At 38.4% G+C, this 115,343-nt stretch carries 105 protein-coding genes and 3 tRNA genes (1 of these 108 running past the window's edge); 47 read left to right on the top strand and 61 right to left on the bottom strand.

Annotation, left to right across the window (positions count from 1 at the left end; all coding sequences use genetic code 11):
- The 10 genes from murC to mraZ form a co-directional block, all read right to left on the bottom strand.
- Nucleotides 1-956 carry the 5' portion of a UDP-N-acetylmuramate--L-alanine ligase gene (gene murC, locus V3Z67_RS13305; RefSeq protein ID WP_330443768.1) on the bottom strand. 397 nt of this gene lie to the left of the window's left edge, so only the first 956 of its 1,353 coding nucleotides appear in the window; the start codon lies at nt 954-956; its stop codon lies beyond the left edge, outside the window.
- A 13-nt stretch (nt 957-969) separates the two neighbouring features.
- Nucleotides 970-2,061 carry an undecaprenyldiphospho-muramoylpentapeptide beta-N-acetylglucosaminyltransferase gene (murG, locus tag V3Z67_RS13300; protein ID WP_330443767.1) on the bottom strand — a complete coding sequence of 364 codons (1,092 nt, stop codon included), beginning with the start codon at nt 2,059-2,061 and terminating at the stop codon, nt 970-972.
- A 40-nt stretch (nt 2,062-2,101) separates the two neighbouring features.
- On the bottom strand, nt 2,102-3,409 hold the full coding sequence (locus V3Z67_RS13295) for an FtsW/RodA/SpoVE family cell cycle protein (RefSeq protein WP_330443766.1): 1,308 nt from the start codon (nt 3,407-3,409) through the stop codon (nt 2,102-2,104).
- 91 nt (nt 3,410-3,500) lie between these two features.
- Nucleotides 3,501-4,832 (bottom strand): UDP-N-acetylmuramoyl-L-alanine--D-glutamate ligase, encoded by a 1,332-nt coding sequence (murD, locus tag V3Z67_RS13290; RefSeq protein WP_330443765.1) that lies wholly within the window; start codon nt 4,830-4,832, stop codon nt 3,501-3,503.
- A gap of 1 nt (nt 4,833) precedes the next feature.
- Nucleotides 4,834-6,060, bottom strand: a complete 1,227-nt coding sequence (gene mraY / locus V3Z67_RS13285) for a phospho-N-acetylmuramoyl-pentapeptide-transferase (protein WP_035134954.1) — start codon at nt 6,058-6,060, stop codon at nt 4,834-4,836.
- A 9-nt stretch (nt 6,061-6,069) separates the two neighbouring features.
- Nucleotides 6,070-7,536 carry a UDP-N-acetylmuramoyl-L-alanyl-D-glutamate--2,6-diaminopimelate ligase gene (locus V3Z67_RS13280; protein ID WP_330443764.1) on the bottom strand — a complete coding sequence of 489 codons (1,467 nt, stop codon included), beginning with the start codon at nt 7,534-7,536 and terminating at the stop codon, nt 6,070-6,072.
- Nucleotides 7,533-9,542, bottom strand: coding sequence for a penicillin-binding protein (locus tag V3Z67_RS13275; protein WP_330443763.1), 2,010 nt, complete (start codon nt 9,540-9,542; stop codon nt 7,533-7,535). The genes V3Z67_RS13280 and V3Z67_RS13275 overlap by 4 nt, the downstream gene beginning before the upstream one ends.
- A 16-nt stretch (nt 9,543-9,558) precedes the next feature.
- Nucleotides 9,559-9,879: an FtsL-like putative cell division protein gene (locus V3Z67_RS13270; RefSeq protein WP_157484448.1), complete on the bottom strand. Its 321-nt coding sequence runs from the start codon at nt 9,877-9,879 to the stop codon at nt 9,559-9,561.
- Nucleotides 9,880-9,883: 4 nt separating this feature from the next.
- Nucleotides 9,884-10,792, bottom strand: coding sequence for a 16S rRNA (cytosine(1402)-N(4))-methyltransferase RsmH (gene rsmH / locus V3Z67_RS13265; protein WP_330443762.1), 909 nt, complete (start codon nt 10,790-10,792; stop codon nt 9,884-9,886).
- Entirely contained in the window at nt 10,767-11,240 is a 474-nt protein-coding gene (gene mraZ, locus V3Z67_RS13260; RefSeq protein WP_035134965.1) for a division/cell wall cluster transcriptional repressor MraZ, read from the bottom strand. Before mraZ ends, rsmH begins: the two co-directional genes overlap by 26 nt.
- Nucleotides 11,241-11,645: 405 nt before the next feature.
- Between mraZ and V3Z67_RS13255 the strand changes: the two genes are divergently transcribed.
- Both V3Z67_RS13255 and yihA read left to right on the top strand, forming a co-directional pair.
- A complete protein-coding gene (locus tag V3Z67_RS13255; RefSeq protein ID WP_330443761.1) occupies nt 11,646-12,407 on the top strand; it encodes an alpha/beta fold hydrolase in 762 nt (253 codons plus the stop codon).
- A 119-nt stretch (nt 12,408-12,526) separates the two neighbouring features.
- On the top strand, nt 12,527-13,147 hold the full coding sequence (gene yihA / locus V3Z67_RS13250) for a ribosome biogenesis GTP-binding protein YihA/YsxC (protein WP_330443760.1): 621 nt from the start codon (nt 12,527-12,529) through the stop codon (nt 13,145-13,147).
- On the opposite strand, the gene V3Z67_RS13245 is transcribed toward yihA, so the two are convergent.
- Genes V3Z67_RS13245 through gldB form a run of 3 tightly spaced genes read right to left on the bottom strand, consistent with a single transcriptional unit; the run spans nt 13,148 to nt 14,956 of the window.
- Nucleotides 13,148-13,612, bottom strand: coding sequence for a GNAT family N-acetyltransferase (locus V3Z67_RS13245; RefSeq protein ID WP_330443759.1), 465 nt, complete (start codon nt 13,610-13,612; stop codon nt 13,148-13,150).
- A 34-nt stretch (nt 13,613-13,646) separates the two neighbouring features.
- The gene (gene gldC / locus V3Z67_RS13240; protein WP_035134973.1) at nt 13,647-13,994 is read right to left on the bottom strand and encodes a gliding motility protein GldC; all 348 of its coding nucleotides are present in this window, start codon (nt 13,992-13,994) and stop codon (nt 13,647-13,649) included.
- Complete coding sequence (gldB, locus tag V3Z67_RS13235) at nt 13,994-14,956, bottom strand: gliding motility lipoprotein GldB (protein ID WP_330443758.1); 963 nt, start codon at nt 14,954-14,956, stop codon at nt 13,994-13,996. The genes gldC and gldB overlap by 1 nt, the downstream gene beginning before the upstream one ends.
- Before the next feature lie 98 nt (nt 14,957-15,054).
- Here gldB and nadE point away from each other — a divergent pair, with 98 nt between their 5' ends.
- Together nadE and V3Z67_RS13225 are read left to right on the top strand one after the other, a co-directional pair.
- Nucleotides 15,055-15,861: an NAD(+) synthase gene (nadE, locus tag V3Z67_RS13230; RefSeq protein WP_330443757.1), complete on the top strand. Its 807-nt coding sequence runs from the start codon at nt 15,055-15,057 to the stop codon at nt 15,859-15,861.
- Between the two features lie 86 nt (nt 15,862-15,947).
- Nucleotides 15,948-16,577 carry a response regulator transcription factor gene (locus V3Z67_RS13225; RefSeq protein ID WP_157484442.1) on the top strand — a complete coding sequence of 210 codons (630 nt, stop codon included), beginning with the start codon at nt 15,948-15,950 and terminating at the stop codon, nt 16,575-16,577.
- Nucleotides 16,578-16,689: 112 nt separating this feature from the next.
- On the opposite strand, the gene dnaG is transcribed toward V3Z67_RS13225, so the two are convergent.
- From dnaG to V3Z67_RS13165, 12 genes are all read right to left on the bottom strand, one after another.
- Nucleotides 16,690-18,666, bottom strand: a complete 1,977-nt coding sequence (gene dnaG / locus V3Z67_RS13220) for a DNA primase (protein ID WP_330443756.1) — start codon at nt 18,664-18,666, stop codon at nt 16,690-16,692.
- Nucleotides 18,667-18,740: 74 nt separating this feature from the next.
- Complete coding sequence (locus tag V3Z67_RS13215) at nt 18,741-20,162, bottom strand: SDR family oxidoreductase (RefSeq protein ID WP_330443755.1); 1,422 nt, start codon at nt 20,160-20,162, stop codon at nt 18,741-18,743.
- A gap of 80 nt (nt 20,163-20,242) precedes the next feature.
- Nucleotides 20,243-20,905, bottom strand: coding sequence for a response regulator transcription factor (locus V3Z67_RS13210; RefSeq protein ID WP_330443754.1), 663 nt, complete (start codon nt 20,903-20,905; stop codon nt 20,243-20,245).
- Nucleotides 20,898-21,665, bottom strand: a complete 768-nt coding sequence (locus tag V3Z67_RS13205) for a sensor histidine kinase (RefSeq protein ID WP_330443753.1) — start codon at nt 21,663-21,665, stop codon at nt 20,898-20,900. The genes V3Z67_RS13210 and V3Z67_RS13205 overlap by 8 nt, the downstream gene beginning before the upstream one ends.
- Nucleotides 21,666-21,757: 92 nt before the next feature.
- Entirely contained in the window at nt 21,758-22,429 is a 672-nt protein-coding gene (locus V3Z67_RS13200) for a hypothetical protein (protein WP_330443752.1), read from the bottom strand.
- 188 nt (nt 22,430-22,617) lie between these two features.
- A complete protein-coding gene (locus tag V3Z67_RS13195; RefSeq protein WP_330443751.1) occupies nt 22,618-22,932 on the bottom strand; it encodes a hypothetical protein in 315 nt (104 codons plus the stop codon).
- A 194-nt stretch (nt 22,933-23,126) separates the two neighbouring features.
- Complete coding sequence (locus tag V3Z67_RS13190) at nt 23,127-24,167, bottom strand: hypothetical protein (protein ID WP_330443750.1); 1,041 nt, start codon at nt 24,165-24,167, stop codon at nt 23,127-23,129.
- Between the two features lie 32 nt (nt 24,168-24,199).
- A complete protein-coding gene (locus V3Z67_RS13185; protein ID WP_330443749.1) occupies nt 24,200-24,913 on the bottom strand; it encodes a hypothetical protein in 714 nt (237 codons plus the stop codon).
- A complete protein-coding gene (locus V3Z67_RS13180; RefSeq protein ID WP_330443748.1) occupies nt 24,900-25,460 on the bottom strand; it encodes an RNA polymerase sigma factor in 561 nt (186 codons plus the stop codon). The genes V3Z67_RS13185 and V3Z67_RS13180 overlap by 14 nt, the downstream gene beginning before the upstream one ends.
- A gap of 147 nt (nt 25,461-25,607) precedes the next feature.
- The gene (locus V3Z67_RS13175) at nt 25,608-26,585 is read right to left on the bottom strand and encodes a polyprenyl synthetase family protein (protein WP_330443747.1); all 978 of its coding nucleotides are present in this window, start codon (nt 26,583-26,585) and stop codon (nt 25,608-25,610) included.
- Between the two features lie 74 nt (nt 26,586-26,659).
- Nucleotides 26,660-27,715: a 23S rRNA (adenine(2503)-C(2))-methyltransferase RlmN gene (gene rlmN, locus V3Z67_RS13170; RefSeq protein WP_330443746.1), complete on the bottom strand. Its 1,056-nt coding sequence runs from the start codon at nt 27,713-27,715 to the stop codon at nt 26,660-26,662.
- 88 nt (nt 27,716-27,803) lie between these two features.
- Complete coding sequence (locus V3Z67_RS13165) at nt 27,804-29,453, bottom strand: T9SS type A sorting domain-containing protein (RefSeq protein WP_330443745.1); 1,650 nt, start codon at nt 29,451-29,453, stop codon at nt 27,804-27,806.
- 173 nt (nt 29,454-29,626) lie between these two features.
- On the opposite strand from V3Z67_RS13165, the gene V3Z67_RS13160 reads away from it, so the two are divergent.
- Nucleotides 29,627-30,268: an O-methyltransferase gene (locus V3Z67_RS13160; RefSeq protein WP_330443744.1), complete on the top strand. Its 642-nt coding sequence runs from the start codon at nt 29,627-29,629 to the stop codon at nt 30,266-30,268.
- Here V3Z67_RS13160 and V3Z67_RS13155 read toward each other — a convergent pair.
- From V3Z67_RS13155 to V3Z67_RS13125, 7 genes are all read right to left on the bottom strand, one after another.
- Nucleotides 30,245-30,838: a phosphatase PAP2 family protein gene (locus V3Z67_RS13155; protein WP_330443743.1), complete on the bottom strand. Its 594-nt coding sequence runs from the start codon at nt 30,836-30,838 to the stop codon at nt 30,245-30,247. The two genes, V3Z67_RS13160 and V3Z67_RS13155, sit on opposite strands and share 24 nt — an antisense overlap.
- Nucleotides 30,838-31,149 (bottom strand): Sec-independent protein translocase subunit TatA/TatB, encoded by a 312-nt coding sequence (locus tag V3Z67_RS13150; protein WP_330443742.1) that lies wholly within the window; start codon nt 31,147-31,149, stop codon nt 30,838-30,840. The genes V3Z67_RS13155 and V3Z67_RS13150 overlap by 1 nt, the downstream gene beginning before the upstream one ends.
- Before the next feature lie 93 nt (nt 31,150-31,242).
- Nucleotides 31,243-33,474 (bottom strand): M1 family metallopeptidase, encoded by a 2,232-nt coding sequence (locus V3Z67_RS13145; RefSeq protein WP_330443741.1) that lies wholly within the window; start codon nt 33,472-33,474, stop codon nt 31,243-31,245.
- Between the two features lie 3 nt (nt 33,475-33,477).
- On the bottom strand, nt 33,478-33,960 hold the full coding sequence (locus tag V3Z67_RS13140; protein WP_330443740.1) for a DUF6702 family protein: 483 nt from the start codon (nt 33,958-33,960) through the stop codon (nt 33,478-33,480).
- A gap of 45 nt (nt 33,961-34,005) precedes the next feature.
- Nucleotides 34,006-34,782 carry a hypothetical protein gene (locus V3Z67_RS13135; protein WP_330443739.1) on the bottom strand — a complete coding sequence of 259 codons (777 nt, stop codon included), beginning with the start codon at nt 34,780-34,782 and terminating at the stop codon, nt 34,006-34,008.
- A gap of 75 nt (nt 34,783-34,857) precedes the next feature.
- Nucleotides 34,858-35,610: a hypothetical protein gene (locus V3Z67_RS13130; RefSeq protein WP_330443738.1), complete on the bottom strand. Its 753-nt coding sequence runs from the start codon at nt 35,608-35,610 to the stop codon at nt 34,858-34,860.
- Entirely contained in the window at nt 35,600-36,403 is an 804-nt protein-coding gene (locus tag V3Z67_RS13125; RefSeq protein WP_330443737.1) for a hypothetical protein, read from the bottom strand. Before V3Z67_RS13125 ends, V3Z67_RS13130 begins: the two co-directional genes overlap by 11 nt.
- Before the next feature lie 112 nt (nt 36,404-36,515).
- Between V3Z67_RS13125 and pepE the strand changes: the two genes are divergently transcribed.
- Nucleotides 36,516-37,223, top strand: a complete 708-nt coding sequence (pepE, locus tag V3Z67_RS13120; RefSeq protein ID WP_330443736.1) for a dipeptidase PepE — start codon at nt 36,516-36,518, stop codon at nt 37,221-37,223.
- Nucleotides 37,224-37,227: 4 nt separating this feature from the next.
- Nucleotides 37,228-37,776: a 3'-5' exonuclease gene (locus V3Z67_RS13115; RefSeq protein WP_330443735.1), complete on the top strand. Its 549-nt coding sequence runs from the start codon at nt 37,228-37,230 to the stop codon at nt 37,774-37,776.
- A gap of 82 nt (nt 37,777-37,858) precedes the next feature.
- Here V3Z67_RS13115 and V3Z67_RS13110 read toward each other — a convergent pair.
- Nucleotides 37,859-37,931: transfer RNA gene (locus tag V3Z67_RS13110), tRNA-Gly, on the bottom strand.
- 128 nt (nt 37,932-38,059) lie between these two features.
- Between V3Z67_RS13110 and V3Z67_RS13105 the strand changes: the two genes are divergently transcribed.
- Together V3Z67_RS13105 and V3Z67_RS13100 are read left to right on the top strand one after the other, a co-directional pair.
- Nucleotides 38,060-38,512 carry a GNAT family N-acetyltransferase gene (locus tag V3Z67_RS13105; RefSeq protein ID WP_330443734.1) on the top strand — a complete coding sequence of 151 codons (453 nt, stop codon included), beginning with the start codon at nt 38,060-38,062 and terminating at the stop codon, nt 38,510-38,512.
- Nucleotides 38,513-38,586: 74 nt separating this feature from the next.
- Nucleotides 38,587-40,176 (top strand): L,D-transpeptidase family protein, encoded by a 1,590-nt coding sequence (locus V3Z67_RS13100; RefSeq protein WP_330443733.1) that lies wholly within the window; start codon nt 38,587-38,589, stop codon nt 40,174-40,176.
- On the opposite strand, the gene V3Z67_RS13095 is transcribed toward V3Z67_RS13100, so the two are convergent.
- Complete coding sequence (locus V3Z67_RS13095; RefSeq protein ID WP_330443732.1) at nt 40,165-40,896, bottom strand: murein L,D-transpeptidase catalytic domain family protein; 732 nt, start codon at nt 40,894-40,896, stop codon at nt 40,165-40,167. The two genes, V3Z67_RS13100 and V3Z67_RS13095, sit on opposite strands and share 12 nt — an antisense overlap.
- Nucleotides 40,897-41,256: 360 nt before the next feature.
- Between V3Z67_RS13095 and gpmI the strand changes: the two genes are divergently transcribed.
- Nucleotides 41,257-42,777, top strand: a complete 1,521-nt coding sequence (gene gpmI / locus V3Z67_RS13090) for a 2,3-bisphosphoglycerate-independent phosphoglycerate mutase (RefSeq protein ID WP_330443731.1) — start codon at nt 41,257-41,259, stop codon at nt 42,775-42,777.
- Nucleotides 42,778-42,830: 53 nt separating this feature from the next.
- On the opposite strand, the gene V3Z67_RS13085 is transcribed toward gpmI, so the two are convergent.
- Nucleotides 42,831-44,105 carry an acetyl-CoA hydrolase/transferase family protein gene (locus tag V3Z67_RS13085; RefSeq protein WP_330443730.1) on the bottom strand — a complete coding sequence of 425 codons (1,275 nt, stop codon included), beginning with the start codon at nt 44,103-44,105 and terminating at the stop codon, nt 42,831-42,833.
- A 127-nt stretch (nt 44,106-44,232) separates the two neighbouring features.
- Between V3Z67_RS13085 and map the strand changes: the two genes are divergently transcribed.
- The gene (map, locus tag V3Z67_RS13080; RefSeq protein WP_330443729.1) at nt 44,233-45,051 is read left to right on the top strand and encodes a type I methionyl aminopeptidase; all 819 of its coding nucleotides are present in this window, start codon (nt 44,233-44,235) and stop codon (nt 45,049-45,051) included.
- On the top strand, nt 45,051-45,818 hold the full coding sequence (locus V3Z67_RS13075) for a class I SAM-dependent methyltransferase (RefSeq protein WP_330443728.1): 768 nt from the start codon (nt 45,051-45,053) through the stop codon (nt 45,816-45,818). The genes map and V3Z67_RS13075 overlap by 1 nt, the downstream gene beginning before the upstream one ends.
- Here V3Z67_RS13075 and V3Z67_RS13070 read toward each other — a convergent pair.
- Nucleotides 45,815-48,631, bottom strand: a complete 2,817-nt coding sequence (locus tag V3Z67_RS13070) for a M16 family metallopeptidase (protein ID WP_330443727.1) — start codon at nt 48,629-48,631, stop codon at nt 45,815-45,817. The two genes, V3Z67_RS13075 and V3Z67_RS13070, sit on opposite strands and share 4 nt — an antisense overlap.
- A gap of 169 nt (nt 48,632-48,800) precedes the next feature.
- On the opposite strand from V3Z67_RS13070, the gene V3Z67_RS13065 reads away from it, so the two are divergent.
- From V3Z67_RS13065 to pruA, 3 genes are all read left to right on the top strand, one after another.
- On the top strand, nt 48,801-50,063 hold the full coding sequence (locus V3Z67_RS13065; protein WP_330443726.1) for a type IX secretion system plug protein: 1,263 nt from the start codon (nt 48,801-48,803) through the stop codon (nt 50,061-50,063).
- Nucleotides 50,064-50,165: 102 nt separating this feature from the next.
- Nucleotides 50,166-50,552, top strand: a complete 387-nt coding sequence (apaG, locus tag V3Z67_RS13060) for a Co2+/Mg2+ efflux protein ApaG (RefSeq protein WP_035135027.1) — start codon at nt 50,166-50,168, stop codon at nt 50,550-50,552.
- A gap of 112 nt (nt 50,553-50,664) precedes the next feature.
- Entirely contained in the window at nt 50,665-52,296 is a 1,632-nt protein-coding gene (pruA, locus tag V3Z67_RS13055; RefSeq protein ID WP_330443725.1) for an L-glutamate gamma-semialdehyde dehydrogenase, read from the top strand.
- 40 nt (nt 52,297-52,336) lie between these two features.
- On the opposite strand, the gene rsmG is transcribed toward pruA, so the two are convergent.
- Complete coding sequence (gene rsmG, locus V3Z67_RS13050) at nt 52,337-52,966, bottom strand: 16S rRNA (guanine(527)-N(7))-methyltransferase RsmG (RefSeq protein WP_330443724.1); 630 nt, start codon at nt 52,964-52,966, stop codon at nt 52,337-52,339.
- Between the two features lie 117 nt (nt 52,967-53,083).
- Between rsmG and V3Z67_RS13045 the strand changes: the two genes are divergently transcribed.
- The 5 genes from V3Z67_RS13045 (at nt 53,084) to V3Z67_RS13025 (ending at nt 57,771) form a co-directional block, all read left to right on the top strand.
- On the top strand, nt 53,084-54,178 hold the full coding sequence (locus tag V3Z67_RS13045) for a fatty acid desaturase family protein (RefSeq protein ID WP_330443723.1): 1,095 nt from the start codon (nt 53,084-53,086) through the stop codon (nt 54,176-54,178).
- 31 nt (nt 54,179-54,209) lie between these two features.
- On the top strand, nt 54,210-55,394 hold the full coding sequence (locus tag V3Z67_RS13040; protein WP_330443722.1) for a pyridoxal phosphate-dependent aminotransferase: 1,185 nt from the start codon (nt 54,210-54,212) through the stop codon (nt 55,392-55,394).
- Between the two features lie 57 nt (nt 55,395-55,451).
- Complete coding sequence (gene purT / locus V3Z67_RS13035) at nt 55,452-56,618, top strand: formate-dependent phosphoribosylglycinamide formyltransferase (RefSeq protein WP_330443721.1); 1,167 nt, start codon at nt 55,452-55,454, stop codon at nt 56,616-56,618.
- 70 nt (nt 56,619-56,688) lie between these two features.
- On the top strand, nt 56,689-57,078 hold the full coding sequence (locus V3Z67_RS13030) for a DUF4878 domain-containing protein (protein WP_330443720.1): 390 nt from the start codon (nt 56,689-56,691) through the stop codon (nt 57,076-57,078).
- A gap of 63 nt (nt 57,079-57,141) precedes the next feature.
- A complete protein-coding gene (locus V3Z67_RS13025) occupies nt 57,142-57,771 on the top strand; it encodes a YiiX/YebB-like N1pC/P60 family cysteine hydrolase (RefSeq protein ID WP_330443719.1) in 630 nt (209 codons plus the stop codon).
- 146 nt (nt 57,772-57,917) lie between these two features.
- Here the strand turns inward: V3Z67_RS13025 and V3Z67_RS13020 are convergent, their stop codons facing one another.
- Entirely contained in the window at nt 57,918-59,549 is a 1,632-nt protein-coding gene (locus V3Z67_RS13020) for a hypothetical protein (RefSeq protein ID WP_330443718.1), read from the bottom strand.
- Between the two features lie 190 nt (nt 59,550-59,739).
- Between V3Z67_RS13020 and V3Z67_RS13015 the strand changes: the two genes are divergently transcribed.
- The 8 genes from V3Z67_RS13015 to V3Z67_RS12980 all read left to right on the top strand — a co-directional run bounded on the left by V3Z67_RS13015 (nt 59,740) and on the right by V3Z67_RS12980 (nt 69,240).
- Entirely contained in the window at nt 59,740-60,414 is a 675-nt protein-coding gene (locus tag V3Z67_RS13015; protein WP_330443717.1) for a response regulator transcription factor, read from the top strand.
- A 2-nt stretch (nt 60,415-60,416) separates the two neighbouring features.
- Nucleotides 60,417-61,790: a sensor histidine kinase gene (locus V3Z67_RS13010; RefSeq protein ID WP_330443716.1), complete on the top strand. Its 1,374-nt coding sequence runs from the start codon at nt 60,417-60,419 to the stop codon at nt 61,788-61,790.
- A 102-nt stretch (nt 61,791-61,892) separates the two neighbouring features.
- Entirely contained in the window at nt 61,893-62,609 is a 717-nt protein-coding gene (locus V3Z67_RS13005; RefSeq protein ID WP_330443715.1) for a hypothetical protein, read from the top strand.
- Between the two features lie 23 nt (nt 62,610-62,632).
- Nucleotides 62,633-63,586, top strand: a complete 954-nt coding sequence (locus tag V3Z67_RS13000; RefSeq protein ID WP_330443714.1) for a bestrophin family protein — start codon at nt 62,633-62,635, stop codon at nt 63,584-63,586.
- A 129-nt stretch (nt 63,587-63,715) separates the two neighbouring features.
- The gene (gene fabD / locus V3Z67_RS12995; protein WP_330443713.1) at nt 63,716-64,591 is read left to right on the top strand and encodes an ACP S-malonyltransferase; all 876 of its coding nucleotides are present in this window, start codon (nt 63,716-63,718) and stop codon (nt 64,589-64,591) included.
- 159 nt (nt 64,592-64,750) lie between these two features.
- Nucleotides 64,751-65,389, top strand: a complete 639-nt coding sequence (locus V3Z67_RS12990; protein ID WP_330443712.1) for an HdeD family acid-resistance protein — start codon at nt 64,751-64,753, stop codon at nt 65,387-65,389.
- A gap of 104 nt (nt 65,390-65,493) precedes the next feature.
- Nucleotides 65,494-68,226 (top strand): DEAD/DEAH box helicase family protein, encoded by a 2,733-nt coding sequence (locus tag V3Z67_RS12985; RefSeq protein WP_330443711.1) that lies wholly within the window; start codon nt 65,494-65,496, stop codon nt 68,224-68,226.
- 69 nt (nt 68,227-68,295) lie between these two features.
- Nucleotides 68,296-69,240, top strand: a complete 945-nt coding sequence (locus V3Z67_RS12980) for a hypothetical protein (RefSeq protein ID WP_330443710.1) — start codon at nt 68,296-68,298, stop codon at nt 69,238-69,240.
- 12 nt (nt 69,241-69,252) lie between these two features.
- On the opposite strand, the gene galE is transcribed toward V3Z67_RS12980, so the two are convergent.
- The 3 genes from galE to V3Z67_RS12965 are packed head-to-tail and all read right to left on the bottom strand — an operon-like array spanning nt 69,253 to nt 71,827.
- The gene (galE, locus tag V3Z67_RS12975) at nt 69,253-70,269 is read right to left on the bottom strand and encodes a UDP-glucose 4-epimerase GalE (RefSeq protein ID WP_330443709.1); all 1,017 of its coding nucleotides are present in this window, start codon (nt 70,267-70,269) and stop codon (nt 69,253-69,255) included.
- Nucleotides 70,270-70,283: 14 nt separating this feature from the next.
- Nucleotides 70,284-70,697: a hypothetical protein gene (locus V3Z67_RS12970; RefSeq protein WP_330443708.1), complete on the bottom strand. Its 414-nt coding sequence runs from the start codon at nt 70,695-70,697 to the stop codon at nt 70,284-70,286.
- Nucleotides 70,697-71,827 (bottom strand): DegT/DnrJ/EryC1/StrS family aminotransferase, encoded by a 1,131-nt coding sequence (locus tag V3Z67_RS12965; RefSeq protein WP_330443707.1) that lies wholly within the window; start codon nt 71,825-71,827, stop codon nt 70,697-70,699. Before V3Z67_RS12965 ends, V3Z67_RS12970 begins: the two co-directional genes overlap by 1 nt.
- Nucleotides 71,828-71,927: 100 nt before the next feature.
- Between V3Z67_RS12965 and V3Z67_RS12960 the strand changes: the two genes are divergently transcribed.
- Together V3Z67_RS12960 and V3Z67_RS12955 are read left to right on the top strand one after the other, a co-directional pair.
- Entirely contained in the window at nt 71,928-73,157 is a 1,230-nt protein-coding gene (locus V3Z67_RS12960; RefSeq protein WP_330443706.1) for a 3-deoxy-D-manno-octulosonic acid transferase, read from the top strand.
- Nucleotides 73,157-73,615, top strand: coding sequence for a GNAT family N-acetyltransferase (locus V3Z67_RS12955; protein WP_330443705.1), 459 nt, complete (start codon nt 73,157-73,159; stop codon nt 73,613-73,615). The genes V3Z67_RS12960 and V3Z67_RS12955 overlap by 1 nt, the downstream gene beginning before the upstream one ends.
- 127 nt (nt 73,616-73,742) lie before the next feature.
- On the opposite strand, the gene V3Z67_RS12950 is transcribed toward V3Z67_RS12955, so the two are convergent.
- Both V3Z67_RS12950 and V3Z67_RS12945 read right to left on the bottom strand, forming a co-directional pair.
- The gene (locus tag V3Z67_RS12950) at nt 73,743-74,177 is read right to left on the bottom strand and encodes a carboxymuconolactone decarboxylase family protein (protein WP_330443704.1); all 435 of its coding nucleotides are present in this window, start codon (nt 74,175-74,177) and stop codon (nt 73,743-73,745) included.
- Nucleotides 74,178-74,257: 80 nt separating this feature from the next.
- Nucleotides 74,258-74,830, bottom strand: a complete 573-nt coding sequence (locus tag V3Z67_RS12945) for a Crp/Fnr family transcriptional regulator (protein WP_330443703.1) — start codon at nt 74,828-74,830, stop codon at nt 74,258-74,260.
- Between the two features lie 120 nt (nt 74,831-74,950).
- Between V3Z67_RS12945 and V3Z67_RS12940 the strand changes: the two genes are divergently transcribed.
- Both V3Z67_RS12940 and V3Z67_RS12935 read left to right on the top strand, forming a co-directional pair.
- Nucleotides 74,951-77,095: a S46 family peptidase gene (locus V3Z67_RS12940; protein WP_330443702.1), complete on the top strand. Its 2,145-nt coding sequence runs from the start codon at nt 74,951-74,953 to the stop codon at nt 77,093-77,095.
- A 230-nt stretch (nt 77,096-77,325) separates the two neighbouring features.
- Nucleotides 77,326-77,550, top strand: coding sequence for a hypothetical protein (locus V3Z67_RS12935; RefSeq protein WP_330443701.1), 225 nt, complete (start codon nt 77,326-77,328; stop codon nt 77,548-77,550).
- Between the two features lie 448 nt (nt 77,551-77,998).
- On the opposite strand, the gene V3Z67_RS12930 is transcribed toward V3Z67_RS12935, so the two are convergent.
- From V3Z67_RS12930 to mutS, 6 genes are all read right to left on the bottom strand, one after another.
- The gene (locus V3Z67_RS12930) at nt 77,999-78,919 is read right to left on the bottom strand and encodes an NPP1 family protein (protein WP_330443700.1); all 921 of its coding nucleotides are present in this window, start codon (nt 78,917-78,919) and stop codon (nt 77,999-78,001) included.
- Between the two features lie 262 nt (nt 78,920-79,181).
- On the bottom strand, nt 79,182-79,685 hold the full coding sequence (locus tag V3Z67_RS12925) for a TlpA family protein disulfide reductase (RefSeq protein ID WP_330443699.1): 504 nt from the start codon (nt 79,683-79,685) through the stop codon (nt 79,182-79,184).
- 17 nt (nt 79,686-79,702) lie between these two features.
- Complete coding sequence (locus V3Z67_RS12920) at nt 79,703-80,515, bottom strand: hypothetical protein (RefSeq protein WP_330443698.1); 813 nt, start codon at nt 80,513-80,515, stop codon at nt 79,703-79,705.
- Nucleotides 80,516-80,790: 275 nt separating this feature from the next.
- A tRNA-Leu gene (locus tag V3Z67_RS12915) sits at nt 80,791-80,876 on the bottom strand.
- Nucleotides 80,877-80,892: 16 nt separating this feature from the next.
- Nucleotides 80,893-80,965, bottom strand: a tRNA-Gly gene (locus tag V3Z67_RS12910).
- 146 nt (nt 80,966-81,111) lie between these two features.
- On the bottom strand, nt 81,112-83,718 hold the full coding sequence (gene mutS, locus V3Z67_RS12905; RefSeq protein WP_330443697.1) for a DNA mismatch repair protein MutS: 2,607 nt from the start codon (nt 83,716-83,718) through the stop codon (nt 81,112-81,114).
- A 139-nt stretch (nt 83,719-83,857) separates the two neighbouring features.
- On the opposite strand from mutS, the gene V3Z67_RS12900 reads away from it, so the two are divergent.
- Together V3Z67_RS12900 and V3Z67_RS12895 are read left to right on the top strand one after the other, a co-directional pair.
- A complete protein-coding gene (locus V3Z67_RS12900) occupies nt 83,858-84,388 on the top strand; it encodes an RNA methyltransferase (protein ID WP_330443696.1) in 531 nt (176 codons plus the stop codon).
- A gap of 34 nt (nt 84,389-84,422) precedes the next feature.
- On the top strand, nt 84,423-86,504 hold the full coding sequence (locus V3Z67_RS12895) for an Ig-like domain-containing protein (RefSeq protein WP_330443695.1): 2,082 nt from the start codon (nt 84,423-84,425) through the stop codon (nt 86,502-86,504).
- Here V3Z67_RS12895 and folK read toward each other — a convergent pair.
- On the bottom strand, nt 86,493-87,632 hold the full coding sequence (folK, locus tag V3Z67_RS12890; RefSeq protein ID WP_330443694.1) for a 2-amino-4-hydroxy-6-hydroxymethyldihydropteridine diphosphokinase: 1,140 nt from the start codon (nt 87,630-87,632) through the stop codon (nt 86,493-86,495). The two genes, V3Z67_RS12895 and folK, sit on opposite strands and share 12 nt — an antisense overlap.
- A gap of 165 nt (nt 87,633-87,797) precedes the next feature.
- On the opposite strand from folK, the gene sppA reads away from it, so the two are divergent.
- Nucleotides 87,798-89,576 (top strand): signal peptide peptidase SppA, encoded by a 1,779-nt coding sequence (gene sppA, locus V3Z67_RS12885; RefSeq protein WP_330443693.1) that lies wholly within the window; start codon nt 87,798-87,800, stop codon nt 89,574-89,576.
- Between the two features lie 50 nt (nt 89,577-89,626).
- Nucleotides 89,627-92,314: an AsmA-like C-terminal region-containing protein gene (locus V3Z67_RS12880; protein WP_330443692.1), complete on the top strand. Its 2,688-nt coding sequence runs from the start codon at nt 89,627-89,629 to the stop codon at nt 92,312-92,314.
- Between the two features lie 52 nt (nt 92,315-92,366).
- Here V3Z67_RS12880 and V3Z67_RS12875 read toward each other — a convergent pair whose 3' ends face one another.
- The gene (locus V3Z67_RS12875; protein WP_330443691.1) at nt 92,367-93,161 is read right to left on the bottom strand and encodes a DUF2797 domain-containing protein; all 795 of its coding nucleotides are present in this window, start codon (nt 93,159-93,161) and stop codon (nt 92,367-92,369) included.
- Between the two features lie 41 nt (nt 93,162-93,202).
- Here V3Z67_RS12875 and V3Z67_RS12870 point away from each other — a divergent pair, with 41 nt between their 5' ends.
- Together V3Z67_RS12870 and V3Z67_RS12865 are read left to right on the top strand one after the other, a co-directional pair.
- A complete protein-coding gene (locus V3Z67_RS12870; RefSeq protein ID WP_330443690.1) occupies nt 93,203-94,732 on the top strand; it encodes a GH3 auxin-responsive promoter family protein in 1,530 nt (509 codons plus the stop codon).
- 64 nt (nt 94,733-94,796) lie between these two features.
- On the top strand, nt 94,797-94,949 hold the full coding sequence (locus tag V3Z67_RS12865; protein ID WP_330443689.1) for a hypothetical protein: 153 nt from the start codon (nt 94,797-94,799) through the stop codon (nt 94,947-94,949).
- Nucleotides 94,950-94,996: 47 nt separating this feature from the next.
- On the opposite strand, the gene clpX is transcribed toward V3Z67_RS12865, so the two are convergent.
- The 6 genes from clpX to V3Z67_RS12835 all read right to left on the bottom strand — a co-directional run bounded on the left by clpX (nt 94,997) and on the right by V3Z67_RS12835 (nt 101,781).
- Nucleotides 94,997-96,229, bottom strand: a complete 1,233-nt coding sequence (gene clpX / locus V3Z67_RS12860) for an ATP-dependent Clp protease ATP-binding subunit ClpX (RefSeq protein WP_330443688.1) — start codon at nt 96,227-96,229, stop codon at nt 94,997-94,999.
- Nucleotides 96,230-96,305: 76 nt separating this feature from the next.
- Entirely contained in the window at nt 96,306-96,980 is a 675-nt protein-coding gene (clpP, locus tag V3Z67_RS12855) for an ATP-dependent Clp endopeptidase proteolytic subunit ClpP (RefSeq protein WP_157484372.1), read from the bottom strand.
- A 90-nt stretch (nt 96,981-97,070) separates the two neighbouring features.
- Entirely contained in the window at nt 97,071-98,396 is a 1,326-nt protein-coding gene (gene tig / locus V3Z67_RS12850; RefSeq protein WP_330443687.1) for a trigger factor, read from the bottom strand.
- A 115-nt stretch (nt 98,397-98,511) separates the two neighbouring features.
- Nucleotides 98,512-98,862 carry a phage holin family protein gene (locus tag V3Z67_RS12845; protein WP_330443686.1) on the bottom strand — a complete coding sequence of 117 codons (351 nt, stop codon included), beginning with the start codon at nt 98,860-98,862 and terminating at the stop codon, nt 98,512-98,514.
- Nucleotides 98,863-98,954: 92 nt separating this feature from the next.
- Entirely contained in the window at nt 98,955-100,526 is a 1,572-nt protein-coding gene (locus V3Z67_RS12840; protein ID WP_330443685.1) for a G-D-S-L family lipolytic protein, read from the bottom strand.
- A gap of 10 nt (nt 100,527-100,536) precedes the next feature.
- Nucleotides 100,537-101,781 (bottom strand): OmpP1/FadL family transporter, encoded by a 1,245-nt coding sequence (locus V3Z67_RS12835; RefSeq protein ID WP_330443684.1) that lies wholly within the window; start codon nt 101,779-101,781, stop codon nt 100,537-100,539.
- 312 nt (nt 101,782-102,093) lie between these two features.
- Between V3Z67_RS12835 and V3Z67_RS12830 the strand changes: the two genes are divergently transcribed.
- Entirely contained in the window at nt 102,094-103,653 is a 1,560-nt protein-coding gene (locus tag V3Z67_RS12830; RefSeq protein ID WP_330443683.1) for a hypothetical protein, read from the top strand.
- Nucleotides 103,654-103,692: 39 nt separating this feature from the next.
- Here the strand turns inward: V3Z67_RS12830 and V3Z67_RS12825 are convergent, their stop codons facing one another.
- Nucleotides 103,693-104,457 carry an alpha/beta fold hydrolase gene (locus tag V3Z67_RS12825; RefSeq protein ID WP_330443682.1) on the bottom strand — a complete coding sequence of 255 codons (765 nt, stop codon included), beginning with the start codon at nt 104,455-104,457 and terminating at the stop codon, nt 103,693-103,695.
- Nucleotides 104,458-104,459: 2 nt separating this feature from the next.
- Nucleotides 104,460-105,173: a pyridoxine 5'-phosphate synthase gene (locus tag V3Z67_RS12820; protein ID WP_330443681.1), complete on the bottom strand. Its 714-nt coding sequence runs from the start codon at nt 105,171-105,173 to the stop codon at nt 104,460-104,462.
- A 104-nt stretch (nt 105,174-105,277) separates the two neighbouring features.
- Between V3Z67_RS12820 and V3Z67_RS12815 the strand changes: the two genes are divergently transcribed.
- From V3Z67_RS12815 to murI, 8 genes are all read left to right on the top strand, one after another.
- Nucleotides 105,278-105,937: a CBS domain-containing protein gene (locus tag V3Z67_RS12815; RefSeq protein WP_330443680.1), complete on the top strand. Its 660-nt coding sequence runs from the start codon at nt 105,278-105,280 to the stop codon at nt 105,935-105,937.
- A 14-nt stretch (nt 105,938-105,951) separates the two neighbouring features.
- The gene (locus V3Z67_RS12810) at nt 105,952-106,833 is read left to right on the top strand and encodes an NAD kinase (RefSeq protein WP_330443679.1); all 882 of its coding nucleotides are present in this window, start codon (nt 105,952-105,954) and stop codon (nt 106,831-106,833) included.
- A 155-nt stretch (nt 106,834-106,988) separates the two neighbouring features.
- Nucleotides 106,989-107,672, top strand: coding sequence for a type IX secretion system protein PorG (porG, locus tag V3Z67_RS12805; RefSeq protein ID WP_035135117.1), 684 nt, complete (start codon nt 106,989-106,991; stop codon nt 107,670-107,672).
- A 4-nt stretch (nt 107,673-107,676) separates the two neighbouring features.
- The gene (locus V3Z67_RS12800; RefSeq protein ID WP_330443678.1) at nt 107,677-108,417 is read left to right on the top strand and encodes an isoprenyl transferase; all 741 of its coding nucleotides are present in this window, start codon (nt 107,677-107,679) and stop codon (nt 108,415-108,417) included.
- A gap of 7 nt (nt 108,418-108,424) precedes the next feature.
- On the top strand, nt 108,425-111,007 hold the full coding sequence (gene bamA, locus V3Z67_RS12795; RefSeq protein ID WP_330443775.1) for an outer membrane protein assembly factor BamA: 2,583 nt from the start codon (nt 108,425-108,427) through the stop codon (nt 111,005-111,007).
- Nucleotides 111,008-111,043: 36 nt separating this feature from the next.
- A complete protein-coding gene (locus V3Z67_RS12790; protein ID WP_330443677.1) occupies nt 111,044-112,078 on the top strand; it encodes an OmpH family outer membrane protein in 1,035 nt (344 codons plus the stop codon).
- A gap of 32 nt (nt 112,079-112,110) precedes the next feature.
- A complete protein-coding gene (locus tag V3Z67_RS12785; protein WP_035135142.1) occupies nt 112,111-112,620 on the top strand; it encodes an OmpH family outer membrane protein in 510 nt (169 codons plus the stop codon).
- A gap of 68 nt (nt 112,621-112,688) precedes the next feature.
- Complete coding sequence (gene murI, locus V3Z67_RS12780) at nt 112,689-113,471, top strand: glutamate racemase (protein ID WP_330443676.1); 783 nt, start codon at nt 112,689-112,691, stop codon at nt 113,469-113,471.
- A 6-nt stretch (nt 113,472-113,477) separates the two neighbouring features.
- Here the strand turns inward: murI and V3Z67_RS12775 are convergent, their stop codons facing one another.
- Nucleotides 113,478-114,008 carry a gamma carbonic anhydrase family protein gene (locus tag V3Z67_RS12775; protein WP_330443675.1) on the bottom strand — a complete coding sequence of 177 codons (531 nt, stop codon included), beginning with the start codon at nt 114,006-114,008 and terminating at the stop codon, nt 113,478-113,480.
- 58 nt (nt 114,009-114,066) lie between these two features.
- Nucleotides 114,067-115,059: a PorP/SprF family type IX secretion system membrane protein gene (locus V3Z67_RS12770; RefSeq protein WP_035135122.1), complete on the bottom strand. Its 993-nt coding sequence runs from the start codon at nt 115,057-115,059 to the stop codon at nt 114,067-114,069.
- Between the last annotated feature and the right edge of the window lie 284 nt (nt 115,060-115,343).

Genomic DNA, 115,343 nt, shown 5'->3' with positions numbered 1-115,343 from the left:
ATATCGGGTTTTTTAACCTGATATGAAAAGCGTCTTTTTACTCCTTTAAAGCTTTCAAGCGCCGCTTTTATATCGTTATCTGCTACTCCATAGGTTTTAGCCATAGCCAGTGCCATAAGCGCATTGGTCAGGTTATGTCTTCCCGGCAAAGCAAATCGTATATCTGTAATTTTTCCTGATGGCGTTTCGGCATCAAAAACATACCAGCCGTTTTCCACCCTTATATTTACTGCATTGTAATCACTACCATTCTCCACACCCACAGTTACTCCTTTAAGCGGAAGGTCTTTAGTAACAAACAATTTGGTTTTATCTTCAACCTTATTAGCAAACTCGGTAAACGAAGCCTCTATAGCCGTACTGTCTCCATAAATATCTAGATGATCTGCATCCATAGAGGTTATACAGGCCATATTAGGATACAAATGAAGGAACGAACGGTCAAACTCATCAGCTTCGGCTACCGTTACAGTTTTACCTTCACCAATTACATTAGAGTCATACCCTTCTACAATGCCTCCTAAAAACGCTGTTACATCTACCTTACTTTCATACAGTACATGCCCTAGTATGCTCGATGTAGTAGTTTTACCGTGTGTACCCGCTACTGCAAAGCAGTAAGTACCTTTAGTAATTATACCCAACACCTCGGCTCTTTTCTTAACCACAAAACCGTTTTTAATAAAATAGTTCCACTGAAAGTGCTCTTTAGGCACAGCCGGAGTAACCACAACCAACGTATTGCTCTTGTTAAGAAACGGAAGATCTATAAGTGCGATTTTATCATTAAAATGAACACGTATTCCGTTTTTCTTAAGTTCATCGGTAAGTTGTGTAGAAGTACGGTCGTACCCTGCCACATTTTTACCTATAGATTTAAAATAGCGGGCAAGGGCACTCATGCCTATCCCTCCAATACCTATAAAATAAACGTTATGTATCTGGTTTAAATCCATATATGCTTAAGCGCTACTTAATCAGTTTTATAATTTCTTCTACTATATCTTTTGTGGCATTTACCTTAGCCAGTTTTTTTATATTCTCACTCAGCTCCTGCTGTTGTTCATTATTAGCAAGCAGTGCCGAGAATGTACTTTCAAATTCAGCATCAAGCTGTGATTCCTTTAAAAGCAGTGCTCCGCCTTTACTCACAACTGCCTGTGCATTTTTGGTTTGGTGATCCTCTGCCACGTTTGGCGAAGGAATAAACACCACAGGTTTACCTACTATACACAGCTCTGACACAGATGACGCTCCAGAACGTGATATAATCATATCGGCTGCGGCATACACCAAATCCATCCTGTCTACAAATGACATTACCTGAACCTGCTTACCATCGTGATAATGCCTGTATTCCTCAAAATACAACCTACCACACTGCCACAACACCTGTACTCCCTGTCCCAACAGCCAACCCAGCTCTTTTGCAATTAGCTGGTTTATGCGCCTTGACCCTAAGCTTCCGCCTAAAATCAGGAGTGTTTTTTTATTTGGGTCGAGCTCAAAATGTTGTAATGCCTCTTCCCTTTTATCCTCCACACTAATCAAATCCTGCCTTACAGGGTTACCTGTAAATACAATTTTTGACGCCGGAAAAAACCTGTCAAGCTTATCATAAGCAACACATATTGCGTTAGCCTTTTTAGACAGCCATTTATTGGTAATACCCGGATAGGAATTTTGCTCCTGTATCACTGTAGGCACCCCCATAGATTCTGCCGCCCTTAATAACGGACCGCTGGCAAAACCTCCGGTTCCTATAGCCACATCAGGTTTAAATTCGCTTATAATTTTTCTTGACCTGAACAGGCTGTTTAAAAGCTTTACAGGAAAAAGGGCATTATCAAACGTAAGCCTTCTTTGTATTCCTGCTATCCACAAGCCTTTTATTTTATATCCTGCCTGTGGTACTTTTTGCATCTCCATTTTGTCCTGCGCACCAACAAAAAGTATTTCACAATCAGGAAAACGTGCTTTTAGCTCATTTGCAATGGCAATGGCAGGATAGATATGCCCTCCTGTACCTCCTCCGCTCAATATGAATCGTTTTGCTGCCATTGTTATTTTATATTATTCTTTTTTTTCTTCGTTTTATACATCAGGGTTTACCCATTACTGCATGCATCGGATTTTTAGTTCCGTCTTCTATCGAATATGCTGCTGATGCTTCTGTATTTTCCGTTCCTTCTTCTGCTTCCTCCTCCATGTGCTTGTCTATCATTCGTTGCAACGCTGCTTCGCGTTCTTCTTTCTCCAGTCGCTCCTGCTCTATCTCCTCATCCTTCTTGGTCACACTAAGTATAACCCCTACCGCAACACATGTCATCCAGATAGAACTACCACCACTACTGATAAGCGGAAGTGTTTGCCCTGTTACAGGCAGTAGCTCTACCGCTACCCCCATGTTGATAAGTGCCTGAAATATTATGGGGAATCCAAGCCCCACAATGAGCAGCTTACCAAACAGCGTTTTTGCCTTATGTGCCGAGACCAGAAACCTGAAGAACAACATTAGGTACAGAAACAGCACCCCTATTCCGCCCAGCAACCCGTACTCTTCCACAATGATGGCGAAAATAAAATCGGAAGACGACTGTGGCAAAAAGTTCTTCTGTACACTTTTCCCCGGCCCCAGTCCGTAAACCTTACCGGTTGCTATAGCGATTTTTGCTTTCTCAATCTGGTAATCGTCTTCACTTGGCTCATCCGACGTAAATCGTTCTATCCTCGATATCCATGTGTCTACCCTGTTAGGCATAGCCTTTGGGAACGCCTTAGCAAACGTTACAAAGAACAGAAGCATAAACACTCCCATACCTATTACCGTACCCAGATATTTTAACGGGTACTTACCTACAAATACCAGCATGCAAATCATACTGAATATTAATGCGGTGGTAGAAAAGTTTGCCGGAAGGATTAGTGCCAGCACTATAAATACCGGAATCCACAACTCAATGAACGACGATTTGAAGGTTATTTCTTTTCCTTCAATCTTAGCAAGGTACCTCGCCACATACACCATTAGCACTATTGAGGCTAAGGCCGATGTTTGAAAGGTTACCCCAACAAAAGGTACTTTTATCCAGCGGCTAGCATTAGCCCCGTCTATAACCGTACCCTGAAAAAAGGTATATACCAGTAACAGCGCCACTATAGGCAACAGTATTTTGGACAACCCCTTATAGTAATGATAAGGCACTTTGTGTACAAAATAAATAAGGGTAAAACCTATAAAAATATGTACTAAGTGCTTAACCAGATAACCTATGGTAGACCCCTTACCGATTACATATACAAGGTTTGCACTTGCACTGAAAACCGGCATGAACGATATAAGAGCCAGTAGTACTACAAACGACCAGATCCCTTTATCTCCCTTTAGGCTATTGATTAATTGTTTCATCTTTACTCATTTTTGTCATACTGACGAAGGAAGAACCTCTACAGATTCTCCGGCTTCATTACATTCCGCTCAGAATGACACCTGTTACTTACTATAAATTTTGCACGGCTGCTTTAAACTGCTTTCCGCGCTCTTCATAATTTTCAAAAAGATCAAAGCTTGCACATGCCGGAGACAATAAAACCGTATCTCCTTTTTCAGCGAGGCTTTGTGCTATTCTTACCGCCTCAGTCATATTTGTGGTTTCAACCATCACGTCTACCACATTACTAAAGGCGTTCATTATTTTATGATTATCTACACCTAGGCATACAATAGCCTTAACTTTCTCTCTTACAAGCGACATTAACTCATCATAGTCGTTACCCTTATCTACACCACCTACAATCCATACCGTAGGAGTGGTCATACTATCAAGCGCAAAAAACGTAGCATTTGTATTAGTTGCCTTAGAGTCGTTTATATACTGAACGTTTTGTATTTTCAATACTTTCTCCAAACGGTGTTCAACCCCCTGAAAATTAGAAAGACTCTCCCTTATGGTATCTTTCCTTATGCGCATAAGTTGCGCTACTGCCGTTGCTGCCATAGCATTTTTTACGTTGTGCTTTCCTTCTAGTGATAATTCGTTAATCGGCATAGTAAATTCTTCTTTATTGATGGTTGAAATAATCGTATTGTCTTTTACATAAATCCCTTCTTTTACTTTTCCCGACAACGAAAAAGGGATGGTTTTCGCTTTGGTTTTATTCTTTTTGAGCCATTTGTTAATCTCCTCGTCATCGGCATCATAAATCAGGTAATCATCTTTTGTCTGATTCATGGTAATCCTGAACTTCGCTTCTATATACAGCTCGTAATTGTATTCGTACCTGTCCAAATGATCCGGACTTAAATTTGTTATCACTGCAATGTTAGGACTATAAGTCTCTATACCATCCAGCTGAAAACTACTTAACTCCAGCACATAGCCTTCATGCTTATTCTCGGCAACCTGCCAGGCAAAACTTTTACCTATGTTACCTGCAAGCCCCATGTTTAAGCCTCCCTGTTTTATAAGGTAATGCGTTAGCATGGTAGTGGTAGTTTTCCCATTACTCCCTGTTATACCTATAGTTTTGTAATCCATAAACTTATAGGCAAACTCAATTTCAGATATCACAGGAACACCTTTCTTTTTAAGTAGCTTTACAATGGGCGACTTATCAGGGATACCGGGACTTTTCATTACCACATCGGCATTAAGGATTAGCTCCTCTGTATGCTTCTCCTCTTCCCATTCCAGTTTATTAAGTGCAAGAACTTCTTTATAGTTGTTTTTTATTTTCCCGAAATCAGACACAAACACGTCATATCCTTTTTTCTTTCCGAGAATCGCGGTTCCTACCCCGCTTTCTCCGCCGCCTAAAACTACTAACCTCATACTACCTTAGTTTTAATGAAACCAGTGAGAAAATAGCTAACAGTATTCCCACAATCCAGAAACGGGCAACAATCTTACTTTCATGGTATCCCTTTTTCTGGTAATGATGGTGCAGTGGCGACATCAGGAATATCCGTCGGCCTTCACCATATTTCTTCTTCGTATACTTAAAGTATCCCACCTGCAATACTACCGAAAGGTTCTCTGCAAGGAAGATTCCGCATAAAATCGGTATCAGTAATTCCTTTCTAACCGCAATAGCCATAACCGCTATTATACCTCCTATGGTAAGACTACCGGTATCTCCCATAAATACCGATGCCGGATAAGTATTGTACCAAAGGAAACCTATAAGCGAACCCACAAAGGCCGAGATAAATACCGTCATCTCCCCCGAGTTGGGTATATACATTATATTGAGATAATTTGAGAAAATGATATTACCCGAAACGAATGCAAATATCCCGAGGGTGAGCACCGCTATGGCCGATGTTCCTGCCGCGAGCCCATCTATACCATCTGTAAGGTTAGCTCCATTAGACACTGCTGTCACAATAAATATTACCATTGGTATAAATATCAACCATGCATAATTTTTATAGTTATCACCTGTCCAGGCTAACAGCTCAGCATAATCAAATTCATTATTTTTAAAGAACGGGATAGTGGTTGCTGTAGACTTCTCTTCCTGCGGCTTTACGTTTGACTCTACCTGCTCAGTACTGTAAATATTACCTTTAGAAGTATCTGTTCTTACCGTAACTCCGGGGTGGAAATACAGTATGTATCCCACTATAAGACCAAGACCAACCTGACCTACTACCTTAAATCTTCCTTTAAGGCCCTCTTTATCTTTTTTGAATATTTTGATATAGTCGTCAATAAACCCTATGGTTCCCATCCAGAGTGTAGTGACTATAAGCAGCATTACATAAATATTATCCAGCTTTGCCAAAAGGATTACCGGAATAAGGGTTGCCATAATAATTATTAATCCACCCATGGTAGGTGTACCCGCTTTTTGCGCCTGTCCTTCAAGTCCAAGTTCCCTTACGGTTTCACCTATTTGCTGTCTTCTTAAAAAGTTGATAATCTTTTTACCGAAAACAGTTGATATAAGCAATGAAAGGATTACCGCCATACCAGAACGGAAGGTAATGTACTGAAACACCCCTGCCCCCGGAACGTCAAAATGTTTGTCTAAATAATCAAATAAATAATACAGCATAAAGAGCGCTTATTTGTTTAGTTCTTTTAAAATTTCCTTTACTATTTGCATATCATCAAAATCATGGCGAACACCTTTTATCTCCTGATAGGTTTCATGTCCTTTGCCCGCTATGAGTATAATGTCGTTCGGTTTAGCCAGTTGGCATGCTATTTTTATAGCCTGCTTTCTTTCTACCACCGAAAGTGTCTTTTTGTAATTTTGAGGCTCTACGCCTTTTTCCATATCCTCTATAATATCTACAGGATCTTCGCTTCGCGGATTGTCCGATGTGAAAATAGCAACATCACTTTTTGATGAAGCTATGTGCGCCATTACCGGACGTTTAGTTCTGTCCCTGTCCCCGCCACAGCCTACAATAGTTATAAGCTGTTCGTTTCTTGTTCGTATATCCTCTATCGTCTTTAAAACATTGTCAAGCGCATCGGGCGTGTGAGCATAATCAACAATTGCCGTGATTTGTGAAGGTCCCGAAACAATAAACTGAAAACGCCCTGAAACGCTTTCAAGCTCACTCATTAGGCGAAGTACCTCCATATCCTCCAGTCCTAAATTGATAGCAGCCGCATATATAGCCAGTAAGTTGTACGCATTAAAAGCTCCTATAAGCTTAACCCAAACTTCCTGATCGTTTATTTTAAGTAACAATCCAGAAAACTGACTTTCCAGTATCTGAGCTCTGTAATCGGCATAGGTTTTTAGTGCATAGGTTAGCTTTTTGGCTACCGTATTCTGCAACATTACCAGTCCGTTCTTATCGTCAATATTGGTAAGCGCAAACGCCGATTTTGGCAACTTGTCAAAAAACGACTTTTTCACATCCCTGTACTCACTAAATGACTTGTGATAATCCAGATGATCGTGACTCAAGTTGGTAAAAATACCTCCGGCAAAATACAGTCCCTCAGTCCTTTTTTGGTGAATACCGTGCGAACTCACTTCCATAAAGCAGTACTCCACTCCTTCTTGCTGCATTTCGCTCAAATAGCGGTTAATAGTCAGCGAATCGGGCGTTGTATGTGTTGCTTTATATTCCTCATCGCCTACCAGTATTTTTACTGTAGAAAGCAATCCTACTTTATAGCCTGCCTTTTTAAACAACTGGTACAGCAATGTTGCTATAGTGGTTTTACCGTTGGTACCGGTTATACCAACCAGTTTAAGATTGTTAGACGGGTTACCATAATAGTTAGCCGCCATAAAAGCCAGTGCTTTATGGCTATTTTTTACCAGTACATAGGTAACATTTTCGCTAAGCACATCAGGGAATTCCTCACATACTATAGCTTTTGCCCCCAAGCTTATGGCTTTGTCTATATAATCATGCCCATTAGAAACCGTACCGTTTATGGCAACAAAAACATCTCCCTTACCTATTTGGCGGGAGTCAAACTCAACTTTATTCACAGTAATATCGGTTGAACCTTTTACTGCTTCAAGAGAGGCTTTGTATAATATGTCTTTTAATACCTTCACGATGATAATTCTAATGTTATAATTTGATCCCTTTCATAAGGCTGCCCGGCAGCCACTGATTGTTTTTTTACCTTACCCATACCTTTCACCTCTACTTTGAGCCCCATATTTCCTAAAAGGGCTACGGCATCCATTCCGCTCATACCAACAAGGTTAGGTATGGTATTGTATTTTTTTTGAGCCTTAGTATAGTATGACTCATATTTTTTATCCTGTTGCTCTACTTCCCTGTCAAGATTATCTACCTGGTTAGTAGAAGGCACATCTGTAAATATCTTTTGGGCTATCCTTTTAAATACAGGCCCCGATACATCGGCTCCATAATACCCTTTGTAAATACTAGGCTTGTGGATAACCACTATACAGGAATACTTAGGATTATCTGCCGGGAAATAACCTGCAAAAGACGACGAGTAATACATACCGTTATCTTTACCTTTTCCGCGACCGTAATTTACCTGAGCCGTTCCTGTTTTACCTGCCATCGAGAAATCTTCTGAATACAGCTTAGACCCCGTACCTTTTTTCACTACGTTTTCCAGCACAGCCTTTACTTTGTCAATAGTTTCCTGAGAACATATTTTTGGGTTTAAAACCTCTTTATCAAATTTCTTTATGGTTTTATTCCACTCTTTTATCTCCTGAACAAAAAGTGGTTTAACCATCTCCCCATCGTTTGCCACAGCATTATACAGTGCCAGTGTTTGCAACGGAGTCATACTCACCCCATAACCAAAAGCCATCCATGGTAGTGATATACCAGACCACGACTTATCTCCCGGTTGCGGGATTCTTGGCCTGCCTTCACCCTTAATGGAAACTCCAAGCCTATTATTTAAACCAAAAGCATTAATGTGATCTACAAACTGCTTAGGGTTATCTTTATAATTATCATATACCGCCTGTACAAGTACAGTATTTGAAGACAGTTCAAAACCTCTTGCCAGCGATATTTTACCGTAACCGCCCTTACGCGAGTCACGTACTTTTCTTTTATAATAGGTCACTATACCATCGTGGGTATCATACACTTCACTGGTGTCTACTTTTTTATCTTCCAGCAAAGTAATAAGCGACGCCAACTTAAATGTAGATCCAGGCTCCTGCGACTCCCCTACAGCATAATTAATAGTCTCGTAGTACGAACCATCATTAGCTCTACCCAAATTGGAAATAGCCCTTACATAACCGGTTTTGGTTTCCATAACCACCACACAACCATGATCGGCCTCATAATATTCCAACTGCTTTAATAAAGCGTGGTGGGCAATATCCTGTATATACACATCTATAGTCGAAACAATATCACACCCATCTATAGGCTCTATTTGGTTATTATCCCCTATTGGCTTCCATTGGTTTTTGGCAATCTTCTGCATCATCTGCTTTCCGTCCTTACCGTCAAGGTATTCGGCAAAAGCACCTTCAATCCCCACTTCACGCTCATTACCGCTACTGTCAAGCCTGTCGTAACCTATGGTTCTTTTTGCAATTTTCCCTATAGGATGTTCTCTAACGGTACGTTGCTCTGTAATCATACCTCCTTTATAAGCCCCAAGGTTAAACAGCGGAAAGCTTTTCACTCTCATATATTGAGTATAGCTTAACCCCCTGGCAATAAACAGGTACCTGTTATGGTTATTACGTGCCCTTTTTAGCGTATTATAATAATAGCTTGACGGCTTGCCGAACATTACCGAAAGTGAATCAGACAATGGCTTTAAATACTCTTTAAAGTTTTCACTTTTTGAAGCCATCGCATCAAACCTTATATCATAATTAGGTATTGATGTTGCCAGCAAACTTCCGTCAGACGAGTATACATTCCCCCTGTTAGCCGGTATGGTTATTTCCCTAACCGTACGTTTTTGCGCCAGGTCTCGGTAATATTCACCTTCAACCCATTGAATGTTGGTGAGCTTTACAGCTACAAGAATAGCCATCACAAAAATTGCGAAGGCTACCAGGTATATTCTGTAAGAGATATGTTTATCTTCAGCTCCCATATCTTCAATTTATATTTTAATCTTCCGTTTTATAAACCTTTATCTTCTTTGGCGGAACCGATGCCGGATAAATTCCTTTTGGCTCCATTTTTTTTGATATTGTGGACTCCATTTTGAGTTTCATTAACTGAGACCTCATATCCACAAATTCAGATCGCAGCTTTTTAACCTCATCATTCAGTTCGGTTTTACGATATACCTTTTGCTCATAGTTATGCGAATTTGCAATAAGCACCATAGCCACTAAAATAAGGAACACAATAAAGCGCCAGTTTTTAACCGACCCTTCATCTACCAGATATTTAGCTTTCAGTAAACCGTAAACACCACCTTTCATGACCCTATAGTTTTTCTGCAATTCTTAACTTAGCACTTCTCGCCCTGTTATTCACTTCTATCTCCTCCTCTGTAGGTACTATCAGTTTTCCAACCGCTTTTAAAGGCACTTCAAAATTCCCGAACATATCACGCTCAGGCTCACCTTCAAACATTCCGTTTCTTATAAAGCGTTTTACCAACCTGTCTTCAAGCGAGTGGTATGAAATAACACTCAGCCTTCCGCCCGGCTTTAACATCTCCAGAGTTTGCTCTAAAAACTCTTTAAGCACATCAATCTCCTGATTCACCTCTATACGGATAGCCTGATAGATTTGCGCCAGTATCTTATTACTTTTATGAGCCGGCAAAAAACGGCTAAGCACCTGCTTAAGCTGCTCAGTACTCTTTATACTATTATCGCGTCTTGCATTTACAATTGTATTTGCCAGCGCACCTGCATTTTTAAGCTCACCATACTCAAAAAACATTTTTTTAAGCTGCTGCTCCTCATACTCGTTCACTACATTGTAAGCACTAACAGCACTTTTTTGATTCATACGCATATCCAGCTCGGCATCAAAACGGGTAGAAAAACCACGTTCTGCAACATCAAACTGATGTGAGGAAACACCAAAGTCTCCAAGCACCCCGTCTACCTCCTTAATACCATAAAACCTCAAGTACCTTTTTAAGAACCTGAAGTTTTCCGGAATCAAAGTAAATCTGTCGTCCTGTATTACGTTTGCCTGCGCATCCTCATCCTGATCAAAAGCAAACAGTTTCCCGTTAGGACCCAGCCTGCTCATTATCTCCCTGGAGTGCCCTCCACCACCAAAGGTGACATCCACATACACCCCATCCGGCTTTATATCGAGTCCGTCAACGGTTTCTTTCAGTAAAACCGGGTTATGATATTCCATCGTCGTCATCATTTAAATTCCCCATTACTTCTTCTGCAAGATCAGCAAAATCAACAACCGAGTCGTCTATTGATTTTTCATACTTATCTTTGTCCCAAATCTCAACAATGTTAACCGCCGAAGAAAGCACTATCTCTTTATCAATCCCTGCAAAAGCAACAAGATCTTTTGAAATCAATAGTCTACCGGCAGCATCTATTTCCACGATTTTCACACCTGCTGTAAACCTGCGGATGAAATCGTTATTCTTCTTCACAAAACGATTCAGCTTATTTATTTTCTGCATCATTTTATTCCACTCTGTCATCGGATACAATTCAAGACATGGCTGAAAAACCGAGCGCTTTAAAACGAAACCATCTTCCAGACCGGCATGCAGTTGTTTCTTCAAAGGGGCAGGAATCATCAGCCTTCCCTTCGAATCTACCTTACATTCATATGTCCCTACAATGGTATTCAAGCAGTTACGTTTTGGGTTGTTTATTAGCAAATATATGGAAATATTTACCACTTATTACCACTTTCTACCACTTTGTTAATAAGTTTTACCCGCTCATACCCACCTGACAGAATTTTCTGCTACCTCTCTCATTACTAACCTTTAAATAAATTTTAGCTTTTAAAAAAATATAATGGGGATTTTTTAATTTTTTAAGACTTATTAACACCTACAATGAAAAAAATTAATTTTTTGAGAATAGATTATTTTTTTAACATTAAAAATTAAAAATCAGGTATTTACACTCTAAAAAAGGATTAAGCAATGCTTACTGAATAAATTTCACATGCATGCATAAAAATAAAGCCCGAATATTATCTATAATATTATATATTTGTGCATATTTGAAATTGTTACAAATTTAACATGCATACCACCAAGAAAGAAGGTAAATACACTTATTATGAAGCCGGTGAAGGCACTCCGATAATCATACTTCATGGCCTTATGGGAGGACTGAGTAACTTTGACGGTGTTGCAAAATACTTCCCGAAAGAAGGTTATAAGGTGGTCATCCCTGAACTACCTATATATACACAGAGTATTTTAAAGACTAACGTAAAGGCTTTTGCTAAGTGGGTAAAAGACTTTATTACGCACATGGGATATGACAGGGTTATAATGCTGGGCAACTCCCTTGGAGGTCATATTGCATTATACCATACTAAAATGTATCCTGAAAAAATGCTGGGGCTTATCATTACAGGTAGCTCAGGATTATATGAAAGTGCAATGGGCGACAGTTACCCAAGGCGCGGTGACTATGAATACATTAAACGAAAAGCTGAAGATGTATTTTATGATCCGGCAGTAGCAACAAAGGAAATTGTAGACGAAGTTTTTGAAACAGCAAACGACAGACTTAAGCTTATAAAAACCCTAACGATTGCAAAAAGCGCCATACGCCACAACATGGCTAATGACCTACCTAAAATGCACATCCCTACCTGTATAATATGGGGAAGAAACGATAAGGTTACTCCTCCTGAAGTTGCAGAAGAGTTCCATAGCCTGCTACCAAACTCAGATCTTTATTGGATTGACCAGTGCGGACACGCAGCCATGATGGAGCGTCCGGATGAGTTTAACAGATTAATGCACGAATGGCTTAAAAAGTCAAACATATAAAAATACAGAATCCGGCTCCTGCCGGATTTTTAATATAATCCTGCCACATAATACCGTTTGTATATTTATACCTAAATTTGCAAGCATACGGCCTGGCCGGGAAACCAAACTTTTAAAAGATGAAGATAGATACCGCCGAATTTATTATTAGTAACTCTGACGTAAGCAAATGCCCGAAGGAACCACTTCCTGAGTATGCCTTTATAGGACGCTCAAACGTAGGAAAGTCGTCTCTTATTAATATGCTTACCAACAATAAGAATCTGGCTAAAACTTCATCTAAGCCCGGAAAAACACAGCTTATAAATCACTTTAAGATAAACAGCAACTGGTTTTTGGTCGATTTACCGGGATATGGTTATGCCAAGGTTTCTAAACACACCAAACAGGTTTTCCAGAAATTCATAACTCAATACTTTGAGAAACGCGAGCAACTGGTATGTGCTTTTGTTTTAATTGACATTAGACACGAAGCCCAAAAAATAGACCTTGAGTTTATTAACTACCTTGGCGAGACAGAAGTACCTTTCTGTATTATTTTTACCAAAGCCGATAAAATAAGTAAAGGAAAAATAGACCAACATATTGCAGCCTACAAAAAACAGCTACTTGCGAATAACTGGGAAGAAATGCCTCCGCATTTTGTAACCTCATCACAAGACGGTACAGGTCGCGATACAGTATTAGAGTATATAAACGAGGTAAACCAGTCGATATTCAATAATACCGACTTTGTATAACTACAATAGCTTCTCCATAAAGTAATTGGTTAACACCTGTCCGTTTCGCTCCACCTGCTGTTGTTTCAACACAGTATAACCATGCTTTTCAAAAAAGGGTTTTGCCGTGATGGAAGCCGCCACTGTTATCCTGCTAATATTATTAGCAAGGGCACATTGCTCAATAGCCTCTTTAATTAACGTAGCCACACCACACCCCTGATGATCTTTGTGCACAAACAGGTGATCAAAATATCCTGAGGCATCAATATCACCAAAGCCTGCAATAACACCGTTGTGCTGTACCAATACTGTATAGTTTTGAGACAACAACTTAGCCCAACGCTCATAATCCAGTTCGGCAGGAGCCCAGGCCTCCAGTTGTGCATCGGTATAATCTATTTTATTTACTGTGTGTACGGTTTGATAAAACAGCGTTACCACCTCATTGCAGTCTTCCTCTTTATATTGGCGAATGGTATACATATATAAAACAAAAAAGCGGCCGGAGCCGCTTTAATTAATTATCGTCTTTTTTAAGCTCAAGCTTCTCGGCAAAATAATCACAAAAGTCTCTCATGGTCTCAGCCATTTTAGTTTCGGTAGTAGCACGCTCAAAAGTATGCGACATGGAAACCAGCGTTTGGTGGAAAAACACCTTCATTTCATCTACCGGCATATCCTTAGTCCACAAATCAATACGCATGCTTTCCTGACTTTTAGGATCCCATACCGAAAGCATCATGGCTTTGGTTTCCTGATTCACTACACCACCATCACGGGCAGTCCAGCTTAGTTTCTCAGGAACCCTGTTCTCATCAAGCTCAACATTTACTTTTATCTCTGATTTAAGTGTATTCTTAGACATTATTTTTTGGGTTTGTATTTAGAGTTATCAAAAATTGTTTTCGCATCTGTGTTTAAAAGATTCTGCAAAGTTACATCTTTATTGTTTTCCATGTAAGCCCTAACAATTTGCCATCCCATCCAAATACCTAATCTACCCGGAGACTCGTTATCCAACTCAAGATAAAACTTAGAGAAAGGCGCCGGGTTTACAAAGCGTGCTGCCAGTTTAGCATCGGTATCAAATAAAAGTTTGTTCTCTATAAAATAACGCCAAATTTCAGATTCGTTTTCCTCAGCCCAAAGCTCCTGCTCATCAGTATATCCCATTTTTGCAGCATCTGTAGCATTAGGGATAATAACATCTTTCATATACAGCTCCTTACCAAAATACACTATAAGCGCAAGGAATGTTCTGTTTTTAGGAGGAGCAATATAATCTGTCGCGAAAGATGAAACAACATCGGGCACTATCTGGTTTGGCTCAAAAGTCTGCACCTGATAACTTGGCAAACCATCATACAGTTTATTATCCTTACCCAAATACAGATTAATAGGTATAGCTACTACCTCTGGCGAGTATACCGCCCTTTGGTTTTCATTGTCAGATATAATAGTAAACACCTCTGGCGTACTGAAATCATTAAAATAATATTTCATGTGTTTGAATGCCGACTCCAAATCCCCTTCAAGTGTATTGAATTTAGCAAACTCCTTATCAGTTTCCTCTTTTAGCTGACGCATAAAAGGATCATTCATATTATTTACCCAAACCGAGTCGGGGAAGTTTTGAGGAAAAAAGTACGGATAAGCCTCTTTCAGTTTAGGTAAATCTTCGGGCTTACTATTGTAAAATACATCGTCAAACCTTACAATTTTCACCTCACCTATCTCAACTTTTTCAATTTCTTTTTCAATTTCACTCTTACCGTTACACGATATTAATACTAACGGAAAGATTAAAAGCAGAAAATATTTCTTCATAATTTGTGTTGTCATTTAAAGTTTTCCTGTTTGGAATTATTTACTTTTATAGAGTATTTTTGTGCAAATATACATTACTAAACCTAATACCAAATATAATGGCTGCAACCCGAAAATTTAAAACCGAAACTGCAAACGAATATATTGTAAAATGGCTGCGTGATTATGCAACTAACGCAAAAGTAAAAGGTTTTGTTGTAGGGATATCGGGCGGAATTGATTCGGCAGTAACATCCAGCCTTTGTGCTCAAACCGGTTTACCTACATTATGTGTGGAAATGCCGATACACCAGGCCCAAAATCAGGTTAGCCGAGGCAGGGAACACATAAAGCAGCTTATGGAAAGGTTTGATAATGTATCTACAGTAGAAGCCGACCTTACCCCTGTTTTTGAAACTTTTAGAAAACAGGTTCCCGAAACCGAAAATCAATACCTGCAGGACTTAACCCTTGCTAATACAAGAGCCCGACTACGAATGACTACCCTGTACTACTTTGCAGGAATAAACAGCGCCCTTGTAGCAGGAACAGGTAATAAGGTGGAAGATTTTGGAGTTGGTTTCTTTACCAAATATGGTGATGGTGGCGTAGACCTTAGCCCAATTGCCGATTTAATGAAATCGGAAGTACGTGAGCTTGCCAAATTCCTTAAAGTACCACAAAGTATTATTGCCGCAAAACCTACCGACGGACTGTTTGGTGATGACCGTAGTGATGAGGATCAATTAGGAGCAAGTTATGACGAATTGGAGTGGGCAATGCTCGAAGCTGAAAAAGGAAAAAAACACGATGACTTTACCGGGAGGCAAAAAGAGGTTTTTAACATTTATTTAAGATTAAACGCTATTAACCAGCACAAAATGAACCCAATACCGGTATGCGAGATACCATTAAATTTGAAATAAAATTCTTTCATTCACAATACTTTAAGATTTTAATAAGATTTTAATTGCTAACTTTACTGTAAGTTTTAACTCAAAAAATAGCAATTATGATTAAACTATGCTTAGCGGATAATCATCCTGTAGTACACTACGGAATGAAGGCCTATTTTAGCGAAAATCCGGAAATCAGCTTTGCAGGGGTGGTAAACAATCTGGAGGGGCTTATGGACGTGCTGAAAAAGAAGACTGTTGATGCCGCCATTATTGACCTGGAGTTAGACGGCTTAACGAGTATAAGCTCTGTTAAATCTCTTGTTAAGGACTATCCCGACACCAAGATTGTGATTTTTACCAATCTTGCCGAACAGATATATGCACCAAACGCCTTAAAAGCCGGAGTATCGGCCTATGTGCATAAAAATGCCAAAATGGAAGACCTTGAAAATGCCATTAAAAAGGTAATGCAGGGCGAAGTGGTGTTTAGCGATCTTGTTAAAAAGAACCTTGCACTGCTTAATAAGGGCAAAAAATCTGAAAGGCTATACAGGAAACTTTCTTCACGAGAAATTGAAGTATTACGCTACTTAAGCGAGGGTAAAAAGAATAAGGAAATAGCAAAACTGCTTGACCTTAATGAGAAAACTATAAGTACCTATAAATTAAGGTTACTTACCAAACTGCATGTTACTAACTTAGTAGATTTAGTTAACAAAGCTAAAACGCTGGAAATAGTTTAACCCTAACATTCATTCCGGGAACACAACTCTAACAAACCAATCACCTTTTATATTATCGGGATTTTTTTGAGATGCTTTATACCATTATAAACACATCATGGAAATATATTACCTATGTGGTACGTATACGTTCTATACGTTTTAGAACGTTTTTATTAAGCTCGGTATAATCCATAATATCCTGCATGGCATCCCTGTTATCACCATCGGGGGTAATTTGTGCGATGAGTTCATGTATGAGTTTTGTAATAAGACGAGACCTTAAATCAAAAATGATTTGGGTTACATGTTCCTCCACAGTCATATGTTTATGCTTAACCGGAATTTGCTGCTTGTCTTCCCACTCACTAAGCAAATACCTGTCGTCATCCATATAAATATCAGACACCACATTTTGCAACTCAGAAGGAAGATGGTTAACAAAGTTTTCCTGCTTAATTTCCTTATTAAGATAAATATCTATAAGCTGCTTATAAAGGGCACTGAATGTAGGATGAGTGAATTCTACCTCATCTTCCTGTAGGTTAAGGTAAACCCACTCATACACTTTACAGGCTTGGGTTTCGGTAAAGTTTACCTCATCACCAAATTCGTTATACTTGGTAAATACGTTTTTAAACTCACAATCTTTATCCCCATACAATTGTAAGGCCTTTACAATTTCATACTCAATACCGCTTAAGTCATCCGGCTTAATTTTCTGCTCAGTTGGTATCTCCTCTACTACAGGCTGCAAGGCTTTAGCTTTTTGCTCCTCCTTCATTTTCTTACCGGCATCGGCTATATCTTTTTGCACCAACTGTGCCAGTGTACTGATAAGTACCTGTTCGGATATATCCATAATACGGGCACACTCCTGTATGTATACCTCCTGCTGAATCCTATCGGGTATTTTAGAGATACTGTTTACAATATCCCTAATAAGTCCGGCTTTTTTTACAGGGTCGTTTTTAGCCTCATCCATAAGCAGGGAAGCTTTGAACTGTATAAAATCCTTCGCATTATCCTGTAAATAAGCAATAAGCTCATCGTATGATGATTTTTTGGCAAAACTATCAGGGTCTTCCCCATCAGGAAATGTACAAACCTTTACGTTCATACCTTCCTCCAGAATAAGATCTATACCTCTAAGCGATGCACGAAGTCCTGCCGCATCTCCGTCAAAAAGTACCGTAATGTTTTTGGTAAGCCTGTTTACAAGACGAATCTGATCGGGCGTTAAAGCGGTACCCGAAGATGCCACAACGTTCTCCACTCCTGCCTGATGCAACTGTATCACATCGGTATACCCTTCAACAAGGAAACAGTTATCCAGTTTGGCTATAGCCTGCTTGGCATGATATATACCGTATAACACTTTACTCTTGTGGTAAATATCACTCTCGGGAGAGTTAAGGTATTTAGCCACCTTTTTATCATTACCTAAAATACGGCCGCCGAATCCTAAAACACGACCCGACATACTTTGTATAGGGAACATAACACGTCCGCGGAACCTATCGGCATTCCTGCCATCCTCTCGTACTATGGTCAATCCTGTTTTTTCGAGGAATTCCAGCTTATACCCTTTACCTAAAGCCTCTTTACTAAAAGCGTCCCACTCTTCAGGCGAATACCCCAAACCAAACTTCTTGATAGTTTCTCCGGTAAATCCTCTTTCCTTAAAATAAGAATAACCAATAGCCTGACCTTCGTCGGTATTTAAAAGTGTACTGTGAAAATACTTTTGTGCAAATTCGGAAACCAGATACATACTCTCCCTTTCGTTGGCTACCGCCTTCTGTTCATCTGTCTGTTCTGTTTCCTCAATTTCAATATTGTATCTTTTCGCCAGATAGCGAATAGCCTCCGGATACGAGAAATGTTCGTGTTCCATAAGAAACGCTACAACATTCCCCCCTTTACCCGAACTGAAGTCCTTCCATATTTGTTTTACGGGAGACACCATAAACGACGGTGACTTCTCGTTACTAAACGGACTAAGCCCTTTAAAGTTACTACCGGCACGCTTAAGGTTTATAAAATCGCCTATAACCTCCTCAACGCGGGCAGTCTCAAAAACAGTATCTATGGTACTTGGTGAAATCAAGGCTTTGTCAAATATTAAAAAGGGGTGTAAAGTTACAAAGAAATACAGTGATTTAAAGATAGTAATTATCGAGATTACTCTTTGCCTGCCAAACTATCTATCATACCGTTAAAAATAAAGTAATGAAACGGCAGTACTGAATACCAGTACAACCTGCCCCATAAGCCTTTAGGCCTAAAAACGGCTCTTTGCCACAACTTGCCTTTCTCAATCCTGAATTCCAGCCATGCCTCACCGGGCAGTTTCATTTCAGCATACAGTAACAAACGCTTCTCTTTTTTATCAGCAAACAACACACGCCAAAAATCGAGCGCATCACCCGGTTGTAGTTTTGAAACATGAGTACGACCTCTCCGTAACCCTATACCGCCAAACATTTTATCCAGAAAACCTCTTGCTTTCCATAAAAAATCGCCATAGTACCAACCAGTTTGTCCTCCCAAAGCCCATATACGGTTAAGTACTTCTTCCTCATTAGTCACTTTCCTGAATTTTATATCTTTAAAACAGCCGTATTTAGGAATGGTAATGTATTTGGATATCTTCTCGCTAAAACGTCCGCTAACTATAGAGTCTTTCCAACTGGAGAGTATGGCATCTTCCTCTATTTTCTGGAAAGCCTTTTCAACCGCCTCCCTATACGTAATAGGGTGTACATTTAGTATTTCACTGAGATTATTTGGACGTCCTACTATGGCGATTTTCATACTATCTACCAGTGAAACTGCTAATTTAAACGTGGTAGAGGTTACAAAATACAACCAGTAAGACGACAGCTTAGGCGTCATTACCGGCAGTGTGAGTATGTATCGTTTAAGCCCCCTTACTTCGGCAAAAATGAGTAACATTTTTTTATAGGTAAGTACTTCGGGACCATATATATCGTAGTTGTTATTGTAGAGTTGTTTGTTCCCTGCTGCTTTAGAGAGGTAACTCAGTACATCCCTTATAGCAATAGGTTGTGTTTTTGTATTAAGCCATTTAGGAGTAACCATAACCGGAAGCTTCTCTACCAGGTCTCTTATAATTTCGAAGGATGCACTGCCACTCCCTACTATTATACCCGCCCTGAAAGCGGTAAGAGCATAAGTACCGGTACTAAGCACCTGTTCTACCTGTTTCCTGGAACGTAAATGTTTGGAAAGTACTTCCTCGTTAACAATACCGCTTAGGTAAATAACCTGCTTTAGTGACGTACTCTTTACATAATCGATAAAATTATAGGCACATGCCAGTTCCTGCTTCTCAAAATCGGCGGAAGCCGACATAGAGTGCATTAAATAATAGGCAACATCAATATCTTTAGGGATTTGTACAGCCGAGGAATACACCAAAAAATCAATCTCTATGAAGGTTAGTGATTCAAGGTCTTTGAACTCCTCAGGTATCCTGTTTAAATCTCTCACACAGCACACCAGCTCATGCCCCGCTTCCAGCAGAAACGGAATCAGTCTTTTTCCAATATAACCTGTAGTACCAGTAACGAGAATCTTCATGGTGTAAGAATAATTCTTATAAAGTTAGTCACAACTTTACAAAAACACACCATAAACAATTGTTATTTAATTACTAAAGACTAACTTAAATCTTCCACATCAAGCAGGTTGTGTTTAAGGGCAAATACAATAACACCAATAAAGTTTTTAGCGCCCACTTTGGTTATCATACGTTGCCTGTGGGTTTCAACAGTACGCTGGTGAATAAAAAGTTCTTCGGCTATTTCGGCAGAACTTTTCCCTTTACAGATAAGCTGAATAACCTCTTTCTCACGATCACTTAAAAAGTCTTTATCAGGCTGAAATTCGTTCCCTCCCTGCTGGTACAGCATAAGGTCTTTTAATACCGAACCCAATTCCGGACCCAAATAAAAACCGCTGGTATCCAGGTTACGAATAGCCAGTTCCAACTGTTCTGGTTCAGAGTTTTTAGTTACGAAGCCGTGAGCACCGCTTTGCATTACATGCCTTATGGTTTCTTTACTGGAAAGCTGAGAAATCATAAGTACTTTTATACTATCATGTACCTTTAGTACTTTACCGCAAAGTGTATAGCCATCCATTTCGGGCATCTGGATATCCAAGAGGGCTATATCTACATTTTTATTCTCTTTAAGATGTAATAAGAAGTCATTACCGCTGTCGCTTTCATAAACTACCTCAACACCTTCAAAAGTACCTATAAGGGCAGCGAGGCTTTTCCTGAAAAGCTTATGATCGTCTACCAGGGCTACTTTAAGCATGGTTTATGTTTTTTATGGTTATGGTAAATTGGTTTCCTTTTGGTTTTTCTTCATTTTGGGTTATAATACCACCTATGGCGTGTAGCCTCGAGGTAATATTTTTAAGTCCGCTTGCGTTTGGTTTAGCTAAATTCTCTTTAAAGTTAAATGAAATACCGTTATCGCTTATTTCGATTTTAAGGCTATCTTTTTCCTGTAACAGGTTTATTTCACTCTTACTAACATTACCATACTTAATCATGTTAGTAGTAAGTTCCTGCAGTACCCTAAAAAGCTGGTATGCTACCAGAGGCGGAAGCTGAGCAACTCCGTTAGGAATAACCTCAAACTCTATTTGAGCTTTAGACCCTACATTATCCAGGTGATTTTTAAGTGCCGGTACCAAGCCTTCGGTCTCCAATAAAGGCGGCATAAGATTATGTGATACGGCACGTGTATTTTGCAGAGCGGCATCTACCCCTTCTTTAATCTCGTCAAAAATGGCTTTGTTTTCTGATTCTTTTTTAGCTAAAACACTAAGGTAGTTTTTAATAGCACTTAAATCCCCCGAAACACCATCATGCAAATCGGCCGCAATACGGGCACGTTCATTCTTCTCACTCTCAAGGCTAACCTTGAGCATGTTTTCGGTCTCCTTGCGTTTCATCCTGAAAAAATGTCTTTGGTAGGTAACTACTATAAACATTAGTCCAAACGCTAAAAACAGCATTATTGCTGTACCTATATAAAATAATGATACTACTTCTTCCCCCTGTCCCATCGTGTTGTGTATTCTAAAAAATCAGCAAAATGGCGGATTTTGCCTAATACATCAAAAATACAATAAATATCGGGGTTTTAACACAATTTTAATTACGGCTTTTTCACAGTTGCTTTTAGTAGCCCTATTATCATCATTATTCTCATAAAAGTTCCGAGAATAAGGAACACCAGCCAATATTTTGTCCATAATCCTGTGGCTTTAAAAAGATGTCCTGTAAACAACACCGGAATAACTCCTCCACATAAATAAATCACAGCACCCAGAACATAATAAAATGCCGGCATTCGCCATAATGAAACAACTTCGTCTTTTTTAAATAAATCTTTAAACCATAAAATAGCCCATATAATAATAAAAACTGTTTCAATTGCACCATAATACCCCTCGACTATATTATGGTTATCAATATTCCAAAAGAAAAGAGAAGTTATGTAAAAAGTAAGAAAGACTATATTGAATGTACTGTAAAGAGTTTTGTATTTTTTTAAGAGTTTATAAAACATATAATTAAATGCTAAAAACTCTAACAAACTATATAATGTAGTCCAATAGGCTGTTTTAACAAAAAGAATGATAGAAAATATAACTTCATATAACTCTCCAATAAACATAAGCCATACAAAAGGTTTTATTACCTTAAATTCATTGTAAAGTTCTTTTCTTGGAGATCTGGTATAATAAAAATATATCAGTAGTATTCCACATAATAAATACTGAAAAACAAAAGATACAGATATGTAATACCAAATATTATTCCTCATTGCTTATCACTTTCACCTCTAAAACCCAAAAGCCCCTTGTTACTTATAGTTCCAAGACCTAACACTTAGATTTCTCCAGCCTAACTAACAGTATCCCCTTGGAAACATTAAAATAACTATTGGTAATACAGATAATAGTGTCTCTAAAAAACAACCCTGTATTACCAATAATTAATCAATTTGATTTACTAATTTGATAGCGGACTGTTCATATCACAATTTTGAGGACATATAACCCCTTTATCTAACAAAAGTCCGTTTGTTATATCGCTACCGTTTGCATCTACTCCTACAATAACAACATTTTGTTCATTCCTAACTACATCAAACCCTCTGTACATACGTAATCCTATACAACCTTCCTGATCTATAACTGATTGTAGTTTATCGCTTCCAAAAAAGAAGCATTTAGGCTCAGTAGGGAATGCGGCCTGATAAGCGTTAGTCATTTCTTTTGCCTCTGTAAGGTCGATAAATTCTCCGGTGTGTTTGTCAATTGGCATATTAATCAATTTTTAAATTTGTTATGCAAAACTACTAATTATGGTTTTCACTACAACATTTGCAGGAAAATACAATTTACATTTGTGGAAAATACGTAATTTATTTTTGTTAACAAAGTGTTAAAAACAAAAAAAAGCGCTTCCCGAATTACAAGGAAACGCCTTTTTGAAGTACAAAACTAACCCTAATTTGTCTAATTTAAATCAAATCTTATGCCAAGAGATACATTGTTTTGATCTATTTCATTATTTTCAAAAACCGGCTGTAAATCATATTTAAGATATAGACTAATCGACTTATAACCAACATATGCGCTAAGCCCGTAAACAAAATCATTTATATTATAATTACCTCTTCGCCTTTCTTTTACATCATTACCATCTGCATTCTCATATTTTAAAATTTGTTTTTCCTTCACATTTACACCGGCATATCCTCCTAAACCAACTCTAAAACTGTTATAAGTAGGGTAATATGTTTTATCTTCATTTACCTGCTTTTTGGTAAAATCAAACTCTAAATGCACCGGAACGACTAAATTAACATACCTTAATCTGGCTAAATCAATATCAGTACCGCTATCAGCAAGAATAGTTTTACCCTCATCTGTTACAAAAACCTTATCGTCCTCCGGCCTTAGGTTATTGTACTGTAAAGACAATCCATACTTGGCATGCAGCAGATTATTATTTCTTAATATTCGGGTATTAAAAGTTAATCCCCATTCATAAAAATCAGATCTAAGTTTATAGTTGTCATTATCCACTTTACCGTCTGTCATCAGTCGGTTAAAACCAAAAGCAAATACAAACTGAGAGGTTGTTCTTTTAAATTCATAATACTTTTTAACCTTAGTAGTATCCCTAAACTTAGATGTACCCGGATCATATGTGATTGAAAAAGAGCGAAAACTTTCTTCAATATTACCATCTATTCTGTCCTGCACCAGTTTATCCAGTTTTTCTCGCTCTACTGCTACACGTTCTTCAATATTTGCTGCTCTTTTTTCAGCAAAAGCTAGTTTTCTCTTATCTGCCTCCTCTTTAGTTATATCGTCTGTTTCAAGTAGTTTATTTACTTCTTCTACCTCAATTTTAAGAGAGTCTTTTTCCTCTTTGGAAATCTGGGCAATGTTGTAGGAAATATCCCTAGCTCTCCTTTCAAAGGTCTGAGCCTCCATTTTACTGGCAGCAAGGCATAGTAAAGCCGTTAGATAAAAAATTATTGTTTTCATATCCTGTTTTTGTTTTGGTATTTGTTTCAAGATTATTCGATGTTCCTGTTCACTACAGAAGTTTTAACCGCATTGTACTTCTCAGTTATAGTTTGCCATGTTTTGCTTCTGTAATTATTATCCAACTGATCTTCAACTTCATTAAGTAGCGAGTTAGCATTTACTTTAACGGTCGATTTTTCTTTGGGAAGTTTTACACTTAACAGCGTTTCCTCTAAAAGTTTTTCTGCTTCCATATCGGGTGTTAACGGAACAGATAAAGGCGTTCCGGACACAACCAGATTAGAAGAATTATTAGCTATTGTTCCCTGTTGTGTGTTTATATGTTGAGTTTTCGCTCTGTTTTTTACTTTTTCTTTTACCGGATTTTGAGTATTTGCTACAGGCTGTTGAATTACTACAATTGATGGCTTAACAGCCCCCTTTTCATTATTATCCAAAATATTACCTATAGTAATACTATCTGTTCCAAGGGGTGCTGCAGGAGTTACGACAAAACCATTTAGGTCATCGTTAACAACAGGAACAGTTTCCTGACTTTGAGTCACTTTAAAAAACAAACTTGAGGTAAGCAGTATACCTATAAACCCAGCTGCAGCATACATCCATATACGGACCGGTTTAACCTTTTTCTTTTCGGTAACCGAAAGCATTGCATCCAGCCTGTCCCAAGCCGCATCAGTAGGCTGTATACCCCTGCTATTTAGCTTTTCCTTAATTTCTTTCTCCCAATTATTCGGTTCCATTAGAGTAACTCTTTAATTTATTAATTTGTTCCTGCAGCATTTTTCTGGCGTGAGAAAGCTGCGATTTTGAAGTACCTTCGTTAATTCCTAACATTTGGGCAATTTCATGGTGCTTATAACCTTCAATAATGTAAAGGTTAAATACCATTTTGTAACCTTCGGGTAAATTATCTATTAAACACTGTATCTCCTCTACCGAAAGTTGCCACTCCACATCATTAACCGTTCCTTCGGTATAGTATTCGTCTTCAAGGAAATTCATTTTTTTATTCACCCTTAAATACGATATACATTCGTTAACCATAATCCTTCTTATCCAGCCTTCAAAACTTCCTTTATGTTCAAAATCTTTTAGCTTTGTAAAAACCTTCATAAATGCAGTAATCATAATATCTTCTGCCTGTTGAAGGTCTTTAATATACTGCCTGCATACGCTTAACATTTTTGGAGAGTAGGTAGTATATATCCTGTGCTGGGCGTGTCGGTTATTATCGACAGCCAGGCGGATTATATCCTTTTCTTCCTGATGTAAGGCAATTACTTTCAAAGTGTTGGTTATTGGTTGGTTGTTTGGCGTGGTTACAATTTAACCGACTTCTATATACATAGACGATTAGTCATACAAAATAGTTGCATGAAAGGTAAAAAAAAATAAAATTAAAAATTAAAGCCACTGAAACTCAGTGGCTTTAAACTATATTTTCCTGTCTATAACGTAGTTTACCATGAGGGTAAGCGCATCTTTATAAGGAGAAGAAGTATAATCTGAAAGTAACATTAAGGCTTCCTGCTGGAACTCTACCATTTTCTTCTCGGCATAATCAAGTCCCTTATGCTCTTTCACAAAAGCAATAACCTGTTTAACACGCTTTTTATCTTTATTATGATTTTTAATCGAATTGATTAACCACTTCTTCTCGTCTTTAGTACAAGTATTAAGTACATGTATAAGCGGAAGTGTCATTTTCTGTTCCTTGATATCAATACCGGTAGGTTTACCTATGGCATCATCGGTATAATCAAAAAGGTCATCCTTAATTTGGAAAGCCATACCTATAAGCTCTCCAAACTTCCTCATTTTCTCCACATGCTCACTATCGGGGTCTACAGAACAGGCTCCAAGCGAACAACAGGCAGCTATAAGTGTAGCAGTTTTTTGACGGATAATTTCATAATACACCTCTTCGGTAATATCAAGTCTTCGGGCTTTTTCAATTTGAAGAAGTTCTCCCTCACTCATTTCCCTAACGGCTACTGATATTATCTTTAACAAATCAAAATCACCATTATCTATAGAAAGCAGTAATCCTTTTGATAAAAGATAATCTCCCACTAAAACAGCAATTTTGTTTTTCCACAATGCATTAATGGAGAAAAAACCACGGCGTTTATTACTATCGTCCACTACATCGTCGTGTACCAGGGTTGCTGTATGTATAAGCTCTATAACCGATGCTCCCCTATAGGTACGTTCGTTAACCGTGCCACTGCTAATCATCTTAGCAGTAAGAAAAACAAACATAGGTCGCATTTGTTTCCCTTTACGGTTTACAATGTAGTAAGTTATCCTGTTAAGCAGTGCAACCTTAGAGGACATGGATTCATGAAACTTTTTTTCAAAAAGTTCCATCTCCTGTAATATAGGCTGCTTTATTTGCTCTGTGATTTTCATTGCGGTTTCAAAGATAGAAAATTGTTTGCTGTGATTACAACAAGAAACCGCAGTAAAACAAGGTTAATACAAAATTAATTTATTGCTGCTTCATTTTTATTAGCAAGTTGTCCGCAGGCCGCATCAATATCCTTACCGCGACTTCGCCTAACTTTTGCTACTATACCATTATTTTCAAGAGCTGTAATATAATCTTCTATTGCCTGTGGTGATGCCTGCTGGAACTCATCATCATCAATAGGGTTGTATTCAATAAGATTAACTTTACACGGCACATACTTACAAAACTTAACCAGTGCATCTATATCACGTTTAGAATCGTTTATACCTTTCCAAACCACATACTCATAGGTAACACGGCTTTTGGTTTTACTGTACCAGTATTCCAGCGATTCTCTCAAGTCCTTTAATGGAAAGCTTTTACTAAAGGGCATTATTTGAGATCTAACCTCATCTACCGCCGAGTGTAGCGATACTGCCAGTTTAAACCTAACCTCGTCATCTGCCAGTTTTTTAATCATTTTTGGCACCCCCGATGTAGAAACGGTAATACGCTTAGGTGACATTCCCAATCCTTCAGGCGATGTAATCATATCAATAGCAGCAATTACATTATTGTAGTTCATTAAAGGCTCACCCATTCCCATAAAAACAATGTTAGAAAGGGGCCTATCATGATATAATCGGCTTTCGTTATCTATTGCCGCTACCTGATCATAAATTTCATCAGGATTAAGGTTACGCATACGTTTAAGTCTTGCAGTTGCACAAAAGTTACAGTCAAGACTGCATCCTACCTGACTGGACACACAGGCTGTAGTACGTGTTTCGGTAGGAATTAGTACCGATTCTACCACCAGTCCGTCATGTAAACGAACAGCGTTTTTTACAGTACCATCACTACTTTTTTGCATTTGGTCTACCCGTATATGATTGATCACAAAATTGTCTTCCAGCATTTGCCTGGTTGTTTTAGACACATTGGTCATATCGTCAAAACTGTGTACACGCTTGCTCCACAGCCACTCATATACCTGATTGCCGCGAAATGCCTTGTCTCCATTTGCTACAAAAAAATCACGAATCTGTTCTTTTGTTAGCGCCCTTATATCTTTCTTTTGCGTTTGCATGGCGCAAAGTTAGCAAGTATTAATTAAAAAAATTAGCCCTTAATGAATTAAGGGCTAAAAACTTATTTTTAAAAGGAAATATTACACCTTATCTTTTTACTATTTTTTTAGAGTAAGCACTGTTAGTATCAGTATTTATCATTCTTAATATATAAATACCATTACTATTATTAGTAAGATCTATACTGTTGTTAGACTCTGTAACCTTACCGGCTTTCACTACCTGACCTAATACATTATATACTTCATACTGTAATGAAGAAACAGTATCGGTAAACTGAACAGAGAATACTCCGTTTGACGGGTTAGGATATACTTTTATCTCTTTTACAGGAGTAATTACATCTTCAAGACCAAGCGTACCGTCATAATAATCAAGAGTCATTGCATTTGTACCGGCAGGATCTAACCAGTTTTTAAGTCGGGTAGCATTTGTGCCTCCGCCATTCCATGAAGAGTTTAATCTTCCGTAAACATCATACTGTCCGTTTCCGCTTGTGCCGTTACAGTCAGATTCTCCTCCATAAAGCTGGCCTCTTATTCTACCATTATTATCAAATAACGGAGAACCTGATGAACCTCCTTCGGTCACACCTTTCTCCCAATTTTCAATAAGCCATACATCAGCTCCTCCTACTGAAGTAGAAGAAGGAGAGTTTTCATCAACCGAAACTTTCATTATATCTCCGTCAGGATGGTGAATACCATAAGTATTTGATGGTATAGTTGTACTTCTGTCCCATCCGGCATAAACCAAATCCCATTCATCATCTATAGGACCCGTAATTTGAAGTAAACAAAAATCACTTTCAGCTCTATGTGCTTTTAACTGAGCGCCACTCACGGTATGATAAGTTATATTTGTAGTACTGTTAGAAGTACTTGCACAAGATGGGTTTGTACTTATCCAGTTAAAACGGAAAGACCACTGAGAAGGATTTGACGTACTTCCTGTTATAGGGTTTTCATAACAGTGATTAGCCGTAAGAAAATAAGGAGTACCGTTATTATTCGTATTATTAATAAGAGCACCTGTACATAAACCTCCTCCCGCTACAATCATAGCTACCGATTTTTTATTGATATCTTTTGTAGCATCTATGGCTCCTACTGAACAGTTAACATCATAATGACAATTACCAGATGAATTTAAAGCATTTGTATCCTGTGTGCTTTTTAAAATATCTGAAGTACTTCTGTAACCATGAACCAATTTAAACAGTTCCAGCCTACCCTCGCCTTTTTGTGCTTTAGGCTCGTAGTACTCTAACCATATATCTTCTCCTGTTACCAGCCATGTCCCTAAAACCCTTTCAGGGTTGTTTTGTTTTTCATCATAAGCACCAAGAACATCTTTCCTGTCGTTGCTGTAAAGGCACAGGCTTGCTCCCTTTGGCATATAGAAATCACTAAAAAGAAAATTCATTGTTTTAGCTCCTTCAGAGTAAAAACGTATTCTCCAAATACGGTCGCCGTTATCAAGCGTTTGCCAGCTTCCGCTATTACTCAGGTTATAATCGACTAAAAACTCATACCCAAATCGAAACGGAATATCTTTTCTTTTGTCGTTAACTTCATCTTCTTTTCTTAAAGTCTCTAGATCAAAAGAAGGCATAACAACAGGGGCGACACCATCCATGTTTTGAATCTCCCAGCTTACAGGAGTAAAATCATTAGTTATTTGCGCTTCACATAGAGCAAATAAGCTAATAAAAAGCAAAGTAAGTATTCTTCTCATTTTAATTTATGGTTTTATAGAACGGCTAAAATAAGGCTTATATGCTTGTATTTTAACAATTATAAATCATTTTAACATGTTAAAAGTATATATTAACCGCTAACAGTCCTGTATACTTTAAACAAGGAACTCCATTTTTTGCCTATTTTTGTTATTCAATAAAAAAGGAACTTATGCATTTTATTTCTGAAGAACTGGAAGATTACGCAGCTCAACATAGTGAAAACGAACCCGACTTACTACAAAAATTAAACAGGGAAACGCATCAAAAAATACTACAACCAAGAATGCTTAGCGGGCATTTTCAGGGAAGGGTACTCAGCATGATCGCTAAACTTGTTAACCCAAAAAACATACTGGAAATAGGCACCTATACCGGATATGCAGCTTTATGCCTTGCCGAAGGACTGGCTCCGGACGGTGAACTGGACACTATAGATGTAAATGAAGAACTGGTTGATTTTCAAAGAAAATACTTTGACCTTAGCGATTACAAAAGTCAAATACATCAGCATTTAGGAAGTGCTCTTGACATTATCCCTACACTAAACAAAAAATTTGACCTTCTATTTATAGATGCCGATAAGGAAAATTACATTCACTACTTTAATATGATTGTACCCCTTATGAATAAAGGCGGAATTATACTCTCTGACAACGTGCTTTGGAGTGGTAAAGTACTTGAAGAGCTAAAACCGAATGACATTAGTACTAAAGTATTACTGGAATACAACAAATTATTAAAAGATGATCCAAGGGTAGAAACCGTGCTTTTACCAATAAGAGACGGATTAACTGTTAGCAGGGTTATTTAATCCCTGCTTGTTTTCCGGCAGGAATTTTCGCAAAAAGCGGTATAACATTAGCAATAATGAAGAGGTAAATATACCCCAAACAAAACCTGAAAGTATATCTCCCGGATAATGCAGTGCCAAATATATCCTACTGTAAGCAAATATTAACGGCCACAGGAAAATAATCCACATGTGCTTAACATGAGGCTTTAGAATATGATATAAAAAGAAAGCACATGCCATGGAGTTAGAGGCATGACCCGAGAAAAAACTATAGGACGAACTGTATTTAAAGCCTCTTACAAATCCTGCTATATCAGGGTTATTAAGAGGCCTTAATCGTTGTACTGTATTTTTAAACAAATTAGTAGTCTGGTCTGTAAGGGTTATTAATAACGACAGCATTATTATTACCAAAACGGTATTTTTCCAGCCCAGATTTTTAAACGTAAGATATAAAAGGAAAATAAAAACCGGAATCCAGTTTAACTGCTTTGTTATAAAAAGCCAAAAACCGTCAAAAGCCGGTGTTCCAAGTGAATTTAGGTAAATTAATAGATTTTTGTCTAATTCAATAAGAGAATCAAGCATTATCTCATTCGTTTTATAGGCCCCGAAGCATCTTCAATATTCTCCTTAACCTGATTTATTTCTTCATTAATATTATTCCCTAAATTCTTTGTATGCGAGGTAACATCAGAACGAACATCGTTAAATGTATTCTTGATATCATTTAAATCGGTATTTTTATTAATCTCCGACTTAATTTCGTTAGTTGCGTTCTTTAGCTGCTTCATCCCCTTACCTAATGAACGGGCAATTTCAGGAATCTTATCAGACCCAAAAAGCATGAGTACCACAAGTATAACGAAGAAAAGTTCTCCTCCTCCTATTCCAAACATAATATGAGATTTTATACTACAAATGTAATTATAAATACGTAGCCAAAGCTTTCCCAGATGTTTAAATCTGGATTTTTTACCGTATTTTAACGATTACTTCCCTTCAAACTGGTCAAATTTAGACTGTACCTCCTCTTTAGGCCAGGTATTGTTTGTAACATCAATATCAGCAGTTAAAAGCTCAGGGTCAACCTCAATTTTTTCAACCTGTTTTTCTGTAGCAAATACACGGGCAGCCGTTTGATTGTTTTTACGCCAAATTTGCACAGGGAATTTATAATCTTCTGTAGTACCGTCTTCAAAAGTAAGCCTTACCAATATAGGCATAAGCATATCACCCGGTTTATTGAAAGTCACTTCATAGAAATAGCTTGGCTTTTTAAGCTGAGCTTTCTCGGCAGCCGTAAAGTTGTCATCAATATAGTTTTTAAGCAACTTAATATCTTCAGCCTTTTTTGTTTTTTTAGACTTCTCGTCAACCATGTAAACAAATGGCCCGTTGTCTCTGCCAAATCTTCCTTTTCTAACGGAATAATCTTCCATTCCCTCAGGTTTATCATCAGTTACATAAAACTCTTTTACATCTTCAATACCTATATCCACATAATCTGTAGAATAGAACCATCCTCTCCAAAACCAATCAAGATCTACAGCCGATGCATCTTCCATTGTCCTGAAAAAATCCTCAGGAGTAGGGTGCTTAAACTTCCAGCGGTTAGCATAGGTTTTAAATGCATAATCAAACAGTTCATGCCCCATTACTACCTCTCTCAACATATTAAGACCTGTTGCCGGCTTAGCATAAGCATTAGAACCAAACTGGTAAATAAGTTCTGAATTAGTCATAACCGGCGCTAAAAACCTTTGGTCTCCGCTCATGTAGGGAACAATTTTAGCTGCCGGCCCTCTGTGTGACGGATAATCTTTTTCAAACTCCTGCTCTGTTAAATACTCCAGAAATGTATTAAGCCCTTCGTCCATCCATGTCCATTGTCTTTCATCAGAGTTCACAATCATAGGGAAAAAGTTATGCCCTACCTCGTGTATAATAACGCTGGTCATACCATACTTTATTCTTTCACTAACAAAACCGTTAGCATCAGGGCGGCCGTAATTCCAGCATATCATTGGGTATTCCATTCCCTGATCTTCTGCCGAAACCGAAACCGCTTTAGGATAAGGATAATCAAACGTATATTTTGAATAGGTTTTAATAGTATGTGCTACCACCCTTGTAGACCTGTCACCCCATAAAGGGTTACTTTCTTTAGGGTAAACCGATACCGCCATTGCCGTTTTGCCCGACAGCTGTACTGCCATAGCATCATAAATAAACTTTCTTGAAGTAGAGAAGGCAAAGTCCCTTACGTTTACTGCCTTAAACTTCCATGTTTTCTTTTTATCGCTAAAACCTTTTTCAGCCGCTTCAGCCTCCTCCTGTGTTACAATCACCACAGGATTATCAAAGCTTTTTGTAGCCTGCTCATATCGTTTTACCTGCTCACGGGTAAACACATCTTCCCTGTTACTCAGCTCTCCTGTAGCTTCCATAACGTGATCTGCAGGTACTGTAATGTTTACCTCAAAGTTACCAAACGGCAATGCAAACTCTCCTGCACCCCAAAACTGCATGTTTTGCCATCCTTCCACATCGTTATAAACCGCCATTCTTGGATAAAACTGCGCTATTACATAAAGGTTGTTACCATCTTTATCAAAATGTTCGTAACCAGATCGTCCGCCTATTTTCCTGTAGTTATTAATATTATACCACCACTTTATAGAAAAAGACACTGTCTCTCCCGTTTTTAACGGCTGAGGCAAATTCACCCTCATCATGGTTTCGTTTACCACATAATTTAAAGGTTTACCCGAAGCATCTTTAACATACTCTATTTTAAAGCCTCCGTCAAAACCCTCTTCCATAAAACTACGGGAAAAGTTATCTGCTTTATAAGCTTTTCCTATATGCTGATTCTCTGCAAGAGGTGATTGTGATGTTCTCGACCTCCTGTTTTGATCCAACTGAACCCATAAATACTCTAAATCCTCGGGCGCGTTATTATGATAAGTTATGGTTTCTGTACCATAAAGCCTAGTATTTTTATCATCAAGCTCAATATCCATTTTATAATCGGCCTGCTGCTGATAGTAATCAGGTCCCGGAGCGCCCGATGCGGTGCGGTAACCGTTTGGGGTAGCCATTAAGTCATACATTTGGCTAAACCTGTTAGTATCATAATGCCCTTTTTCTTTTTTAGGTGCATCTTGTGCAGATAGCTGTGCCGTAGCCAATATGGCCAACAGATATAGTGTTTTTTTCATAATCTAAAATTGTAAATTCCCCGTAGGACTATCATTAGTAAGCAAAAGACTCTTTTTGTTACTATTAATATTAGTGTTTATGATGTTTTGCTGATCGGGGAATGATTCAAACAAGAGTGTATTTTTTATTTCAAGGTCTTTTAGTTTACCTTTTGCCTCTACGGTAAAATAACCAATAAGCACATCGTCTTCTATTTCGTGCCCTAAAAAATTAATAACTTTTTCACGACCGTTTACCTTAATTTTTATTTTTTGAGAAAAATAAGCTGCAAGATAGTCATCAATACCTGAAACCTCTTTTTTTGTTGCCAGATACAACTCTTTACCATTTGATTTAGAAAGAGCAGCATCAAGGTCATCTACAAAAACACGCGCTGTAATTTGAAGTTGTTTTTTAGCAGGCGCATGCTCTACCAAAAAAACAGCCACATAGTATTTATGTACCGCAGCAGCAGTAAGCAGCCCGGCAAGCATAAAAAGGAACATATATCGGGTTATAACCTTCACGTTCCAAATGTAATAAAACTTATTTTATTTCTCCCTGTTATGGTAATCGTTGCTTTTGTTAATTAAGTAATCAGTAAGTTCAAACTCCTTATCAGGAGCCAAAAGCAATGCCGATTCTTTACCGTTATCAGCATACGCAAGGAACAGGTTTATTTCCTCATGCTTTAATTTAAGGGTTTCGGTAAAAAAGTAATAGGTATATTTTTCCTGTACCAGTTCGCTAAAAGTCCTTCCCTGAAGATACTCTTTAGTCATATCCTTCTGTTTTTTCTTCGGTTTAAAAATCAGGTCGTAAACCTTTACGAAATCTATACCTGGCAATCGCCTTTCATTACTCGGAAAAGCCGGGTTAACCGGAACCTGATCTTCAACATTAAGCCCTTCTGTAAGTACTTTTGAATTAAGGTCTGATGTAAACTGACGCGTTTCTATATCCTTACTATCTTCTTCAAGATTACCGGTAAGCGGAATAATAAGTATCTCATCAAGCACCGTTACATTAGGCTCCATCTTCATAACCAGTCTTTTCTCTACAAAATGAGTCTTATCCAAAATCAACATGGCAGGCCTAAAATTTATACTCGAAAAATACAATGTATCTGCAGGCTGGGCATATATGCTAAAATAACCGTTATCATCGGTTATCGCCTTTATATTAGTGTTTTTATTAAGTACGGTTATATACTCTACTTTAATAGAGTCGGCTACCATTTGCCCACGGAGTATCTTCCTCCCCTCATCCTGGGAAAAAACAACAGCAGGTAACAAGACAATTAGCAGCAAGAAGAAAAACTTTTTCATAGTCAGGATTTTTAATTGGGGTAGCTTATATATAAAGATACAAAAATTAGGTATTAAATAATATTAAGGTTTTGTTTACTCTTCCTCTTTTTCCTTTAGTATTTCAAGGTATTTAAAAGCAAGGTTACCTAATAGGAATTTTGCTTTTTCATCATTATTTTCACTGATAGCCATCAGCACATCACTATCTTCTGCAGCATAATAAACAAAACCACCCACATACTCTTTACGAATACCCAGTTTAGTGTTAATATCCTCTTCGGTATACAAAGAGTAGATTTGAATCATAGCAGTAGATTTTGTTTCATACTCCAGCTCTTTTTTAAGCACCTTGGTTCTCCCTGTTATTGCGTTTATTATTGCATCCAGAGATGCCATACCTAAAACCATAGCCACCACATCCCAAACCGATTTTATCTCTCCGGCTGTAAAAAGTTTTTTCTCGGCACGGGTATATTGTTTTTGCCCTTCAGGCACAAGTCCTAAACTTTCGGCATTAATATCTCCGTACTTATCAATAATTACTTCTTCAAGCTCAAAAGACCCTAAGTCTACAACAAGAATTTGCTTTAAGTTGTTCTCCCTTACTATAACACGCTTTGTATAGTAACTATTACTTTGTACCACTATAGTATCGTTTACCATAGCCATTATGGTAAAATTACCAAGATTGTCAGACTTAGTGTCTGTTCTGGAATTAAGATTAACGACTCCTCTTTCAGGTATAGGGATACCCCCCGCTACAACCCTGCCTTTTATAGGCTGCCTTTCTTGGGCATAAGTAACAAGAGTCAATAAAAAAGAAACAAACAGAAGTTTAGCCTTCATCTTTTTTAATATTGGTATTAAGTTTGGTTTGCTGCAAGGTATCTGTTTCAATTAAAGCACCGTTTTCATCTACAACACCATCCTGCCTTAATAAAGAAACATATTTAACTGCCAGTTGTGTCATCAAAAACTTTGCCTGAATATCGTTTTTTTCATTTATAGCTTTGGCAAAATACTTATCTTCAACAGCATAATAAATAAATCCACCCACATAATCCTCCGGCACTTTAAATTCCTTAATAATATCTTCTTCGGTATAAATGTAATTAATTTTAGACATGAGGCTTTCTTTTTTCTCATACTCGACAGCCTTCTTAAGCGCTTTCTTTTTACCGTTTAATGAGTTTATGAGTCCGTCTATACCATTACTTGCCGCAAAAAGTTTTTTCTCGGCAGGAGTGTATTGCTTTTGCCCCTTTGGCACCAAACCTAAAGATTCTGAAGTGATATTACCATAATTCTCTATAATCAGCTCGTCCAGTTCGGTAACCATTGCCTCGAGTTCAATTATAAAAAGTTCGGCATCGATATTTTCCTGCTGTACCTCGTACTCCCTGCCTACAATTTGTAAGGCCGAAAAAATAAGAGTATCCTTTGGCTTAACCATAAGCGAGAAGTATCCGCCGCGGGCTGTGGTAACATAAGCACCACTGGTTTTATTCACCACATAAATTCCTTCAAGATCATCGGCAGTCGATTTTATTTTACCCTTTAGCTGTTTAATTTCGGCTTCCTGAGAAATAGCAGGCAATGTGGTAATAGCAAGTGTAAACAGAAAAATTATCCTTTTCAATAGTATAGTATAATAAGGTGATGGCAAGTAAAAAGATAAAGTCGAAATTAAAAGCTACTCTCTCAGCTTAAAAATCTTTGTAACTTTACCTTTTGTTACAACAGATAAACGAATGAAAAAAATAATTATTGCAAGTACCTCCACTTTACATGGCGGCACTTATCTTGAATATCTTACCGAAACACTTAAAGAACATTTTAAAAACTGTAGTACCTTACTGTTTATACCTTATGCAAGGCCGGGCGGTATAACTCACGACGAGTACACCCAAAAAGCTGCCGATTTTTTTGGAAAACTGGGCATTGAAGTAAAAGGAATACATGAGTTTGAAAATCCTGTAACAGCAGTACAAAATGCAGAGGCTATTTTTACAGGTGGCGGAAACACTTTTTTACTGGTTACACAACTTTACCAAAACAAAGTTATGAAGGCCGTTAAAACTGCTGTTGAAAACGGAACACCTTACTTAGGCACCAGTGCAGGCAGTAACATTTGCGGACTCACTATGGAAACCACAAATGACATGCCTATCATCTATCCGCCAAGTTTTGATACCCTGGCATTGGTTCCGTTTAATATCAATCCGCATTACCTTGATCCTGTAGCCGGCTCAACACATATGGGAGAAACACGTGAAACACGTATTAATGAGTTTCATCATTTTAACCCACAGCCTGTATTAGGACTTAGGGAAGGTAGCTGGCTGGAAGTAAAAGAAGACACCACTACATTAAGAGGTAAACTTGACGCACGCCTATTTAGACAAAACACACCTCCGGAAGAAATAGCCACCGGAACCGATTTATCATGGCTTAAATAAAAAAATGGCACAAAAATTAGACAAAATACTAGTAGTAGATATTGAAGCTACCTGCTGGAACGGCCCTTTACCCGAGGGCATGACCAATGATATTATAGAAATAGGCATTTGCCTTTTAGATACCGTTACCGGTGAAATTACCGATAACAGAGCTATAATTGTAAAACCCGAACGTAGTACTGTTAGTCCGTTTTGCACCGAACTAACCACTATAACTCAGGAAATGGTAGACGAAGAGGGTATACCCTTTAGTGAAGCCTGTAAAATTTTACGTAAAGAATACCTTTCACAAAGCCGTGCATGGGCAAGTTTTGGCGCTTACGACTTAAAGCAATTCCAAAAGCAATGCACCGCCCTTAAGGTAGGATATCCGTTTGGACCGTCACATATTAATGTAAAAACATTATTTGCCCTTAAGCACCAACTACAACACGAGCAGGGAATGGCAGGAGCATTATCCTTACTCAACATACCGCTGGAAGGCACACACCACCGCGGTGTTGACGACGCAAAAAACATTGCCAAAATACTCAACAGTATATTAAAAAAATAAAGCAGCCCGAAAGGCTGCTTTATTTTTTTACAAACTTCTATAAACAAAAAACCCAATCTTTTCAGATCGGGTTTTGGTTTTGAGCGGAAGACGAGGCTCGAACTCGCGACAACCAGCTTGGAAGGCTGGAGCTCTACCAACTGAGCTACTTCCGCATTATTGTGGTGCAAATATACGCAATAAGATTTGACAGATGCAAGCTTTTTTTAAAAAAAATTTTATCCTTAACCTGCATTATTACTTAAAATATTTATTATTAATTTGTTACCGTAAAAAAAATTTAATGTATTCTGTAAAACAAATTAGTTCTCAGGAAACTTATCCTGTAAGACAGCCGGTTTTAAGACCCGGTAAACCTATTGAATCGTGCATTTTTGCCGGAGATGACCTCCCTTCTACTACTCACTTTGGTGTTTTTGATGATAATAACCTTGCTGGAATTGCTTCTTTATTCCTCTCAACATCTCCGGATATTAAAGGAAACCTGCAGTATCAACTGCGCGGCATGGCTGTTTTGTCAACCCATCAGAAAAAAGGATTGGGCGATATGTTACTGTCTGCTGCCGAAAAACATGCTGCAACTCTCAATGCAGATGTTATTTGGTTTAATGCCCGCGAAGTTGCTGTTGGCTTTTACAAAAAAGCAGGTTATGAAATTGCGGGAGATATTTTTACAATACCCGACGTAGGGCCGCATTATGTAATGTTTAAATATGTGCAGCTGATATTTAAATAAAATCAGTAATTATTTAACTAAAACATTATAGTTATATAGCTTAATTTTGTAATTTTATTACAAACCTCAACCCCATGATTTCAAAAGTCTTAATAACAGGCTTTACGCTTTTGCTGTTAGGGTGTGCTAAAGACCCTAACACCGGCAAGAATTTGCCCGCTGCAAAAGCCGAAGTGGTAACACTTCACCCCAATAACAAAACCTTTACGATAGACAGTAGTTACTTTAGTAAAGAAACAGCAGAGATAAAAAGTTATTATAAAAACAAAAACTATAACACTTTGTGGGCTAATGAAAGCGACAGGAAAACCCTCTTGCTTTGCATAGCCGTTGCCAAACAGGATGGCCTGCAGCCAAACGACTATAACTATAACACGCTTGCTGCCTTTGAAAAAAACAAAAGCCTCTCGGGTAAAGAGAGTATGGCATACGATTTATTGTTAACACAGTCGTTTTACAAACTGGCACTACACTTATTTAAGGGCAAAACAGAAGCAACCGGAATTTATGAAGATTGGACATTACAGCAAAAAGAGCTGGACATAAATCTGCTGCTTGAAGAGGCTCTTAATAATCACACAGTTGATAAAATCATGGATCGCTGCAGGCCTCCTCATAAAACATACGAGAGCTTACGTAAATGCCTTGCCTATCTTAACAGCCTTCCGGATGATAGTAATCTGGAAGAAATAATTATTGAAGAATCAGTTAAGGAAAATGATTCACTACCTCAGGTCGCATTAATAAAAAAGAGATTAACTTACTGGAAAGACCTTGAGGTTAGCGACAGTATTACCTGCGTGTATGACTCCAAAGCCATTGAGGCGGTTAAAAAATTTCAGAAAAGACACGGCTTTTATCCTGATGGTATTGTAGGCAAAAAAACTGCCGAAGCATTAAATATTTCTCTTGAAGAACGAAAAGAACAGGTCATTGTAAACCTGGAACGATGGAGATGGTTTACTCATGATTTCGGGCAGAGTGCCGTTATAATCAACATACCTGATTATACCCTGGCTCTGGTTAACAACAATGATACCATAGCCACCCATAAAGTAGTGGTTGGAAAACCCGACAGACCTACACCTGTACTCGATTCAAAAATGAACTATCTGGTAATTAACCCTACATGGACCGTACCCCCTACTATACTAAAAAAAGACCTTACTCCTAAAGCTAAAGCCGACCTTAATTATTTTGCAGAAAATAATATGCGAATTTTTGACAGGGAGAATAACGAGGTATTACCGGAGGAATGGAACCCAAAACTGGCTGACACTTACAAATATGTACAAAACCCGGGAAACAGTAATGCATTAGGCAATATCAAGTTTAATTACTACAATCGTTTTTCGGTATACCTGCATGACACCAACCACAGGGAAATGTTCAGCAGGTCACACCGGGCTTTAAGCTCAGGATGTATAAGAGTACAGAACCCGTTAGAACTGGCTGAAAAAATACTATCTAAAGAAGACAGTGAGTGGAATTCGGATAAATTAAAAGAAATGATAGCCGAAGGTGAAACCGAAAAGATTTACCTTAAAAACACTAACAATGTGCATCAGCTATACTGGACCGCCTGGATGGATAAGAACGGCTTACAGTTTAGAAACGATATTTACAATCTGGATAAAGTGCTCTATCAAAAATTAAGAAACTAATTTTGAAGTAGAAACATAGTTTTTAGACGGGTGATAGATAAACAGGCATGATTTCCCTTTGATAAGATCAATCACCTCTTTAGATATCCTGTTAGGAAGCGCAGGGCAACCTAAGCTTCTACCAAGTCTTTTATGTTGTTTGATAAAGCCTTCGCTTACATAATCAGCACCGTGAATCACTACAGCTCTGCTACGCGCATTACTGTTAATTCCTTTTTCAAGTCCGTCAAGACGAAGTGAGGTACCGTGCTTACCTATGTAAACTTCTCCCGTTGCATAAAAACCTAAACTACTCTTATTAGAGTTAGCAGCATTAGAGAAAGCAGTAGCAAACTCATTACCACTGTTTCTTCCGTGAGCCACAAGGGTATTATACAATACAGTTTTGGTACTCATATCAATAATCCAAAGTCTTTTGGTATTAGATGACTTGCTAAAATCAACAAGTGTAAGTAAGTCTTTTTTGATTTTACCCTGCTCCTTTAAAAGCACATAGCCTTCAAAAGCTCTTTCAAACGATTCATAATCCGGTAAGGAAAGGGAGTTAGCATCAAGCTGGTTATACACTCCGCTTGCAGTTGCTACAGTAGTAGCTTCAGCAATAAGTGGCGCAGCTTTGGTTTCAGAAACGGTTTTGGTATTGGTGGTAATAGTAACAGGTGAGTTTACAGCTGACAGTAAAAATAAAATAGAGGTAAAAAAGTTGTAAATCATCTTCATTAATAGTTTTGTGTTTCTAACAGGTTGGCTAAAATAAATTAAAGTTTTCTAAACAAAAAACACCAACAGTGTTAAAATCAGTTATTTAACATTTTCATACGTAGCGAGCAAAAATATCACTACTTCCTTCACACACAATAACGTTTTAACATCAAATCTATTATATTTTTAATAATAAAAAGTTAATTATTGCGATTTGCCTAATATTATACAAAGACCTTACCAAAAACCGAAATAATTCAAATTTTATGAAAATATACTCAAATTTAACATTTATATACCCACCTACCTCAACACATTTTAATTGAAAATAGTACTTTTAACGAAATTTAATTTAATCCGCAGAAATTATAATTAGTCATGAATAAAAAAGTAATCCTCATGATACTTGACGGTTGGGGTAAATCTCCGGATCCGAAAGTATCTGCAATAGACAATGCAAACACTCCTTTTATAGACAGCCTTTATACTAAATACCCAAATGCAAGCCTTCGCACCGACGGACTTAACGTAGGTTTACCGGAAGGACAAATGGGAAACAGTGAGGTAGGACACATGAACCTGGGTGCCGGCCGTATTGTATACCAGGACCTGGCAAAAATTAACCTTGCCGTACAAAACAAAACACTTAATACCGAAAAACCTCTTGTAGATGCGTTTAACTACGCTAAACAAAACAATAAAAAAGTACATTTTGTAGGTCTGCTTTCTAACGGTGGTGTACACTCACACATTAATCACCTTAAAGGACTGGTTGATGCTGCTCAGGAAGCCGGAGTTAACCACTCATACATCCATGCTTTTACAGACGGACGTGATGTTGACCCTAAATCAGGACTTGGTTTTGTGACCGATATTGAAAAATATATTAAAAACACCCCTACACAACTGGCATCTATAATAGGGCGTTACTACGCCATGGATCGCGATAAGCGATGGGAAAGGGTAAAACTTGCTTACGACCTGTTAGTACACGGTTTAGGTATACCTAGCACCAATGCAGAACAAAGCATGCAGCAAAGTTACAACGAAGGTGTTACAGATGAGTTTATCAAACCAATTGTAATGACCGAAGACGGCACCAACCCTATCGCTATCATTGAAGAAAACGACGTAGTTATCTTCTTTAACTTTAGGACAGACAGGGGAAGACAGCTTACCGAAGCGCTTACACAAACTGATTTCCACGAGCAGAACATGCATAAAATGAACCTGTATTATGTTACCATGACCAATTATGATGACAATTACAAAAATGTTCATGTAATTTACGATAAAGACAACCTAACCGAAACCCTTGGTGAGGTAGTTGCCAAAAACGGTAAAAAACAAATACGTATTGCCGAGACCGAAAAGTATCCGCACGTAACCTTCTTCTTCTCGGGTGGCCGCGAAGAGCCTTTTGAAGGAGAATCAAGAATACTTTGCGCTTCACCTAAGGTTGCGACTTACGACCTGCAGCCGGAAATGAGTGCCTTCGATCTTACCAATGCCCTTGTACCGGAACTGAAGAAAAAAGAGGTAGATTTTGTTTGCCTTAACTTCGCTAACGGAGACATGGTAGGACATACCGGTGTTATGGAAGCCGCCATCAAAGCATGTGAAGCAGTAGACACCTGCGTGAAACAGGTTATTGAAACAGCTTTAGAAAATGATTATACTACTATAGTAATTGCCGATCACGGTAACTGTGACACTATGGTAAATCCTGACGGTAGCCCTAACACGGCACACACCACTAACCCGGTGCCTATTATATTAGTAGACAAAGATCTTAAACATGTAAAAGACGGTATACTGGGAGATATTGCCCCAACCATTTGCGAACTGATGGGAATACCGCAACCGGAAGCTATGACACAACATTCATTAGTATCCTAATAACACAAAACCCTGCCACTTGGCAGGGTTTCTTTTTCAAAATTATCAATGCACTACATTCTTCTGAATGCTTCGTAGTAGCCTTTTTCAACAGACTCCCTGTGGTCTGGGTGAGCAATTTTAACCAGCTCCTTAACCCTTTGTTTAAGGTTTTTACCATACAGGTCGGCTATACCATATTCGGTTACCACATACTGCACATGGGAACGGGTAGTCACCACACCGCCTCCCTGTTTTAGGAACGGTACAATTTTACTGTCTCCGCTTTTGGTAAGAGAAGGCAGTGCTATAATAGCCTTACCACCGTCACTTAACGATGCTCCGCGTATAAAATCCATTTGCCCGCCAACACCAGAATACATGCGGTATCCGATAGAGTCGGCACTTACCTGCCCTGTAACATCTACCTCAATGGCAGAGTTAATGGCAATCATTTTCGGGTTTCTTCGAATTACCGATGTATCGTTCACAAAGGAAGATTCCCTCATTTCGATAAAAAGGTTGTCATCAACAAAATCATACAGCCTTTTAGATCCTATCAGGAAAGTAGCCAGTGCCCTGCCTTTTGCCACTCCCTTATAATTACTATTTATTACATTACTCTCTATAAGATCGATAACCCCGTCTGAAAACATCTCAGTATGCAATCCCAAATCTTTATGGTTTACCAGTTTTTTAAGAGCTGCATTAGGAATGGAGCCTATACCCATTTGCAGAGTACTCCTGTCCTCAATAAGTGATGCCACATATTCACCTATCTTATCTTCCTGCTCACTGATTGGCGCAGTTTCATGTCCAAATAAAGGCACATCAACCTCAACCATATAATCAATTTCTGAAATATGAATCAATCCGTCACCAAATGTACGCGGCATATTAGGATTAACCTGTGCAATAACCGTTTTAGCATTTTCTATAGCCGCCACAGTACCCTCTACCGAAACACCTAGCGAGCAGTATCCGTGACTGTCTGGGGGCGTTACATGTATAAAAACCACATCAAGTGACAACACCTGTTTCCTGAAAAGCCTAGGCAGTTCACTTAAAAACACCGGAGTGTACGATCCGTTTCCGGCAGCAATGGTATGCCTTACATTTTTTCCTATAAAAAAAGAATTGACAAAAAAACTATTACTCAGTTCGGGGTTTGCATAAGGCGCATCGCCTTCGGTATGCAGATGGCACACCTCCACATCACGAAGTTCGCCTGCCCTATCGGCAAGTGCTTTGGTTAACACTCCCGGTGTGGCAGCCGCAGCCTGCACATACACCCTGTTACCCGACTGTACTGCTTTTACAGCCTCTTCGGCAGTTACATATTTTCCCATACCTAAAAATTTTACTGCAAAGTTATCGTCACATAAATTTACAAAACATGACAAAACTCATGCTTTAAAGGGCATTAAAAATAATCCGTTAGAAAGTTGTACTTTTGTGGCGGAAAAATTTTAGCATATGATTATCCAAAAAACTAAAGAAGAAATAGAACTAATGCGCGAAAGTGCCCTGATTGTTTCTAAAACATTAGGTATGATCGCCTCTGAAATAAAAGAGGGTGTAACCACCCTTCACCTTGACAGGCTTGCCGAAGAGTTTATTCGTGACCACGGTGCAGTACCGGGATTTAAAGGCCTTTACAACTGTCCGTCAACCCTGTTAACCAGCGTTAACGAACAGGTTGTACACGGATTACCTACTAACAGACCTATTGAGGATGGCGACATAGTATCGGTAGATTGTGGTGCTCTTAAAAATGAATTTTACGGTGACCATGCCTATACTTTTGAAATAGGTAATGTTACCGAAGAAACCCGCAAGCTATTAAAAGTTACTAAAGAATCGCTTTACATAGGTATAAGAGAATTTAAAATGGGCAACCGCGTGGAAGACGTAGGTCATGCCATACAACAATATACCGAAGGTCACGGCTATGGTGTAGTTAGAGATCTTGTAGGTCACGGACTTGGAAGAAAAATGCACGAAGATCCAAACATGCCTAACTACGGTAAACGCGGACGTGGTAAAAAGTTCATTGAAGGTATGGTGGTTGCCATTGAACCTATGATTAACATGGGTACTAAAAATGTAAAGCAACTTAAGGACGGCTGGACTATTGTAACTGCCGATAAAAAACCAAGTGCACACTTTGAGCACGACGTAGCTCTTGTAAATGGCAAACCTGAACTGCTTTCTACTTTTGCTTATGTATACAAAGCTTTAGGAATTGAGTCTAACGAAGAAGATGAGTTTAGGGCTGTACCTTTAGTGCTGTAATGAAAAAACTGTTTAAATTAGTTCTCAATACCATACCAAGGCCATTGCTTATTAGGTTAAGCTATGTAGTTAGACCTGTAATTGCACTAGCCTTGAAAGGTAATACATATACCGACCCGATAGACGGCAAAAGCTTTAAAAGCTTTTTGCCGTACGGTTACGGGCATCAACGTAATAATGTATTGGCACCCGGTACCCTTTCTCTGGAAAGGCACCGCCTGCTATGGTTATACCTTAAAAACGAGACTGATTTTTTTACAGGTCACAAAAAAGTACTCCATTTTGCTCCTGAACAGGCTTTTTACAAACGCTTTAGGAACCAGAAAAATTTAGATTACACTACTACCGATCTTAACTCTCCTCTTGCAGATGTTAAGGCAGATATATGTAACCTTCCGTTTGAGGACGACAGCTACAATTTTATACTGTGCAATCACGTTTTGGAACACATTCCAGATGACACCAAAGCCATGCAGGAGCTTTACCGCATAATGAAACCGGGAGGCATGGGGATTTTCCAGATTCCGCAAGATTTGAACCGCGAAACCACTTTTGAGGACGATTCTATTACCGACCCAAAAGAACGTGCCAGAATATTTGGGCAATATGACCACGTAAGGGTATACGGTCGTGATTATTTTGACAAGTTAAGAAGTATCGGCTTCCGTGTTGTTGAGGAAGATTACACAAAAAAAATCGCCCCAGCTGATGTGGAGCGATTTTGTCTGGCAAAGGGAGAAATTATCCCTGTTTGTTATAAAGATTAATTTGTTCCTTCAGGCATAAGTATTGCCACTACCTTATCTTTAGTAAGATATTTTTTAGCAACAGCCTGTAAATCTTTAGTTGTAAGGGCGTTTACTTTACTTTCAACCTTAAATATATCACTAAGATCATCACCGGTATTGAAACACCAGTTAAAGTAACTCATCCAGTAACTATTCTCTTTTATTTTCTTTTTATAATCCAGAAGCTCGCCTTCCTTAAACTTATTAAGATCTTTCTCTTCAGGTCCGTTTGCTATAATCTTATCCAGCTCCCTAAGTGCTGATTCTGTTAGCTTTTCAGCATTTTCAGGACCACATGGAAAACCTATATTAAAGCTATACCAGGCATAAGGAACTTTACCTATACTACCACTGGCATTAACTCCATATACTCCGCTTTCATTTTCTCTTAACTCTTCAAGAAGTTTTATGGTTAGCACTTCTCCCAAAGCTCGCATGGCAAGCGCTTCATTTGCATCATACTTTGTTGGCTCTCCATAAAACATAATCCTAACAGTACTCTTAGGATCTGTGCCTTTGTTAACCACTTTTTTATGCTCTCCGCTTAAAAGCCTAAAACCTAAATCGGTCATTTTTTCTTTCTCACCTTTAACAGCTGGCAGCGATGCTATATATTTAGCTGCATACTCTTCCATTTTAGCGTCATCAATATTACCTACAAAGTAAAACTCAAAGTCGGCTGCATTTGCAAAACGCTCTTTATACTTATCATAAGCCAGTTTATAATCGGCTTGTGCCCAAGTTTCTTTTGTTGGGATAATACCGTTAAACCTTGGATTATCTTTATATAAAAAAGAATAAAGCTCCTGCTGGAAATAGAAAGAAGGCTGTGAAGCCATGTTATCAAAAAATGCCGACTGCTTTTGTTTATAACTGTTAAAAGCCTCTTCATCATAATTCAAATCGGTAAAATAAGCATACATCATCTGCATCATATATTCCATATCTTTTGGTGTGCAACTGCCGTCCATTTGCTCAGTAGTACCTCCAACATAAGGAGAAACCCTCGCAATTTTACCCGTCATGAATTTATTAATATCGTTGAGATTTAAACCCGAAAAACCAGCTTCATCAAGTCCGCTCATAGCAAACTGGATTTTTTTATACTCTTCATTAGAATATAGGTTACTCCCCCCAAAGCTTATCGCTTTCATTATAATCTCATCATTTTTAAAATCGGTCTTTTTATAAGTAACTTTAGCTCCGTTAGAAAGATATAATGTAGTAGTACCCACTTCATCATCCTGCTCCTTTTTCACTACAGCCCCGGGAGTCACCTCATTTCTCAAAAGGCTTGAAGCAATCTCTTTGTCTTCATATGGAGTGATATTATCGGCAGACATATCTATTATAGAAAGTATCTCTTTCTCTGTAGGCTTTTTGAGTCCTTCTTTTTCAGGCCCCGTAAAAATCACTACCCTGTTATCCTTTTTAAGGTATTTCCCTGCCAGTGCATTAATATTTTCAAGAGAAGCCTTATCCAAAAGTTCTTTAGTCGCATTATATTCCCACTCTATACCCGGCATAGGTTCTTTTTCCAAAAAGTGTGATTGGTATTCACCTACAAAGCGAGATGAGTACGTTTTATCCCTTTCATTATAACTTTTCTCAAGGTAGGCAAGTCTTTCTGTTTTTGCTCTTTCCAGTTCACTTTGCGAGAAACCATACTTCCTTACTCTTTCACTCTCTTCTACCAATACCTTTAAGGCATCAAGCTGCTTGTCTTCAGATGTCATTGCAAAAGACATATAAGCCTCTTTAGACCTAACCATTGCACCTCCATGATAGCTATATCCAAAAGTAAACGGCGGATTTGGCGAATTCCTAATCTCCTCTAATCTGTTATTTAGCATTGTAGCAAATAACGATCTTTCCAGAGACTCCTTGTAATCATTAACCGTTACCAGTTTTTTTGGCTCGGTATAATCCTTATAAAGCACCTGTACCTGAGAGCCTGAAGCCTCTTTATCTGTCTCTACACAAACAAAGGTTTCTTCATGATTAGGCACTTCAAATACTTTTCTCGGGCGTTCGTTTTTAGGATTTTTATACGATGCAAAATGTTTCTTTACTTTCTTTTCCATCTCATCCACATCGATATCTCCCACTACAATAACAGCCATAAGGTCTGGTCTGTACCAGTCTTTATAAAAACTCGTAATCTTATCGTAGGTAAAGTTTTCCAGTATCTCCTTTTTACCAATAGGCATACGGTTAGCATAATGCGACTGATACATCACTTTTGGCATAAACTGTTTCCTCATTCTGTCATCGGCTCCAAGTCCAAGACGGTATTCCTCCAGCACTACACCTCTCTCTTTGTCAATTTCTTCGGGAGTCAGTACAGCATTAAAAGCCCAGTCTTCTATAATACTAAAGCCTTTTTCAAGCTTTTCGGGATCATCAGAAGGGATAGGAAGAAAGTAAACAGTCTCATCAAAACTGGTATAAGCATTAAGGTGCTGCCCAAACTTCACCCCTATACTTTGCAGGTAGTCTACCAGTTTGTTTTTAGGAAAGTTTTTTGTGCCGTTAAAACACATGTGCTCCATAAAGTGGGCAAGCCCCTGCTGGTCGTCATTTTCCAAAATAGACCCGGCGTTAATTACAAGCCGCAGGTCTACTTTATCTTCCGGCTTATTGTTTTTCCTGATGTAATAGGTAAGTCCGTTCTTAAGTTTCCCGGTTCTTACATCCGGATCAAGGGGAATCGGGCTGTCGCCCTGAAGATCCTGAGCCGTCCCTAACAAAGGCGAAGCAACTAGGAACATCCATAGTCGAAGGTGTTTCATTTTAAAATATTTAGTTGGTTTAGTTTATTAACTTTAAAAGCCTTTATTTTATTGTACTATTTTCCATAACAGGTGTTTAAATAAATTTTTAGGGCACAGGTTTTGATAAACATTACTATGAAATAATATATTTGCTATATTTACTACCCTTATAAATAGTAATTAAAACATGCTTAAAGCCCGTTTACGACTTATTTGTCTCGTTTTCCTTATACAGTTATCATATGCTAATGCACAGGTATTAGAAGAGGTTGCACCACCTTACAACATTAAAACAGCCTCATTTATGCAAAACGGGGAAAATGTATATCCGTTTTTCAGACTGGGCGAAAATTTCACTTTTGCTTTTGACGATCTTTTTGGCAACGAAGCTAATTACTATTACACACTTACACACTGTAATTATGACTGGACCAAATCACAATTAACCGTAAATGAATACATTTCGGGATTTGATAATCAGCGTATACAAAACTATCAAAACTCGTTTAACACACTGCAAATCTATTCGCATTACGTATTATCATTCCCTAATAGATTTACACGTATACAACTAACAGGTAACTATATACTTAACATACTTAATGAAGACAGAGAGATTGTAATGTCCCGACGTTTTGTGGTATATGAAGAAAAAGTATCGGTTCCGTTACAGGTTAAAAGAGCCAGGGGGATGAACGAAATCCAGGAAAAACACAATATGGATTTTGCCATAAAAACCAATGCCTTTATTTTCCAGATGCCACAGCAAAATGTTAAGGTAGCACTTTTTCAGAACGGAAGGTTTGACAATGCCATTTACAACATAAAACCACAATATACCATAGGTAACGACCTTATATACAAATATGACAAAGAAACCCAGTTTTGGGCCGGTAACGAATACCTCTATTTTGACAATAAAGACATTCGTAATGCCGTAAACAATGTATTAAGGGTAACCGGTGGCGAGATTTACAATAACATATTATATGCAAACGAAGCCCGAGGCAGTAAACCCTACACTTACTACCCCGATATTAACGGTAACTTTGTAACTAACAACAGCAACCTTAATGTTACTGATGTAACACTGGAGGCTGATTATGCATGGGTTTTCTTTAAACTAAGTGCCCCTGCCTATTTTGAAAAGGATGATATTTATATAGGCGGTATGTTTAACAACTATACCAAGACCGATGAGTATAAAATGGAGTACAATGAAAAAACAGGCATGTATGAAAAAGCTGTTATGATAAAACAGGGCTTTAATAACTATATGTACATCCCTGCCAACTCTAAAGGAAGAGTGAATGGAGGAGCATCTCCCGACGGTAATTTCTTCCAGACAGAAAACGATTATAACGTAATTGTATACTACAGAGAAAACAACGAACGTTATGATAGGGTAATAGGTTTTGGACAAGCCAATTCTGAAGACATTATCAACTAAAAATCAACGACTTAAAAAATATTTTTTGTTAATTTAATATCCTGAATGAAACTACAACAATATTAAATTCGTATTTTTGTTTAGAAAACGCTGTGAAAATTTATGGTTACGCAAATTACAAGAGGCATAAAGATATCTGTTTCGACTAGTTTTGAAGGTACTTACTTTAAGAACTACAAGATTCATTTTGCCTTTACCTATGAGGTAACTATAGAGAACCAAAGCAAAGACTCTGTACAGTTAAATTCCCGCCACTGGGAAATTTACGACTCCCTTAATGATATTGAAGTAGTAGATGGCGAAGGTGTAATAGGCAAAAAACCCGTACTAAAACCCGGCGAAAAGCATACTTACAGCTCAGGCTGCCTGCTGGCATCTCCTTTTGGAGCCATGAGAGGCTACTTTAATATGATTAACTTTACCTCAACAAGAACTTTCAGGGTAATAATACCTACTTTCAGGCTTAGTGCTCCTTTTGCACTTAATTAGTATATTTTCAGGCATAAGCATTTATTGATGATTTTTTTGCAATTAAAGAGCAGAATATTTCCGTATATTTGCATTACTAAAAATTTTTTATTTGCTTAAATTATAAATTATTATGCCAAAAGGAATATACAATGTACCCGAGGCTTTTAACGAACCCGTTAAATCGTATGCTCCGGGAACTCCCGAAAGAGAGCAGGTTCTGGCCACTTTTAAAGAACTATACAACAGTACTGTTGATGTGCCTTTATACATTGGTACGGAAGAGATCCGTACAGGTAAAACCAAAACAATAAACCCTCCTTTTGACCACAAAAAAACGGTAGGTACTTACCACGAAGCCGAAAAGGAACATGTGGTAAAAGCTATTGATACTGCACTTGCTGCCAGAACAAAATGGGCTGCAATGGCGTGGGAACAAAGAGCTTCAATATTCCTTAAAGCTGCCGACTTACTTGCAGGTCCATACCGTGCAAAAATAAACGCAGCTACCATGATAGCTCAGGCTAAAACTGTTCATCAGGCAGAGATTGATGCTGCTTGTGAGTTTATTGATTTCTTACGTTTTAACGTAGAGTTCATGACTCAGATATATGCAGAACAGCCTGTATCTTCAGACGGAATATGGAACAGAATGGAGCACCGTCCGTTAGAAGGTTTTATTTATGCAATTACTCCTTTTAACTTTACAGCTATAGCAGGTAACCTTCCTGCCTCTCCTGCCTTAATGGGTAATGTAGTGGTATGGAAACCTAGCGCAGCTCAGGTATACAGTGCTAACGTAATCATGGAAGTATTTAAACTTGCAGGATTACCTGACGGTGTAATCAACATGGTTCACGGTGACCCTGTTATGATAACAGATACTCTTTTAGAAAGCCCTGATTTTGCAGGAATACATTATACAGGCTCTACAGCTGTATTTAATGGTATTTGGGCAAAAATAGGTAATAATATGGGTAAAGGTATTTACAAAACCTACCCAAGAATTGTAGGTGAAACAGGTGGTAAAGATTTCGTTATTGCTCACCCTTCGTCTATACCTGCACAGGTAGCAGCAGCGCTTTCAAGAGGTGCTTTTGAGTTCCAGGGACAAAAATGTTCGGCTGCTTCAAGAGCTTACATCCCTCAGTCTATATGGCCGGAGGTTAAAGAAAAACTTGTTGCCGATATTGCTTCAATGAAAATGGGTTCTCCTGAAGATCTTTCAAACTTTATTACCTGTGTTATTCACGAGGGATCGTTTGACAAGCTGGCAAGCTATATTGATGCTGCTAAAAATGCATCTGATGCCGAAATCATTGCCGGTGGTAAATATGACAAATCAGTAGGTTACTTTATAGAGCCAACAGTTATTTTAACTACAAACCCTCAGTATGAAACTATGCATACTGAGCTTTTTGGTCCTGTATTAACCATCTATGTATACGAAGATGCTAAATGGGAAGAAACACTTACCCTTGTAGACCAAACTTCTCCATACGCATTAACGGGAGCTGTTTTCAGCCAGGATCGTTATGCTATTGAGCAGGCTGCAAAAGCGCTTGAAAACTGCGCAGGTAACTTCTACATTAATGACAAGCCAACAGGTGCCGTTGTAGGACAACAGCCTTTTGGTGGCGCGAGAGCATCGGGAACAAACGACAAAGCAGGATCTGTACTGAACCTGTTACGTTGGGTTTCTCCAAGAACAATCAAGGAAACTTTTGTTCCGCCAACAGATTACAGATATCCTTTCCTTGGATAATACATAAAATCAAAAAAGGCTTCCTAATAGGAAGCCTTTTTTATACTTTATATTTCATTGCAAGGTGCACCACCTTTTTGGTCTCAAAGAATTCATCATCAAAATAATCGGAAAGATTATAAATTGTAGTTCTCTGGAAAACAGAAAGCTCTTCTGTAAGGTCGCCACCTTTTAGATATAATATACCATTAGGTAAATCATGATTCTGATCCTTTTTGACTTTACCCCTAACCCATTTTACAAAATCAGGCATATTAGTCACGGCACGGCTCACAATAAAATCGAACTCCTCGTTCACCTTTTCGGCACGCATCTGTTCAGCTTTCACATTGGTAAGACCTAAAGCTTCAGCCACACCGTTTACTACCTTTATTTTTTTGGCAATAACATCAATAAGGTAAAACTGGGTTTCAGGAAACAGTATAGCTAGTGGTATTCCCGGAAAACCTCCTCCGGTCCCCACATCCATAACCTTTGCTCCCGGCTTAAACTCCATAACCTTTGCAATACCAAGTGAATGCAATACGTGTTTTGTATATAACGACTCTATATCCTTTCTGGAAATCACATTGATTTTTGAATTCCAGTCGGTATAAAGTTCTTCAAGTTGTGCAAACTGCTCCTTCTGCCTCTCGGTAAGATCAGGAAAATATCTAACAATCTCCTCCATTAATTTTAATTTTAGACAAAAGTAAGCATTTTGAATGCTAATTTTTACATCATTTTTTTCGTTTTGCAATTCATTAATAACTACCTTTGAAGCCCTTGGATTTCAACTATTAAGACAATGAATATCAATACTCCCGTTTTTTCAAAAAACGACTCAATAAAATTTTTCAGAACACTAAACAAACGTGTAAACGAATACTTTAAGGAAAATAACCTTAAAAAAACAGGTAACTGGAAACTACACCTAAAAACAATTATAATGTTTACCCTGTTTTTAGCACCTTACTTTTTAATACTTACGCTTAACATGTCGGTATGGGTACAGCTGCTACTAACCATTGTTATGGGTGTAGGAATGGCTGGTGTAGGAATGAATGTAATGCACGACGGCAACCATGGTTCCTACTCGTCAAAATCATGGTTAAATCAGTTTATGGGCGGAAGCATTTATGTTTTGGCAGGTAACGTATACAACTGGCAGGTACAGCACAATGTACTGCATCATACTTACACAAACATTCACGGTCATGACGAAGACCTTGATGCAGGAAGGATAATCCGTTTTACACATAGTGCAACATGGAGAAGGTTCCACAAATTTCAACACTACTACTCTATTTTCCTATATGGTTTACTAACCTTTAACTGGGCTATTACTACCGATATAAAACAGATGAGAAGGTACATTAAAAAAGGGCTTTCTTACGGTAAATTCCAAAGTCCGGTAAAACAATGGACAGTACTGGTAATTACCAAACTTATTTATGTTATTATCTGGCTTGCCATCCCAATGATTTTAGGAATCACATGGTGGAAAGTACTTATAGGTTTCTTTGTAATGCACTACACGGCGGGGCTTATACTAAGCGTTGTTTTTCAGCTGGCACACGTAGTGGAGGAAACAGACAATCCAATACCGGGCGAGAATGGTGAAATTGAAAACACCTGGGCTATACACCAGCTATACACCACAGCAAACTTTGCTCCTAAAAACAAAATTGTAAACTGGTTTACAGGAGGCCTAAACCACCAAATTGAACACCATATTTTTCCGAATATAAGCCACGTCCATTATGGGGCTATCGCAAAAATCGTAAAACAAACTGCAAAAGAGCATAACCTGCCTTACCATGAGTTCAAAACCATGCGCAGTGCCATTGCAGCACATTTCAGGCATTTAAAAGAGCTGGGAATGAAACCGGCATTAAATTAATATTTTACAGTCAATTAAATACAGTAGAACGATGAATCAGCTTTCTGACAGGATTAATAATCTGTCTACTTCACAAACGCTTGCTATGGCAGCAAAAGCCAGAGAGCTAAAAGCACAGGGAAAAGACATTATAAGCCTTAGCCTTGGCGAACCGGATTTTAATACTCCGGACTTTATTAAGGAAGCGGCTAAAAAAGCCATTGACGAAAATTACAGCGCATACCCTCCGGTAGATGGTTATGTGGAGCTTAAAGAAGCTATATGTAACAAATTTAAAAGAGACAACGGGCTTGAATACAAGCCTTCGCAAATAGTAGTTTCTACAGGTGCAAAGCAATCGCTATATAATATTGCACAGGTAATGCTTAACTATGGTGACGAGGTTATACTGCCTGCACCATACTGGGTAAGCTATGTAGAAATCGTAAAACTTTCGGGAGGTGTACCGGTAGAAGTACCTACATCTGTTGAAACCGATTTTAAAATGACTGCCGAACAGCTTGAGGCTGCTATCACACCCAAAACAAAAATGATGTGGTTTAGCTCACCTTGTAATCCTAGTGGTTCTGTTTACAACCGTGAGGAACTTACAGCTATCGCTAAAGTATTAGAGAAACATCCTAATATTTTTGTAGTATCTGATGAGATCTATGAACACATTAACTATTCCGGTACATTTTGCAGTATAGCTTCTATTCCGGGCATGCTGGAAAGAACAATTACTGTAAATGGAGTTGCTAAAGCATTCGCCATGACAGGATGGAGAATTGGTTACATAGGAGCACCTGAGTTTATTGCTAAGGCATGTACTAAAATACAGGGACAGGTAACAAGTGGTGCAAACAGTATTGCACAGCGTGCTACAATCGCTGCTGTTGAGGCCGATCCTTCTGCTATCAAATATATGGTTGATGCTTTCCACAAACGTAGGGATTTAGTAGTTAACCTTGTAAAAGAAATACCGGGCTTTAAGATTAATGTACCTGAGGGAGCATTTTATGTTTTCCCTGATGTGTCTGAATATTTCGGAAAAACCATAAATGGTGTTGAGATTAAAAATGCAGATGACTTTTCTATGTACCTACTGGAGCACGCTAATGTGGCTACTGTAACCGGAGATGCATTTGGTAATCCTAACTGTATACGTTTTTCTTATGCAACGAGCGAAGATCAACTGATTGAAGCCATACGAAGAATTAAGGAAGCACTTGCTTAATACAAAATACTGCCCTGCCCAAAGCAGGGCTTTTTGATTATATACATAACAAGTAATATGCAAAAAAAAATACTTTTATTAGGTTCAGGAGAATTAGGCAAAGAGTTTGTAATCGCAGCACAGCGTATAGGTCAAACCGTTATTGCGGCAGACAGTTATGCAGGGGCTCCGGCAATGCAGGTTGCCGATGCTTTTGAGGTTATCAATATGCTGGATGGCACCGCACTGGATGCCATAGTTGCAAAACACAATCCTGATTTTATAGTTCCTGAAATTGAAGCCATAAGAACCGAGCGTTTTTACGATTACGAAAAACAGGGTATTACCGTAGTACCATCGGCTAAGGCAGCTAATTTTACAATGAATCGTAAAGCCATACGAGATCTTGCTGCAAAAGATCTTGGCCTGCGTACTGCTAACTACCGTTATGCTACATCGGCAGAAGAGCTTCAAAAAGCCGTAAGTGAAGTAGGTATGCCATGTGTGGTTAAGCCGTTAATGTCATCTTCAGGTAAAGGACAGTCTACCATTAAAACTCAGGAAGATATCGAGAAAGCATGGAAGTATGCTGTAGAAGGTTCACGCGGTGACGTAGTGGAAGTAATTGTGGAGGCTTTTGTAAACTTCCATTCAGAAATCACCCTGCTTACCGTAACACAAAACAATAACCCAACCCTGTTTTGCGCACCTATAGGCCATAGGCAGGAACGCGGAGATTACCAGGAAAGCTGGCAGCCGGCAAGGGTTAGCGACAAAGATATTGCCGAAGCTCAGGACATGGCACGTAAAGTGACAGAAGCCCTTGGCGGAGCAGGTATATTTGGCGTGGAGTTCTTCCTTACGGATGAGGGTGTGTACTTCTCTGAACTTTCCCCAAGACCACATGACACAGGCATGGTAACGCTTGCAGGAACTCAAAACTTTAATGAGTTTGAACTACACCTTAGAGCTATATTAAGCCTGCCAATACATGACATCACTTTAGAAAGAACCGGTGCAAGCGCTGTTATACTGGCATCTGAAAATAGTGATAATCCTACTTTTACAGGTGTGGAAAAAATCGCTGCCCTTCCTAAAACTGATTTCAGGTTGTTTGGAAAACCTACCTCACGTCCGTACCGCAGGATGGGTGTATCCCTTACTTATGATACTACCGATACACCTGTGGAAGAAGTAGTGGAAAAAGCAAAAGCAGCGGCTGCATTAGTTAAGGTTCATGCATAAATAAGCAAGCTATAAAATAATTTACTTATAACAGAAAAAAGCACTTTTACAGAAACAAACCAACAAATAAATGAAACAATTAAAACTAGCCGCACTGGCTGTGGTATTATCCCTTTCACTTTCTTCATGTTCAGGCAATGGCCCTGAGGATACTGCTAAAAAATTTATTGAGTACACCAATCAGGGAGAGTTTAGCAAAGCTAAAGAACTAAGTACCGATAAAACAGCTGCTATGCTTGGAATGGCCGAAGGTTTTGCACAAGGTAAAATGGAGGAGATGAAAGAAAGAAATAAAGATGTAAAAGTAGAAATTACCTCATCTGAAGTAAATGAAGACAAAGCTACCGTTAAATTTAAGCTTACCGGAGGTGAAAACACTGAAGGTAGTGAAAATCAACTTAACCTTGTAAAGGTTGATGGTGAGTGGAAAGTAGACATGAATAAAGAAGGAGCAAGATAATTGCTGTCTAAATACTTTTTAATAAAGCATTACCGGATCCTGAAACTCTTTACAGGACTGGTAATGCTTTTTATTTTTGCTATTATAGCTTACAAATCGGTTTTCTACTTTGATAAACAGACCGAAAGCAAATTGGTTAAACTGCACGAAAACAGTTCACGCCTAAATAACCGTGAGATATCTTTAATTAAAGAAGGAGATTTTATACTGCGTAAAGGATTTGGTCACTTTAGTGATTTTATAGCGCAAAATCTCAATCATGGTTCATACGACATTACCCATTGCGGCATTATTATAAAAAAAGATAATGAATTTTATGTAGTACATTCCCTATCATCAGATGTATCGGATATTGATGGCGTACAGGCACAGCCTCTTGAAACCTTTTTATCCTACAGTACCCCGCAAAAAATTATCGTTACCAGAACTAAAAATACTACAGATACCATAGGGCACAACATAGCATTACGGGCAGCCTATTATTGCAAACTACAAATTCCGTTTGACAGCTCAGGTACTATTGATAATACCGAATCTTTTTACTGTACCGAACTCATTTGGCATATACTGGAAAGGGATTTGCAACTCGTAAAACTCCCTAAAGAACATGAGGAACGAAAAAAGTTTTTTTATGCTGTAGAAAACATTTACAGCACTGATTATTTTGACATCATTATTAATCAGTATCAATAAAACTAAACTAGTCGAAAATGTCATTCTGAACGTAACAGAGCGGAGTGAAGAATCTCAAACTATTAAGAGATTTTTCCTGTCGTCAAAATGACAAAATCCGAATTAATCAGTATCAGTAAAAAAGACCGGATAAACCGGCCTTTTCATTATTTTTCAATTCCTAGTTTGAGGTTATCAAACGTTGAAACATTTATCACGTCTTCCACATCATTATCAAACGATATGGTAATACTGTCTCCTTCCTTGGTTACCGGAAGTTCGTTAGACAACTGTGACGACCCAATAAATATTTTAGAACTGCCATCAACAGTAAAGTAATAAAAACTATTTCCGTTTTTAATATCACTTTGTATTCGGGATATCACAGTAGTTAAGTTTGTACGGGTATCTTCAGCATCAGGGTTAATACGGTTACCCGACATGTTATATACATTCTTATAAGCCATAAGTGCCTCCGGCATGGTATTCCCCACCCCTACTATAGTATAATCACCTATTGCGACCATAGCATACATTTTTACAAGTCCGCCACCATCTTTTAAGGTCATAACATAAGTTGGAATCCCGTTTATTGTGTAAGGCACAGGCAGGGAAGCATGATAACGTTTTTCCTGCACTTTACCCTCTGCCGATTTTTGTGCGGCATATTCGGTTGCACCACTCTGTTTATAAAAAGTAGTTTCTTTAGTACGGGTATCAACCAGCACAAAACCTACCGCCGACTCATCTTTACCTACTGATGATACTCCGGTGTACCAATACGGCCTGCCATCTTTACCATAAACCAGGGTAAGGTCTTCGGTAATCATTAGTTTATCTTCATTACTCCAGTTCCAGTACCCATGAACATATTCGCCCCAGTCAGACAACTGGTCAATAACAAATGAAATAGGCTGTATCCTGTCAATCCACAACGGAGTATCGGCTATATTGTATTCTTTTATTGCTCCGGTTTGAGCATCAATCACTACAACACCTACAGCATCATTACCGGAAAATCCTATTTCCTTATCGTATTTTGAGGCTACCCAAAAAGGATTTCCTTCATTATCTACCTCAAAAATAAACTTAGTTAGTCCAGTCGTAGCATAGCCATTAAAATAAGCATGCCTGTCTACCCTGCTGCCAAAGAATGCTTCGGGTTGGTATTTTATCTTAATATCTTTCCCGTTTAGCTTTTGCACCAGTCTTACATCACGTTCGTTTGTTGCCGATACCATAACATAACCATCGGTACCCTCAGTATTATTAAGCCATTTAAAAAAGCCCGAATGTAACAACGGAGCTACCCAAAATAGGTCGTCCCCCACTTTTTGGATAAAAAACTCTCCCAGCTCGCTCTTGCTTCCCAATGCCGGATCTGACCCTATGATTTTCTCTCCTAAAAGAGACGCAAGTTCTTCATCCACTACCCTAACCTTATCTATAGATATAGGCGCTATATGGTTAGACATAGTATTACCTGTTTCTACCTCGCCAATAAGCTTTCTGTATGACTCGCTATGAAATATAGGGCTCCCTGTAACAAAAGGCAATACAATCACATAAACAAGAAGTATTGGGATTAACCTAAACAGAAACTTTTGCAGCTTGCTAAATTTAAACTTCACCTTATCTTTAGATACATTTACCTGTGACGTGAGCAGATTCCCTAAAACAATTAGGAAAATCAGTACAACGGCAAACCCTGTAAACCTGTAGTTGATTACGGGAAGTGCTGTATAAAAAATTAAAAATCCTATGAGTAATACGAATATTACTGCTAATGGTTTTCTCATGATAATTATTTTGGTTTATTTATAGGTAGAAGAAATACTCAAAACGTTACATTTTTAGGGTTATATTTCGGCATAAAGGCAGGCATATGCCCTGTTACTGTGAATTTCATAAAAATTTATTGCTTATTGTAATTTGCAAATAATTAAGAATTCAATTCTTACTTTTGTAAAAACGCCCTGTTAATTATATATGAAACTGCTAGTAGTAGAAGACGAACCTCAACTCCTCTCCATTATCCGTAAAGGACTTTCGGAAAAAAACTACGACGTGAGTGCTGCACTCGACGGCACTACTGCATTAGATATGATTAACAATAACAGGTTTGACGTAGTCGTGCTGGATGTTATGTTACCCGATATTAACGGCATAGAAATTTGCCGCAGGCTAAGAGCTTCAGGCAATTTTGTACCCATACTTATGCTAACCGCACTAAACAGCAGTGAGAATATTGTTACCGGACTTAACGCAGGCGCCGATGATTACATGTCTAAACCATTTAAGTTTAGTGAACTTGAAGCTCGTATCAATGCACTGGCACGAAGAGCCGGACAGAACCAGAAACCCGCAGAGGTTATCACCATTGCCGACCTGGAGATAGACCGCCGTGCAAAAACCGTTAAACGTAACGGTGACCTTATTACCCTTACAGCAAAAGAATTTAAGTTACTGTACTACCTTGCCAAGAATACCGGTATTACGCTCTCCCGCGAAAAAATACTGGACAATGTGTGGAACATTAACTTTGATATGAATACCAATGTGGTTGATGTATACATTAACTACCTGAGAAAGAAAATAGACAAGCCTTATACGATTAAACTAATACATACCATTAAAGGACTGGGCTACATTTTAAAACCCTGATTATGCAAATTAAAAAGAAAATTACCATTACCTACATTGTCCTTTCGGGGGTGAGCACACTGGCATTATGCCTGCTTGTGTTCTTTCTTTTTAAGCAAAATAATCAGTACTACTTTTTAAAAAGGCTACAGGACAGGGCTAAAATTGTAGCTTCCATACATTACCAGCACGACCCTATGAAGGCCGAGTATTACAAGAACCTTAAAAAAAACGGACTTGAGGAGCTTATTAATGAAGATGATTTTGTGCTTAAGGTAAACGGTGAAGATACTTTTGAATACAATACCAAACTTGATTTACCTTCGGAATTTTATGCCGATGTAATGAAAAACGGATCCAGCTGGACCGTAAACAGTGAACATCAATACCACTATGCCCAGATTTTTAAGGAGTCAGGACAGCGTTATATGGTTATTGTTACTGCCCGCGACAGACGTGGTAATACCAGTTTGATATACATTAGCCGTATACTGATTTTTGGCGGACTGGCCTTTATAATAATAGCCTACTTCTTTGGGCGCTTTTTAGCTACCAGGTTTATTAATCCGGTTTCCCGAATAACCAAAGAGGTAAAACGCATTAGCGCTTCTAATTTACACAACCGCCTTCCGGAAACAGAGGAGTCTGACGAGCTGGCCGACCTTACCCGTACCTTTAATGATATGCTGGACAGGCTGGAAACTTCATTTGAAATTCAGGCTAACTTTATAAACAACGCCTCACACGAATTAAAAACTCCTATAACCACCATTATAGCCGAAACCGAAATTGCCCTGCTAAAAGAAAGGGAAACCGGAGAGTATGTTACTTCATTAGAAAACATTAATAAGCAGGCTTCACGCTTGGGCAACCTTACCGAAAGCCTTTTAAAACTTACCCAAACCGGGTATGACGGTAAAAAGCAGGTACAGGATATTGCCCGTATAGATGAGGTTTTAATGGATGTTAAGTGCGACATTAATAAAATTTACCCAAACAACAGGGTAACCATAAATCTTAATAATTTACCCGAAGACGATTCTTTTTTAATGCTACCCTGTAACAGGCCGCTACTGGAACTGGCTATAGGTAACATTATTACAAACGGGGTAAAATATTCTGATAACGAAGAGGTTTTTGTAACTCTCACTGCTGATAAGCAAACTATTAAAATAAGTATTACCGATATTGGTATTGGTATCCCTCCCGAAGATATCCCTTATCTTTACGAACCTTTTTTTAGGGGTAAAAAGGCCGCCTCAAAATATGTAGGCTACGGCTTAGGACTTCCTTTGGCTATGAAAATTATACGTATGCACGGCGGCGAACTTTTAATCCAGTCGGAATCCGGTAAGGGAACAGTGGTAAATATAGTATTTACCACACCTCAACATTAAAAACTCTAATATAAAATCTTATCAAATTCTAATATTGTTTTAAATCCGTTTTAAGACAAGAGCTGTTGTTTTGTATGTGTAAACCGAAAAGATTTATGCATTATGAAAAACATACTGATTCCTACTACGGTAGAAAATGACATTCTAACTGCTGTAAAAACAGCAGTAAAGTATACTACAGGCACCAATTGCAGTATTGTTTTAATGATGCTGCAAAAAATCCCAAACGCTTATTCTGCTTCTCAATTCCTAAGGGAAACAACTCCTTCCTGCACACCTGCACAAAATTCGTTATTAAACCAGTGCAGGGAGGTTGTTACCCAAACCGGTAATTGCAAACTCTTAATACATCATCAGTGTGGCATGTCGGCACCATTATTAAAAAACCTAATGGATCACCTGGATACTGATTTGGTTATATTAACCAGATCATACAAAGAAGAAAAAAACAGTCTTCACACCACCTGCCGACAATTACTGCTTAACAGCAAATACCCTATACTTCACTTAGGAAACGAAAGCGAAAAGTACAACTTCAATAAGGCCATGTATTTGGAATACCCTAAAGTTGATCTTGGCATACACGAAGTACAGAAACTGATTAACGAGCAGTTTTCCTTTAAAATTGTGAGTCAGGCTAAAATTGAAGAGAGTATAGACGAGATGGTTCCGCATATAGCCGAGACCATTTCAAAAAACAATATAGACATACTGATTGAAGCGCGAAGGACCGCAAAGAAAAGCGGAAGAAAAGAACAGTCAGTTAACCACAATTTGGGATTACCACTGCTTTCTGTCCATGCAGAAACGGTCACCTAGTCCCGGATTATAACACTACCGCTATGCTATTAAAGAAAAAGATACCAATGAAATATGTACTGGGCAAGATTAAAGTTGAGCTTGTGCTGGTACTATTATATACTATAGGGTTTGAGTTAGTACATCATTACTACCATGCCCTATCTATAGATATTCCTATTGCAGTACCTACCATTATTGGCACCATTATATCGTTGCTATTGGCCTTTAAATCCAATCAGGCGTATGACCGCTGGTGGGAAGCCCGTATTGTGTGGGGCGCTATTGTAAACGATTCCCGCACACTTATAAGACAGGTAATAGGGTTTTATGAAGATCCCGACTTTTCTGTAGAGGCAAGCGACTTTAAAGAACGATTTGCCAAAAGGCAGGCGGCATGGTGTTACAGCCTTGGTATGTCACTTAGAGGGAAAGACCCGTTACAACCTATAAAATCATTACTTACAGAAGAAGAATACAATTTTGTAAAAAAGCACAAGCATGTGCCCAATGCGCTTTTGCTATTACATGCAAAAGAGCTTAAAAAAGCAAATAATCAGGATAGGATTAATGTATACCAACAGGTAGAGATTGACAACACCCTTAGCAGGCTGTGTGACAGTATGGGTAAATGTGAGCGTATTAAAAACACGGTATTCCCTACTACATACAGCATGTATATAAGGTTTACACTGCTATTATTTCTAACCCTGCTTCCGTTTGGTCTTACTGATTTCCTTGGGTGGCTGCAAATACCATTGGTAACCACTATTGGTGCTGCATTCTTCCTTATTGAAAAGATGGCCATACACCTACAGGATCCGTTTGAAAACAGAGCTACAGATACCCCTATGATATCGATATCAAATAATATAGAAAAAAACCTGCTGCAAATGGTACACGAGTACAGGGACGAGCACAATGCTGACGACGATATGTTTGAGAGCCCTAAGCTAAACCACATGCAGCCCGAGAAGAATGCCTATTTTGTCTTATAGTTTTGTAAGACGCTTCATAGACGTTTGGTTAGCGTTTGCCGCCCCTTTCCCCGGGGCGGTTTTTTTTATGGTATAGTTTAGTTGTGAAAAAGTTATATTTTTGTTGCAACAAAACAAAACTGAAACAACATGAAAGCATATGTATTTCCGGGTCAGGGTGCCCAGTTTACAGGAATGGGTAAAGACCTTTATGAAAACTCTCCCCTTGCAAAGGAACTATTTGAAAAAGCTAATGATATACTTGGATTCCGTATAACAGATATTATGTTTGAAGGTACTGCAGAGCAGCTTAAGGAAACTAAAGTTACTCAGCCGGCTGTATTCCTTCACTCGGTTATATTAGCAAAAACCTTAGGCGATGATTTCAAACCGGAAATGGTTGCGGGTCACTCACTAGGTGAATTCTCGGCACTTGTGGCTGCAGGAGCACTTACTTTTGAGGACGGACTTAAACTTGTTTCTCAACGTGCTATGGCAATGCAAAAAGCATGTGAGATAACACCAAGTACTATGGCTGCTGTATTAGGTCTTGAAGACAAGGTTGTTGAAGATATTTGTGAGCAAACCGAAGGTGTTGTGGTTGCTGCAAACTACAACTGCCCGGGTCAGCTTGTAATTTCGGGTGAGACTACTGCTGTAGAAAGAGCTTGTGAAGCACTTAAAGCTGCCGGAGCAAGAAGAGCTTTAATACTGCCTGTAGGTGGTGCATTCCACTCTCCAATGATGGAGCCTGCAAGAGAAGAACTGGCTGCTGCTATAGAGAAAACACAATTTGCTGCACCGGTATGCCCGGTATACCAAAATGTACCTGCAAGCGCAGTAACTAACCCGGATGAGATTAAACAAAACCTTATCATCCAGCTTACCGCTCCTGTAAAATGGACACAAAGCGTACAAAACATGATTGCCGATGGTGCTACCCTGTTTACAGAGGTTGGTCCGGGCAACGTGTTACAGGGTCTTGTTAAGAAAATAAATAAAGAGGCTGAGACTGCTTCAGCTTAATAAAATTTCTACTTTTTTGAAGCCCTCGTTATCACTCATAGCGGGGGTTTTTCGTATATTTATAGTACGTAACAAACTCACTTACCACTATTTATAAATGTTTTGAAAAGAGAAGCCGAAAACTTTACAGAGTAGGCATTATTATATACAACCAACCACATGAAAACATTTTTAAAAACTGTAAACAATGCCATTAAGTATTGGTATATCTTTTTAATTATAGGGATTTTATTTACAGCATTGGGACTTTATGTATTTGCCACACCCCTAGAATCATTTATAACACTGGCGCTGTTTTTCAGTCTGTCGTTTATCTTCAGTGGACTTTCAGAAATCATGTTTGCCTCCTTTAACCACAAGGAAGTAGACAACTGGGGATGGATACTAGCCTCTGGAGTAATAAGCTTACTACTGGGCATTATTATGACAGTAAGACCCGAAATATCAATGGCTACACTGCCATTTTACATTGGCTTTATAGTGCTTTTCCGTTCACTTATGGCTATAAGTACCGCTATAGACCTTCAAAATTATGATGCATCAAATTATAACGGACTGTTACTTCTGGGTATACTTGGGCTTATTTTCTCATTTGTTATGCTATGGAACCCCATTTTTGCGGGAATGACACTGGTTTTCTGGACCGGTGCCGCCCTGCTTTCCATAGGTATTTATAATATATTTTTGGCCTTTAAACTTAGACGCATTCACAAAACGCATCAGGAAATATCAGATGAGCTTAAAGAAAAACTCCATCAGATAAAAAAAGAAATACACGAAGAACTGAAAAGCAAATAATAACCGTTTACTTACGCCTATCATCCCTTTCGCTACCACGAAAGGGATTTTTATTTTTTATATATTGCCGTACCTTTAATAAACCCGAAAATACACACTATACTTTGAACGAATTTCCGCTCCACACCAAATTCAAATATCCCTGGCGAAAATATCAGGAAAGGGTGCTTCATGAACTGGAAGACCATTTATACAACAGGCACCTGCATGTAATTGCGCCTCCGGGTTCGGGTAAAACCATATTGGGACTGGAAGTGATGAAAAGGCTTAACCGCCCTACCCTTGTACTTGCCCCAACCATATCAATAAGAAACCAGTGGATTTCACGCTTTTGCGAGTTATTTCTTGACACAGATGTTGTGCCCGACTGGATTTCGCGCGATATAAAAAACCCTAAATTCCTTACCATAAGTACCTATCAGGGTATGCATGCCGCCTGTAACAACAAGCAGGAAAAGGAAGAAGATATTGCTGAGGAAGAGGAAAACGGCTATAAAGAGGAAAAAAGCACCAATGAGAACCTTTCTAAAATAGTTAAAGGATTACAGACTCAAAATGTAAAAACCATTGTTATTGACGAAGCTCACCACCTGAAAAACGAATGGTGGGATACACTTACCAAAATAAAAAAACAACTGGACCCTGTAATTGTAGCCCTTACAGCTACACCTCCCTATGATGTTACTCCTGCAGAATGGGAACGCTACACCGAACTGAACGGACCGGTAGATACCGAAATAACAGTACCTGAGCTGGTAAAGGAAAACGACCTTTGCCCGCATCAGGATTATATATACTTTACACTACCCTCACAAACAGAACAGGAGAGCATTAAAAAATTCAGAGACAAAGTACAGCAGGCAATATCTGCAATTAGGGAAGATGCTGTTTTTGTATCAGCACTGGAAAGTCTGCCTGCCTATGCCAATCCTCAGGATAACATTGAATGGATTTACGACAACTTTGAGGTTTACATAAACATCCTTATATTTTTTAACAGTATTGGCAAAACAATAGATTCTTATCATTTTGAGGTGGTAGGTGACAATACCGTTAATATACCCGCACTTGATAATGACCGACTCATATCGCTACTACAGTTCTATTTATTTAAAGAAAAAGAACTTTTTGAAGGATATGAAGAGCATAAAGAGTCAATGCTGAAAATACTGAAGCATTATGGTGTAACCCAGAAAAAAACCATAAGTTTTGAGCTTGACAGAAAGGCTTCTGCCAACCTTACTTCGAGCATCAGTAAACTGGATGGTATTAAAAAAATAGCCAATCTTGAATTTGGCAACCTGAAGAATGACCTAAGAATGGTTATTCTTTGTGATTTCATCCGTAAGGAGTTTTACACATCGGGAGAATTTAATGATAAAAAGCTGGATAAAATTGGCGTAATGCCCGTTTTTGAAAAACTGAGAAGAGATAATCCTGACAATATAAAGCTGGGTGTACTTACAGGCTCGTTAATAATTATTCCTAAAACAGCTTATACTTCCTTTAAAGAGAAGACCGAAAAATATAACCTTAAAGATTTAAGCTGCACCCCTGTTCCTTTTGATGATAATTATCTTTTAATAACGCCAAACGAACAACTTAAACACAACATTGTTACCATAATAACCCAAATATTTGAGGAAGGTAATATTGAAATCCTAACCGGAACAAAATCATTACTGGGTGAAGGTTGGGATGCACCCTGTATCAATACACTTATACTGGCAAGTTTTGTAGGTTCGTTTGTGCTCTCAAACCAAATGAGAGGAAGGGCTATACGAGCACAAAAAGGAAATACCGATAAAACAGGTAATATATGGCACCTGGTATGCATAGACCCAACAGAACAGAATGGTGGTAACGATCTTAAAATGCTCCAAAGACGCTTTAGGGGATTTGTTGGAATATCTTTTAAAGACAACCAAGGAATAGAAAACGGCATAGCCCGGCTTAATATCCCAAAAAACATTTACAAGGGAGACGTTATAGATGCCAAAAATGAGGAGATGTTCTTGTATGGCTTAAAAAGAGATTTATTAAAAAAACGCTGGCATGACGCGATTGATAAAGGGGTAAGTCTGGCAGATGAAATAATAATCCCCTACACCCTGCCTCAGGAACATAAAGAGAAAACCATACGTCAGTTAAAAAATCTATACTTTAACAAAACTATAGGCTACTTAATCGCACAACTCTTTTCGGGGATACTATTATACCTAACAACATCATTTGAAGCTCTTGGACGAACTGCCAAAAACATCAAAACCTGGACCGATTTTTACGTATTTCTCTCCCTGTTTGTGGGCGTTGGATTTGTAACACTAGGCAGGAAGGCATATAAAACCTTTAAGGTTTATATTACCTATCGTGATATAACAAAGGATATACAACAAATAGGTAAAACCGTTCTTAAAAGTCTTATTGATGCACATTGCATACATACACCCAGTAACCAAACCAGAGTAATAACTGACATAGGTAAAGATGGTGATATGTTTTGCTATTTAATGGGCGGCACATCTTTTGAAAAATCGGTTTTTACAGAATCACTCATGGAGATACTTGCTCCTATTGATAATCCGCGTTATATAATAATCAGGAAAAGTAAAAAAGGACTAATTGTACAAAAGGATTACCATGCCGTACCTGAAATAATAGGACGAAATAAAAAGCTGGCACAAAATTTTGAAAACCTTTGGACCGAGTATGTAGGCGAATGCGAACTGGTATATGTAAGAACACCTGAAGGGCGAAAAGTACTTTTAAAATCAAGGGTACAATCATTATCGGCACAGTTTGAACCTAAACCCGAAAGAGGCAACAAATGGCGATAATAACACAGCCATAACATCCTTACACGCAACCTTTTTTACTATAGCTAATCTTATTAGTAAATGCCTTCTATGAAAAAGCTACTGATAGCTGTATTAATGCTATGTCTTACCTCATGTGCTACTATTACCAATTCCAGAACTTATCCGTTAAGGGTAAATACCAATGCACAAAACGCATCGGCAAAAGTGTATGACAGCGTTTATAAACTACCTGCAGATGTTGAGGTAACAAGGAGCAACAAACCATTAAAGATCACCCTAACATATGACACCATAACAAGGGATTATAGTGTAAAGTCTAAAACAATGTCAAAAAGCAGTGTAGGGAATATTCTGTTTGGCGTTCTTTATCCCGAAGCCCTCTTGGTAGATATACTTACCAAAAAAGGATATTACTATGGTGACGAACTATTTATGGATATTTACGACACACTTCCTGAAGTGAAACGTATAATATCTTCACGAAAAAAACATATTACTTACGAGGAAAACAGTTTTAATATTAACATATCTATCCCTTATGCAAATATTTTCCTTCTTCAGCCTGAAAGTGAAGGCATAAAAAAAGGAGCTGGTTTTTTTGGACTTACTCTTGGTGCTGAATATTTCTACAAAAAAAATAAGTATGTAAAATTAAGTGCAGGTGGTATTGTTAGTTTCCCTATTCCTTTCCCTGTACCTTTAATTAATGATGGAGAAGTAGAGACCTTAGTATCTCTCTACTCTACTCTTACCGATAATTATCAGTTAAATCGTTTCAGTTTAGGTTATGGTCTCAGTTACTCTTTTTACAGATATGATCACAATTTTGGAGACGATAATTATACAAATCAAAAAGATAAAAGCGTAAAAGGACATGGCATTGGCTTATCCTTCAACACCTATTACAGGATAGGCAGGCGTTTTAATATAGGCTTTGTATACAACCCTACTTTTATTAGTATATACCCACAAACAGAACTACTTTACCAGCACACTATAAGTTTTGACCTCTTATGGAGAATACCGATATAAAAAAATAAGGGATTATTTACCCCTTACTTTCTGTTCCCATTTCCAGGCAGATGCCAGTGCATCATCGAGCGAGAGCTCTGCCTTCCAGCCTAAAATGTTATTTGCTTTTGTAGTATCGGCATAGGCTTCGGTTACATCACCCGCCCTGCGGTCTACTATTTTATAGTTTAGTTTTTGTCCACTTACTTTCTCAAAGGCATTAATAACCTCCAGTACCGAGTTTCCTGTACCCGTACCAAGATTAAACACTTCTACCTTTTCGGCATTTTTTTTATCAATAAGGCGTTGTAAAGCCGTTACGTGAGCCTTAGCTAAATCTACAACATGGATATAATCACGTACACAGGTACCATCGGTCGTTTGGTAATCACTCCCAAAAACAGATAGCTGCTCCCTAATACCTATAGCTGTTTGCGTAATAAACGGCACAAGGTTTAAAGGAACCCCCAGCGGAAGTTCTCCTATATTTACAGAAGGGTGCGCCCCAACCGGATTAAAATAACGTAACAACACAGAGTTGATTCCGCTTACTTTAGCCACATCCTTAATAATCTCCTCACCTATTTGCTTGGTATTACCATAAGGTGACATTGCTCCCTGTATAGGCGCCTCCTCGGTAATAGGCATTTTCTCTGCCTGTCCGTAAACAGTACACGACGAACTGAAAATAAAATGAGACTCCTGTTTCTTTTGCAATTCCTGTAAAAGGTATACCAGCGAACCTATATTGTTTTCATAATACAGTAACGGGTTCTCCACACTTTCACCAACAGCTTTTGAAGCTGCAAAATGGATTACACCTGTAACATCAGTATATTTTACAAAGAAGTCTTTTACTGCCTGTTTTTCACGCAAGTCTATCTTTTCAAAATCAGGCTTCTTTCCGGTTATGGCTTCTATACCGTTAAGCACATCTAACGATGAGTTTGAAAGATCGTCTATAACTACCACATCAAAACCTACGTTTTGCAGCTCTACAACAGTATGTGAACCTATAAAACCTAAGCCCCCTGTTACAAGTATTTTCATTTTCTATTGATTGGTTATTTATGCTTTATCGAAAAATCAAACAGTTTATTGCCCTCCCTGTCGTTGTAATTGTAGTTAAGCTCTACATTATGTTTTCTAAAAGCTTCCATACTATTGTCAGTATCAATTCCCTTTTGGGCATTAACTTCAAGTCTGTTTTTGGCCTCTTTTAAATTGACTTTATTATTAGCAACATCCAGCGTATAGTAATATTCAATACTAAGCGGATCTTTTTCAAAAACCGTACTATCTAATGTAGTTATCCTGTCTACCTTAACCGGGCACTCCTTATTAATTTCGGTTACCATGTCAGCAAGCTTCTTTTCAGGATTATCCCTAAACATATTGGCTGCCAAAACGGCAACAAAACTCCCCATAAAAACAGCCACAAAGGCTGCTGTCTTATTTTTCTTTTTTTCCTGATTCATTAAGTAAGGAATTCCAATACCGTATCAGTTATAAATTTAATTTGCTCGTCATCAAGCTCAGTATGCATAGGTAATGACATTACCTCATCAACCAGTTGATTGGTCACGGTAAAATCAGCCTCATTATATCTTTCGTCAAGGTATGCTTTTTGCCTGTGTAACGGTATAGGATAGTAAATTGCACAAGGAATGCCTTTTTCCTGAAGGTGCTTCATTAAAGCATCTCTTTGTCCGTTAAGTATCCTTAAAGTATACTGGTGGAATACATGGCTGTCTTTATCTCCTTTTGTAACCGGAGTAACAATATTAGCATGGCCTGCAAAAGCCGCATTGTATTTATCGGCAGCAGCCTGTCTTGCTTCATTGTATGAATCCAGTAACGGAAGCTTAGCATTAAGTACAGCAGCCTGTACACTATCCAGCCTTGAGTTCACCCCTACCACATCATGGTGGTAACGCTCATACATACCGTGGTTCACTATACCTCTTATTGTATGTGCCAGTTCATCATTATTGGTAAAAATAGCACCACCGTCACCATAACAACCTAGGTTTTTTGACGGAAAGAAAGAAGTAGAAGCCACATCACTTATAGCACCAACTTTCTTTTTAGATCCGTCGGCATATTTATAGTTTGCTCCTATAGCCTGTGCATTATCTTCAATCACATACAGGTTGTGCTCTTTAGCAATTGCCGAAATAGCCTCCATGTTAGCAGCCTGACCAAAAAGGTGTACCGGAACGATGGCCTTTGTTCTTGGGGTAATTGCATTGCGAATTGCTTCTATAGAAATATTAAAAGTATCCGGTTCCACATCTACCAATACCGGTGTTAGCTGCAATAAAGCGATAACTTCTACCGTAGCGGCAAAAGTAAAATCGGCAGTGATAACTTCATCACCCGGTTTAAGCCCAAGGCCCATCATGGCAATTTGTAAAGCATCGGTACCGTTAGCACACGGGATAACGTGTTTTACACCAAGATATTCTTCTAAATTCTTTTGGAACTCATGTACCTGAGGTCCGTTTATATATGCGGTATTGTCTAAAACTTCCTGAATGGAATTATTTACTGTATCTTTGATTTTATCGTATTGACTCTTAAGGTCAACCATCTGTAATTTTCTCATCTGCCTGTTAAATTTAAGCCATAGCAAAACTACTAATTTAATGGCTGCCTGCCAATGAAAATAATATAAAGTATTAATTTAGCCGCTCAATATTTCTGTTATGTTTTTTCTGTACAACCTGCTTACCCTACTTGCCGGATTCCTATTAAAAATCGTTGCACTTTTTAGCCACAAAATCAGGCTTTTTGTAAACGGAAGGAAAACCGTTTTTAATACTCTGCAACAAAATATAAACCCGCAGGATAAAACCATTTGGTTTCATTCGGCATCACTGGGCGAATACGAACAGGGGCTACCGGTTATGGAGAAGATAAAACAAAAGTATCCTGACCATAAAATTGTACTTACGTTTTTCTCCCCGTCGGGCTATGAGATACGTAAAAACACCAAAGCTGCCGATGTGGTAGTATACCTACCGCTGGACACTGCCGCTAACGCCAAAAAATTCATGACGCTGGTACATCCCGATATGGCTTTCTTTATTAAGTATGAGTTTTGGCCCAATTACCTTAAGGAGCTTAAAAAATCTAACACGCCTACTTATCTTATATCGGGACTTATGCGTAAAGACCAGGTATTCTTTAAATGGTATGGAGGTTTTTACAGGAAAGCACTGCAAACCTTTACCCGCTTTTTTGTTCAGGACAACAGCTCTAAAGAACTGCTGCAGGGCGCTGGCTTCCATAATGTAATGATAAGCGGCGACACCCGTTTTGACAGGGTTAGCGAAATACTGGAACGTGACAACTCTCTACCTTTTGTACAGGAGTTTAAAAACAACAAAATTACCATGGTCGCAGGTAGCTCATGGCCAAAAGACGAAAGTATGTTTGTTGATTTTATTAATTCGTCAAATAACACTAAATTTATAATAGCTCCACACAACATAAAAACCGAGCAAATACAGGAACTTAAAAAAAGTATTACTAAGAAAACCGTACTGTTCTCTGAAAAGGAAGGTAAAAATCTTGCCGAATATGATGTTTTTATTATTGACACCATAGGCATATTAAGTAAAGTATACAGCTATGCCGACCTGGCTTATGTAGGTGGAGGGTTCGGGACTTCGGGACTGCACAATATACTGGAACCTGCCGCTTTTGGCATCCCAATCGTGATAGGCCCTAACCACAGTAAGTTCCCCGAGGCAATTGCCATGACACACATGGGCGGATGCATTGCCGTGAAGGACAAAACAGAGATGGAAGAAACGCTTTCATCCCTTGTATATGATGATGACTACAGGCACGAAAAAGGCCATATTGCAGACACTTTCGTTTCCATGAACCGCGGAGCGGTAAAACGTATTATGAGTAACATTTCTAACTAATGCCCATTACCTTCAAACCCGTAAGGGTTACCGATATTGACCGTACTGTTGCCATGATGCAGGATTTTTATGCCATAGATAATTATCCTATAGATTCTTTTGTTTCCAAATCACTCCTAAAGGAGTTTATAGACAATGAAGAACTGGGCAGAAGCTGGCTTATTTTAAATAATGATGAGGTTCTCGGGTATGTAATTCTCACCTTTATTTTCAGTTTTGAATACAAAGGCCGCATTGCATTTCTGGACGAACTATACATAGCACCCGCAGGGCGTGGTAAAAGCATAGGCAAACAAACGGTAGATTTTATACACGAACAGGCGCTTAACCTTGCCATAAACGTAATTTACCTTGAAGTAGAAGGACACAATACCATAGCCCAAAAACTATATCTCTCTAAAGATTTCACCATACACAACCGCAAGCTGATGAAGCTTACCGTAAAAAATAAAAAATAGTTTCAGTTTGTCATTTTGAGTGTAACGAAGTGAAGTCGAAAAATCTCAATGTTTTATAATAAGAGATTTCTCCTTTCGTCGAAATGACATATACCCTGAAACTACTTTTATAGCTTTATAATAAAATTTATTCCGGCATTAAGTGCGTAGAGACAGACATGCGGTTCCAGCCGTTAATAACTACTATTGCAATGATAGCTACAGCAATATATTTCTCCCCTAAAAGATTCACAGCATCTTCATAAGTACTATCGCTAACACGCCCTGTTATGTTTGTAACCTCTTCGGTAAGGGCAAGCAACGCTCTTTCTTCAGGAGTAAAGTAATTGGTATCCCACCATGCATTAAGTGCATAAATACGTTTTTCGGTTTCCCCGTCATTCCTCGCTTCTTCGGTATGCATATTAATACAAAACGCACAGCCGTTTATTTGTGAAGCTCTTATCTTAATAAGGTGTTTATGAGCTTGAGTAAGTTCACTACCGTTAATGTATTTTTCCAACCCAAACATGGCTTTGTAGGCATCGGGCGCTACAACTCCTAAATTCATTCTTGTTTTCATAATAACTGTATTTTAATTTGTTAAGACAAAGTTCCTATACAGCCGTTACAAAAAACTTAAAGTAGTTTAAGAAAACATATTTACCCCTTTTTTGCCCTTAGCATACTTAAAAATTCGGGCGTAAAACCAAGGTAAGATGCCACAAGGTATTGCGGAACCCGCTGCACAAATTCGGGATAGTGCTCCGAAAAATGCCTGTAGCGTTCTTCTGCCGAAAAGTTAAACATATAATGGGTACGCATAAGAGAGGCAGCATAAGCTTTTTCCAGCACCAGCCTGAAGTACCTTTCCATTTGCGGAAGCTCCTTTAAAAGCTCTTCCTGCTCTGCTGCATCTATAACTATAATTTGGGCAGGCTCTACAGCCTGTATACTACATTGGGTAGGCATATTAGTATTAAAGGTAAAATAATCAGTAATCCACCATCCCTCTATAGCAAAATGAATTACCTGCTCCACTCCCTTCTCATTAAGAGTATACATTCGCACCACGCCGCTGTTTACAAAATACTTGCCTGTACATATTTCGCCCTGTTCCAGCAGATGTTTCTTTTTAGCATACTCCTCTATTTTCAGGTAAGAGCACAACATCTTTTCCTCCTTTGGCGAGAGGAGTACAAACCGTTTTACATGGGTAATTATTTTATCGAACATTTTTAACAGATTACCAATAATACCGAAAGATATAACACATATAGCAAACAAAAACACCAATAATGCTATTTTGTTTCAAAAATTGTAACTTGCGTCCACTAAACTTTTTTAAGAAACACTATGAAATTTTTACGACTGCTTGTCCTTTTACTGGTAATCCCTGCCTATGCACAACAGGGAGGCATGTGGATACCGTCCCTGCTTAAAGGAATGAACGAGAAAGAAATGAAAAGCCTGGGCATGAAAATGTCGGCTTCAGACATTTATGATGTAAACCATTCCAGCCTTAAAGATGCCGTACCTCAGTTTAACGGAGGATGTACATCGGAAGTTATATCACCAAACGGACTGTTATTAACCAACCACCACTGTGGTTATGGCGAAATACAGGCTCACTCTACCGTAGAGCATGATTACCTTACCGATGGTTTTTGGGCTATGACACTGGAAGACGAACTTCCAAACCCGGATCTTGAGGTTACCTTTATAGTAAAAATAGAAGATGTGACCACACAGATTCTAAACGGAACATCTACCATTACCGACGAACAAGCAAAGCAGAAAAAAATTCAGGAAAATATAGCTAACGTAACTAAAAATTCGCCTAAAGAGAGCTGGCAGGAAAACAGGGTGCGTACTTTTTATGAAGGTAACCAGTACATGCTTTTTGTAGTAGAATCGTATACCGATGTTCGCCTTGTGGGTGCACCTCCGTCATCAATAGGTAAATTTGGTTCTGACACTGATAACTGGGTATGGCCAAGACATACAGGAGACTTCTCTATGTTTAGAATATATGCCGATAAAAACAACCGTCCGGCTCCCTATTCTAAAGATAATGTACCATACAAACCTAAGCACTACTTCCCTGTATCTATAGGAGGAATTCAGGAAGACGACTTTACACTTGTTTTCGGTTATCCGGGAAGAACTACAGAATATCTTCCTTCGGTTGCCGTAGAGCAGATTTTAAGCAGCCTTAACCCTGCAAAAATCGAAATAAGGGACGAAGCCCTAAAAGTGACTGATAGCTTTATGAGAAGGGATCCTGCCATAAAAATACAATATGCAGCAAAATATGCCCGTATTGCCAACTACTGGAAAAAATGGATAGGCGAATCTCAGGGTCTTGAAAAAACCAATGCCGTAGCTGCTAAAAAAGCTTACGAGAAAAACTTTATACAACAGGCTAACAAAACCGGAAAACAAAATGAGTACGGTAATCTGTTTAACGACTTTGAGTCAAAATATAACGAAATTGCACCTTATGCTCTTAGCAGGGATTACTTCCTTGAGGTTGTATTAAGAAATACCGAACTGCTAACTGTAGGTTTCAGGTTATATCAGTTAGAGCAGGTATATAATATGAGAGGAGAACAGTCGTTTAACGACCGTAAAGGTAATACCCTTGCTGCCCTTGAAGGAACTTACAAAGACTTTAATAAAAACGTAGACGAAAAGGTATTTGAAAAGCTTATCGAATTATATGCTACAAAATCACCTAAACAGTTCTTACCGTCCGGACTTATTAATGCCGATTATAAGCTTTTAACCAAAAACATTTACGGCGAATCAAAACTTACCAGTTACGATGGTGTTAAAGAACTTTTAAGCGGCGACGCTAAAGAGGTTATGGAAAAGCTGAACAATGATAAAGGCTTCCAGCTTGTAAAAGCCATATCAGACTCTTTCATTGCCAATGTAAACCCTAAATACGAGCAGATAAACTTAGAGATAGAAGCATTACAACGTACCTATATGAAAGGTATTTTAGAACTTAGCCCTAAAGATGCCCGTATTTTCCCTGATGCTAACAGCACACTAAGAGTAACCTATGGTAAGGTTAAAGGGTACTCTCCAAGAGATGCTGTTTACTACGAACCTGTAACTTACCTTGACGGTGTTATGGAAAAATATGTACCGGGTGATTACGAGTTTGATGTTCCGCAAAAACTTATCGAGCTTTACAACAAAAAGGATTTCGGGCAGTATGATGAGAACGGAAAAATGCCGGTATGTTTTATAGGTACAAACCACACTACAGGAGGTAACTCGGGTAGTCCTGCCATCGACGCTAAAGGGAACCTTATCGGGTTAAACTTTGACCGCGTTTGGGAAGGTACTATGAGTGATATTTATTACGACCCTTCTATTTGCCGAAATATAATGGTAGACATGCGTTATGTACTGTTTATTATAGATAAATATGCAGGTTGTACCCGCCTTATTGACGAGATGGAAATTGTAAATAAAAGAAAAAAATAAGGGTTCGGGTTAACCTTACAAAAACAAAGTGAACGGTTAAAAAACATCTTTAAGAATCTTTTTAAGAACACGGCAACAAAACCCCTGTGTTTATGCCGAAAACGATGTATTTAAAAGCCTGAATTTCAAGCATAAAAGATTTTTAAAAATTTTAGCACTATTTATTTTGTGATGTCAAAAAATTTATATCTTTGCTTCGAATTAATAATTAACCTTTATAATTTAGTAAGATGAAAAAAGTTGTTTTAAGTCTAGCTGTTATGGCTATGATCTCTTTCGTTTCTTGTAAAGAAACTGCAAAAGAAGAAGGTACAGAAGCTCAAACTGAAGTAGAAGCTCCAGCTGCTGAAGAAGTAGTTACAGAAGAGCCAGCTGCTGAAGTTGCTAACGATACTGCTCCTGCTGCAGAAGAAGTTCACACTGAAGAAGCTCACGCTGAAGAAGCTGCTCACTAAGATTTTAGTAAGTAAAAGCATAAAAGCCCCGCAACTGCGGGGCTTTTCATTTTAGTAAACCTAACAAACACATCAAAATCAAAATTTGATACTTTACTTGCTACAGTCCGGCTATGCTTAGTATTGTAACCTGCTGCAACAGGCCAAAATCACAACCGGATTTGGCAATATATTTTTAGTCTTTTCAGTTTATTTTATAATGGCAAAAAAGGGAATGTCGCGGATAAAACCTCCTTTAACCTGTTGACATTAAGTACCCCCATCCCTTAAAAAATACCATTTAAAAAGGTTACCAAATTGTTAAATCAGGATTACTGTTCTTTAACCTTCTAAACATAACCTTTCAGTAAAACTAGCACATAAAAAAACTGCCTTCGTTATGAAGACAGTCTTATGCTTTTCTTTATAAAATACTGAATCAGGTCGTGGTATAAATCCTTATAGTTTGTTAGTTAATGCTTCCTATAATAACATTGTTACCAAAGTCACACTGACTGCAGCCATCGGCACCAAAAAGTCCGTCAGTACCCTTACAGGCAGCAAAATTCCAGAAGTCACGTGTACGGAAAAGAGGCCCTTTACCGGAAGCTCCCCATGTACCGCTAAAGTTAAACTCGGTTTTTTCGCAAGACATAGCTACCAAATCATTCCAGGTACCATATTCGTCACCTGCATCAGCAGGGTTTCTGTAATCACCATAGTAAGTACACTCGTAACCAAAGAAGCTTGAAGAACGTGAGTTATGGTACATACCATGTGCTTTTTTACCCACATAAGCAACTACCCTGGTACCTGTAGATACATTTCTCCAGTCTTTAGTATACCAGCCACCGTGCTGAAAATAAGTAACAGTAATTATTTTTTGAGTCGATTTTTTAACCTGTAGCACAATATGCTCCCAGTCATAATCGTGACCTCCCTGCCCTATTGCACAAGGCTCCTGGCGTTTGTAAGTAAACCAGTATTCGATAAAAATCTTATCAGAATCAGACGGGTGCTCCTGCACATCATAATAAGTAGGAAAAATAGGCACTGTAGGTGCTGTTGCATCTGTAAGTGCAAGCTGACCTTCACACACTTTACCTGCATTGGAAGAACTAGACCATACCGCCTCTACAGAAGCAGGATAATCAGGTGCCGCACGGTCAAATTTAACAAGCGGAGCAAACTGGCTCGCCCAGTTAGCAGCAGTACTACCACTTACTTTTGTAACACTCTCGCTACAATTACAGTTTAAAAACGGATGAACATTAGTAACTTTTGTATTAAAGGCTACTGTGTTGGTTTCTTCTGTTTCCGGAGTGGAACATTTAACAAAAACAATTGCACTGAACGCTACGATCAGTACTCTTAGAAAATTGGTTTTCATCTTTATAAAAAATTTTTTAGTTGGTTTCAGATTTATAATCTGATTCAATATTTTATAAAGAAGATTTTTACCACGACACTGCAAATAACAGCATCTAAAATTAACTAAGTGTCTGCTAAATATTTATAAATCATTACCATTAAGTTAAGTAGACAAATATTTTTAATTACTAAATCCTATAATCACCTTGATAAGAACGCCGAAATTTAATTACGGGTAAAACAAAAGCCCCGCTGTAGCGGGGCTTTTTATTATATAGATATTACTTTAAAGCTTTTTTTATTGCTTTTCGCAGAGAATCTATTCCTCCCTCAGTATATCCTGATTTCACTTTAATCAAATTACCATCTTTATCGTAAAGAATAACCGTAGGAAACAAACTTACACCTAAGCCTTCATAAATGTTTTCACCAGTTCTGTAAGTAGATAAATAATTCATCTTTTTATATTCGATATATTCAGTTACATCTTGCTGATCATCAATATGATTAACCCCAATAACAACCAAATCATCTTTAAATTCACCCTGTAGCTCAATTAATCCGGGTATAGACTTAACACAATATTTACAGGTCCTGTACCAAAAATCAAGTAATACTACCTTACCTTTTAGCCCCTTAAGCTTAACTGTTTCCCCATTATTAAGTTTTAACTCCAAATCAGGGATGTGTTTTATATCTTTTTTTGTTTGAGCACTAACAGTAAAGAGGCCAAATACAGTAAAAAAAAGACTCAATATAATTGTAAAAGAAACTTTTCTTCTCATCGTTATTTAAATTAGAATTAGTTTATTGACACCTTATTAATTTTCTCTTTAAACACTTTGTATCGTTCTGCTAAGTTGACAGTCTGATCTTTATCAACTTTAAATTCCTCTCGAGAAATTTCAGGGTTTATCGAGAGGTATTCAAATTCATAATACTCATACTCCTCCATGTTCTCCCACTGCCAAAAAGATGAACCGCCCGCAGGCAGGTAATCTGATTTACCTATATAAAACTTTTCAACCCTATTCCTAGCATCTTCATTATCCTCAAATTTAACTGTAATACAGTAAACCGCTTTATTATTAATCACTTCTTCTGTTATCAAAACATTTAGAGCCTGCGAATCACCTTTACCGGAAGGTTTCCTTAATGCAAAATGTTCTCCCAACAACAGGAAATTATAATTATGCACTATTTGCTCTAATCTTCTCTTACCTTTAACTATATAAGACTCTCTGTAAACATCAAGAGAATCTATCAACTTACTTAAATAAAATGCCCTTTTACCATCATATCTCATATGCGCAAAACCTTTACCGTATGATGAAGCATATTCTTTATCCACAATATGGTAGGCTTTCAATCTGTCTTTAGGAGCAATATACAATGAACATATAGCAGTGGTATAAGTAGTATCTTTTTCTGAAAGTCCCTTCTTTTTATGATCTATTTTATAGACCACAGTATTAACTTTCTCAGATGATTCAAGCACTTTTTTAATTACCTCAGCCGAATCTGTTTTTGAAAGCTGTGATTGGGCATTAGCCGTAAATGAAGTCAATAAGGCCATTACAAAGCCCGATAGGAAACATAAATATTTTCTATTCATAGTTTTGGTTTAAATGGTTAGCAATGTCGATAATGTAAATTGAAAGTATTGTTTTCGGGTATTTTGAAAACTATCTGCATAAGAGCAGGAATAAGCCTAGGGATTACGCAGTAAAATGCCGGTTGGCAAAATAAGTACTTCATAAGGTGTGATTGTTTGGCTTGCAATAATACAACAAAACCTGTACCATAAACACAAAAAAACATCACTTTTACCTATTTTATCTCAAAATATGGCAAACAAAAAAAGCCTGAACTTCTGTTCAGGCTTTATAGTACTCAAGGCGGGACTTGAACCCGCACGGGCATTACTACCCACTGGATTTTAAGTCCAGCGTGTCTACCAATTCCACCACTCGAGCATTTTGGTAGTATTTGAGCGAAAAACGGGGTTCGAACCCGCGACCTCAACCTTGGCAAGGTTGCGCTCTACCAGCTGAGCTATTTTCGCATTCTTACAATCGCTGTTTATTGCTGTATTGCGGTGCAAATGTAGCACATTTATTCAATTCTGCAAGCGTTTTTCTAAAAAAAATTAATCAAAAAATATAACCTGTTGATAACGTTAATTTTAAAATTAAAACTTTTTTAAAGGTTTTATTTCACCAGCATTCGCTTAATCTCATTCAGCTTCATTAGCGCTTCTACAGGAGTCAGTGTATTAATATCGAGATTAACAATTTCCTCTTTTATTTCCTCCAGTAACGGATCATCAAGATTAAAGAAACTCAATTGCAGTTCGTCGTCATTAGCGGCTTTACCACTGGACAGTGCTTCACCCGAATGGTCTTTCTCCAGTTTTTTAAGCAGCTTTTGTGCTTTTTGGATAACCGTTTGTGGCATACCCGCCATTTTAGCCACATGTATACCAAAACTATGGGCACTACCTCCTTTTACCAGTTTACGAATGAAAAGCACATTATCCTTAAGCTCTTTTACCGAGACGTTATAGTTTTGAATACGTTCAAAAATATCCTGCATTTCGTTTAGCTCATGGTAATGGGTCGCAAAAAGGGTTTTAGGCTGCGCCGGATGCTCGTGCAAAAACTCGGCTATGGCCCATGCTATAGAGATACCATCATAAGTACTGGTACCTCGACCAATCTCATCCAGCAGGATAAGGCTTCGGTCTGATATATTGTTAAGAATAGAGGCCGTTTCATTCATCTCTACCATGAAAGTAGATTCTCCCATAGAGATATTGTCTGAAGCTCCTACACGGGTAAATATTTTATCTACCACACCCATCCTAACACTTTCAGCCGGAACAAAACTCCCCATTTGAGCCAGCAATACAATAAGTGCCGTTTGCCTTAGTATGGCCGACTTACCCGACATGTTGGGCCCCGTAATCATTATAATTTGCTGCGAGGTTCTGTCCAGATAAACATCGTTAGTGATGTAAGGCACATCTACCGGAAGCTGTTTTTCGATAACCGGGTGACGACCTTCCTTAATTTCAAGATCATGGCTATCATCTATATCAGGACAAACATATTTGTTTTCCATTGCCAGTTGTGAGAACGACGACAGGCAGTCCAGTTGTGCTACCAGCCCGGCGTTTAACTGTACCGGCTTAATATAAGAGGCAATCCACACTACCAGCTGTTCAAACAATTGTGTTTCCAGTTGGTGTATTTTTTCCTCAGCTCCTAAAATTTTAGCTTCATATTCTTTAAGCTCTTCGGTAATATAGCGTTCGGCATTTACAAGAGTTTGTTTCCTTATCCATTCTGCCGGAACTTTATCCTTATGCGTATTACGTACCTCTATATAGTAACCAAATACATTATTAAAGGCTATTTTAAGTGAGGTTATCCCTGTGCGTTCAGACTCACGTTTCTCAATACCCTCCAGGTATTCCTTACCCGAATAGGCAATACTGCGAAGCTCATCCAGTTCTGGATGTACCCCTGTTGCAATGGCATTACCTTTATTTATGGATACCGGAGCCTCTGGGTGTACCGTAGTTTTTATTTTCTCCCTTAACAGGTCACAACTGTGCAGGCTGTCACCTATCGCTTTAAGAGCTTCGTTATCACTTTTAAGCGCAAGCTCCTTTACAGGTACAATAGCATCAAGGGAATCTTTAAGATAAATTACCTCCCTTGGCGACACTTTACCTGCTGCTATTTTAGAGATAAGCCTTTCAAGATCGGATATTTGTTTTATCTGTTGTTGTATCTCTCCCAGCACACCGCTGTTTTGAGTAAGGTAAGTTACTACCTCGTGCCTTGCCCTTATTTTATTGGCATCCTTAAGCGGAAGTGCCAACCATCGTTTTAACAGCCTTCCTCCCATTGGCGAAAGTGTCCTGTCTATAACATCCAGAAGCGTAACCGCATTAGGGTTGGTGCTGTTATAAAGTTCAAGATTACGTATAGTAAAGCGATCCATCCAAACATAAGCATCTTCTGCAATACGCTGAATGGAGGTTATATGCTGCACTTTTTTATGCTGTGTTTCAGAAAGGTAATACAATACCGCACCCGATGCAATTATACCTTCCTGCAGTTCCTCTATACCAAAACCTTTAAGGGAATTGGTTTGGAAATGACCGGTAAGGCTTTCAAAAGCGTAGTCTTCCTTATACACCCAATCTTCCAGAAAGAAAGTATGATAATCTTCTCCAAAGGCCTGCCTGAAATTACTTTTCTCCTGTTTGGAAACCAGTACCTCACTCGGACTGAAGTTTTGCAGTAGTTTATCGATATACTCCTCATTACCCTGAGCGGTTAGGAATTCTCCGGTAGATACATCAAGGAACGAAACGCCTAATGTTTTTTTACCAAAGTAAACCGATGCCAAAAAGTTATTGGACTTGGCACTTAGCACCTCATCGTTCATGGAAACCCCCGGTGTAACCAGTTCGGTCACCCCTCTTTTAACGATGGTCTTGGTCATTTTCGGGTCTTCTAACTGATCGCAAATCGCCACTCGGAGTCCTGCCTTAACCAATTTAGGCAAATAGGTGTTTAACGAGTGGTGCGGAAACCCTGCCAGCGCCGTTTCGGTTTCGCTGCCGTTTCCTCGTTTAGTTAGCACAATACCTAAAATACCTGCAGTCCTTATGGCATCTTCTCCAAAAGTTTCATAAAAATCACCCACACGAAATAGCAGGCAGGCATCAGGGTATTTTACCTTAATGCTGTTATACTGCTTCATTAACGGGGTCTCTTTCGCTTTTTTCTCTTTTGTTGCCAAGGGAAGTATTTTTTTCTGATTGAACTAAAGGGCGAATTTAATCAAATTCCAAAAAACTTAGGGCACACTGTTAGCAAATGGTGGATAATTAAATCACATAAATATGATTACTTTTGCAAACGGAAATTAAAACGGAACGATGAGAAAACTGGCAAACAGCGAACTGAACAGAAAAAGTATTGAAGATTTTAAAAAAGCAGACAAAACTCCTGTAATTATTATTCTTGATGATATAAGGAGCCTACACAACATTGGGTCTGTTTTTCGTACTGCCGATGCCTTTCTTATCGAAAAAATTTACCTGTGTGGTATTACCGCTACTCCTCCGCACAAAGAAATTCACAAAACAGCTCTTGGCGCTACCGATACCGTAGCCTGGGAGTATCAGAAAAATGTAACCGATGTTATTACTTCCCTGAAAGAAGAAGATATAGAAGTATGGGCTATTGAACAGGTGGATAATGCTGTTTTCCTAAACGACTTTACTCCTGAAACCAATAAAAGGTATGCTCTTGTTTTTGGCAACGAAGTTAAAGGGGTTTCGCAGGAAGCCATAAAACTTTGCGATGGCACTATCGAAATTCCGCAATTAGGAACTAAACATTCCCTCAACATTTCGGTAAGTACAGGTATTGTTGTATGGGATATCTTCCAAAAACTACAACATTAATACCCAGAAAACGTTTTTTTGCTACTTTTACGGGATGAAGTCCCATAAATCCGCATTTTTAGTTCTTATTGTATCCTGTTTTTTTGGCGTTATCGCAAAAGCTCAGGACAACCCTCCTATACTTACAGCCACCGGCGACCAAATATATTGTCCCGGCACTCCGGCAAACATTGTCAGCACTTTTAACATTACTGATACCGATGATACCGAAACCAATGCCATTTACATACAAATATCATCGGGCTACGTAAACGGACAGGATGTACTTTCGCTAAACACAACCATACCTAATATTACCAGCAGCTGGAATTCCTCATCGGGTAAACTTACCATTGAGGGCGTAGGTGGGCAAAGCGTACCCTACAGCAGCCTTATCACTGCCGTACAAAATGTGGTTTATAACAACACATCAGCCAATCCAAATGGCACAAGAACATTTTCCATAACCATAGGTCAGGCTAATTATCTCCCTTCTACCGATCATTACTATCAATATATTCCATCAATAGGCATTAGCTGGACAGCCGCCAGAGATGCTGCCGAAAATACTACCTATTACGGATTACAGGGCTACCTTGCAACCATACTATCGTCAGAGGAAGCCCAACTGGTAGGCGAACAGGCTACCGGAACAGGATGGATAGGCGGAAGTGATGCGCAAACCGAAGGTGTTTGGAAATGGGTAACAGGCCCCGAGACCGGAACTACCTTTTGGAACGGAGGCGTAAACGGCTCCACACCAAACTTTGCTTTTTGGAATACGGGAGAGCCTAACAATCAGGGTGAAGAAGATTATGCTCATATTACAGCTCCGGGCGTAGGAATACAGGGATCATGGAACGATTTGCCCGTAAACGGAAGCACCGGAGATTATGAACCTAAAGGCTATATAGTGGAATATGGAGGCATGCCGGGAGACCCTGTATTACAAATATCTGCCAGTACAACACTTACTATACCTATTATTACAAGCACTACTGATGCTACTAATTGCGGAGAAGGCAGTGTGACATTACAGGCGGAAGCCGAAAATGGAAGCGTATACTGGTACAGCACAGCAATAGGCGGAATACCTATTGCTACAGGCGACAGTTTCACCACTCCTTCATTAAGTACAGAAACGGTTTATTATGCCTCTGCATTTAACGAAACCTGTACCACTGCAACAAGAACAGCAGTTACAGCAGCAATTACACCAATACCAACATTAACGGTTAACCAACCTACCCCTATTTGTGGCGAGGGCACCACATTACTGGAAGCAACGCCTTCGGCGGGGACAGTACAATGGTACACTACTTCAACAGGTGGTTCTCCCTTTGCTACAGGCAACAGTGTTACTAGCCCTGAAATAAATACCGAAACCACTTTTTATGCCGAAGCAGTAAACAACGGATGTCGCTCTGAAAACAGGGAAGCTGTTGTTGTTACTGTAAACGAATTACCCGATACGGAAGAAAATGAAGAAGTAGTGTTTTGTGAAAACAGTCAGGTTATTCTTGACGCTTCCGCTAGTAATGTCGCTTACCTGTGGTCTACCGGAGAAACAACAGCCACGATAACCGTAAACCAACCTGGCACCTACACTGTTGAATATACCAATACAGCAGGTTGTACCGCAACAAAAACATTTATTGTTACAGCACTACCGGCACCAAATATTGAGAGGGTCGTTGTGAATACCACCAATGCTACAATAGTAATGACTGAAAATGACCCTGAGAACTACGAGTATTCCCTTGACGGAATTCATTACCAGTCTAACAACATATTTATCAATCTAAATGCGGGTTCGCATGTGATATATGCCCGTTCACTAAACGGATGTGGTATTGATGTTCAAAACTTTTATGTCCTGCTTATTCCTAAATACATAACCCCAAATAACGATTCGGTTAACGATGTATTTACTATAGCAGGTATGGCAAACTACCCTTATGCTACCATTACGATATTTGACCGTTACGGAAAAATAATCACAAGGCTAAACAGTCGTAACCGTAGTTGGGATGGCACCTATAACGGGCGCAACCTTCCGGCAAGTGATTATTGGTATGTAATACAGTTAGACCCTACAGAACCAGAGATAAAAGGACATTTTGCGTTAATCCGCTAAAGTATGTTGCCTAATGGTATTAAGTACTGTTAGGTAATCCTGCTGATTGTTCACAAAATCGAGTTCGTCAACATCAATTACCAGTATATTAAGGTCTTTTTGCAGTCTTATGTACTCCATATAGCCATTATTAAGTCTGGCTAAATAATCTGGCTGAATATCCTGTTCGTAAGATCTACCGCGTTGTTTTATCTGTTGTAGCAGGGCATCAGTTTTTCTGTAAAGGTAAATATACAAATCAGGCTTTGGAGTTTCCTCATTTATAATATCAAAAAGCTTTTGGTATAACGTGTATTCATCTTCCGTTAGGGTAACTTTGGCAAATATCAGGGACTTGAAAATATGATAGTCAGACACCACAAAATCACTAAATAAGTCCAGTTGTGACATATCGTCTGAAAGCTGTTGGTGCCTGTCGGCAAGGAAAGACATTTCAAGAGAAAAGGCATAACGCGCCGGTTCTTTGTAGAACTTAGGCAAAAACGGATTATCGGCAAAACGCTCCAGTACAATCTTCGCATTAAAATCCTCGGCAATTCTTCCTGCCAGTGAGGTTTTCCCTGCTCCTATATTACCTTCAATAGCCATATAGTTCACTCCGCCAAACCCAATATCACTAATAGGGTTACTTAGTTGTAAAACCAACTTACAGTTACTGTCATCAGTCGATTGCGCTATAAGAGCATCAATATCTTTTTTAAGCACCGGATGCTCCCAGTATGGGCTTACATCTTTTAACGGGTACAATACAAAATTCCTATCCTGCATTCTTGGATGTGGCACTATTAAGTCGGCTTCCGAAATTACTTCATTATTAAATGCTATAATATCTATATCAATAGAGCGGGCACTGTAACCTTCCTCTTCGGTTCTTATCCTGCCAGCTTCGATTTCAGCTTTCAGTATTTCATCTAATAACACTTTAGCCGATTTGTGGGTATGCACCATAATGGCACAGTTGTAAAAATCATCGCTCTCAAAGCCCCACGGCGGAGTTTCATACAATCCCGACACCCTTACCACCGTAGCGATATGGTTATGGATATGATTAATACATGCCTCTATATGCTGCTGCCTGTCGCCCTGGTTGCTCCCTAAAGATAATATGGCCTCGTTTTGAAATTTCATAGGCTGCAAAGTAACTAAAACAATTTTAAAGGCAGTTACATTTAAAACCTGTGTTAACAAATTTGCATCACATCTTTTTAATATTTTTTAAAATTCTACCTTTAACAACTGTAACACTTTTAGTACATATGCTACTTATATACTACACAATAAAAAAATAGTACCATGCAATTTTTAAAAAACATTTTATCAACCGTAATAGGCATATTTGTATTTTGCCTTCTTTCTTTCTTCCTATTGCTATTAATAGGTATTGCTGCCGCAGCAAGCGGAGGTAACGAAGATGTTGTAACCGTAAAAGACAACTCTGTTATAGAACTTAATATTGAAGATGTACATAATGACTATGCCGGAAAATTTTATAACGACAAACTTTCTTTTTTAAACGATACGCCACACGACGGACTTATAAATATCCTTAACGCTATCGAGTCGGCTAAAACAGACGACAAAATTAAAGGTATCACTATCACCAACAGTGCAGTAGGTCTTGGTATTGCCCAAAACAAAGCGCTAAGAGATAAACTTGAAGATTTTAAATCATCGGGTAAATTTATCGTTGCCTATTCAGATAATTTCAGCCAGTCTGACTACTACCTGAACTCGGTTGCCGATACTATCTACATGAACCCTGTAGCCGACCTTGACTTTAAAGGGCTTTCGTCTGAAATAATGTTCTACAAAGACTTTCAGGAAAAAACAGGTATCAAAATGGAGGTAATCCGTCATGGTAAATATAAAAGTGCCGTAGAGCCTTTCCTTAGCAACAGCATGAGTGATGCCAACAGAGAGCAGATATCAGAATTGCTGGGATCAGTATGGGAATCGGTAGTGAATGATATTTCTAAAAGCCGTAACATACCGGTAGACAGCCTAAACAGTATTGCTAACAAACTTGCTGCCCGTACTGCCGAAATGGCTAAAAACACCAAACTTATTGATAAAGTAGGTTATGAAGACCAATACCGCGACGGTATTAGACATGCACTTAAAGTTGCTAAAAACGAAAAATACAACTCGGTAGACATTGTTGATTATGCTGAGGCCAACTCAATAAGCGACTTACTTAACACTGCCGACGATGAAATTGCAGTTGTATACGCACAGGGAGAAATAAGAAGCGGTGAAGGTTCACTGGATATAATAGGCGAAGGTGCTATGAGAAAAGCCCTTAAAGAAGCCCGTGAGAACGATAATGTAAAAGCTGTTGTACTTAGAGTTAACTCTCCCGGAGGTAGTGCACTAACATCTGAGTTAATATGGAGAGAAGTAGAACTTACAAAACAAGTAAAACCGGTTGTAGTTTCTATGAGTAACTATGCTGCATCGGGCGGATATTATATTTCATGTGGTGCTAACAGGATTTTTGCCGAACCGGGCACTATTACAGGTTCTATAGGTGTATTTGGTATGCTTCCTAACGTAAGCAAGTTAGCTAACAATATGGGGATACATACTGAAAAAGTAAGTACTCACGATAATGCTTCAGGATACAGCCTGTTCACTCCGCTTGAAGATGACACAAGAGCTATTATTACTGAAGGTGTTGAAAACATATACAACACTTTTGTAAATCGTGTGGCTACCGGAAGAAACATGACCTTTGAGCAGGTAGACTCTATTGCACAGGGACGTGTATGGTCGGGCAAGGATGCTCTTAACAACGGACTTGTAGACGAAATAGGCGGACTTGATGCTGCTATTGCTTATGCAGCTCAACTGGGAGAAACCGAAAATTACAAAACCGTAAACTATCCTGAATACGAAATGACATTTGACAAATTCCTTGCAGGTAAAAGCGGACTTCCTTTTGCACAGTCTAAAGAAGATATTATAAAAGAAGAAATTGGCGAAGAGAACTACATAATGCTGCAACGCATAAGAAGAATAAACCAACTTAGAGGTAATCAGGTAATTCTTCCTTACGAAATAACAATCAGATAATTTACGTTATAAATCTTTATTTGTATTTTTAGAGCTTCTAACTAAATATTATGATCAAGAAAATTTTAAAATGGGCAGGTATTATCCTGCTCATCCTCATTATTGCACTGGTATCTGTGCCATTCCTTTTTAAAGACAAAATAAAGTCTATGGTCACCAAGGCCATTAACGAACAGGTAGATGCTACCGTAGCGTTTGAAGACGTTAGCCTTAGCCTGTTTAAAAACTTCCCGATGGCAAACGTATCGGTAGACAAGCTGAGCATTATCAATAAAGCTCCGTTTGAAGGCGACACGTTGGTATACATGGGTAATATAGACCTTACCATGTCGGTTAAGGAATTATTTAAAGGCGAAGGCGAACCTATGAATCTTGAATCGCTTTCTACAAAAGACGGTATCATTAACATCCTTATCAACAAAGACGGTGTAGGTAATTTTGACATCGCTTTAAAATCAGACAAGGAAGACACCTCGGGTGATGATAGCGAAAGCAAACCGTTTGCCCTTAACATGCAGGATTACAAAATTGAAAATCTTCGATTTAAATATTATGACGAAGGTTCTAAAATCAAAATGGTTATAGACAGCCTGAACCACGAAGGTAAAGGTAACTTTGCAGCTTCTAAATTGGATCTTGACACCAAAACATCGGCTAAACTTTCCCTTGATATGGACAACACCAATTACATGAGAGATGTTGTACTTAAGCTGGATGCAGTATTAGGTATTGATTTAGAAAACAGCGTTTATACATTTAAAGAGAACAAAGCATTTATAAACCAGCTTCCACTGGAGTTTGATGGTAGTGTGGCACTTAAAGACGAAGGACAACAAATAGACCTTACCTTTAAAACCCCTACCTCATCATTTAAAAACTTCCTTGGACTTGTACCGGAGGCTTATTCGGGCAACCTGAGTTCGGTTCAAACAGAAGGCGACTTTACTATTGACGGTAAGGTAAAAGGACTTAACGGCGAAAACAGCATCCCTACATTTAATGTAGCTATTGCTTCAAACAATGCTTCGTTTAAATACCCTGACCTTCCGAAATCAGTAGAAAATATTGTTATAGATACCAAAATCATAAACGAAACAGGTATACTTAACGATACTTATGTAAACCTTGACAAACTGTCTTTCAGGATAGATCAGGATATATTCAATGCTAAAGCAACTATTAGAAATATAATTGACAATGCTCTTGTAAATGCCGACCTGAACGGAACCATTAATCTGGCTAACGTAGGCAAGGCTTACCCTGTACAGTTAGACACTCCACTATCGGGAATACTAAAAGCAAACCTTTCTACTAAGTTCGACATGCAGTCGGTAGAGAAGAGTGAGTACGAAAAAATGCAGAATAACGGTAGCATGAGCCTTTCGGGCTTTACCTACTCGGGAGAGGGATTACCTAACCCAATAGATATTACCCAGGCAAGTATCCAGTTTAATCCTAGCAGAATTACCCTAAGCGAGTTCAAAGCTAAAACAGGAAAATCAGACATTGCCGTATCAGGTACGCTTGATAACTTCTACGGATTTATATTTAAGGACCAAACCCTTAAAGGTAACTTCGACATGAACTCTAACCAGTTAGTGGTTGCTGATTTCATGGCTCCGGAAATCGAAACTCCTGCCACTAAAACAGAAGGCGAAGCAAAAACAGAGGCTAAAGCTGCAACGGCATCATCATCTGAAGCGGTTAAAATACCTGCTTTCCTTGACTGTACCATTACTGCAAAAGCAAACACTGTAGTTTACGACAACCTGAACCTTAAAAACGTATCGGGTAAAATGGTTGTTAAAGATGAAGCTGTTGCACTGCAAAATATCAGCACTGATATATTTGGCGGCAAAATAGGGTTTAACGGTAATGTTTCTACCAAAGCTGCTACGCCAACATTTAAAATGGACCTTTCACTTAACGCTCTAGATATTACTCAGTCATTTACACAACTGGACATGCTTAAATCCATAGCACCTATAGCAAATGTTATAAGCGGTAAAATAAACTCAACCATAAACCTGTCAGGTAATCTGGATAGTAAGGAAATGACTCCTGACCTTAACAGTCTTACCGGAGACTTAGTGGGACAATTACTTAACACCAGCGTAAACAAGGAAAACTCAAAAATGCTTACAGCACTTGACAGTAACCTGAGCTTTATTGACATTGATAAGCTTAACATCAATAACCTGAAAACATACCTTAGTTTTGAAAATGGTAAGGTTAACATCAAACCTTTCAACATTAAGTATCAGGATATTAATGTACAAATAGGCGGGCAGCATGGTTTTGACCAGTCTATGAATTACAACATTGCCTTTAATGTTCCTGCAAAATATTTAGGCAGTGACGTAAATAAACTGATAAGCTCACTAAACGGCACCGATGCCAGTAAAATTATTATCCCGGTTAATGCTGTGGTGAGCGGCAGCTTTAACAACCCTAAAGTTAGCACTGATCTTAGTAAAGCAATAGGTAACCTTACCAAACAGCTTGTAGACCAGCAAAAAGACAAACTGAAACAACAGGGAGAAGACAAGGTTAAAAATGCTCTTAACGACCTGTTAGGCGGTAATAAGAAAGAAGAGGAAAAAACAGACACATCTGCAACCTCTAAAGAAAACACAACAAATACCCAAACGCAGCAAACTGCCGAGGATAAAGCTAAAGATGCCGGTAAAGAATTAATAAACGGTCTCTTTAAAAAGAAAGATAAGAAAGAAGAATAAATAAAAAAGTCCCGCCAATGGCGGGACTTTTTTTATAATGATAATATCATTATTATACAGTAATAATCACTTCAAAACCTTCGTTAGACCTTACGTTAAACACAGTACCGTCTTCAAATATAAGGTACTGCCCCTTCACCCCCATAAGCTTACCACTATAAGAAGGATTTTTGGTTAGGTTAAGACTGCTTATTTTGGCAGGGTATTGTAATACCGGATATTCCAGTGTATACAAATGCTCTGGAGTGGTATCAAAATACTCCTTCACTTCATCCGGCAGCAACTCTTTTATTTCATTCCTTTTACCAACCAAATCAATTGGCGGCACATGGTTAACCAACATTTTTTTCCAGTTTATCTTGTCGGAAAAATGATCTTTTAAAGCCACCTCGGTTATACCTGCCAAGTACCTGTTTGGCACTTCTACAATAGGAATAGCCTGTGATGCCCCCTGGTCTATCCAACGCGTAGGAATCTGCGATTTACGGGTAACCCCTACTTTCATATCGCTTGATGATGCCAGGTATACAATATGCGGTTGTAACTGTGCCTTTTGCTCAAATTCCAAATCCCTGTCGGCTATACCTAAATGAGCCGTACTCAGTTCCGGGCGCATAATCCAGTCACCTGCCTGCGGAATCTTGTAAAAACAGTCATAACAAAAGCCCATTCTGTAAATCTTTTTGTTCTTACCACAGTTAAGACACTTAAATCCCTGAAAATTAATCTCAAGATCTCTGCCCAATAACTGGTTCATATTCAAAAAGCTATTTTCAAACACCAGATAATACTTTATCGGGCTGCCCGCTTCTGTCTGCATTTTTGTTAGTACACCTTCGTATTGCATGGAAAATTTAGTATTTTTATGGCATAAAGATACTATAAAATATGGCTTTGGCGATTATCAATTCGGTTGCTTCGTGGATTTTGAAAAAAAGGATCCATCAGATAGAATTGTTTCTAAAATATCCTAACGAAGTACAGGAAGAATTGCTTCATAACCTTATCCGGTGGGCCGAAAACACCTCTTTCGGTAAGAAATATGATTTTTCATCCATAAGGAATTACAGCACTTTTGCCGAAAGGATACCTATTTCCACCTACGAGGATTTAGAACCACTTATTGAGCAAACCCGACGAGGAGAGCAAAATGTAATTTGGCCTACACAGATAAAATGGTTTGCTAAATCGAGCGGCACAACCAATGCCAAAAGCAAGTTTATACCTGTTAGTCCCGAAGCATTGGAGGATTGCCATTACAAAGCTGCAAAAGACCTATTATGCCTTTATCTAAACAACAATGAGGATGCGCAGCTGTTTACCGGAAAAAGCTTAAGACTGGGAGGCAGCAAACAGTTATATGAGGACAACAATACCTTTTTTGGTGACCTTTCGGCTATCCTAATTGAGAATATGCCTATGTGGGCGGAGTTTAGCAGTACCCCAAGTAATAAGGTTTCTCTTATGAGCGAATGGGAAAGCAAACTATCGGCCATTGTAAAGGAAACCACAAACGAAAATGTAACCAGTTTTGCCGGAGTCCCTTCATGGATGCTTGTTTTAATGAACAGGATACTGGAAGAAACAGGAAAAGGCAATCTGCACGAAATATGGCCTAATGTAGAAGTATACTTCCATGGTGGGGTGAGCTTTGAACCTTACCGCGACCAATACAAAAAGATACTGCCAAAAAGTGATTTTAAATACTACGAGATCTATAACGCCTCTGAAGGCTTTTTTGCTATACAGGACAGTAACGACAGTGACGAACTGTTATTAATGCTTGATTATGGCATTTTCTATGAATTTATCCCTATGGACAGCTTTGGGAAACCAAATCAAAAAGCAGTTCGACTTGCCGATGTAGAGCTGAATAGAAATTACGCCGTACTTATCACGACCAACTCGGGGTTATGGCGATATCTTATTGGCGATACCGTACGCTTCACTTCGCTTAACCCATACCGCATAAAGATAACCGGAAGAACCAAACACCACATTAATGTTTTTGGTGAAGAACTCATGGTAGAAAATACCGATAGGGCTATAGCCAAAGCCTGTAACATTACAGGTGCAGATGTGGTAGATTATACTGTTGCTCCTATTTTTATGGACGGTAAGGAAAAAGGCGCGCACGAATGGATTATTGAATTTGGCAAACATCCGGAAGATGTGGAAGCCTTCAGAAAATATCTTGATGAGGCATTACAGTCACTCAATTCTGATTATGAAGCCAAGCGCTACAACAACATGACTCTTAACCCTCTTGTTCTTAACGTTGCAAGACCTAAGCTGTTTTACGACTGGCTTAAAGCACAGGACAAACTGGGCGGACAACATAAAATACCACGACTTTCTAACGAGCGTGATTACCTTGAAAAACTAAAGTCTATGCAAATAGCCGATGTAAAAGCATAAATACAACTGTTAAATAATCAGCTATTTACACTGTAGTTTTTATATTTGTAAAAAAGCGAACACTATGAAAAAGATTTATGTACTGGCATTTGGCGCCTCGGTTTTACTATTAGCTTCCTGCGGCCCCAAACGACTGGGCTGCAACGGCAGAAAATGGTGTGATACCGAAAACATGCAAAAAACAGAAAAAACAACCACAGTAAAAAAAGATGTATAAATAAAAAGGCTGCCTATTGGCAGCCTTTTTATTTATATCAAGCAACATTATGATGCTGCCTTAAGTCTTTTTAATAAAGTCTTATTAAGATGATGCTCTACATATTCCTTATCAATATTAAGCTCTGTTTCATCAGAACCCGGAATTTCATACATCGCTTCATTTAGTATTGCTTCACAAAGTGAACGTAGTCCCCTTGCACCAAGCTTATACTCTAACGCTTTGTCTACAATATAATCAAGAGCCTCATTATTAATAGACAAATCAACATCATCCATTGCAAACAGCTTTTTGTATTGTTTTACAAGCGCATTTTTAGGCTCTGTAAGTATCGCTCTTAGTGTTTCCCTGTCTAGCGGATCCATGTGTGTTAGAACCGGAAGCCTACCTATAATCTCAGGGATAAGACCGAAGTCTTTCACATCTTTTGGGATGATATACTGTAACAGGTTGTCGTTATCAATCTCATCAGCATTACGCGATGTGCTGTAACCTACAGCCTGCCTGTTAAGCCTTTTGGATATAACACGGTCTATGCCGTCAAAAGCACCACCGGCAATAAACAGGATATCCTGAGTATTCACCTCTATAAACTTTTGGTCAGGGTGTTTTCTTCCTCCCTTAGGCGGAACATTCACCACAGTACCTTCAAGAAGTTTTAGTAAAGCCTGTTGTACACCCTCTCCCGATACATCTCGTGTAATAGAAGGATTATCACTCTTACGGGCAATTTTATCTATCTCATCAATAAACACAATACCTCTTTCTGCCTTTTTCACATCATAGTCGGCTGCCTGTAGTAAACGCGTAAGTATACTCTCTACGTCTTCACCTACATAACCGGCTTCTGTAAGTACAGTAGCATCTACAATGGTAAGCGGTACATTTAGCATCCTTGCAATGGTTTTAGCTACCAGGGTTTTACCTGTACCGGTTTGACCCACCATAAGGATGTTACTTTTTTCAATCTCTACCCCTTCATCATCCTGCTTTTGCATCAACCTTTTGTAGTGATTGTAAACCGCTACCGACAGTACCTTTTTGGTTTGGTCCTGCCCGATAACATACTGATCAAGGAAAGTCCTAATCTCTTTCGGCTTTTTAAGCTCAAGCTCAGCCGCAAGCGAAGACGATCCGCTTTGCTTAAGCTCTTCAAGCACTATACCATGAGCCTGCTCTATGCATCGGTCACAAATATGCGCATTAATACCTGCTATAAGCAAATTGGTTTCAGGCTTTTTCCTGCCACAAAAAGAACACTCTAAAATCTCTTTAGCCATATGTTTTACTCTATGTTTTAAAGGCCGGATTATGAGTCCGGCCAATTAAAACGCAAATATACTATTTATTTCTTATTTACTCTCTTATAAGTACTTCGTCAATCATACCATATTCCTTAGCCTCAGTTGCTTTCATCCAGTAATCTCTTTCACTGTCTTTGAATACTTTGTCGTAATCCTGCTTAGAGTGCTTAGATATAATACGGTATAACTCCTCTTTTAGTTTTAGCATTTCACGAAGATTGATCTCCATATCAGTAGCCACACCCTGTGCCCCACCTGATGGCTGGTGAATCATAACTCTTGAATGCGGTAATGCCGAACGCTTACCATCGGCCCCTGCACATAGAAGTACAGCACCCATAGAAGCCGCCATACCTGTACAAATAGTAGCTACATCAGGCCTAATGTACTGCATGGTGTCATACATACCTAAACCGGCATATACGCTACCACCCGGAGAGTTGATATAGATTTGGATATCTTTTGAAGCATCTGTACTTTCAAGGAATAATAACTGCGCCTGTACAATGTTTGCCACCTGGTCGTCTATACCTGTACCTAAAAAGATAATCCTGTCCATCATTAAACGTGAAAACACGTCAAGCTGAGCTACATTCATCTGGCGCTCTTCCATGATATAAGGAGTCATTCCCACCGGAGTAACTCGGTTAACTAATTTATCGTAATATAGATTGTTTATGCCATGATGTTTTGTGGCATATTTTCTAAATTCTTTGCCGTAATTCATAGTCCGTTTTTGATTTAAATTTAATTAAGTGTAAAAAAAAGCGTCAGGATAAAAATCCTGACGCTCAAATATACTCATTTTTTACGAGATTTACTCTCCGTACATTTCCTTAATGAACACCTCGTAAGTAACTTCTTTTTCTTTAGCTTTCACGTTCTCTTTAAACAGGTTAAGCATTTTTTCGCTCATTACCTGCTCAGATAACCTCTTAACTTCGTCTTTGTTAGAAAGTACTCTTGACACGATACCTTCTACATCTTCGTCTGTTGGATTCATCTGACCGAACTGTGCCATTTGCTTTTTAATAACCTCTGCAGTGTATGCTTTAAGATCATCAAAAGTTATCTGAAGGTTGTTTTCAGTAATGATTTTACCTTCAATTAACTGGTAACGTAAACCTTTTTCAGATTTGTTGTACTCTTCCTCAGCCTGCTCTGGAGATAGCGGATTTTCACCAGCTGTCTGTATCCATTTTTTAAGGAATTCTGCAGGAAGATCAAACTTAGTGTTCTCAATAAGGAACTCAGTTACATCGTTAAGGAATTTCTGATCTGCCTGAGTAGCAAACTGCTGCTCTGCATCTTCCTTAATTTTTTCTTTTAACTGCTCTACAGATGTTACAACACCTTCACCAAACAGCTTATCAAAAAGCTCCTGGTTAAGCTCTGCTTTCTCTGTAGTATTTATCTCTTCAATAGTGAAGTCAACATCAATTTCAAGATTGTGAACATCGTCGTGACCTACTTTAAGGTACTCCATAAGTTTATGGTCGTCATCAAACAGGTTTTTAGTAGAAACAGTAACTACATCACCCACTTTTTTACCGATGAATTTTTTCCCTGCTGTTTTAGTTTTGAAGATAGACGGAGTAATTGTTACATTATTATTGATACCTTTCTCTTCGTTAGTGAAAGTACCTTTAATATCATCTCCTTCTTCTGATTTCTCTTTAGAAACAAGTTTACCGTATTGTTTTTGTATACGCTCTACCTGCTCATCAAGCATTTTCTCGTCTGCTGTGATGTTGTATTTTACAAGTTTGTTTTTAGCTGCAAGGTCTACAGCAAACTCAGGCGCAAGACCAAGTTCAAACTCAAAAGCATAATCATCTGCATCCCAGTTAAAATCTTCAGTGATTTTTGGAAGCGGATTACCAAGAATATCCAGTTTCTCCTCAACAAGGTAATCGTTTAGTGAAGTCTGAAGTAATTTGTTTACCTCATCTACAAGAACGGCTTTACCATATTGTTTTTGTATAAGGCTCATTGGCACAGCACCTTTCCTGAACCCAGGAATACTGGCGTTTTTTCTGTAATCACCTAATACCTTATCTACGTTTGGTTTATAATCTTCTTTTGTAATGGCTACTGTTACAACAGCATTTAGCGCATCTACCTGCTCTCTTGTAATATTCATTATCTAAAATTGTTTAAACACCATAAAATTATGGGTTGCAAAAATATATTTTTTTTACAACCCACACAAGTTTTTAATTTATTGTATTTCAATACCCTTAAAAAGAATACTGATATTAATTACGTGATTCTTTTTCAGACAGTCCCACCACCAACGACTGACAGAAAGACAACAGCAGGCTAAACAGTAACGCATACCAAAAACCATCAACTGTAAAACCGGGAACCAGCTCATCACACAGTAAAATAATTATAGCGTTTATTACCAGCAAAAACAGCCCCAGGGTAAAAATTGTTGCCGGTAAAGTAAAAAGCACCAGTATAGGTTTTACAAATATATTTAAGAGTCCAAGTACCACAGCAACTAATAGCGCTGTCATCCAATTAGTAACATTTACACCCGGAAGCAGGTTTGCCAATATGAGTACAAAAACCGTGGTAAAGAAAATTTTTATAAGTGTTTTCATATAAAATCAATTTAATTGATACCCATAAAAATAAAAAAAGCATCGGGGAAATCCGATGCTTTTTAAGAAAATATTATCTCTTTTCTAATCTTTTAATTTGTAGGCAATACCGTAGCACCAGGATAATAACCCGGTACAATATTAGGCAGCTTAGCATTGTAATAGCTATTAATCACTTTAATGATTTCATTAGCTACCATTGCATAACCTCTCGCATTAGGATGAACACCATCTAGAGAGAAAACAGTTGTATTTAATGCCGAAGTACTAAAATAATCAGCAGTATAAATTTGCCCGTCCTCTACTCTTAAACCACTTACAAGCTGGTTAAGTATAGCATTCATATCGGCAACTGCCAGTCCTTTAGAAGCAGCAATAGCTTTAATAGTATTATTATAGCTTGTTGTAGCAACCTTAACCATTTCACCTTCAGCAGCTGTTAACACATGGCTATCCTGTAACGGATAAGTAACACCAAAACTGTTAAACGGTGCAGGAACTCCTGCAGGAGCCGTACCTATCACCCCTCTTGTTGTTAAAAGTACCAGGTCATCTTCGGTTGCCTGTCTTGCCTGTCCGTAAGTTTGCCCTAAAAAGTCGGCTATAGGAGCATACTGAGGAATAGTAGCAGCTACTGCTGTAATCTGAGCACTTAAATCAGTAAGACTTTCATCTTTTATCAACAACGGGTTTGCCGCACCTGCATCAAGGATATTTATTCTATCTCCAGCACCAAAATTAGTTAATATCTGATCCAGCACTCCATACAACTGCTGGTTAAGCTGAGTCATAGTAGCAGCACCAACCTGCGAATCACCCCCACCTAAAAGCTGAGTGGTTAACGGATTGTAAGGAACCGTAGTAAAGAAAGGTATCGAAGTAACATCCGGTATGGTTGCCACTACCCCTTTAGCTCCGCCGGAAGTAAGCATATCTGTAATTGCAGAATAAGTAGCTGCAAACACATTAGGATCTGTAATATCATTTCCTCCGTATGTTGACGGATCAAAGTTCCCCGTTTGATCTACACCTACACCTCCTGATGTTGCAAAAGAAAGCACATCGTTACTACCAATCCAGTTAGTAAAGAAGGTAGGGTTTTTAGTCATTGCATCACCCATTACTGTAGCAGTTGGTGATGTTGCATGACGTACAAAGTAAGGATTTGCCTGACCCGTAGCCACACCTGCAAGATTACCATAACCAGGTGCCAGTAAATGGAACGATTTTGCTCCTGGCACTCCCATATTATTATAAGCCATTGCCTGTTGGTTGGAAACCTCTATTGTTGGCGTACCGTTAATAGGCTCGGGACCTCCCGCACTGGCGTTAATTATAAGTCTTGTCGATGCAATTTGCATACCTCCAAGAGTAAGCCCTCCATAATTATTCACATCATCATCATAAGACGGTTGTGTAAACGCACCTCCGCCCACTACAGCAAATTGCTGAGAAAGCAAGTTAGGAAACGAGTACATTTGCCCCCCACGGGACACAGTACCATCCATATAACCTGCCGTTAATGAGTTACCTACTGCCACGTATGATGAAAAATCAGCATCACCAGCACTGTAACTCCCGTTTGTCACTTCATTATTAAATTCAGGCTCACAGGCAATAAGCCCGGCTGCAAGTAACGATAAGTATATAAATTTATTTTTCATGTCGTATTTTTTAGAAATTGTAACTTAAACCTACACCAGGAGAGAACACCACATTTTTGTACGTACCTCCAAAAGTAGTATTCTGACCATCTTCCTGATAGTAGTCATACGAGTTATTAACTTCTTTAAAGTGTAGGAATAGGAATGAGAAATCTACCCCTAACCTTTGGTTAATCTGGTAACTTAAACCACCCGTATACCCCATAGAATCATTTCTGGGTGTTTCCGGAGCAAAGAAACCATCCTGTACCGGGCTTTCGTCAAAGTACCAACCTGCACGGAAAGAGAACTTCTCGTTAGCTGTATACTGAGCACCTACCCTGTAAGTACTTGCATCTTTGTAATTTCTTGGATTAACCGATGTTGGCGCTGCATTATGGAAATCAACAATAAGTGATTTGTATACATTCCAGTAAGCCCTGTTATAATCAAAAGCTACAAGAAGTTTATCGTTAACCTTATATGAGAAACCTACCGTAAGTTCTGCAGGAAGCGGAAGATCGGCGTCAAAAGTAGTATTTGTTAATGTAGTGGAAAGGAACCCCGGAACATCATGGAAAGTTGCATCGCCATCGCGAGCCTCCATTGTAATTTCAGAACGGTAGTTCGCTCCAATAGTCAAGTTTTCTGTTGGTTTTAACATCATACCTGCTGTCCATCCCCATGCTGTAACACCACTGGCATCAATAGTAACATCAGTCCTGTTACCCTGCTCATCGGTTTGGCTTCGGCTAATGTTCCTGTTAAAGTTAACACTACCGGACACAAATATAGGACCACCGCCCACACTAAAATAGTCGTTTACTTTTAATGAGATAGACGGCTGGAAATAAATCGCCTCAAGGTCTATATTATTAACAAGATGAGAACCTTGCCAGTCCTGATCCCACTCTACGGCACTACCGTAAGGTGTATATACCGCTAAACCAACAGAAAGCCAGTCGGTAGCTCTGTACGAAACATAAGCACTAAATGGTGTACCGAAGTTTTCGGTTGAGTTGGTCCAGTTGTTTGCCTGATTTTGAAATTTGGTTCTCGCAAACAATCCGTTTGCTCCTACAGAGGCGTTAAAACGATTTTCAAGAAACGCCATACCCGACGGGTTAAAGAACAAAACCTCGGCACTGTTTACAACACCAACCCCGGTGTGTCCCATTGCCAACTGTTTTTGTCCCTGAAGACTAACCCTATACCCTCCTGCAAAAGCCGAAGCAGCCGTTAAGGCCGTTAGGGTTAAAGATAATAGTTTTCTCATGGTTAAATAAGTATTAGTTTTTTCATATTGTAAATAGCTTATATCAAATTTATGATTTTTTATGAAAAATACAACGATTGAGATAAAATTATTATGCATTCATAATAATTTATTTTTTAAAAAACCTTTATCTTTTTTAACAATCTACCGAAAAACGCAGTTATTTTTTAAAAAAATAACATATTATTAACCTTTTTAGAGTTTCAACAACCTCATTATAATAACTTTAACAGGCATACTATTAACAAAAACATAAAACACATTAATAAGCACTAAAAACGCAGTACCTTAACCCTATAAACCAAAACACCAATGTCACTTTTAAAAAAAATACTCATAGGATTAGCCGCATTGCTTATAATAGCAACAATTGCTAATTACGGATTAAGCTACTGGATATCAAGAAAGCTACCCAATATCATTCAATCAAACAAAGATATGCCTTATAATATAAGCTATACTGATTTAGACATATCTCTGTTAAAAGGAAACATTACAGTACTCAACGCTTCTTTATCCCCTAAAGACAGTACCGCACAATTAAAAAGCGGCGCTTATGGGCAGATTGAAAAAATACGTATTGAACATTTTAGTCTTTGGGCACTCTTAAAAAACAACAAGATAAGGGTTGACAATATCATTATTGACAAACCCGAAATTATACTATACCCCGAAGAAAACAAGTACAATGTAAAAGGAGATCTTGTAAAACCGTTTAAAAACACTGTTTTTACAGAAACGGTTGAAGTAAATAGAGGTAAATTTACCCTACTTGACACTACCGATAATACTAAACTTAAAGCATCTAATATAAATATGCTTTTCAGGAACATTAAAATAGACAGCACCACTATTGATGATAATGTACCGGTAAAATACTCGTCTTACAGCTTAAAATGCGACAGCTTGTTTTATCAGACAGGTAAACAATACAACATCACAACACAAGAGCTTAACATTAGCGACACTGCCATTACCGTAAACAATTTTAAGTTAACCCCCGAGCAGACCCGTATGGAATTTGCACAGTCTATCCCAAAGGAAAAAGACCAATACCGCATTGAGGTAAATAAAATACACATCCCTGATTTACTTTGGGGTTTTGTTAACGACACCTTATATGTACGCACGCCCCTTGTAGATTTAACTAAAGTGAACGCAGTTATATACAGACCAAAAATGGCTCCCGATGATTTATCGGTTAAAAAACTGTACAGTCAGATGCTGCGCGAAATAAAATTTGACCTTAAAACCGATACAATAAAACTAAACGACTCATATGTGGAATACCAAGAACAGCAAAGCTATGATAAGCCCGCTGCCAAAGTAATGTTCTCAAACTTTAATGCCACAATAAAAAGCATATACAGCCCAATTAATAAAACCGAAACTCCGCAAACCACTCTCGACGTTAATTGTCTTTTCATGAAATCGTCCCCGTTAAGTGTACACTGGACTTTTGACATTACCGATGAAACCGATGCATTTACCATACAAGGAAAGCTACAAAATGTAAAAAGCAGTGCAATTGACCCGGTAGCCAAGCCTTTAATGAATATTACCACAACGGGCGACATACAAGAAATTTACTTTACATTTAACGGAAACCGTAATAGTTCAAACGGAGATTTTGCTATTAGATATGATGACCTCAAAGTAAAACTCTACAAAAAAGACGGCAAGGACAAAAACAAACTCATGTCGGCCGTAGGAAACCTATTAGTTAAAAACGACAGTGAAGGCAACCTGAAAGAAACAGAGGTAAGCGTAGAAAGACTTAAAGACAAATCGGTATTTAATTTCCTATGGCGCTTTCTATATGAAGGACTCAAAAAAACACTCCTCCCCAAAATCATTAGCGGAGGTGATTAAAACAAAAGAGGACTGTAAAAACAGTCCTCTTTTGTTTTGTTATGCAGCAAGAAACTCCAGCGTCTCTGCCACAAAATCCTTCGGATTTTCGGCGTGAAGCCAGTGCCCTGCATTTTTAATATCTTTTACAATTGCTTTAGGAAAATGATTATGAATCATTTCAAAATCCTCATCCTTAATATAATTGGATTTATCCCCCCTTAAAAACAACACAGGTCCGTCATACACACTACCCTCAGGTAATGCTGCACCTATATTTTCAATCTTATCGGTAAGCACCTTTAGGTTAAACCTAAAATCCAGCTGTCCGGGTTCTTTCCAGTATAAATTTTTCATAAGGAACTGACGGGTGCCAAAATCGTCAATATACTTTTTAAGAATTTCCTCTACATCACTCCTCCCTGGTTTCAACGAGAAATCTACCGCATTTAAACCTGCAAGTATATCCTGATGGTGTGGCCTGTAATATTTTGGCCCTATATCGGCAATCACCAGTCTGTCCAGTATTTCAGGATGCGCCATAGCAAAAAACATACTGGCCTTACCTCCCATTGAGTGACCAATAACATCTATTTTCTCTAACTTATAATACAGGCAGTAATCATAAATATCCTGAACCATAGCACTGTAATCAAACTCTTCCGAATGAAAACTCTTACCGTGATTTCTCATATCTATGGCATGCACCTGATATCCTTTTTCAGCATATTGACCACCAAGGGTTTTCCAGTTGTCAGACATACCTAAAAAACCGTGTATTATAAGCAATGGCTTACCTTCTCCTTCTACTCTGGAATGCAACATAGTTATTTTAGTTTTTGAAGATACATATTCACAACATTTTCCAGCCCAAGGTAAAGCGACTCTGCTATAAGCGCATGTCCTATAGATACCTCAAGAAGCCCCGGAATGTTTTCTTTAAAAAACTTAATATTATCTAAACTCAGGTCATGACCTGCATTTATACCTAAACCTAATTCATTAGCAAGCTTTGCTGAAGACACATAAGGATCAATTCCGGCTGTATTACCTAAACCATACTCATGAGCAAAAGCCTCAGTATACAATTCAATCCTATCGGCATCGGTTTCTTTTGCTCCTTCAATCATTCCTAAAACAGGGTCTACAAATATAGAAGTGCGTATACCATTACTTTTAAACTCGGCGATAACATCCTGTAAAAACGATTTATGTTTTACGGTATCCCATCCAGCGTTAGATGTTATAGCATCATCGGCGTCAGGAACAAGAGTAACCTGTGTAGGCTTTACCTCAAGCACAAGGTCGATAAACTTCTTTACCGGATTACCTTCTATGTTATACTCGGTATGCACAACAGGTACTAAATCCCTGGCATCCTGATAACGGATATGTCTTTCATCCGGCCTTGGATGTATGGTAACACCCTGCGCTCCAAATTTCTGAACATCGGCTGCAACTTTAAGCAAATCGGGAACATTACCTCCTCTGGAGTTTCTTAACGTTGCTATTTTATTTATATTTACACTAAGTTTTGTCATTACACGGTTGTTTAACTCAAATTTTACACAAAAATACAAAGTAAAATTAAGGTAGGATATTCTATTTTTTGATTATTTTGCAGTAATAACTCATACTCCCCAACATGATTGATATTAACGACTTTATCAACAACCAAATCAAACCGCTAAATATAACCGAATCCATAGCTGATGCTCAGGATCTTTTTGCCGAATACACCTTTTCCCATTTTCCGGTAACAGAAAATGATATATATATAGGTTGTGCCAGTGCCGAGGATACCGAACTTATGGATATCGAAAAAACGCTTGAGGATATGCGCTATACCCTTGAAAGGTTTTTTGTGCGCGACACCACCATATGGCTGGACGTGTTGGAAATATTTGCCAAAAACGAAACCAATGTGGTTCCTATTCTGGATAAAGACAATAATTATTTAGGATACTATGAGATTACCGATATTATTCAGTTTTTCCACCAAACCCCTTTCCTTAAGGAAGACGGAGGTATACTGGTAGTGCAAAAAGGCATTGCAGATTACAGCATGAGTGAGGTAGCTCAAATTGTAGAAAGCAATAACGGCAGGTTACTGGGGCTTTTCATATCTGAAGCCAACCTTGAAAAGGTACAGATAACCCTAAAAATAAGTCTTGGGGGATTAAGTGAAATCATCCAGACTTTCAGAAGATACAATTACGAAATCATATCAGAGCACCAGGAGGATGCCTACATCAATACATTAAAAGACCGTTCTGACTATTTAGACAAATACCTGAACATATAATAAGCGTGAGGAACATGAGGATAGCAGTATACGGACAGTATTATAAAGACAATACCGAAGACATTATTGAAAAAATGTTTGCGGTTTTTGAAGGCCATACCACCGAAGTTATTTTTGAAGCCAAATTTTACAATGCCATAAAAGAGAAAGGACTCCTTAAAGAGGTGTATGCTACTTTTAGCAACCACGAGGAGCTGGACCGCAGATTCGACATGCTTATCAGTATTGGCGGCGACGGTACAATGTTAAGGTCGGCTACTTATGTGCGCGACAAAAATATACCCGTATTAGGTATTAATGCCGGGCGCCTTGGTTTTTTGGCAACTGTACAGCAGGATGAAATTGAAACCCTGCTGCCTCTTATTTTTGAAAACAAATACAAAATATCTCCACGCACGCTTTTATCCCTTGACTATGAAGGCATGGAAAAGGAAGACGGACTGGATTTTGCACTTAACGAAATTACCGTAAGCCGTAAAGACACTACTTCTATGATTACCGTAGAGGTAAAACTAAACGGAGACTACCTTAATTCCTATTGGGCAGACGGGCTTATTATATCTACCCCTACCGGATCTACCGGTTATTCACTAAGTTGTGGCGGGCCGTTACTGATACCCGAAGTAAACAGTCTTGTTATTACTCCTATCGCTCCACATAACCTTAATGCAAGGCCACTGGTAATTCCGGATGATACAGAACTGGAACTTAAAGTAAGCGGCAGGGAACCACAGCACCTTATCTCACTTGACTCAAGAATACTTACAGTAGATACCGAAACCTCCTTTTTTATTAAAAAGACAGGTTTTAAAATCAACATGGTAGAGTTCCCAGATGAGAAATTCATAAAAACGCTACGCAAAAAACTGCTGTGGGGTGAGGATAAAAGAAACTAATACCAACTTTTTTACCTATACCACATACTACACCACATCTTCTTTCGTTTTTTAGTCTGAACCGTGATTGCAAATTTTCAATTTATAGACGTAAAAAGTCTAAACAGAGGCGAAATAGAAATCTATATTGTTATATTTGCACCTATTTTGATGTAATGAGTAGAGTTTTAGTAGTTTTATTTTTAATTATTGCTTCATTTAATGCCGAAGCCCAGATCAATGAAGTGGGTATTTTTGTGGGCGGAAGCAACTATATAGGTGATGTGGGACCTACAGATTATATAGCCCCTAAAGATCTTGCTTTAGGATTCCTGTATAAGTACAACCGTAGTCCGCGCCACTCCTATAGAGCTTCCTTTACATATGCAAAAATATCTGCTAACGATGCTGATTCAGACATGAGTGCCAGAAAACAAAGAGGCTATTCATTTGATAATACTGTAAAAGAATTATCTTTAGGCCTTGAATTCAATTTTTTTGACTTCAATCTGCACGAAACTGATTTTCAGCTAACCCCTTATGTATATGGGGGACTGAGCTATTTTTGGTATGACGAGCAGTATATTAATAACGGACGAACTTACGATAACGGTAACAGCAGCGCGCTGGCAATACCAATGACCGTAGGTATAAAAACTAATGTTTTACCAAACTTTGTAATAGGATTTGAAGTGGGTGCCAGATATACTTTTAGCGACAACTTAGACGGAAGTTATCCTGAAGACGATACCTACCAAAACCTTCGCTTTGGTAACTTAGAAAGCGACGACTGGTATGTATTTACCGGATTTACACTTACCTACACCTTTGGTGAAAAACCTTGCTACTGCCCTAACTAAAATCATGGACAAATCAACTACCATAAATACTGAAAATATACCTAACCACATCGCCATTATTATGGACGGTAACGGCCGTTGGGCTAAAAAACGCGGATTACTTCGCGCATTAGGCCATGAAAGCGGATCGAAATCGGTAAAGGATGTGGTGGAGAACTGTAAGAATATTGGTGTAAAATACCTAACCCTTTATGCCTTCTCTACAGAAAACTGGAACAGGCCAAGGCTTGAAGTGGAAGCTTTAATGAAACTACTTATCCGTTCATTAAAAAAAGAACTTCCTGTACTTCAAAAAAACAACATCAAGCTAAGTACAATTGGCAATACCGACAAACTTCCTGAAAAAGCAAGAAAACAACTTTTAGAGGTTATAGATGAAACTAAGGATAACAGCAAAATGCTGGTAACCCTTGCTTTAAGCTATGGCTCAAGGGAAGAGATAGTATCGGCAGTTAAAAAGATTAGTGAACAAGTAAAAACAAACGCGATAGCGGTAACAGATATAAATGAAGAGATAATTACTCAAAACCTTTACACACACAACCTACCGGATGTAGACCTGCTTATAAGAACAAGCGGCGAACAGCGAATAAGCAATTTCCTGCTATGGCAGTGTGCGTATGCAGAATTTTATTTTACCGACGTATTATGGCCGGACTTTACAGAAGAAGACCTGCACGAAGCAATTATCAGTTACCAAAAAAGAGAACGTAGATTTGGAAAAACCAGTGAACAAGTTAAATAAAACCCAGATGTTTTATAAGCGCATTAAATTATTTTCAGCCATATTTCTATGCTTAGCCTCATTTACAGCTAAAGCACAGGACAGGATTGAACCGGGACAGTATGTAATTGCCGATATAAAAGTTAATGGTGACATTACTTACAATGAACAAACTGTTGTAACATTTACCCGCTTAGAGAAAGGTCAGCGTATTAACGTACCCGGAGAAGAAATAAGTAATGCCATTAGAAAACTGGCCAGCCTTAAACTATTTGAAGATATCAACTTTTATGCTTCTAAAGTTGTAGGCGACAGTATTTATCTTGAACTGGATGTAACCGAACTTCCTAAGCTTAGTGAGGTTAAAATGCAGGGACTTAAGAAAAGTAAGATTGAAGGACTTATTAAGGATACCGAACTTACTAAAGGAAAAATAGTTAACGAGAACCTTGTTACTACCACTAAAAACTATATTGAAAATAAATATAAAAAAGACGGTTACTACAATACTAAAGTAGCTATTAACGTAATACCGGACAGTAGTAATACTGTAAAAATGGTAGTTAATATAGACCGTGGTAAGAAAGTAAAAGTATCCTCAATTAAGTTTGACGGTAACACCATGCTTTCAGACGGCAAGCTTAGAGGTGCCATGAAGAATACTAAGAAAAAAAGCTTCATGAACCCGTTACGTATATTTAAATCATCAAAATACATTAAAGAAAAGTATAAGGAAGATTTAGGAAGCATTGTAGACAAATACAAAGAAAAAGGTTACCGTGATGCTCGTGTAATTGAAGACACTGTTGCTTATAATAAAGACAAAAATACTGTTGATATAAGCATACAGATTGAAGAAGGACGCAAGTATTACTTTGGTGATATTAAATTTTTAGGTAATACCGTTTATCCAAACAATTTATTAAGTCAGGTTCTTGGCATTAAAAAAGGTGATACCTATAACGGTATACTTCTACAGGAAAGGATTGCCAACCCAAACAAACCGGATGGCGAAGACCTTACCAATCTGTACCAAAATAACGGTTATCTTTTCTCTAACATCAATGCAGTAGAAGTACGCACAGCAAACGACACCATTGACTTTGAAATCCGTATCGTTGAAGGACCTATCGCTTACCTTAACAATGTAACCGTTGCAGGTAACGATAAAACAAACGACCACGTAATATACCGAGAGCTTTTAACAAGACCGGGGCAAAAATGGAATAAGGAAGACGTTATTAATACTGTAAGACAGCTTGGCGCTTTAGGTTTCTTTGATGCTGAGACTATTCGCCCTGACGTTAAAAATGCCGATCCTTCTACCGGTACTGTAGATGTTGAGTGGAATGTAACCGAAAGAGGTTCAAGTCAAATTGAGCTACAGGGAGGTTATGGTGGCGGTGGTTTCATCGGTACACTTGGACTTTCGTTCAACAACTTCTCTATGCGTAACATTTTTAATAAGGAAGCATACAAACCTATCCCTATGGGTGATGGTCAAAAACTGTCATTACGTTTACAGGGTAGTACTTATTTCCAAACGTACAGCCTTTCGTTTACAGAACCATGGTTTGGAGGTAAAAAACCGATACAGCTTTTCAGCTCGTTATCGCATAGTAAACAGTTCCTGTACAACTTCCAATCAAGAGACGTTGACAGAAGCCAGAGCTTTACTATTAGCTCTATCACATTAGGTATGTCAAAAAGGTTAAGTGGTATTTATGATAACCTGAGAATCTCTCACTCGCTTACATTCCAGTACTATAACCTTAGCAACTACAACACCGGATTATTTACATTTGGTAACGGTAGTTCACGTAACCTTGCGTATACTCTTGAAGTTACCAGAGATAACAGAGGGTCACTTATCTACCCGATGTCAGGTTCATTATTCAGCGTAAGTGCAAAAATGACGTTACCATACTCATTATTTAATGGCATTGACTACGCAGACCTTGAAAACCAGGCAGCCTATAAAGCAACTAACAGTAGCGGACAGTACCTTAACGAAGACGGACAGGTAGTATACGATTATCAGGATGCAGCAGTAGATCAGGGTAAAGTAGACCAGCAGAAGTTTAATTGGCTGGAATATTACAAAATTAAGCTGAAAGCTGATTGGTATACAAAAATTTATGATAAATTAGTACTTCGAACACTTGGTGAATTTGGGTTCCTAGGTTCATATAATTCAGACAGAGGGCTTGTTCCTTTTGAAAGATTCTTTGTGGGTGGTGACGGTTTAGCAAACTATTCTTTAGACGGTCGTGAGGTTATACAATTAAGGGGTTACCCTAACCAGGCATTATCTTCTATAAACGGAGGTACTGTGTATAATAAATTCTCATTAGAGTTACGTTATCCTATCACACTTAAACCACAGGCATCTATATATGTATTAAGCTTCCTTGAGGCCGGTAATTCTTACGATTCATTCAGGAGTTACGACCCGTTTGTCCTTAAGCGTTCAGCAGGTTTCGGTCTAAGGGTATTTATGCCGGCATTCGGTTTATTAGGTATAGACTTCGCGAACGGATTCGATCCACTTCCGGGCTATACTCAAAAGAATGGTTGGGAAACACACTTTATCATCGGCCAGCAGTTTTAAAAAAATGGCATGATATTTTCTAATAAGAAGTAAACTATGAAAAAACATTTGTTAATATTACTGACCTTATTCTCTGTTTTTGTTGCAACAGCACAGTCTCGCGGACTTAAAATCGCCTATATAGACATGGACTATATACTGGAAAAAGTACCCGACTATGCCGAAGCTAAAAACCAACTTGAGCTTAAAGCTCAAAAATGGAAGCAGGAACTGGAACAGAAAAGAAATGATATTAATAAATTAAAAGAAAGCCTTGAAACAGAAAAACCTCTTTTAACCAAAGAGCTTATTGAGGAAAGAGAAGAAGAAATTAAGTTTCTTGAAAACGACCTAATAGAATATCAGCAAAAACGATTTGGCCCTAATGGTGATCTTATCACACAAAAGGCAGTATTGGTAAAACCGGTACAGGATCAGGTATTCAATATAGTTCAGGATTTAGCCGAGTCAAGAAACTACGACTTTATATTTGACAAGTCTTCAGATATGACTATGCTTTTCTCTGCCAAGAGGCACGACATAAGTGACTTCGTTATAAGGAGAATAACAAGAGCTGCTAAAAGAGAAAAACTAAGCGGTAAAGAACTTAAGCAACTGGAAGAAATGGAAAAACAGGAAGAGCTTGAAGCCGATCCTGAATACCAGGACAGACAGAAAAAAATTGAAGACCGAAAAGCTGAAAGAGAAAGACTGATTGAAGAAAGAAGAAAAGCTCAGGAAGAAAAAAGAAGACAATACGAAGAAAGAAGAGAGCAGCTGAAGAAAGAAAGGGAAGCTAAAAGAAACGGAGTAAAAACAGATAGCGACACTACAGAGGGTGGTGACGGAGAAAACACTTCTGAAAGACCTGCATCTACCAGTAGAGAAGACGCTGTTAAAGCTGCAAGAGAAGAAAGGGAGAGAAAGCTTGAAGAAAGAAAAAGACAAATTGAAGAACGCAAACAACAAATATTAGAACAAAGAGAAGCTGCAAAAAAAGCCCGTGAAGAGCAACGTAATAAAAATACGGAGCCACAAGAGGAGGAAGAAAATAATAACACAACTCCGCAGGAGGAAAATAACCAAGGATAAAAAACTTAAAACAAAAATTAAAAACTTAAATGATGAAACAATTAAAATCTTTATTAATCGCTGCTGTACTACTATTAGGACTTAGCCAAACTGCAACCGCACAGTCTAAAGTAGCACATATTGATGTATCAGAACTAATGAGCCAAATGCCGGAGATGAAAGCAGCTAATTCACAATTAGAACAATTAAGCAAATCATACGATACAGAATACAGAACAATGGTACAGGAATTTCAGGCTAAAATCAAAAAATATGATGCCGAAGCCGCTACTGCAGGAGATGCTCTAAACGAGACTCGCGCTAAAGAAGTTCAGGATCTTCAACAAAGAATCCAACAGTACCAACAAAATGCTACAAAAGAGCTACAGGACAAACAAGAAGCTATCTACAAACCAATTCTTGAAAAATCAAGAAACGCTATCCAAAAAGTAGCAAGAGCTAAAGGTTACCTTTATGTACTTGATGCTTCTACAGGAAGTGGTGTTATTCTTGCTGACGGTCCAGACCTTATGGCTGACGTAAAAAAAGAATTAGGTTTCTAATAAAAACATCATTTCTATACTTTAAAAAAACGGCTCAAAAATTTGAGCCGTTTTTTTATATTTGTTAAATGAATAAAAGCACAAACCCTATAGGCTTATTCGACTCTGGTGTGGGAGGCACTTCCATATGGAGAGAAATTCATAATATACTCCCAAACGAAAACACCATATATCTGGCCGACAGTAAAAATGCTCCCTACGGACAGAAAAGCAAGGAAGAGATTATAGAGCTTAGCATTAAAAACACAGAGTTTCTTCTCAATCAAAACTGTAAAATGATTGTTGTTGCCTGCAATACAGCAACGACAAATGCTATAAAAGAATTACGTACAAAATTCGATATACCTTTTATAGGTATAGAACCCGCAATTAAACCTGCTGCCAATTCTACACAAACTCAAACCATAGGTATATTAGCCACACAGGGAACACTTAACAGCGAATTATTCCACAAAGCAGTACTTGACTACAAAGACATAAAAATCGTAGAACAGGTAGGACATGGACTTGTAAAACTAATTGAAGAAGGCTCACTGGAGTCTGCCGAGATGAAAAAACTCTTACAGGACTATCTAACCCCTATGATAAAAGCCAATATAGACTACCTCGTGCTAGGATGCAGCCACTACCCTTACCTTATACCTCAAATTAAAGAAATACTCCCTGAGACCGTTAAAATAATCGATTCAGGACTGGCAGTAGCACGACAAACAAAAAATGTCTTGGTTACCCAAGACATCCTTAATAATTCGTTACAAAAAGGAAATACCCTTTTCTATACAAACAGCACTCCTAAAGTGCTAAGTTCTATTTTAGAGAACAAATATGAAGTAGAAGAAAGAGACTTTTAATTTCGTCTATTTGTTATCATCATTATCTTCCTTAAACCAAGAAGAGTACATTACATAATTATTAGATATTCTACCAGTCTCCCCTGCAAAATCAGAGGCATTAATATCCTTCACCTTTCTGGCAGGAATACCCGCATATATAGCACCTGATTCTACAACTGTATTTTGTGTCACTACAGATCCGGCTGCAACTATAGAGTTACTCTCTATAACACAATTATCCATAACAATAGCACCCATCCCTATCAGTACATTATCCTGCACTTTACATCCGTGAACGATAGCATTATGCCCTATAGAAACATTATTACCTATCTCTGTGGGATGTTTTTCATAGGTGCAGTGAATTACTGCCCCGTCCTGTATGTTTACCTTATCACCTACTTTAATATAGTTCACATCACCCCTTACCACAGCATTAAACCATACACTACATTCTTTACCAAAAGAAACATCTCCCACTATGATAGCGTTTTCAGCTACAAAACAATCTTCAGGTATTTGTGGATACTTACCCCTTACTTCTTTAATTATCATACTTCAGAATAAAAAAAAGTCCCGATAAAATCGGGACAGAATTAATAATGCTTTATAATTAGTTTACGGCCGGACAATTACAGTCGTAAGGTCTATCCTGACAGAATAAGTTAATACCTATTGTGATTTGGTGGAAACCACTATTATCAAACTTAACATCACCTGTTAGGTACGAATAAGTGTAAGCAAACATAAACTGCTTGTAGTTAACACCAATTATAGGAGTAAAATATTGTAAGTTTTGATCTTTAGCGCCATTACCGTCAATATATTGAGCTCCGTCTAAATACCTTCTGTATGATAATCCTCCCCAAAGTCTTCCAAAATCAAGCTCTTTATACACTTTAAGGTTAACATCCATTGACTTCTCTTTAGTCTCATCAACAGCTTGGAACATTATAGAAGGCTCCCACTGTAAACGATCTGGATCACCAAATACATAACCTGCACTTACTAAATATTTTCTAAGATTATCACTTTCTACATCTGTATAAATATCCCTTTTACTTGCTATTACATTTTTAGCTGTAAAATGCGCATAAAAATCAAGATAATGATAAGATGCACCAATATCAATATTGAAATAAGAATCTTTCTGTTTCATACCACCATCAATAATCGGATCGAAATCAGGTTCAAATTCTGTCTCATCCAAACGACTTTGAACAAGGCCTGCACTCATACCGAATGATAATTGATTCAAATCATAATCACTTCTTGAAAAACGAATATGGTGAGCATAGGTAAGCTTAGCTCCTGTTTGAGAATGGTAACCGTTTTTATCATTAAAACCAATAATACCTATACCTGATTGCTCCCCTATTCTTCCGTTAAAACTTAATGTTTGTAACTGAGGAGCATCATCTTGTCCAAACCATTGCTGACGCGCAGTCAACCTGATTTTAGCACAGTTTGCTGCGCCGGCCATAGATGGGTGTATTAGGTAATAGTTATCTGACAAATAATCTGAGTAAACCGCAATCCCTTCTTGCGAAAAAGACAGCTGAGTTAGTAATAATCCAAAAAATAGATAAATCTTTTTAAAATTCATGTCGACCTTATCGTTTAATGAGAAATGCGCTTTAGCTTATTGGTGTTTATTAATGTATAACGGTCCTATGGCTAAAATTATTATCAATATTTTTCCATAGCGGTCAAATATATAAATTTTTGCGTTAGGTTGGTAATTTAACCTAATAATATTATATAAAATGCTGCCATTCCTGACAGCATTTTATATATTAACTTGGTTTTCTGCTATCTCTTCAGTGAGAAGTGAGCTTTAAACTCTTTCTCTACAGGTTCTCCGTTTACCAGTTCACGGTAGGTTACACT

This window comes from Flavobacterium sp. C4GT6 (assembly GCF_036347315.1).
GTDB lineage: Bacteria > Bacteroidota > Bacteroidia > Flavobacteriales > Flavobacteriaceae > Flavobacterium.
This window is presented reverse-complemented; position numbering and strand designations above follow the sequence as displayed.

What these genes read in the sequence shown, in the direction of transcription:
- murG (WP_330443767.1), bottom strand. Translation starts at nt 2,061, where the DNA reads ATGGCAGCAAAACGATTCATATTGAGCGGAGGAGGTACAGGAGGGCAT.
- V3Z67_RS13295 (WP_330443766.1), bottom strand. Translation starts at nt 3,409, where the DNA reads ATGAAACAATTAATCAATAGCCTAAAGGGAGATAAAGGGATCTGGTCG.
- murD (WP_330443765.1), bottom strand. Translation starts at nt 4,832, where the DNA reads ATGAGGTTAGTAGTTTTAGGCGGCGGAGAAAGCGGGGTAGGAACCGCG.
- mraY (WP_035134954.1), bottom strand. Translation starts at nt 6,060, where the DNA reads ATGCTGTATTATTTATTTGATTATTTAGACAAACATTTTGACGTTCCG.
- V3Z67_RS13275 (WP_330443763.1), bottom strand. Translation starts at nt 9,542, where the DNA reads ATGGGAGCTGAAGATAAACATATCTCTTACAGAATATACCTGGTAGCC.
- V3Z67_RS13270 (WP_157484448.1), bottom strand. Translation starts at nt 9,879, where the DNA reads ATGAAAGGTGGTGTTTACGGTTTACTGAAAGCTAAATATCTGGTAGAT.
- rsmH (WP_330443762.1), bottom strand. Translation starts at nt 10,792, where the DNA reads ATGATGACGACGATGGAATATCATAACCCGGTTTTACTGAAAGAAACC.
- V3Z67_RS13255 (WP_330443761.1), top strand. Translation starts at nt 11,646, where the DNA reads ATGCATACCACCAAGAAAGAAGGTAAATACACTTATTATGAAGCCGGT.
- yihA (WP_330443760.1), top strand. Translation starts at nt 12,527, where the DNA reads ATGAAGATAGATACCGCCGAATTTATTATTAGTAACTCTGACGTAAGC.
- V3Z67_RS13245 (WP_330443759.1), bottom strand. Translation starts at nt 13,612, where the DNA reads ATGTATACCATTCGCCAATATAAAGAGGAAGACTGCAATGAGGTGGTA.
- gldC (WP_035134973.1), bottom strand. Translation starts at nt 13,994, where the DNA reads ATGTCTAAGAATACACTTAAATCAGAGATAAAAGTAAATGTTGAGCTT.
- gldB (WP_330443758.1), bottom strand. Translation starts at nt 14,956, where the DNA reads ATGAAGAAATATTTTCTGCTTTTAATCTTTCCGTTAGTATTAATATCG.
- nadE (WP_330443757.1), top strand. Translation starts at nt 15,055, where the DNA reads ATGGCTGCAACCCGAAAATTTAAAACCGAAACTGCAAACGAATATATT.
- V3Z67_RS13225 (WP_157484442.1), top strand. Translation starts at nt 15,948, where the DNA reads ATGATTAAACTATGCTTAGCGGATAATCATCCTGTAGTACACTACGGA.
- V3Z67_RS13215 (WP_330443755.1), bottom strand. Translation starts at nt 20,162, where the DNA reads ATGAAGATTCTCGTTACTGGTACTACAGGTTATATTGGAAAAAGACTG.
- V3Z67_RS13210 (WP_330443754.1), bottom strand. Translation starts at nt 20,905, where the DNA reads ATGCTTAAAGTAGCCCTGGTAGACGATCATAAGCTTTTCAGGAAAAGC.
- V3Z67_RS13205 (WP_330443753.1), bottom strand. Translation starts at nt 21,665, where the DNA reads ATGGGACAGGGGGAAGAAGTAGTATCATTATTTTATATAGGTACAGCA.
- V3Z67_RS13200 (WP_330443752.1), bottom strand. Translation starts at nt 22,429, where the DNA reads ATGAGGAATAATATTTGGTATTACATATCTGTATCTTTTGTTTTTCAG.
- V3Z67_RS13195 (WP_330443751.1), bottom strand. Translation starts at nt 22,932, where the DNA reads ATGCCAATTGACAAACACACCGGAGAATTTATCGACCTTACAGAGGCA.
- V3Z67_RS13190 (WP_330443750.1), bottom strand. Translation starts at nt 24,167, where the DNA reads ATGAAAACAATAATTTTTTATCTAACGGCTTTACTATGCCTTGCTGCC.
- V3Z67_RS13185 (WP_330443749.1), bottom strand. Translation starts at nt 24,913, where the DNA reads ATGGAACCGAATAATTGGGAGAAAGAAATTAAGGAAAAGCTAAATAGC.
- V3Z67_RS13175 (WP_330443747.1), bottom strand. Translation starts at nt 26,585, where the DNA reads ATGAAAATCACAGAGCAAATAAAGCAGCCTATATTACAGGAGATGGAA.
- rlmN (WP_330443746.1), bottom strand. Translation starts at nt 27,715, where the DNA reads ATGCAAACGCAAAAGAAAGATATAAGGGCGCTAACAAAAGAACAGATT.
- V3Z67_RS13165 (WP_330443745.1), bottom strand. Translation starts at nt 29,453, where the DNA reads ATGAGAAGAATACTTACTTTGCTTTTTATTAGCTTATTTGCTCTATGT.
- V3Z67_RS13160 (WP_330443744.1), top strand. Translation starts at nt 29,627, where the DNA reads ATGCATTTTATTTCTGAAGAACTGGAAGATTACGCAGCTCAACATAGT.
- V3Z67_RS13155 (WP_330443743.1), bottom strand. Translation starts at nt 30,838, where the DNA reads ATGCTTGATTCTCTTATTGAATTAGACAAAAATCTATTAATTTACCTA.
- V3Z67_RS13150 (WP_330443742.1), bottom strand. Translation starts at nt 31,149, where the DNA reads ATGTTTGGAATAGGAGGAGGAGAACTTTTCTTCGTTATACTTGTGGTA.
- V3Z67_RS13145 (WP_330443741.1), bottom strand. Translation starts at nt 33,474, where the DNA reads ATGAAAAAAACACTATATCTGTTGGCCATATTGGCTACGGCACAGCTA.
- V3Z67_RS13140 (WP_330443740.1), bottom strand. Translation starts at nt 33,960, where the DNA reads ATGTTCCTTTTTATGCTTGCCGGGCTGCTTACTGCTGCTGCGGTACAT.
- V3Z67_RS13135 (WP_330443739.1), bottom strand. Translation starts at nt 34,782, where the DNA reads ATGAAAAAGTTTTTCTTCTTGCTGCTAATTGTCTTGTTACCTGCTGTT.
- V3Z67_RS13130 (WP_330443738.1), bottom strand. Translation starts at nt 35,610, where the DNA reads ATGAAGGCTAAACTTCTGTTTGTTTCTTTTTTATTGACTCTTGTTACT.
- pepE (WP_330443736.1), top strand. Translation starts at nt 36,516, where the DNA reads ATGAAAAAAATAATTATTGCAAGTACCTCCACTTTACATGGCGGCACT.
- V3Z67_RS13115 (WP_330443735.1), top strand. Translation starts at nt 37,228, where the DNA reads ATGGCACAAAAATTAGACAAAATACTAGTAGTAGATATTGAAGCTACC.
- V3Z67_RS13105 (WP_330443734.1), top strand. Translation starts at nt 38,060, where the DNA reads ATGTATTCTGTAAAACAAATTAGTTCTCAGGAAACTTATCCTGTAAGA.
- V3Z67_RS13100 (WP_330443733.1), top strand. Translation starts at nt 38,587, where the DNA reads ATGATTTCAAAAGTCTTAATAACAGGCTTTACGCTTTTGCTGTTAGGG.
- V3Z67_RS13095 (WP_330443732.1), bottom strand. Translation starts at nt 40,896, where the DNA reads ATGAAGATGATTTACAACTTTTTTACCTCTATTTTATTTTTACTGTCA.
- gpmI (WP_330443731.1), top strand. Translation starts at nt 41,257, where the DNA reads ATGAATAAAAAAGTAATCCTCATGATACTTGACGGTTGGGGTAAATCT.
- V3Z67_RS13085 (WP_330443730.1), bottom strand. Translation starts at nt 44,105, where the DNA reads ATGGGAAAATATGTAACTGCCGAAGAGGCTGTAAAAGCAGTACAGTCG.
- map (WP_330443729.1), top strand. Translation starts at nt 44,233, where the DNA reads ATGATTATCCAAAAAACTAAAGAAGAAATAGAACTAATGCGCGAAAGT.
- V3Z67_RS13075 (WP_330443728.1), top strand. Translation starts at nt 45,051, where the DNA reads ATGAAAAAACTGTTTAAATTAGTTCTCAATACCATACCAAGGCCATTG.
- V3Z67_RS13070 (WP_330443727.1), bottom strand. Translation starts at nt 48,631, where the DNA reads ATGAAACACCTTCGACTATGGATGTTCCTAGTTGCTTCGCCTTTGTTA.
- V3Z67_RS13065 (WP_330443726.1), top strand. Translation starts at nt 48,801, where the DNA reads ATGCTTAAAGCCCGTTTACGACTTATTTGTCTCGTTTTCCTTATACAG.
- apaG (WP_035135027.1), top strand. Translation starts at nt 50,166, where the DNA reads ATGGTTACGCAAATTACAAGAGGCATAAAGATATCTGTTTCGACTAGT.
- pruA (WP_330443725.1), top strand. Translation starts at nt 50,665, where the DNA reads ATGCCAAAAGGAATATACAATGTACCCGAGGCTTTTAACGAACCCGTT.
- rsmG (WP_330443724.1), bottom strand. Translation starts at nt 52,966, where the DNA reads ATGGAGGAGATTGTTAGATATTTTCCTGATCTTACCGAGAGGCAGAAG.
- V3Z67_RS13045 (WP_330443723.1), top strand. Translation starts at nt 53,084, where the DNA reads ATGAATATCAATACTCCCGTTTTTTCAAAAAACGACTCAATAAAATTT.
- V3Z67_RS13040 (WP_330443722.1), top strand. Translation starts at nt 54,210, where the DNA reads ATGAATCAGCTTTCTGACAGGATTAATAATCTGTCTACTTCACAAACG.
- purT (WP_330443721.1), top strand. Translation starts at nt 55,452, where the DNA reads ATGCAAAAAAAAATACTTTTATTAGGTTCAGGAGAATTAGGCAAAGAG.
- V3Z67_RS13030 (WP_330443720.1), top strand. Translation starts at nt 56,689, where the DNA reads ATGAAACAATTAAAACTAGCCGCACTGGCTGTGGTATTATCCCTTTCA.
- V3Z67_RS13025 (WP_330443719.1), top strand. Translation starts at nt 57,142, where the DNA reads ATGCTTTTTATTTTTGCTATTATAGCTTACAAATCGGTTTTCTACTTT.
- V3Z67_RS13020 (WP_330443718.1), bottom strand. Translation starts at nt 59,549, where the DNA reads ATGAGAAAACCATTAGCAGTAATATTCGTATTACTCATAGGATTTTTA.
- V3Z67_RS13015 (WP_330443717.1), top strand. Translation starts at nt 59,740, where the DNA reads ATGAAACTGCTAGTAGTAGAAGACGAACCTCAACTCCTCTCCATTATC.
- V3Z67_RS13010 (WP_330443716.1), top strand. Translation starts at nt 60,417, where the DNA reads ATGCAAATTAAAAAGAAAATTACCATTACCTACATTGTCCTTTCGGGG.
- V3Z67_RS13005 (WP_330443715.1), top strand. Translation starts at nt 61,893, where the DNA reads ATGAAAAACATACTGATTCCTACTACGGTAGAAAATGACATTCTAACT.
- V3Z67_RS13000 (WP_330443714.1), top strand. Translation starts at nt 62,633, where the DNA reads ATGCTATTAAAGAAAAAGATACCAATGAAATATGTACTGGGCAAGATT.
- fabD (WP_330443713.1), top strand. Translation starts at nt 63,716, where the DNA reads ATGAAAGCATATGTATTTCCGGGTCAGGGTGCCCAGTTTACAGGAATG.
- V3Z67_RS12990 (WP_330443712.1), top strand. Translation starts at nt 64,751, where the DNA reads ATGAAAACATTTTTAAAAACTGTAAACAATGCCATTAAGTATTGGTAT.
- V3Z67_RS12980 (WP_330443710.1), top strand. Translation starts at nt 68,296, where the DNA reads ATGAAAAAGCTACTGATAGCTGTATTAATGCTATGTCTTACCTCATGT.
- galE (WP_330443709.1), bottom strand. Translation starts at nt 70,269, where the DNA reads ATGAAAATACTTGTAACAGGGGGCTTAGGTTTTATAGGTTCACATACT.
- V3Z67_RS12970 (WP_330443708.1), bottom strand. Translation starts at nt 70,697, where the DNA reads ATGAATCAGGAAAAAAAGAAAAATAAGACAGCAGCCTTTGTGGCTGTT.
- V3Z67_RS12965 (WP_330443707.1), bottom strand. Translation starts at nt 71,827, where the DNA reads ATGAGAAAATTACAGATGGTTGACCTTAAGAGTCAATACGATAAAATC.
- V3Z67_RS12960 (WP_330443706.1), top strand. Translation starts at nt 71,928, where the DNA reads ATGTTTTTTCTGTACAACCTGCTTACCCTACTTGCCGGATTCCTATTA.
- V3Z67_RS12955 (WP_330443705.1), top strand. Translation starts at nt 73,157, where the DNA reads ATGCCCATTACCTTCAAACCCGTAAGGGTTACCGATATTGACCGTACT.
- V3Z67_RS12950 (WP_330443704.1), bottom strand. Translation starts at nt 74,177, where the DNA reads ATGAAAACAAGAATGAATTTAGGAGTTGTAGCGCCCGATGCCTACAAA.
- V3Z67_RS12945 (WP_330443703.1), bottom strand. Translation starts at nt 74,830, where the DNA reads ATGTTCGATAAAATAATTACCCATGTAAAACGGTTTGTACTCCTCTCG.
- V3Z67_RS12940 (WP_330443702.1), top strand. Translation starts at nt 74,951, where the DNA reads ATGAAATTTTTACGACTGCTTGTCCTTTTACTGGTAATCCCTGCCTAT.
- V3Z67_RS12935 (WP_330443701.1), top strand. Translation starts at nt 77,326, where the DNA reads ATGAAAAAAGTTGTTTTAAGTCTAGCTGTTATGGCTATGATCTCTTTC.
- V3Z67_RS12930 (WP_330443700.1), bottom strand. Translation starts at nt 78,919, where the DNA reads ATGAAAACCAATTTTCTAAGAGTACTGATCGTAGCGTTCAGTGCAATT.
- V3Z67_RS12925 (WP_330443699.1), bottom strand. Translation starts at nt 79,685, where the DNA reads ATGAGAAGAAAAGTTTCTTTTACAATTATATTGAGTCTTTTTTTTACT.
- V3Z67_RS12920 (WP_330443698.1), bottom strand. Translation starts at nt 80,515, where the DNA reads ATGAATAGAAAATATTTATGTTTCCTATCGGGCTTTGTAATGGCCTTA.
- V3Z67_RS12900 (WP_330443696.1), top strand. Translation starts at nt 83,858, where the DNA reads ATGAGAAAACTGGCAAACAGCGAACTGAACAGAAAAAGTATTGAAGAT.
- V3Z67_RS12895 (WP_330443695.1), top strand. Translation starts at nt 84,423, where the DNA reads ATGAAGTCCCATAAATCCGCATTTTTAGTTCTTATTGTATCCTGTTTT.
- folK (WP_330443694.1), bottom strand. Translation starts at nt 87,632, where the DNA reads ATGAAATTTCAAAACGAGGCCATATTATCTTTAGGGAGCAACCAGGGC.
- sppA (WP_330443693.1), top strand. Translation starts at nt 87,798, where the DNA reads ATGCAATTTTTAAAAAACATTTTATCAACCGTAATAGGCATATTTGTA.
- V3Z67_RS12880 (WP_330443692.1), top strand. Translation starts at nt 89,627, where the DNA reads ATGATCAAGAAAATTTTAAAATGGGCAGGTATTATCCTGCTCATCCTC.
- V3Z67_RS12875 (WP_330443691.1), bottom strand. Translation starts at nt 93,161, where the DNA reads ATGCAATACGAAGGTGTACTAACAAAAATGCAGACAGAAGCGGGCAGC.
- V3Z67_RS12870 (WP_330443690.1), top strand. Translation starts at nt 93,203, where the DNA reads ATGGCTTTGGCGATTATCAATTCGGTTGCTTCGTGGATTTTGAAAAAA.
- V3Z67_RS12865 (WP_330443689.1), top strand. Translation starts at nt 94,797, where the DNA reads ATGAAAAAGATTTATGTACTGGCATTTGGCGCCTCGGTTTTACTATTA.
- clpX (WP_330443688.1), bottom strand. Translation starts at nt 96,229, where the DNA reads ATGGCTAAAGAGATTTTAGAGTGTTCTTTTTGTGGCAGGAAAAAGCCT.
- clpP (WP_157484372.1), bottom strand. Translation starts at nt 96,980, where the DNA reads ATGAATTACGGCAAAGAATTTAGAAAATATGCCACAAAACATCATGGC.
- tig (WP_330443687.1), bottom strand. Translation starts at nt 98,396, where the DNA reads ATGAATATTACAAGAGAGCAGGTAGATGCGCTAAATGCTGTTGTAACA.
- V3Z67_RS12845 (WP_330443686.1), bottom strand. Translation starts at nt 98,862, where the DNA reads ATGAAAACACTTATAAAAATTTTCTTTACCACGGTTTTTGTACTCATA.
- V3Z67_RS12840 (WP_330443685.1), bottom strand. Translation starts at nt 100,526, where the DNA reads ATGAAAAATAAATTTATATACTTATCGTTACTTGCAGCCGGGCTTATT.
- V3Z67_RS12835 (WP_330443684.1), bottom strand. Translation starts at nt 101,781, where the DNA reads ATGAGAAAACTATTATCTTTAACCCTAACGGCCTTAACGGCTGCTTCG.
- V3Z67_RS12830 (WP_330443683.1), top strand. Translation starts at nt 102,094, where the DNA reads ATGTCACTTTTAAAAAAAATACTCATAGGATTAGCCGCATTGCTTATA.
- V3Z67_RS12825 (WP_330443682.1), bottom strand. Translation starts at nt 104,457, where the DNA reads ATGTTGCATTCCAGAGTAGAAGGAGAAGGTAAGCCATTGCTTATAATA.
- V3Z67_RS12820 (WP_330443681.1), bottom strand. Translation starts at nt 105,173, where the DNA reads ATGACAAAACTTAGTGTAAATATAAATAAAATAGCAACGTTAAGAAAC.
- V3Z67_RS12815 (WP_330443680.1), top strand. Translation starts at nt 105,278, where the DNA reads ATGATTGATATTAACGACTTTATCAACAACCAAATCAAACCGCTAAAT.
- V3Z67_RS12810 (WP_330443679.1), top strand. Translation starts at nt 105,952, where the DNA reads ATGAGGATAGCAGTATACGGACAGTATTATAAAGACAATACCGAAGAC.
- porG (WP_035135117.1), top strand. Translation starts at nt 106,989, where the DNA reads ATGAGTAGAGTTTTAGTAGTTTTATTTTTAATTATTGCTTCATTTAAT.
- V3Z67_RS12800 (WP_330443678.1), top strand. Translation starts at nt 107,677, where the DNA reads ATGGACAAATCAACTACCATAAATACTGAAAATATACCTAACCACATC.
- bamA (WP_330443775.1), top strand. Translation starts at nt 108,425, where the DNA reads ATGTTTTATAAGCGCATTAAATTATTTTCAGCCATATTTCTATGCTTA.
- V3Z67_RS12790 (WP_330443677.1), top strand. Translation starts at nt 111,044, where the DNA reads ATGAAAAAACATTTGTTAATATTACTGACCTTATTCTCTGTTTTTGTT.
- V3Z67_RS12785 (WP_035135142.1), top strand. Translation starts at nt 112,111, where the DNA reads ATGAAACAATTAAAATCTTTATTAATCGCTGCTGTACTACTATTAGGA.
- murI (WP_330443676.1), top strand. Translation starts at nt 112,689, where the DNA reads ATGAATAAAAGCACAAACCCTATAGGCTTATTCGACTCTGGTGTGGGA.
- V3Z67_RS12775 (WP_330443675.1), bottom strand. Translation starts at nt 114,008, where the DNA reads ATGATAATTAAAGAAGTAAGGGGTAAGTATCCACAAATACCTGAAGAT.
- V3Z67_RS12770 (WP_035135122.1), bottom strand. Translation starts at nt 115,059, where the DNA reads ATGAATTTTAAAAAGATTTATCTATTTTTTGGATTATTACTAACTCAG.